A 113,158-nucleotide genomic window follows, 5' to 3' on the forward strand; every position below is an offset into this window, starting at 1 on the left:
TGCAATACGTTCTTGCTCTAAGCGCTCAGCCTTTGCTTGTTCTGCAGCTATACGTTCTTGCTCTAAGCGCTCAGCTTTTGCTTGTTCTGCTGCAATACGTTCTTGCTCTGCACGTTCAGCTTCTGCCTGTTCTTGTGCAATACGCTGTTGTTCTAGGCGTTCAGCTTCTACCTGCTCTGCAGCTATACGTTCTTGCTCTAAACGCATTTGCGCTTCTTGCTCTGCTAAACGAGCTTCTCGGGCTTGTTGTTGCGCCTGTGCTTCAGCTTGCTCTTTGGCAAGTAACTCAGCGTTGGCTTTTTCAATTGCTAATTTTTCATCTTGCTCAGCTTGCTCGCGCTCTTGGTTTAGACGTTGCTGCTCTGCGCGCTGAGCAGCTACACGCTCTTGCTCTAAGCGCATTTGCGCTTCTTGTTCTGCTAAACGAGCTTCTTGGGCTTGTTGTTGCGCCTGTGCCTCAGCTTGCTCTTTTGCAAGCAACTCAGCGTTCGCTTTTTCAATAGCCAAACGCTCTTCTTGGGCTTTTTCAGCAGCAATACGCGCTTGTTCTTCACGCTCTGCCTCGGCCTTTTCTGCCGCTAAGCGCTCAGCTTCTTGTTGCTGAGCTAATGCCTGTTGTTTATCAGCTTCTGCTTGTTTTTTATCTGACTTACCAAAACCGAGCCAAGACATGAATTTACTTTTTTTTGCCATACTTGCTAATAACCACTTATAAAAATCTGATAAACTAAAATTTGAAATAGCTTGGTGTGGCTCAGCAACACGTGCCGGCCAATCAACCGTTCAAAACGTAAGTGCTAAATAGTAACACTTTTAATGCGGTTGAAAAATGAAGCTAAACGTAAACTACGTACAATATTATCTGAGCTAGATCCCATATACCATTTTTTAGTGACCTAAATGAGAAAAAAAGCAGCGAAAAATAAAGCAATTAGCAAATCTACTGACGGCTTTATTAGAGTAATTAGCGGGCAGTTTCGTGGCCGTAAACTACCGGTAAAAAATGTAGAAGGGCTTCGCCCAACAACAGACCGTATTAAAGAAACCGTGTTTAATTGGTTAATGCAAGGTACACGCGATGCAACTGTGTTAGACTGCTTTGCAGGCTCAGGCGGATTGGGCTTTGAAGCATTGTCTCGATTTGCTAAAAACACGACTTTTATCGAATTAGACGCATTAGCTGCTAAGCAAATTGAACAAAACATTTGCACATTAAACCTTAACAACGCTCAGGTGGTACAAACTAACTCACTCTCATATTTAGCACAAAAGAACATAAATCAACCATTCGATTTAGTTTTTGTTGACCCACCATTTCGTAAAAATTTAGCGCAAAGTAGCTGTGATTTATTAGAAAATAACCAATGGCTTAGTCAAGATGCACTTATTTATGTTGAGGTAGAAATAGAGCTAAGCAACTTTTCACCCCCAAATAACTGGTTGTTAATCAAAGAAAAAAAAGCTGGGCAAGTGTTCTGCCGGTTATACCAACGCCAGTCAAATTAACAGTATTTAAGCCGCTGCATTTCTGTTAATATTATCCTTTACATATGGTGCTGCTTCGGATTACAATACCGCACCATTTTTGAACCACTTGATCAATGTTTGATCAACTTGAGCAACGCTCATAATTTAGGTAGGTGAATTTTTAATGCCAGTAATTAAAGTAAGAGAGAACGAACCGTTTGACGTAGCACTTCGTCGCTTCAAGCGTTCATGTGAAAAAGCAGGTATCCTTTCAGAAGTTCGTCGTCGCGAGCACTATGAAAAGCCAACAGCTGAGCGTAAGCGTAAAAAAGCTGCAGCGGTTAAGCGTCACATGAAGAAGCTTTCTCGCGATAACGCACGTCGCGTTAAATTATACTAATCGTATTTGGTCTTGTATAAATGAGCCTTTTAATAACGCTAAAAGATGCGCAAAAAGATGCGATGAGAGCAAAAGACAAACAACGTCTTAACCCTATTCGCATGGTGCTTGCCGCAATTAAGCAACGTGAAATTGACGAGCAAATAACACTCGACGACGCAGGTATTACCTCCGTTATAGTGAAGCTTGTTAAACAACGTCGTGACTCTTACACTCAGTACAAAGATGCTGGGCGTGAAGATTTAGCCGAAATTGAAGCCAATGAGATCGCAGCACTAGAAACTTTTTTACCTCAACAACTGAGTGAAGAAGAAATTGTTGTCCTTATTGATGCGGCTATTGCTGATACTAATGCAGCAGGTATGCAAGACATGGGTAAAGTAATGGGCATAATCAAAAGCAAAGCCGAAGGACGTGCCGATATGGGCAAGCTTTCTGGTTTAATTAAGCAACGATTAACAGCCTAATACCCCCACATACATAAAGTATGATTCAAGTAAACCGAGCCCTGTGCTCGGTTTCTTCGTTTATAGAGCTAGCACTCATTTTAGAGTGAGCAATACTTTAAACACACTATACCTCTTTTATAAATGCACGCATTGTGTTGAAATTACACCTCACCAATTGTTAGGACTACTTACAAAACATGGCTGGAAAGATCCCACGAAATTTTATTGACGATTTACTCGCCAGAACAGATATTGTAGAGCTAATAGACTCTAAGGTTGGTCTTAAAAAAGCAGGCAAAGACTACCAAGCTTGCTGCCCTTTCCATAACGAAAAGTCTCCCTCGTTTACTGTTTCTCAAGATAAACAGTTTTACCACTGCTTTGGCTGTGGTGCTAATGGCAATGCTATTTCGTTTGTTATGGAGTACGACAAGCTTGAGTTTGTTGATGCTATAGAAGAGCTCGCTAGCCTTTTAAATTTAGATGTGCCTCGAGAGAATGGCAACAGCTCAGCCCCAGAGCGCACGGCAGCACAAAAACGCTCAGACTACGATTTAATGTTACACGCAGCACGCTTTTACCAGCACCAATTAAAGCACCATAGCAACTCTGCTACGGTAATTGATTACGTAAAAGGACGTGGTTTAAGCGGCGAAACAGTTAAAAAGTTTATGATTGGTTATGCGCCGAGCGAATGGGAAGCGCTTTGCCAGCAACTTGGCCGAACAAAAGAACAAAAAGAGCAATTAGTTGAGCTTAAGCTTGCCTCTGAAAAGACGCCAGGCAGGCAGTTTGATTTTTTCCGCGACCGTTTAATGTTTCCTATTCGTGATAAACGTGGCCGTGTTATCGCCTTTGGTGGGCGTGTAATGCAAGCCGACCAAGGGCCAAAATATTTAAACTCACCAGAGACCCGTATTTTTCATAAGGGTTTTGAGCTCTATGGTCTTTATGAGGCAAAACAAGCGCATAAAAAACTTGAACATGTACTCATTGTAGAAGGTTACATGGATGTAGTTGCGCTTGCTGAGCAAGGAATAGAATACGCGGTGGCAGCTCTTGGTACAGCTACGACAAGCGAGCATATGCATACGCTATTTAGGACCACCGACAAGGTTATTTGTTGTTACGATGGTGACCGAGCGGGCCGCGATGCAGCTTGGCGAGCACTAGAAAATGCCTTGCCCTATTTAAACGATGGCAAAGCCCTACATTTTGTATTTTTACCCGATGGCGAAGACCCAGATTCACTAGTACAACAAGAAGGTAAAACACAGTTTGAGCAACGCTTAAGCCAAGCAGATGACTTCACTAAAGTTTTATTTAATAAGCTTAGCCAAGAAGTAGATTTAACACTCGACTCTGGGAAAGCTAAATTATTGAGTGCTGCATTGCCATTAATTGAAAAAATTTCGAGTGAGTTTTATCAAGAGAACATTTTAGAGCAGTTAGGTCGTTTAATTGGCCGTACGCGTGAGCAATTAAACAGCCGCTTAAAAACACCAAAGCAACAACACGCTGTTGAGCGAAAATTTAAAATTACCCCAATGCGCCAAGCTATTGGTATTTTAATTCAGCACCCTCAATTAGCTAAAAGTGTGCCTTACTTGCCAGAGCTTGCTCAAATGAACATAGCGGGTATTGGTTTGCTACTGCGCTTACAAGAGCGCGCATTACAAAAAGACAATGCAAACACCGCGGTTTTACTCGAATCATTTAGAGACAGTGATGATTATGAGCCACTTGTAAAGCTTGCCACATGGCAGCATCAAATAAGTGATGAACGTTTGGAGACTGTTTTTCAAAATACTTTTAAATTTATTGAAGATCAGTGTTTAAATTATCGACTAGAGACCTTATTAATAAAGGACAAGACACAGGGCTTATCAAGTGATGAAAAACTCGAATGTCATTTACTTATGACAGCGCTAAAAGCGAGTAACAGCTAGTCAGACTTGATTTAAACTGTTATACTGTGCTATTCACTGCGTCACATTATTAAAGTTAGCTAAAGGCTAATTCTATGATGGCGCCTGTTGTATCAACTTATCAGAGTGGAAGAAACAATCTCTATGGATCCAACTCCTCAGTCACAATTAAAACTTCTGATTCAAAAAGGTAAAGAGCAAGGCTACTTAACTTTTGCTGAAGTAAATGATCACCTTCCACAAGACATAATCGACTCAGATCAAGTAGAAGATATCATTAGCATGATTAATGACATGGGTATCAAGGTTAGCGAAAATGCGCCTGATGCTGATGAATTAATGATGCAAGAAACCACGACAGACGAAGACGCAGCAGAAGCTGCTGCTGCAGCCCTTGCAACTGTAGAAAAAGAAATTGGCCGTACTACTGACCCAGTGCGCATGTACATGCGTGAAATGGGTACTGTGGAACTTCTTACTCGTGAAGGCGAAATTGTAATCGCTAAACGCATTGAAGAAGGTATCAACCAGGTACAAATTTCTGTTGCCGAATACCCAGAAGCAATCACTTACCTACTCGAGCAGTGGGATAAGTTTGAAGCAGAAGAAATGCGCCTAAGCGACATTATTTCTGGCTTTTTCGATCCTAACGAAGACGAAGCACAAATCTCTGCAACACACATTGGTTCTGAATTAAGTGAAGAGCAACTTGATGAAGACGATGATGAAGATGACAAAGACAGCGATGATGATGAAGACGAAGAAGAAGTAGACACAGGCCCTGATCCAGAGGAAGCCCGTGTTCACTTTGAAAACTTACGTGATTTATACATTAAGGCTCGTACTACATTCGATGAAAAAGGGCGTTCGCACCCAGATTCTCAAGCTGCTATTTTTGAGATTGGCGAGCTTTTCAGAACCTTTAAATTAGTACCAAAACAGTTTGATCGCATGGTAAATAACATGCGAGAAATGATGGACAGAGTGCGTGTTCAAGAACGCCTTATCATGAAACAAGCTGTACAAATAGCTAAGCTACCTAAGAAAACGTTTATTAAGCATTTTGCTAATAACGAGACAGACACAGCATGGCTAGACCTAGAAATTGCTGCTAACGAAAAACACTCAGCTAAACTTGAGCAAGTGAAACCTGAAATTATTCGTTGCATTCAAAAGCTATGTGTTATTGAAGAAAGCACAGGCTTAAGCATTGAGCGTATTAAAGACATAAACCGTCGTATGAGCATTGGTGAAGCAAAAGCGCGCCGTGCGAAAAAAGAGATGGTTGAAGCTAACTTACGTCTTGTAATCTCAATTGCTAAAAAATACACAAACCGTGGTTTACAGTTCTTAGATTTAATCCAAGAAGGTAACATTGGCTTGATGAAAGCGGTAGATAAGTTTGAATACCGCCGTGGTTATAAGTTTTCAACTTACGCTACGTGGTGGATTCGCCAAGCGATTACCCGCTCAATTGCTGACCAAGCAAGAACAATCCGTATTCCGGTACATATGATAGAAACGATTAATAAACTTAACCGTATCTCTCGTCAAATGTTACAAGAAATGGGTCGTGAGCCAAATCCTGAAGAATTAGCAGAACGCATGATGATGCCTGAGGATAAAATCCGTAAGGTACTTAAAATTGCCAAAGAGCCAATTTCGATGGAAACACCAATCGGTGATGATGAAGATTCGCACTTAGGTGACTTTATCGAAGATACCACTATTGATTCGCCTATCGACTCGGCAACAATGGAATCTCTTCGTGGCGCAACAAACGACGTGCTAGCAGGCCTTACAGCCCGTGAAGCTAAAGTACTTCGTATGCGCTTTGGTATTGATATGAATACCGACCATACCTTAGAAGAAGTAGGTAAACAGTTTGACGTAACACGTGAGCGTATTCGTCAAATAGAAGCGAAAGCACTGCGTAAATTACGCCACCCTTCTCGCTCAGACTTACTAAAAAGCTTTTTAGACGCTAAATAATTTAGCGCTTCATATAAACTAAAAAGGCCGCTGTAGCGGCCTTTTTTCTATTTAAAGGAAACAACCATGGCTTGGATCCAAATCCGTATCAATGCCAATGCTGCTACCGCAGATGCAGTGAGTGACTTATTAATGGAAGCAGGCAGTGCCTCTGTTACTTTTATTGACGCTAAAGATACACCTATTTATGAGCCTAAAATTGGCACCGTTGAGTTTTGGGCCGATACCACTGTAATTGGTCTTTTTGAAGCCAATCATGATATGAACAGCGTAATTGCACTACTTAAACGTCATGATGAAATTAAAGGCACACTGGTATACAAAATTGAGCAACTAGAAGATAAAGACTGGGAACGTGAGTGGATGGATAACTTTCACCCAATCCAGTTCGGTGAAAAACTGTGGATATGCCCAAGCTGGCGCGACATTCCAGACCCAGATGCAGTTAATGTATTGCTCGACCCAGGCCTTGCGTTTGGTACGGGTACACATGCAACAACAGCACTATGCCTTAAATGGCTAGAAAGCCAAGATTTAAGCGGTAAAACAGTGGTTGATTTTGGGTGTGGATCGGGAATCTTAGGCATTGCAGCCATCAAACTTGGTGCAGAACGCATGATAGGTATTGATATTGACCCGCAAGCGCTTGAAGCAAGCTTAGATAACGCACAGCGTAATGGTGTTGCCGATAAGCTTGAGGTATACCTGCCAGAAAACCAGCCCGAGTTTAGTGCTGATATTGTTGTGGCTAACATTTTAGCGCAACCGCTGCGTGAGCTTCACAGTGTAATTTTGGGTTTACTAAAGCCTGGTGGCAAAATTGCTATGTCGGGCATATTAGAAGAGCAAGCTCAATCCGTTGCCGATATTTACGCACCGTTTATTAAGCTTGATGATATTGCACTAGAGGGCGATTGGACTCGTGTAAGCGGTACAAAAAATAGCTAGCCTCATACATTTATAAATATAGAGTTTTAACTCAAAACTTGCATGTAAAGCCTGTATTTAACAGGCTTTACTATTTTTTTACAGTTAGAAAATTAGCCCGCATCATTTAGCAAAATTATTTTTTGCTTAAATTTCAAACAAATCGACCCACTTGTCATGCGGTTATCAAAAGTCAATACGAAAAGGGCAAAAAAAAGTCACTTTTGTTCAATTTATAGCCTTTGATTTTTCCTAAAAAAACCGTAAACTTAGCGCCCCTTGAAAAGAGGCCTATTGAATACAGTGCGTATCGGTTCATACCAACTTGAGAATAATGTAATAGTCGCGCCAATGGCAGGTATTACAGACAGACCATTTAGACAGCTTTGCCGCCGCTTAGGCGCAGGCTTGGCCGTGTCTGAAATGTTATCGTCAAACCCGAAGGTTTGGAAGACTGAAAAATCGATGAACCGTATGGATCACAGCGGCGAATCGGGTATACGCGCGGTGCAAATTGCAGGAGCAGATCCTGAGCTTATGGCGCAGGCCGCACAATTCAATGTTGCAAACGGTGCACAGATCATAGATATCAATATGGGGTGCCCAGCAAAAAAAGTGAACAAGAAACTCGCAGGCTCTGCCTTATTACAGTTTCCTGAACTTGTGGAAGAGATAATTGATGCAGTAGTAAATGCTGTTGATATCCCGGTCACACTTAAAATCCGAACAGGATGGGATCAGGATAACCGTAATGGTGTAGAGATTGCGAGAATAGCTGAGCGTTATGGCATTGCATCACTTGCTGTACATGGGCGTACGCGCGCATGTATGTACAAAGGTGAAGCAGAATATGCCACGATTAGGGATATAAAACGCTCAGTGTCGATACCTGTGGTTGCTAATGGTGATATTACATCTCCAGAAAAAGCAAAGCAGGTTTTGGACTATACGGGTGCAGATGCCATTATGATTGGCCGAGCCGCCCAAGGTCGCCCTTGGATATTTAGGGAGATAGACCACTATTTGCGAACTGGAGAACACTTACCACCACCTGCTATTTCAGAGGTGCGAAGTATTTTAATGGAGCATTTAGATAACCTCCATGCGTTTTACGGCGAGCCAATGGGAGCGCGAATCGCTCGCAAACATGTATCTTGGTATTTGCAAACCCATGACAGTGACGGTCAGTTTAGGCGAGTATTTAATGCGCTCGACAACCCAAAAGCACAAGTTGACGCATTAACGCAATACTTTAAAACACTAGCAGCTAACTAAGAAAGAAAGAGATTAAATAATGTTCGAACAAAACGTGACTTCTCCATTTATCACAAACCCTCATGTTCAGTCACACGAGAAACCGCAGCCATTGCGTGATGCAGTAAAAAAAGCTGTTCACCACTATTTAAAGCAGCTTAACGGTCAAGATGTGCAAGACGTTTACGACCTTGTTCTTTCAGAGCTAGAAGCGCCATTACTTGAAGAAGTAATGACATACACACGTGGTAACCAAACTCGTGCGGCAATTTTACTAGGTATCAACCGCGGTACTTTACGTAAAAAGCTTAAAAAATACGGCATGAACTAATACCAATTATATTGAAAGCGTAAGCATTCTAACGAGCTAAACAAGCCCATAATGGCGTTAAAAATTTCTTATGTAGAATAACTACACTGTAAAATTTTTACCTTGTTATAGACTTGTTTTTCTATCGTTATAACTGCTTAGTAATCAAATACAATTGGTATCATGCAAAAAAAGCACCTTTGGGTGCTTTTTTTATACCTGTAATTCGTTAACCAAATTGCAAAATGCTCACGCTTATTGGCGCTTTATAAGTCGTTTTTTGAGTAGTAATCAGTTAAAATGCCCGCTTCTAAGCTAGCTCATTAACTGAGGAAATCAAACTACAATGGATACTCATCGTCCCATTCGTCGCGCACTTTTAAGTGTGTCTGATAAAACTGGTATTGTTGAATTTGCCCGCGCTCTAGAAGCGCAAGGTGTTGATATTTTATCAACTGGCGGTACCTGCAAACTCCTTGCTGATAACGGCATAAAAGTGACTGAAGTATCAGATCACACAGGTCATCCTGAAATTATGGATGGTCGCGTAAAAACCCTTCACCCTAAAATTCACGGCGGCATATTGGCGCGTCGCGGACAAGATGAAGGTGTAATGGCTGATAATAACATTTCAGCTATCGATATTGTTGTAGTTAACTTATACCCCTTTGCGAATACTGTCGCTCAAGAAAACTGCAGCCTTGAAGATGCCATTGAAAACATTGATATTGGCGGCCCTACAATGGTTCGTGCAGCCGCTAAAAACCACAAAGATGTAACGATTGTGGTAAACGCGAGCGATTACGACCGTGTTATTAGCGAAATGCAAAACAATAATGGCTCAACTACGTATAAAACACGTTTTGACTTAGCCATTGCCGCGTATGAGCACACTGCTCAGTACGATGGCATGATTGCTAACTACTTTGGCAAAATGGTGCCTGATTACACAGAAGAAGCCGCCGAAGAGACTAAATTCCCACGCACTATCAATATGCAGTTCACTAAAAAGCAAGATATGCGTTACGGTGAAAACTCGCACCAAGATGCTGCTTTTTATGTTGAAAACAACGTAAGCGAAGCATCCGTTGCAACAGCTACTCAGCTACAAGGTAAAGCCCTGTCGTTTAATAACATTGCAGATACCGACGCCGCACTTGAGTGTGTTAAAGAATTTGATGTACCTGCATGTGTTATTGTTAAACACGCAAACCCATGTGGCGTTTCAATTGGCGAAGATATTCTTAGTGCTTACGACCGTGCCTTTAAAACAGATCCAACCTCAGCGTTTGGCGGCATTATTGCCTTTAACCGCGAGCTTGATGCAAAAACAGCACAAGCCATTGTTGATCGCCAGTTCGTTGAAGTGATTATTGCCCCTAGCATTTCAAGCGAAGCGGCAAAAATTGTTGAAGCGAAAAAGAATGTACGTTTATTAGCGTGTGGACAATGGAGTGGCAAAGCAACAGGCCACGACATTAAACGCGTAAACGGCGGTGTTTTAGTACAAGACCGCGACCTAGGCATGGTTACTCAAGGCGACTTAAAAGTTGTGTCTAAACGTCAGCCTTCTGAGCAAGAACTTAAAGATTTACTGTTTTGCTGGAAAGTGGCTAAGTTTGTTAAATCAAACGCGATTGTATATGCCCGCGACGGTATGACCATTGGCGTAGGCGCAGGTCAAATGAGCCGTGTTTACTCCGCTAAAATAGCAGGTATTAAAGCCGCTGATGAAAACCTAGAAGTACCTGGTTCAGTGATGGCGTCGGATGCATTCTTCCCGTTCCGTGACGGCATAGATGCAGCTGCAGCGGCCGGTATTACAGCCGTAATACAACCAGGTGGCTCAATGCGCGATGAAGAAGTTATCGCCGCTGCTGACGAAGCTGGCATGGCAATGGTATTTACCGGCATGCGCCACTTCCGCCACTAATCACACAAAGGGTTAAACACAACGTTTAGCCCTTTTTGTTTGCAATCAATTCACGTATTCTGATTCAACACCTATATAAAATGTTAAGGAACAAACGATGAAATTTGCACTAAAGTCACTACTTGTTGCCTCGCTTGCGCTTACATCAACTATGGCACTTAGCCATAATCATGAGTCAAGCCTTAGCCATGCTATTCAATCAAGTGAGCGTAGCGCTAAAAATAGCGCCCGCGATGAATACCGTCACCCTGAGCAAACACTGGCATTTTTTGGTTTTAAACCAACAATGACCGTGGTTGAAATTGCGCCAGGCGGTGGGTGGTACAGTGAAATATTAGCACCAGCACTTAAAGAGCAAGGCCTATATTACGCTGCGCATTTTCCGAGTGATTCATCGGTGGGGTATTACCAACGCTCATTAGCCAACTTTAAGAAAAAAGTGGCCGAAGATGAGCGTTTTAGCAAAGTAAAAATTTCTGAATTTGCTCCTTTAACGCACACTGATATTGCCCCAGCCGGTACTGCCGACATGGTACTAACCTTTCGCAATGTACATAACTGGTACATGGGTAAAGACACTGAAGGTGCATTAAGCGCGTTTAAATCTTTTTATAAAGCGTTAAAACCAGGTGGCGTATTAGGTGTAGTTGAACATCGCTTAGATGAAAGCCGTGCTGATGAGGATCAAAAATCAACCGGCTACATGAAGCAAAGCTACGTCATCGATTTAGCTAAAAAAGCTGGATTTGAATTAGTTGCAAGCAGTGAGATTAACGCGAATCCAAAAGATACAGCCGATCACCCTAAAGGGGTGTGGACGCTACCACCTAGCTTACGCCTTGGCGAACAAGACGCTGATAAATACAAAGCTATTGGTGAAAGCGACCGTATGACGCTGAAATTTAAAAAACCGCTTTAAATAGGAATATTTCGCCATGAATGTATTAGTCATTGGCAGCGGCGGCCGCGAACACGCACTTGCGTTTAAGGCCGCTCAAAACAGTAAAGTAAACACCGTATTTGTAGCACCAGGTAATGCTGGTACTGCACTTGAGCCAAAATTAGAGAACGTTGCAATTAACGTTGAAGACCTAGATGGCCTGTTACACTTTGCACAACAAAACAATGTAGAACTTACTATTGTGGGCCCTGAAGTACCGCTTGTACTGGGCGTAGTAGATAAGTTCCGTGAACACGGTTTAGCTATTTTTGGCCCAACAGCCGGCGCAGCACAACTAGAAGGCTCTAAGTCGTTTACTAAAGACTTTTTAGCTCGCCATGCAATCCCAACCGCTGATTACCAAACGTTTGAACAAATTGACCCTGCTCTTGCTTATTTAAAAGAAAAAGGCGCGCCAATTGTAATAAAAGCAGATGGCCTAGCGGCTGGTAAAGGCGTGATTGTAGCAATGAACGAGCGTGAAGCTGAAGACGCTATTCGCGATATGCTGGCAGGTAATGCGTTTGGCGAAGCTGGCAGCCGTGTTGTAATCGAAGAGTTTTTAGAAGGCGAAGAAGCTTCTTTTATTGTTATGGTTGATGGTAAAAATATTTTGCCATTTGCAACAAGCCAAGATCATAAACGCGCCTACAATGGTGACAAAGGACCAAATACTGGCGGCATGGGCGCGTACTCACCAGCACCTGTAGTAACCGACGAGATCCACCAGCGTATTATGAACGAAGTCATCGTTCCTACCGTTGAAGGAATGGCAAGCGAAGGCCACCCTTACACTGGTTTTTTATACGCAGGTTTAATGATTGACGCTCAGGGCACACCTAAAGTGATTGAGTACAACTGTCGTTTTGGAGACCCTGAAACACAACCTATGATGCTTCGTCTTAAATCAGACTTAGTTGAGCTTGTTGAAGCGGCTAACCGCGAAGAGCTTGATAAAACAACCATTGAGTTTGACCCGCGCGCAGCCGTAGGTGTTGTACTTGCCGCTAAAGGCTACCCAGGTGATTACCCTAAAGGTGATGCAATATCAGGCCTTAAAATTAACTACCCTGCCGATGAAAAAGTATTTCATGCAGGTACTAAGCAAGAGGGTGAAAACGTTGTCACCGCAGGTGGACGTGTATTATGTGCAACGGCACTTGGCAATACCGTTACCGAGGCGCAGCAACGTGCATACGAGCTTGTAAAACAAATTAGCTGGGAAGGTATGGAGTACCGCACCGATATAGCTTACAGAGCAATTGCTCGCGAGCAATAGTCTGTAACTAAGTTATTGGTGTAAGCAGTAAATTTAACTAAAAAAGCGCAGTTTATCTGCGCTTTTTTAGTGCTACACTTATGTAAATAGTTTTTACAAGTGTACAGCGTTGGAAACGAAAACTTTACGTTATCACGGGGTGGCTGTAGCCATACTGGTTTTTATATTTTTTATTATTAGCACACTAGCGTCAAATCTAGTCGTGCCTACACGCTACACCGTCGAAAAAACTACACCTGTATATTTAGATTACGCCTATTATATTGATGAAAATAAAACAGGCTCCCTCAAAGATATTATTGCAAGTCCTAATCAACTGACTAATAAGTCCTTCTCCGACATCCCTTGGAGTTTTAAACAGCAAAACTACTGGTTATTTATAGATTTAGAAAATAAAAGTTTATATGAACAAGACATTGTTGCTCATTTTGACAACCCAATGGTCGATCACTTAAGTATTTACCGTCTTACGCCAAACAATGAGCTTATTGAAACATACAAATTAGGCGACAAAGAAGAATCACTTTCTTTATTTCAATACAGTGTGCCTCACATCCGCTTTTCACTACCGAGTAAAACAACAGAGCGCTTAGCCATTAAAATTGATACAACGGGGATTAGCAAAACCCCTATTAATTTGTATCGCCATAAAGAATTTGTTGATTTAGTTCGCTCGCAAACCGGTATTTGGGGCATATTTGCAGGCGTGCTACTAATGGCCGCTCTGTATAATTTAGTGCTTTATTTTGGAATTAAAGACCGCGTTTATTTAGTTTATATAGGCTATATCATTAGTGCGCTGTGTTTAATGGGCATTGTAATGGGCTTTGGCTTTTATTTATGGCCCCTAGAGTGGCAATTGTATCTGCACGAAAAAGTAATTTTTTCAAACTACTCAATGGCCTTCTTTACCCTCGCCTTTTGCACCATGTTTTTACGCTACCACAAAGATAAATGTTGGCGCTATAAAATGAGTAAAGCGCTACTTACTCTAATATTTTTATTAGCATTAATTACATTATTCATACCCGAGTACATTGCAGCGCCGCTGTTTTTTTGTGTGCTAAGCCTGTTATACATCATGTGCGCTATTTTGATTTACAATAAACTACGCACGGGCTTTAGGTGGGCGAAGTTTTATGTTTTTTCGTGGGTTCCTCTCATTGTTGGCGCAGCAATACAGCCATTAGAGTTAACCGGCTTTTTGGATTATAGTTTTGCGATTCGTCACGCGTTTTTAGTGGCAATTTTGTGTGAAGTTATTTTAATGGCTATGGCGCTTGCCGATAGAGTGCGCTATCAGCGCGAGCGCGCGCTTTATCATGCGACACATACTCAGCAAACTAAGCTACTTAACAGTGCCAAATTAAAACAAGCGTTTATGAGCTTACAAGCACAAGGGCGTAATACCACCCTATGCTTGATTAAAATTCGCCACTTTAATTCGCTCAACACAATAATTACCCCATCACAGGGCTACACGTTAATAAAACACGTGGCTAAGCAAATAGAATTAGAGCTTAGCCATGAGCGGGAATTTACCAGCCTAGATACAGATTTTAATAACAGCCCCCGCTTAGCCGACTTAGGCAGCGGGATATTTGCCTGCATATCGACTAAGAACCAAAATCAGCAATCTCTTGAAGGGGCTTTAATTAAAGTGATTAATAGCCTGCCAAAGCAATACGAAATTCAAGGGCTAAACTTACAACTGACCTATAACATAGGCATTAGTAGCGCAGCCCACAGTGACGACTTTGAATACTGGACAAAACGAGGTTACTTGGCACTTAAAAAAGCTAAAAGTAATAACGATTTAGTCGTCAGCGCCTCTAATAACAGTAATATATTAATGGATGTAGCATTAGCGGCTAAATTACAAAAAGCGATTAAAGATAACCAACTAGCGCTATATTACCAACCCCAAATAGGGCTAAAATTCAATCAAGTCAGTGGCGCCGAAGCGTTGCTGCGTTGGCCTGACCCCGCTTTTAAAGGTGTCTCTATAGAGGAGCTAATCACCCTTGCTGAGCACACAGGTATTATTAACGAGCTCACCTTATGGGTTATTGAGCAAGCCTGTAAAGATATCGTCAAACTAACCGAGCAAGGCTATAACGATCACCCAATTAGCGTAAACTTAAGTGCTAAAAACCTGTCAATTAAAAACCTAGCTGAAAAAGTAGAAAACATTCTTATAAAATACCAAGTTCCGCCACAGTTACTTAAGTTTGAGTTAACGGAGTCGGCTCTCGTTGATAGCCACGAAGCGCTTATTTCATTAGTTAATGAACTATCAGATTTAGGGGTACGGGTAGTGCTTGATGACTTTGGCACTGGCTATTCATCATTAAGCTATTTGGTAAATTACCGCTTTACAGAGCTTAAAGTAGATAAATCATTTGTATTTGATTTAACAAATAACACCGCCAATAAAGTGATTGTGCAAACCGCTATAGACATGGCACATAACCTAGGGCTATCTATCACCATGGAAGGCATAGAAACCCAAGATGTGCACCACTTATTAAAAGAGATGGGCGCAGACAGAGCACAGGGTTACTTATACGCAAAACCCCTTCCCTATGATGACTATTTACACTTCTTAAAAAGCCAATACAGTTTAAAGATGTTAAACTCCACGTTTTAATATCAACATCTTTAGGGGCCAAGTAAAGATGCAAGGCACTTTGCGTAAACTAAAATCGAGCTTAACAGAACCGGTTCAATATCACCTTCCTGTGGGCGACAACTTAATCGACCTAAACGCACTCATTGGTAAAGAGTTAACGCTTACATTTAGCGGTACTATTTTATGCTCAAACTGTGGCAAAAAAACCAAAAAGAGTTACTCGCAAGGCCACTGTTTTGTGTGTATGCGTAAGCTTGCTAGCTGCGATATGTGTATTATGAAGCCAGAAACCTGCCATTACGATCAAGGCACCTGTCGCGAGCCGCAGTGGGGCGAAGAAAACTGCATGATTCCTCACTACGTTTATTTAGCCAATACTTCTGGCCTTAAAGTAGGTATTACCCGTCATACCCAAATACCGACACGTTGGGTTGATCAGGGTGCCACTCAAGCCTTGCCTATTTTTAAAGTACAAACACGTTTGCAATCAGGCTTAGTGGAGGTAGCTTTGGCTGAGTTTATCGCCGACAAAACCAATTGGCGCAATATGCTAAAAGGCCAAAACGCAGAAATTGACTTAAAAGCCGCTGCGGCTGAGCTTATCCCGCAAATTAGCGATAAATTAAATGAGTTAAGCGAGTTATTTGGTGCCACAGCTATAGAGCAACTTGATGAAGACGTGGTTGACTTAAACTTTCCGGTGACAGAGTACCCCACTAAAATTAGCTCGTTTAATTTTGATAAAAACCCAGTAGTAAGTGGTGTGCTCCAAGGTATAAAAGGTCAGTACTTAATTTTTGATACTGGCGTAATTAATGTACGTAAATTTACTTCATATGAGGTAACAGTAGGGTAACTATGCTAAACAGCTTTCCACAGTTATTAATTGTTTATAATGAGCTTGAAATAGCACGCAATAAACAAGAGCAACAAGCGTGTTTGCACAGCGTAACACAAAGTGAGCTTAGTAATGTGCGTGTGCTGAATAAGCAAGGCGAATACGTTGACCTACAAGGCGCTACATGTAAGCCCCTTAATGAAGAGCAACTTGCGCAGCTGGTAACCACTTATTTGTTAAATGAAGGGCAATGCTGCCTTGGCAAAATTAAAACCCTTAATACCAAGCAGGCGTTTGATTTACTAGGTTTATAACCCTCAGCCTTTATTATATCAATTCGCTTAATTAATAATTATTGCAAATTGGTATTAGTACTCACTAAGCACTTTTATATGCGCTACAGCACTTCTTCCTAATGCTGATAGCGCATAGCCGCCTTCAAGGTAAGATATAACACCTTTACAGCCACTCTCTTTTGCAACGTCGCATAATTGCTCAGTAAGCCAGCTGTAGTCATCTTCTACAAACTTTAAACTGGCCATGTCATCTTCTAGGTGAGCATCAAACCCTGCACTTATAAATAGCAGCTCTGGCTTAAAGGCTTTTAATTTAGGCAACCACTGAGTATTAAACACCTCTTTTAAATCATCGCCATTACTGGCTATTGGCAAAGGGGAATTAACTATGTGGCTGTTATTTTTTACGGCTGTATTTGGATAAAATGGATATTGAAATAACGAACAAAGTAATACATTGTCGTCATCCAAAAATATGTCTTGTGTACCATTACCGTGGTGTACGTCAAAATCAGCTATTGCTATACGTTTAACGCCTTTGCTTTGAGCATACTTAACCGCTATAGCTAAATTATTAAATACACAAAATCCAGATGAAGCATGTGCATTGGCATGATGCCCAGGCGGGCGTACAGCGCAAAAGGCGGCATCGAGTTTATCTGCGAGTATTTCATCTACAGCCAACAGCCCTGCCCCTACGGCGCGCTCTATTGCTTTTAATGAATCAGGGCATAGCCAAGTGTCGCCATCAAGATTATTTAACCCCTCATTAGGGAGCAAGCGCTCCACAAGATTAACTAACGATTCGTTATGTGCTAACAAGTAATGTTCACGGTGCGCTTTAGGCGCTTGTAAATGCGTTAAGCCGATATCTATACCACTTGCAAGGAGTCTATCGGCAATGGCGTCAAGGCGCTGTGGGCTCTCAGGATGATCGTCAATCATTTTATGTTTACGGCAATGGGGATGTGAAATAACAGCAGTACGCATAAACGCTCCTTTCCTTTGAGTGCTTAATATAACAAAGCCACTTTAAGGTGGCTTTGCGACTTTGGTGTATAGCAACACTACTTAGCTTTTAAATTAAGGTTTCTAAAATCAAAACTAAAGTCTGTTACCGCTGTTGATACCGCGCGCATTTTAGCGCTATTTACACGGTTATTTTCGCCCATATCAAAACGAATAAACGCATCGGCCTCAAGTAGTTTTTCATCCCATTTAACAATAAACGTATTACCTGTGTAATGCTCAAGGGTGCCTTTTAAGCGTTTGGTATGGGTAAAATCAATACGTAGTTTGCCATCTAGCTGCTCAATAATTACATCGCCATACCAATCATCATGTAGCGTGCCGGTGTAATTTATATTAGGTAATTGTGGCTGATAATCTGCTGGGGTGTCGGGTTTTGCATTTGCATAGGCTTTTTGTTTGCTCGCAAAATGTTTTTTAGCTAACTCTTCAACCCAGTCTTTATCTTCAAGATCAAGGGCATCTTCAAGCACTTCGTGGGTAACCGCAGAAAGCGCACTAAACGCTTGCTGATTAGATAAAATAACTATGCCAAGCTTTTTCTCTGGCAGTAATGTAACTTGCGACACCATACCTAAAATGCCCCCGCCGTGGCCTAGCTTTTTAAAGCCGTGGTAGTCTTCAATACTCCAACCTAGCCCATAGCCTCTAAATTGCTGATGATAGGCCTCATACGCACTTTTAGACGCCATAGAGGTAATATGCGGGTGCCACATTTGCGCTTGCTGTTTTTCACTAAATAGTTGCTCACCGCTTGGCATTTTACCGCCAGCTAACTGCGTAAGTAACCATTGGCTCATATCGTTTACGCTCGATGCAACAGCCCCTGCGCCTCTAAAGTCTTCTAGGTAGTTAACAAAGAATGGATTAAGCTTGCCATCCATAGGAATATGGCCAATTGCCCAGTTTTTATTACTTTTTGGAATACGCGAAAAGCCCGCGCGTGAGTTATCCATGTGCAAAGGCTGTAATATATTTTTTTCGATGTAATCGTTCCAGCTCATACCAGATACACGTGCCACCACTTCGCCTGCGGTTACAAACATTAAATTGTTATAGGCATACTGGCTACGAAAACTGCTGGCTGGCTTTAAATATTGTAGGCCGGCTAAAATATCTGCTATAGATTTATCAGTGCTTGGCCAAATCATTAAATCGCCTTGGCCAAGCCCTAATCCACTGCGATGGCTTAATAAATCACGAATACGCATTTCGCGAGTTACGTATGAGTCGTACAACCTAAACTCAGGTAAGTGGTCAATTACTCTGTCACCCCAGCTTAACTTACCTTCATCAATCAACTTAGCCAGTGCTGCACTTGTAAACGCCTTTGTATTTGAGGCAATACCAAAAAGTGTGTCTTTATTTACTTTTGCATGTGTATTGAGATTACTTGTGCCAAAGCCTTTAGCAAATACCACTTTATCGTCTTGCACAACCGCTACTGCCATACCCGGTACGTCAAAGCGTGCCATTGAGGAGTTAATCACCTCTTCTAAGTGCGTGGTATTAATTTGTGCCCAACTATTAAAAGTGGCACTGGCAAGCAAAGCTAAACTGGCTAATTTGGTGAGTTTCATGATTATCCTTATTATTTTTGGTGTACTGCAAATTCTATTTCAGCACGCGCTTTATTTGTATCGGGCTTATGCGGCCGATTAAGTATTGCATCACTGTATTCTTTTGGAACGCCCGCCTCAAGCGCACCGCGATGAACGTGCTGAATATACCAGTCGTATGGCAGTACATCGTTATCGTGCGTATTGGCTATATAACAATGCGCCTCTATTTGCTCACCATCTAACAGAGTGGGGTTAACAGCAACACAATCGTAGCCTGGGCCCTCTATGGTGTCTAAAATTGCTTTTTCAGCTTCATCAAGCTCATACACCACGCCATATACCAGGGCGTTTTTATCATCACTTTTTTGAATACTGCACTTACCCGAGCCGTCTTTAAATAGCATATTAAACGTAAGCTCGTAGCCTTTTAATACAGCCGTGCCAACTCGCTTTGCTTTTGGTAAACGCGCAAGCAAGCGGTTAGAAGACATATTCGATCCAAACGAAAAATTATAAATAGGCATGACTTCCCCCTAGAGTTAAATGACAACACGAATAGCTAAAGCAATTAAAATAACACCTATCCCTCGGTCAAACCAATAGCCACTTTTTTGAAAAAACGCCCTTACACTGGGCTTTGACAACACTAAAGAAAGCATAGAAAACCACACCCAAGTAGCTAAAGCCATATAAACCCCATACACAACTTGCACGCTGGTAGGTGTAGTTACACTAATAACTAAGGTAAATAACGACATAAAAAAGAGGGTTGCTTTAGGATTAAGTGCATTGGTTAAAAAGCCGCGCCTAAATGCATGCCATACGCTTTCTTGTGGGGCTGTTTTGCTTTCAATGTTATCTGTTTTATTTACCGGTGGTTTGGCAGCCCTTAATGCTTGTACGCCTAAATAGGCTAAATACGCGCCCGCAACGTACTTTAGTGCCATAAATAAAGTAGGCGATTGCGTTAAAATTAGCGCAACCCCTAATACGCAGTATCCTACGTGTAATAAAATAGCCGCGCCTACGCCAGCGCTTGTCCATAGGGCGTTACGCCTGCCCTGCTGTATACTTTGTTTGAGCACCACAGCAAAATCGGGGCCTGGGCTGGCTACAGCAAAAAAATGGGCAATGGCAATTAGTAAAAATTCGTCTAAGTAGTTCACAAGTATCCGGTTTAAGTGGGTGCATAGGCAAGCAGTAGTGGATTAGCAGAGTTTTCAACTAATGCTTTGATCTCTTTTTGGGCTTTTTTAAATTGGCTGCGCAAATGTGGCTTTAAATGTTTTTTAGAGTCACTGTCGTTTTTAAAATAACTAATTAGCGCGTGCATAAATACGGTATGGGTTTCGCTTAACTTAGCCTCACGATTAGCATACGGGTTATAGCACGAGCCACACCCGCCTTTAAATTGATACACAGTGTTGCTCATCATTACCCCAAACCCTAAAAAACAAGCCAGCGCATCTGCCGCTTGTGGTAAGTAGTCTTTACCGCCTGGCGGTAACACCCCAACATGATGTATTAATACAGTCGCCAGCGTGCCAGCAAAGCTGGCCACTAAATCTTGCGGCTGATTAATTTGATTAGGGTTAAACGAGATATTAATCGTATGGCTTGGGGGTACTATAAGCTGGCTTTGCTCTCCCCTTATATGCTCAGCAAATTCAAAGTGTGGGAATACTTGTGGTTGTAACTGCTGTGGTGCAACCAACTGTATTGGCCACGCATTCATACCTGCGTAATCGCGTACTCGCACAAAAACCTTAGTAGCCATTTCCTCAATGCTCGATACCGAATCAGGAAAGTGCTCAACGGTTGGTAATATTATTTGCGTATGCTTGGTAAAAAAATCGGCATCAAAGTGCTCTACCGCCCAAATAAAGGTATCAATCAGCCATTGCTGCTCAGCTTGTTCTAGCAACGGCTTTGATTTAAATAACGCTAACATAATGTGCTCTTATTTTTGTTCAAGTGCCCAGTTCCAGGCCTGTGTATTATATAAAGGCACAGTTGAAAGTGCATGGTGATGGCTGCCGCTCGATTCTTTAGTCGAGTACGATAAGTAAAGTAATGTACGATTTTGTGCATCGTAAATACGGCGTACTTTTAGCGATTTAAATAAAATACTTTTTGATGACTTAAACACCACTTCGCCCGACTTACTGCGATCTATTGCTTGTAACATATCGGCTGTAATTGGCCCAGTTTGACGACACGCAATAGACATATCAGAGGGATCTGAAAAATCTAAATCGGCCTCTATATGGCTAATATGGCACGTAACCCCTTTTACTAGCGGATCTTGCTGCGAATTTACCACTACATCTTTAGTAGTAAACAGCCCTAAACTCACCGACGCAACGTCATCTGAGCAGGCACTTAATGTAACCACTGCACCTAAGAGCACAGCTAAACGTTTAAAGCGGTATGGTAATTTCATATTAATCCTTAATTTTGCTTATAAGCGAAGGTTCACGTGACTGTTTTTATACTACCATCAAAAATTAATACAACTAAATTTAGACTATTCAGGGGTTAGCGCGCAGTTCAGGCTTTGGTACAATGACGCGCACGCCCACGTAGTAACTCATAATAGGAAACGCGTAAATGCCGCACATTATTATTGAACACTCTGAAGATCTTCCTGTATTACCGCAAGTGCTTGTTGAAAAAGTACACAACGCGACTTTTCAAAGTGGTTTGTTTGACCTAGAAACCATTAAAACCCGCGCAATTGCTTATCAGCAATATCAGCTAGGTGAAGGCAAAGAAGGGTTTATTCATATTGCGGCGCATATCATGGCTGGGCGCTCGATTGAACAAAAACAAATATTGAGTGAGAGCTTGCTTGAATGTCTAAAAACCTACTGCCGAGACTCTGATAGTTTAAGCGTTAATATTTACGACATTCAACACGAGATTTACCGAAAGAACTAAGCGTTATAAAACGCGCTGTTACCAAATTACAGCGCGCTTTTCACTGAAACCTATTACCTTGCTATAGCGTAAACTTACCTAGTAATTCTTTTAATATATTTGACTCTTCATTTAGCCCGCTGCATAACTCCTCTGAGGTTTTCATATTTTGCTTTGTTTGCTGCGCAGAGTCAGAAATCATTACTACATTTTGGCTAATTTCTGAGGTCGCCAATGTTTGCTCGCGGGTGGCTGTAGCCACCGAGCTATTTAGCTCACTTAGCGTAACAATTTCTTGAGAAATACCCGTTAAGGTACTGCCGGTTACTTTTAAGCGCTCAGCATTTTCTAAGGTATTCTTACTCCCCAGCTCTATATCCGACACCGTGCTAGACGCCTTAGAGTTTAACGTGTCTATCATTTCATTAATTTGCTCGGTCGACTCTGCAGTACGCATAGCAAGGGTTCTTACTTCATCGGCTACAACCGCAAAACCACGGCCGTGTTCACCTGCCCGTGCAGCTTCTATGGCAGCATTGAGCGCCAGTAAGTTAGTTTGCTCCGATATTGCTTTAATAACATCAAGCACCTGTGTAATTGATTTTATTTCCCCTGAAAGCTCAGTTACCGAGGCAACCGAGGTAGCCATGGCGTTTTCTAACTGCTCCATTTGCTTTATCGTACTATTTACAAACTCAACCCCTTTGTGGGTCGCTTCCTCTGTTGAAGAAGCAATGTCAGAGGCATTACTGGCACTATTTGAAATATCTTGTACGGTGACTTCCATCTCGTTAACGGCTGCCGCCACAGTTTGCGTACTAGATGATTGCACCTCGGCCAAATTGGCGGCCCCTTGTACCTGCACTAACACATCCTCTGAAATGCTTTTTACGTGGGTTGCTGAGTCCGAAACCTGCTTAAACATGCCATGCAACTGCTCTAAAAATAAATTAAAGTTAGCGGCAAGTTCTGATATTTCGTTGTTATCGTTAGTGGGCAGCCTTACAGTTAAATCGCCGTCTTTTTTAGTTAACGCGCTCACAGCAGCGGTTATATTTTCAATGGGTTTAAATATTTGCGACACTAAAACTCTGGCTAGGGCAAAGCCAATAATGGCAATGATCACACCAAATAATAAATTGCTATTAATGGCACTGTTTATTGGCCCGTATAACTGCTGCTCGGGTACTTCTGCTACTAAGTGCCAACCTAATGATTCAATAGGTGTACTCGACACAACATAATCTTCACCGGCCATTGTTTTACTAATAATGGCGCCATTTTTAATACTGTTAATATTAATTTTTTGGCCCATTTTGCTTCTGTCACTGTGAAGCATTACCTCACCTTTATTAGAAACCAAATACACTACACCGGCCTCGCCAATACGGTATTCATTAATTAAGTTGATCATAGAATCAAGCGAGCGTCCTACGCCTGTAATGGCGGTACGCTCGCCATTAATTTGTAGCGCATAGTTAATAAAAACCACCATGCTATTTGTGGTTTTATCTATGTCCAGTGCTATTTCAAAGGGTCTGTTAGAGGATAAAAACTGATCAAACCATACATCTTCATTTCTATCTATCTTTCTAGATATGCCAGCATCTGTGTAATAGTTGTTAGTGTTTTTAGAAATTATATAAGCAATAACAGCTTTGTTATTCTTTTTAATACTCGCTAAATAATTTATATAGTCAGCTTGTGATTGCTCGGATTCACCGTTAGCTATCCACTGTTTAACAAATGAATTTTGCGCTATTTCTTTAGCAACAATAATGGGAGTAGAAAGCTCTAACTCAATTTTACTTTTCACTTCGCTAAGTGCTGTAGGTAAGTCTACTTTTGCGAGTTTATCGCCTATATGACTTTGGATACTATTTGAAAATAAAAATGTAGAAGCAGCTAAAGGCACAACAATGGCTAAAATGAGGCTAATATAGACTTTTTGTTTAAGTAACATACTATTCCTATAAATGTACAAGAGGTTGAACTAACATTCGCTCTTAATAAATATAGGATCAGCTAAGCAATAAGCCCAATAATTAGAGAAATAGAATTCAAAAGAAAGTCTATAGTTTAATTTTTTCAACCACATGAAAGCGTATTAAAATTTATGGCGATTCTGGCCACTCTTGCGCATCAATAGTGCCTTTAGCTATTAGCTGAGCTCTTAATTCATTTATTGTGAGTTTTAATTCATCGCGAATTAACCTAACAGCAGGGGTAATAAGCTGCCTACTAGGAAATACTAACCACATTTCGGTGAGCGGCACTGTGTAATCGGCCATTAACCTTTGAAGCCTTCCGCTTAATAAATCTTGAGCAACATCAATGGCCGACTTTTTAGCAATCTCGGTGCCATCAATACACCAACGTCTGACTATATCGCCATCGTTAACAGCGCGGTCGCTGTTCATTTTAACCTTATATTTTTGGTTATCGTTATAAAACTCCCACCCATCATGCACTACCTCATAAAGCTTATATAACAGCGCATTGTGATTCACTAAATCCTCTGGGGATGAAGGCTCACCATGCTTTTTAATATATTCAGGCGAGGCACACAGCACATGTGCAATGTTACAAATTTTAAACCCATATAAATTTAAATCCTGTGCAGCCTCTTTGGTCAAGGCGCGCAGCGCAACATCAACACCATCGCGGTAAAAGTCTGCGCGGCTGTCACTTGCTTGTAAGCGCAGCGTCACTTCGCTGTGTTTATCCATCACGTTATTAAGCAACACCCGCATAAGGTTGCGCCCCATTTCGGATGACACGGCGATTCGTACTTCACCACTAATTGATTGCTGCTCTTCATGAATAAGTACTTGCCCTTGCTACAACAAATCAAGCGCCTGTTGGCAAAGAGGTAAATAGCGCTCCCCTTCAGGTGTAAGGCGTATTTGCCTTGTTGTGCGCACAAATAATTGTGTACCAAGCGACTGCTCTATCCGCTTTAAAGAAACGCTAGCAGCAGATGAGCTCATGTCCAATTGTTTTGCAGCAGCAGTAATGGATTGCAGCTCAGCCACTTTCAATAATACCTGTAGATCGGCTATTTTCATCACGCCCTCTTGTTACGTTCACAGCTTGCATAACTATAACGTTATTATCCACGTTTTTACGAAAGTGTATTTAACTTATGCCCATTTATTGACTGAATTTTAAGCCGTACTATAGCGCTATACCAACTTAACGGAGCTTTTAAATGAAATTTTTACTAAACGCATCTACTCTTGCACTGGTAGCAACACTCATATCAACGCCAGCTTTAGCACAGCAAAGCGCATCAAAAGTAGTTGCCGCTAGCAATATTGACTGGGGTTACTTAAACCCACTGCGTGGAGATAAAGCCCAGGCGCTGCAGATTTATGGGGAAATCGCACAACCAATACTGCTACAGGCATGTTAGTACGCTTTAAAAAAGGCTTTGAATCTCCGCCACACATTCACAACATTACCTACCGCGGTATCGTTATTGAAGGACAAATGCATAATGACGACGCAACAGCTGAAAAAATGTGGATGCCAGCGGGTTCATTTTGGACACAACCTGCAGGTGAAAACCACACCACAGCAGCCAATGGTAAAACAAACTTAATTTACTTAGAAATCGACTCTGGGCCGTACTTAGTTAAACCAACTAATGCTCAGTTTGACAATGGCGAGCGCCCGCTAAACCTACATGCAGACAACATGGTATGGTTAAACAGCAGCGATATAAACGACATTAACGCCCAAGGCGTGCAAACAACCTACCTTTGGGGAAGTACAGCTGAAATGAACGGCTCAATGATTAAACTTCCTGCCGGCTTTAAAGGTGAAATAAAAACAGATGCAAGCTAATTTCGTGCTGTTGTTATAGCCGGCGCCGTTGAGTACAACTCAAGCGAGCAAGATAAAGCGTAAAACCTAAGCGCAGGCAGCTATGTAGAGTCAACCGGTAACTTCACCCACACGATCGAGAACACTAGCGACAAAACAGCCACTATTTACATTCGTACTAATAGTAAGTACCAAGTAAATTAGAAGCTACTTATAAAAAGTAAATTGCATAAAAAAGCGCACTGTTTAGTGCGCTTTTTCATTTATTAATACTTAAAAGCTATAACGAGCAGTTAAGCTAGGTGACTTTGCAAAAGCCGCAGGACTTGTAATAACAGCTGTCGCTAGCAAGATAACTATCTTCTTGATTGCAGAATATAAAATAGAGGGGCAAATCTATAGTTACAGTTCTAGCTTGTTGCCTAAAATGCTAAATGATTAGTTATCTTAAAAGATATTGGTTAAGTAGCTATAAACCATTGAATGAAATGTTATTACTATAGGATATTTAAAGGGTGACTTTAAAAGTGGTGGCCCCTCCCAGACTCGAACTGGGGACCTAACGATTATGAGTCGTGTGCTCTAACCAACTGAGCTAAGGGGCCAACTTTGTATAACTACGCGGTAGTTAATTTTTGAAGCGTTTAGCCACTGAGCGACTAAAGCGGGTTGCAGTATAAAAAGTTTTTTAAGGCTTGTCACTAGCAAAAACCTTTATTTTAACAATCAGTAAGCTGACTGCTTAAATAGTAATCTTTTTGCATACGAATAGGCAGGAAATAGTGGGAAAATAAACGCAGAAGTATGCAAGCCGCTTTTTTACAATTTTAATAATTATAAAAAAGTGGCCGGCTCACATTGAACACACCACACATTATTTTTTAGCGATAATGTAAATAGCGTGAATTAAACCAGGGAAGTAACCCAGTAAAGTTAGTAAAATATTTAGCCAAAAGTGCATACCTAAACCAACTTGTAAAAATACACCCAGTGGCGGTAATAAAATCGACAATATTATACGAATGATATCCATAATGTAGCTCCTTTAAAAATGACAAGCAAAAAGCCCAGCTAAGCTGGGCTTTTTAGTATAGTGTATTATTCAGCAACGATAGTTAGTTCATCTACTACGTCACGAACGTCTTCAGCATTTTTAGCAATTTTTACTGCTAGCTGCTTTTCAGCTTCAGATTCAACTGAACCTTTAAGCTTAACTATACCGTTGTCGGTATCAACGTCGATATCTGTACCGTCAACCTCTGAGTCAAATAAGAAACGTGTTGTAATTACTGTGGTGATTTTAGCGTCAGTTAAGTCGTTATCGTCATCATCCATAGTGTTACGATCTTTGTCGTCCATATCCATGTTTTTCACAACAGTTAGGTTGTTTTCTACATCAGATACGCCATCTAGGCTAATTACAAGCTCTTCAGCTAGCTCTTTATCAAGGTCGCTGTTTACTTTACCTGTAAGTACTACCTTGCCATTATTTACATCAGTGTTAATGTCAAAGTTGTTTAGATTAGTGTTCATAAGAAGCACTGTTTCTGCCTTACCATCAATCCAAGCATCTTTACTTTCATTTTCCCAAGTGCCCGCTTGAGCACCCATAGCTGTAGTACCTAAAACTAAAGCCGCAATCATAGATTTGTTAAATGTTTTCATAATCTTTCTCCTTTTGATTAAAGACACTTTTAGATATGCGAGCTTTAGGCCAACTTTATTTATTTATTAAATTCATGTGCTTAGGCGTTTTATGAGCTATAAATAGAAATACAGCTGAGTAAACATTTACAGGCTATTAGGTAAAACTTTCTTAAGTGGTGAAAATAACGATTATATTGCTGCTTTGGTTAATCTATCGTTAATATAGTAAAAAAACGGAACTCAAATAAATGGTAAGTTATTGATATTTAATAACTTTAATATTGGTATATGGCTTGCTAATAAAACGATAACGCAAATATAAAAGGATTAATCCCATGTCTGTAAAAATTGAAGACCGCCCAATAGAGCAAGTTCGTGAGCAAGTGATAGATCAACTTATTTATAATTACAGCCATGGTGAGATATCTGCAGAAGCCTTCGAAAGGCGCCTAGACAGCGCTATGGATACAACCGACAACACGGCTCTACTTGGCTTAGTTGAGGATTTAACTCTACATGCCGATACACAGTATACTGCTCAAAAACAAACTCAGTTCGCGCCTAACTACAGTGCACAACAAGGCGAAAATGAAAACCTAACGTTAAAAAGCATTTTGGGCTCAAGCGAACGTAGCGGCCAATGGGTTGTGCCTAAAGATATTTATATTCAAAATTATATGGGGTCAATTGTGCTCGACTTTACCGATGCCATATTCACTCACCAACACGTCACTATTCACGTCAGCTGTTATTTTGGAAGTGAAGAAATATACGTACCAGAGCACGTTAATGTGGTTTCAAAAATGTTTTGTATAATGGGCAGCTTTGAAAATAAAACGGCCTCGCTGAATAAGCGCCAAGGCCCCACAATTCAGATTGAAGGAAGGACTGTATTAGGCTCTGTAGAGGTTAAAGTAAAGCGTACTATAAAAGAAAAGTTTATAAGCTTTGCTAATGACTTAAAAGCGCAGCTTGGCGTGAACAATAAATAGTGCACATAAAGTGTAGGGGATAGAAAAGCCCTATTGAGCGCTTTTCTGTCCTCTTTTTAATACTCTTTTTATAAGTCGTTATTTCGCTCGCTTGGAATATCACTCATATACTGCACAAACTCAACCTCAAACCCTGCTGGGTCTAAGTAGTATACGTTTTTTCTAAATGGGTTTTCTGCCCCCATTTTATCAGCGCTAAATCCGGCGTTTTTTAAGCGTTGTATAACAGCGTCTAAATTATTTGTAACGTAGGCAAAATGCGCTAGCCCGACTTGATGCCCTGTCAAATCTCTGTTTTTATGCTCGCCGTTGTCGCTTATAGCCATGTAGTGATTATCGTCACCAAAATGTACCCAGCGCTTAGGTTTGCCATACCACGTGTTGTTACCTTCACTTCTAATTGACCAATATGGAAACGCTGCTCGGTAAAATGTAAGCATTGCGTCTATATCGTTTACTACTAAATGTACGTGTTCTAATTTCATTATTATTTACCTTAGTTGATTGCTTAAAAACAAGATAAAACCTCAAGCTAACTTTAGGTAAAGCACTTTTTTATTTTTTTACCCGCCCCCCGACTAAGATATTTACTAATATAATGAACTATTGTGATGTTTGAATTTATTTTCTTTGGCCAGATATTTACAATGAAAACAAGGCATATTCACGTATCAAGAGCAGGCCTATTGCAAGTAAAATCAGCACTGTTAGCACTAAAAATAGCAGCTGGAGATAGGTTTATTACCCAAAGCTCAAGTTATTTATAAAATTTTAAATGAATAAATATATAGGTGTTTCAAGGTAGTACAAAAAACACACAAAAGTATTTGGGGTTTATTGTTTACTTTATGGCAAAAGTCGCTAAAATACGCCGGCTTAAATATATAAACGTTCTTTTACAACCCAAAGGTAATACCATGCATCCAATGTTAAACATTGCGGTTCGCGCTGCGCGCAACGCAGGCAAAATTTTACTTCGCGCAAGTGAAGATTTATCAAAAGTTGAAATTCAACAAAAAGGCACTAACGATTTAGTGACCAACATAGATAAAGAAGCCGAAGCCGTAATTCGTGATACAATTTTAAAATCTTACCCAGACCACTGCATTGTTGGTGAGGAGCTAGGTGAGCACAAAGGCAAAGATGCAGATTACCAATGGATTGTTGACCCACTTGATGGCACAACTAACTTCATCAAGGGTATCCCTCATTTCGCGGTTTCTATCGCACTTAAAGTAAAAGGTCGTTTAGACCAAGCTGTAATTTACGATCCAATTCGTGGCGAACTTTTCACTGCATCTCGTGGCCAAGGCGCACAACTAAACAGCAAACGTTTACGTGTGACTAAAACCGTAGAGTTAGCTGGTTCAATTTTAGCAACAGGCTTTCCGTTTAAACAAAAGCATCACTTAGATGCATACTCAGATGCATTTAAAGCTTTATTTGTACACACTGCAGACATTCGCCGTGCAGGCTCTGCTGCCCTTGATATGGCATATGTAGCCGCGGGCCGTGTTGATGGCTTTTTTGAAATTGGTTTAAAACCTTGGGATACAGCAGCTGGCGAATTACTTGTAAAAGAAGCTGGCGGCATGGTTGTTGATTTTGCAGGTGGTATTAACTACAACCATAGCGGCAACATTATTTGTGGTGCCCCTAAGCTTACTCAAGCAATTATCCGCGAAATTCGCCCGGTATTATCTGAGTCGTTACTTCGCTAATAAAGTGTAGTTAACTGTATAATAAAAGGAGCCTGCGGCTCCTTTTTTGTTTTAAAAGTACGGGTTATCAAGCTTTAATTCTGTGACGTAGCCTTTTGTAAAAGGGAGTGAGTTTATATCTTTTGCAAAATACTCATCAAATAACGCATCAAACTCACCACTGTTTTGCATTTTTTTTAGCCCCCGCTCTATAGCCTGAGCTAAAGCAGGTTTACTACTAACAACAAAGTAATAAATACCCGTGGGGTAACTAATAAATAAATTAGGCACAATAACTAAATTACTTTGTGCATTAGCAACCAATTCAGAATTAACTTCGATAAATGATCGTGGAAAATAATCGATTCGTCCCCGGCTGGTAAGCGTAAACATAGCTTGATAGTTACTCAGCGGCCTAACAGGTAAGCCGTTATAGGCCATTATTTTTGTATCTGGCCAATCACGCCCTTGCACTGCAGAAAGCTCCATTAACTGCGCTAAAGTAGTAATGCCTTTAAATTTTCCAACATTTTTTTTACTGGTTAGCAAAACGCGCTTACCTATAAACCCTTTAAATAAGGGTATTTTAACCGCTATTGCCCGTGTCTCTCGCTCGGGGCTACTCATGCTCCAATAAATATCTAACCCTGTTTTATCTAACTCAATTAAATCACGTTGTTGCTGCAAGCTCACTGGCTGCATTTTTATATCTACAGGATAATTGGCCCGCTCTAGCGCGCGTGTTAATAGCTCACTTGGGTATTCTTCGCGTGCATTTTGCACACTTTGCTTTTGAGCAACATTAACAACTTCAACCCCATGCGTAAAAAAGCTAATTGCAAATAAAGCTAACCCACCAACGACAATTTTTAATGGCAACATAATAATTACCTATTTTTATACTACCTGTTTATTTTCTGGTGCTAGGCGCACTAGGGCAGGCGCAGGTTTTCTGCGCTTGCATATAAACAAATAACTATGGCGATACCGCTTAGCCTCTTTTTTAGCATCTGTTGCCAACGCTGCAACTTGATGGCTGTTTTTACATTCCTGTAAGTCGGGCTCCACAAGGCCAATTGATAACGTTAGTAAAGGTACAAATTGCTTTTCTCCCTCACGATTTGTAGCCCAGTAACCTTTGCTCTTAATGTGCTCAGGCGTAAAAAAAGTGCGTGATTGCAGCTCAAATTGCTCAATTATGGTATTACAAATATGCACAGCATCTGATTGAGCAAACACCACCATAAAGTCATCACCACCTATATGTCCTACAAAGTTAGCACTGTTTTCGCAGGCTTGCACAATTACATCTGCCAATAGTTTGATCACGCTATCTCCACTGGCATAGCCGTATAAATCATTAAATTGCTTAAAATGATTAAGATCTATATAAGCCAGCGAAAACGCACTTTGAGAGCGTAGCCGTTGCTCTATTGCCTCATTAATCGCCACATTGCCAGGGAGCATAGTTAACGGATTAGCATGCTGGGCATGACGAATTTTTTCTTCTGTTATGTGTTTTAAAATATCACGTAAGGGGGCAAGCCCAAGGTAACGTCCATCACGCGTGATCACAATGTGGCGTCGAATATCAAAGTCTTGCTCTGTAATTTGCTGGCTCACGGCGTCGAGAAGCTGATTTTCATCCACCACTAAAGGCTGTTTATCCATAAAATCGGTGACGGGGCACTTGTCGTAAAGAGCATGGCCATAAGGCGCGGCAAACACTTCTGTAAGCTGATCTTTATGGAGTAATCCAACAGGCTGGCCAGTTTTATTTAACACCGCTAGGCTCATCACAGACTTGTCTTTTTCAAATAGCGTATGGGCATCTTTGCAACGGGTTTCGCTGGCTATTGCTTTTTGTGTAATAGCAAGCCAACCAATCGCCATTGATTGATCAAATGTATTATTTGACTGCTTAAAGTTTAATGCTTGTAATTGCGCTGAGCTGTAATCAAGGCTGGGGGTTGTGTTTGGTTTTTCCAGTAAAAACCCTTGTACATTTGCTATTCCTAAGCTTTTAACATAGGCAAGCTCTTCCACTCTTTCTATGCCTTCGGCTATGACTGCGGTGTTTGTTGCTTTTGCTAGTACCGTAATTGATTTCAAAAATTCTTTTTTAACTTCGTTTTCATCACAATGATCAATAAAGTAACGGTCTATTTTTACAAAGTCGGGGCAGAGTTCAGACCATTGCTTTAACCCCGAGTAACCAGCACCTAAGTCATCAATGGCAATGGTAAAACCCAGCTCCCGGTAATGTGCAATTGTTTTTAATAATAAAAAGCCATCGTCGACCTTTTCTTGCTCTGTTACCTCAATTACTACGCGGTTTGCTGCTAAGCCAAATTGCTCTGTTAAGTGAAGAGTTTCACCCTTTGGGTGGCAAGGGTCGAGCAACGTTTTAGGACTTACATTTAAAAATAACTTACCGCTTAAGTTAAGCTTTACAAAATTTTCAATTGCTTTTGAGCGACACAGTAGCTCAAGTTCTGAAATTAAAGCGTGCTCGCTGGCTGCTGAAAATAATCGATTAGGCATTTCTAAAGGGCTGTTTTTGGGCCCACGGCTTAGCGCTTCGTAACCTATAATTGCTTGATTAGCTATATCAAAAATAGGCTGAAATAACGTGGTTATTTCACCATTACTTAAAATATAGTCTAGGGCGTGTTGTTCTTTGCGAATTGAAATTTGTTCAATCTAGGGGCGATTAAATCGCGGCGCGAGGTTTGTAACCTAGTGGACTAAGTAAAAACCGAGCAACAAAGAGTTTATCACCCCTAGGCAGAACCCGAAGGGCAGCGCATGTTTGGCATTTATGCAGCGTTATCGCCTATTTATGGGGAACAACCACACTTCATAGGCTCTGCCTTGCCTAAAAACCAAACATACTGCTGAAAATTCAACCACCAAAGATCAGCACGCCCTAAACTTTGCGCTGCATTGCCACTGCAAAACCTGATTGTTGTTTAATTGGGGCATTAAAGTAGCAAGCCTGTATGACAATTTTATTGCGTGGTACTTAATACACATGCAATAAAAAACCGCTCAATTGAGCGGTTTTTTTTAAGCCTTGACTCTATTAAGGCAATGCGTCTAGGTCGGCGCCTTCTTTTTCTACCACTTCTGGTATTAAGTCTTCTTTACTTACGCCCATGGTAATCGCTACTGAACTTGCAACGTAAACTGAAGAATAAGTACCAATAAATACACCAAATAACAAGGCAGTAGCAAAACCGTGAATGGTTTGACCGCCCCACACAAATAGCGCAATCAATACCAAAATAGTGGTGATTGACGTTACAAGTGTACGGTTAAGTGTTTGCGTTAACGACATGTCGATAATTTCAATCGTGTCGTCGATGCGTACTTTACGGAAGTTTTCACGAATACGGTCAGATACCACAATAGTATCGTTAAGTGAGTAACCAATTACCGCCAATATGGCCGCTAAAATAGTTAAATCAAACTCTAACCCTAATACAGAAAACAAGCCAACAGTAATAATTACATCGTGTAGTAATGCCCCCACTGCGCCCACAGCAAAACGCCACTCAAAGCGAAATGCCACGTAAATCAAAATACAAATAAGCGCAGTTAACATGGCAAGGCCACCCTGCTCTTTTAAGTCTTCCCCTACGCTTGGACCTACAAACTCAATACGGCGCATTACTACGCTTTCATCAGCTTGCTTTAAGGCAGTAATAACTTGGTTACCAATAACTTCGGCTTTTACTTCACTGCCGCGCGGCGCTAAACGCACCAAAATATCTTGGCTAGAACCAAACAGCTGCACTGAGGCATCGGCAAAACCGTTTTCAGCTAATACTGAGCGTACTTTTTTCAAATCTGCAGGTTGCGAAAAACCAACCTCTACAGCAGTACCGCCAGTAAAATCTAAACCAAAGTTTAAACCTTTGATAAAAATTGAGGCAAACGACGCTAAAATCAATAGCGTAGAAAAACCCATTGCCACTTTACGAAGTGACATGAAACGTAGGGTTTTACCACCCAAACTTAAAATTTGCATGTCCGCTCCTTAAATTGAAAGTTTATCAATGCGCTTACCACCAATAAATAAGTTAATTACCGCACGGGTACCAACTATGGCTGTAAACATTGAAGTTAAAATACCAATTGCTAATGTAACCGCAAAACCTGCAATTGGGCCGGTGCCCACTGCAAATAATATAATGGCCGCAATTAGTGTGGTGATATTGGCATCAAATATAGTGCTAAAGGCACTATCGTAACCAAAATGAACGGCTTGTTGCGGGCTACGACCATCGGCCAGCTCTTCACGAATACGCTCAAAAATAAGTACGTTAGCATCTACCGCCATACCTACAGTTAATACAATACCGGCAATACCTGGCAGCGTTAATGTAGCACCTGGAATTAACGACATTACACCTACAATAAGTACTAAGTTAGCGGCAAGTGCTATGTTGGCAACTAAACCAAACCCTTTGTAGTAAATAAGCATAAAGGCAAGCACAAACGCAAAACCAAGAGCTACAGCTGTCATACCCGCTTCTATGTTTTCTTGGCCTAGGCTTGGGCCTACTGTGCGCTCTTCAACAATTTGAATTGGCGCAACTAGTGCACCGGCGCGTAATAGCAAGCTTAAGTTGTGGGCTTCGGCTGGGTTATCAATACCTGTAATACGGAATGAGCGGTCAAGACGAGCTTGAATAGTCGCAACGTTAATAACCTCTTCTACCTTAATAGGTGGAAGTGCTTTACCGTCAGCGTCTTTTTTGCCCGATGGCTTGTACTCTATAAATACCGTGGCCATGCGCTTACCAATAGCGCGTTTGGTAAAGGCATTCATTTTTGCCCCGCCTTTGCTATCTAAGGTAATGCTCACTTGTGGGCGCTGGTATTCATCGTTGCCTGATTGCGCACCTGTGATGTGGCTCCCTTCAAGAATGACACGTTTTTTAAGTACCACAGGGTAACCATCGCGACTCATGATCATTTCTGTGCCTGCGGGAATACGCCCTTGAGCAGCCGCACTTGGGTCAGCATTTTCGTCTACTTCACGAAATTCAAGCGTGGCCGTTGCACCTAAAATTTCTTTAGCGCGTGCTGTATCTTGTACACCTGGTAGTTGCACAATAATACGCTCAGCACCTTGGCGCTGTACGTTAGGCTCTGCAACACCAATTTGGTTAATACGATTACGAATAATGGTTTCGTTTTGCTTAATAGCGTAGTCACGTATTTCTTTAAGCTTTTGCTCGCTCATAGTGGCAAAAAATGCGCGATCGTTGCTGCTATCATCAATGTATACGTTTAGTGGGTAACGTGATGCTAAAAAGCGCTCAGCGGCCTCTTTGTCTTCTTCGGTACGCATTTCTACACGCATACGCTCAGACCCTGCTACACGGCGAACACTACGGTAACGAAGTTTTTCTTCGCGTAGGTCGCTACGAAAATCTTGTTCCATTTGCTCTAGCTGATTATCTACCGCGGTTGCCATGTCGATTTCCATGGTGAAGTGAACACCACCACTTAAATCAAGCCCTAGCTTCATCGGGTTACCACCCAATGATTTTAACCATGCTGGTTGAGCGGGTGCCATATTAATAGCAGAAATATAATCGTCGCTAAGAGAATTACGCAGTAAGTCTTGCGCTTTTAGCTGTTCTTCAACATTTTTAAAACGTACTAATACTTGGCCGCCTTCAAGCACGGTAGACTTAGCTGTTACATTATGTTGTTTGAGGGTTGCGTTTACTTTGTCTACTACACTGAGATCGACATCTGCACCTTTTGCCCCCGAAACTTGTATAGCCGGATCGCGGCCATACAAGTTTGGAGAAGCATATAAAAGGCCAATGGCTACCACAGCTAAAACAAGTAAATACTTCCAAATTGGAAACTTGTTTAACACAGGCATGTCCTTTTTATTTTTATAGTGACTTCATTGTGCCTTTAGGCAATACAGCAGATACTGCCGATTTTTGTACTGTAACTTCAGCTTGCTCATTTAAAGAAATCACGATGAAATCTTTATCTTCAGCAATTTTTACGATTTTGCCAACTAAACCGCCTTGGGTAAGTACTTCATCACCTTTAGCCATCGCACTCATTAAGCTTTTATGTTCTTTAACGCGCTTAGCTTGTGGGCGGTAAATTAAAAAGTAAAAAACCAAACCGAAAATAGCTAACATAATTAGCATTTCCCAACCACCACCTGCAGCAGGTTGACCAGCAGCGGCGTGTGCGTTTGAAATAAATAAACTCATAATACTTCCTCTATATTTTTAAATTTTAATTTATATCTGCAAGCTCTGGCACTTCTTGGCCACGGCGAGCATAAAAATCACTAACAAATTCTTCTAGTTTACCTTCACTAATAGCATTGCGTAGGCCTTCCATAACACGCTGATAGTATCGTAAGTTATGGATTGTGTTTAGTCGTGCGCCTAAAATTTCATTACATTTATCAAGGTGATGTAAATAAGCACGCGAGTAATTTTTACAGGTATGGCAATCACACTCAGGATCAAGCGGACCAGTGTCTGTTTTATGCACTGCGTTACGAATTTTAATTGTGCCTGTAGTAATAAATAAATGACCATTACGTGCATTACGCGTAGGCATTACACAGTCAAACATATCAATACCACGGCGTACAGACTCAACTAAATCCTCAGGTTTACCTACACCCATTAAGTAGCGTGGTTTATCCTCTGGCATTTTGTACGCACAATGATCAAGAATATTCATCATTTCGTTTTTAGGCTCACCCACTGATAGGCCACCTAATGCGTAACCATCAAAGCCAATTTCTTCTAGGCCTTTTTGTGATTGTGCACGTAACTCAGGGTACATACCACCTTGAATAATACCAAATAAAGCTGATGGGTTGTCGCCGTGGCCTTCTTTAGAGCGCTTAGCCCAACGAAGCGATAGCTCCATAGACTCTTTAGCTTCTTTTTCAGTGGCTGGGTATGGCGTACATTCGTCAAAAATCATCACGATGTCTGAGCCTAAATCACGCTGTACTTCCATTGATTTTTCAGGCGACATCATAATTTGGTCACCATTTACCGGCGATTGGAACAACACGCCTTCTTCGGTAATTTTACGCATAGCGCCAAGGCTAAATACTTGGAAACCACCCGAGTCAGTTAAAATTGGAAAGTCCCAATTCATAAAGTCGTGTAAATCACCGTGTTGCTTAATGATTTCAGTACCTGGGCGTAACATTAAATGAAAGGTGTTACCCAAACAAATTTGTGCCCCTGTGGCTTTAACTTCATCTGGGGTCATGCCCTTAACAGTACCGTAAGTACCTACTGGCATAAATGCAGGTGTTTCTATTACACCACGGTCAAAAATCAAGCGGCCGCGGCGCGCTTTTCCGTCGGTGCGGTCTAATTCAAATTTCATATCATCCTCAATGTCGGAAAAACAGTCCAACAAGCTATAATTTAACCGCTCGATTCTACCCTTTTTGCCCCGCTATTACTATTAGCTGCGCTAAATTCACTACGTATTAGCACAGGCAAATAAAAACCCAGCGTGTGCGCTGGGTTTTTAATAAGTGTACCGATTATAAAGGTGTTTATTTACGCGTTAAAAACATCGCATCACCATAGCTAAAAAAGCGATACTTTTGTTCAATAGCGGTGTTGTACGCACCCATAATGTTATCTTGGCCGCTAAAGGCACTTACTAGCATAATAAGGGTTGATTCAGGCAAGTGAAAATTAGTCACCATGGCATCAACTACATTAAACTGATAACCCGGAAAAATAAAAATATCGGTGTCGCCAAAATAGCTATCTAATTTACCGCCGTGTATTTTTGCTGCCGACTCTAGCGAACGCACTGAAGTTGTGCCTACTGCAATTACACGCCCGCCATTTGCCTTAGTTTGTGCAACAGCCTGTACCACGTTGTCAGGCACCTCAATGTATTCTGAGTGCATTACATGCTCAGCTACACTTTCTACACGCACCGGCTGAAACGTACCCGCGCCTACATGTAGTGTAACAAACGCCATGTTTACGCCTTTTTGTTTTAGTGCCGCCATTAACTTATCGTCAAAATGCAGCCCTGCCGTAGGCGCTGCTACGGCTCCAGGTTTTTCACCATAAACGGTTTGATAACGCTCGCGGTCAGCCTCGGTGTCTGGGCGGTCAATATAAGGAGGTAAAGGCATGTGACCAATATCGTTTAGAATATCGAGTACATTTTGACTACGATCGAATTCAAGCTCAAATAACGTATCGTGACGCGCAATCATGGTCGCTTTTGCTTTGCCTTCTAAAATAACTTCGTTACCCGGCTTTAACGACTTACTGGCTCTTACATGGGCAAGTACGCGGTGTTCATCAACTACACGCTCTACAAGCACTTCAACTTTTCCGCCAGAGGCTTTTTGACCAAACATACGGGCAGGAATAACGCGGGTATTGTTAAATACTAATAAGTCACCCTCGTTAACTAAATCAAGTAGGTCGCTAAACACTTTGTGTTCAACGTTGCCAGTTGGGCCATCTAGGGTTAGTAAACGGCTGCTGGTTCTGTCTTGTTTAGGAAAACGAGCAATTAATTCATCAGGTAAGTCAAAGCTAAAGTCAGCCACGCGCATAGTCGGTATTCCACATCATTAAAATCGCGCCAAGTGTATATCTATCCTGGGCTAAGCTCAAGATATCTACAACAGTTGAGAGGATTCACCCTATTTTAGATACATTTGAGTAACTACTTTAAATAATCTTGTTCTTATTAGTAAATATCATTATTCTTACTGCCTTTGATAATAATGGTTTAGTTTTGGGGTTATAAAAAAGTGGCAGATAAGCTGAAGTTGCTCATTCTAAACGCAAGTAGCGAAGAACGCCGAACTATACGCGCCACTTTAGAATACTTAAACGTATTTGAATTCATAGAAGCCGCAGATAGCCAAGATGCGCTCACCCTATTAAAAAAACAGCCCGTAAACATGATTATCACTGGTTTAAGCGTAGGGAAAATAGATGGCTGGCGCTTTTCTCGCATGATCCGCTCAGGCTTACTTAAAACACCTAAAAATACCCCTATTTTACTTATTCCGCCAATCTACTGTGAGCGTATAGCAGAAACCACCGCACGGAGTTACGGCATAGACGCTGTACTGCCCTTTGAGCACCAAGACATGTTGCCGCAGGTGTTGGCAAATGTATTGTCTACACATTTAGAAAAAAGTAGCCGTCTTAATTTACTCTTACTAGAACCAATAGCGCAAAAAGCCGATGAAATAGCGCAGCAACTTAAGCTCAATTTTGCTATTACCCATGTTACATCAAGCCAAAGTGCTTTAAATGCTTACAATCAACAACAATTTGCTATTGTATTGCTTGATGCAACCGCGTCACGCGCTGATACTTCAAGTCTTTTAGTCGAAGAAATACTGCAACATAATCCTAAACAAGCCATTGTCACTATTATTGACAATAACGATGCAGACTATGCAGAGCAATTACTGTTGTCAGGTGTGACTGACTTTATAAGAGCGCCGTACGACCCGTCGTTTTTAAATAAGGTGTGTGACCATGCTGCGCGTCGTGAAGACTTTATGGTGAGTTATGCTGAGTTTGCACAAAAGGTTGAGCAGCTAAGTATTAGCGAAGTTCGCTACAAGGAGCTGTTTTCGGCGCACCAACGTATTTTACTGCATTTAAACACGGTGGTTTTAGAGCTCGACCAACGAGGTAAAATTCGCTTTATAAACCCCGCTTGGGAAACACTAAGTGGCTTTGGGGTTAAATCGTCTTTGCAAAAGTCTTTAATCGACTATTGCTCAGATGAATGCCAAGTAAAACTAAATACGACCATTAACGATATTCTTAATGGCGGCACACACCAGCAGCAAGTTGAAATTCAACTTAATCATAAAAATGGCAATCAGATTTGGGTTGAATGCCGGTTACAGCTAATAAAAAACAGCAGTAATAATGCCACTATTACTGCCACAATCGACAACATACATGAGCGAAAACAAGCCGAGTTAAAACTGCGCCACTTAGCACTGCATGATACGCTCACAGGCTTACATAATCGTTATTATTTTGATCAACAGCTTAATAAAATATGCCAAACCAAGCATACCTATGGTGGTGTAGAGCACGCACTTATTTATATCGATTTAGATCATTTTAAAATAATTAACGATAGTAAAGGCCATCAACAAGGCGATATAGTACTAAAAGATGTTGCCCAATTATTTGAAGCGAACATTAGCGCTAAACATTTAGTTTGTAGAATAGGCGGTGACGAATTTGCAGTTATTTTAAAAAATACGCAACTGCTAGACGCTCACCTAATTGCAGAGAGTATTTGTAGCGCGATTGAACAACACGAGTTTAAATCAGAAGACCAGGTTTACTCAATTAGTTGCTCTATTGGCTTAACGCAAATAACGGCTCAAAATTGTGATCCGAGTGAATGCCTTAAGCAAGCCGACATTGCTCTATATATTGCTAAAAGTTTAGGCCGTAACCTAGTGCATTGCTACTCAAAAGAAGATGCGCAGAATAACACTCTGCAAACAGGACTTGAGTGGGGGCATGAGATCCGACAGGCGCTTCAACAGGACAACGTGGAACTACACTATCAGCCGATATGGGACTTTAAGGCCAATAAAGTGGCTTATTTTGAAGCGTTGCTGCGTCTTAAAATAGACGACAAGCTTATTTTTCCTAATCAATTTATTCCCTCCCTTGAGCTACTTAACGATACTTTTTTGATGGACCAATGTGTTATTCGTAATGCCATTGCGAGCGTTGCTGAACACCCAGATTTAAATCAAGTGGCTATAAACCTTTCTGCTCAATCGTTTTTAGATGAGCGCTTATTGCCACATATAGAATCGAGCCTAGAAAAATACCACGTACCGCCTTCGCGTATTATTTTTGAAATTACCGAGTCGGCCTCTGTCAACAACTTAAAAGCTACCCGTAAAATGATAGAAAAGCTAAACAGTTTAGGCTGTCATTTTTCTATTGATGACTTTGGTACAGGCTTTAGCACATTTAACTATTTAAAACAGTTACCTGCGCAGCATGTTAAAATAGACGGCTCGTTTGTACGTGACATGATTAACGACCCCATCGACCTAGCACTCGTTAAGGCTATTAACGATATAAGCCGCTCTCTTGATAAGCGCTCAGTAGCTGAATACGTAGAGAGCGAAGAGATATTTTTTGCCCTAAAAAAGATTGGTGTTGACTACGGACAAGGCTATTTTATTGCCCGACCCGTGCCTGTAGAAAAAGTACAATCGACGCTTAAAATTATTTACCAGAAGAAACCTTTTACCCAACAACAGCCTAGCTGTCAGCTAAACATTTTTAAACAGTTTTAAGCATTTTATTACTATCATTATTGCACTTATTGCCTATACTTTACGTACCACTTAGTAAATGTCTTGTTGTTTTGATGATTTAACAATAAAAACATGACATTACCTATAAGCATACATGACTAGCAATTACATAGAGGTTAAAGCTTGTCAGGTTTAAGGAGGAAGGTATGGCGCAGTTGATTATTTTACTTCTCGTAATACATTGTGTAATTGCGTATCAGTGCTATCGATACGCGCAGCTAAAGGGCTACCCAGTAGGCGTATTTGCTACTTTAGGCCTACTCCCGTATTTTAATGTAGTTGTGTGGATTTATTTACTTTTTCTACCCGAGCTAGAACCCTTTGAAAGCCAAACACATAGCAAACAGCAGCCGTTATAGGCTGCTGTTTTGTTATTGCTTTAATTTACTCTTGAAAGTAATTAGGATTAACCCTCAAAGTCCAGGCTGCATTGGCGAGCTAAAAACACTTCCAGCTGCTGGCTGAATAATTTAAAGTCGCGAATTCTTCCCGTGGTTTTTCGCCACAATATGCCTATATCTCTGTAAGCATCACCTTGCGAGGGAGTTGCTATCATATTTTTATCTTTAAGAATGCCCGCATTAATCGCCATTTGCGGTAAAAATGTAACCCCTAGCTGATGCTCTACCATACTGAGTAAAGTATGTAGACTTGCAGCTTCAAACGGATTAATACAGCTTGAACGATTTAAGTGACACGCACTCAAGGCATGCCCTGTCATACAGTGCTCTCGCTCTAATAAAAATACACTCGCCTCAGGTAGTAAATTAAAGTCTTCAACGCCTTTAGCTGGGCTGTAATCTTTGTGGTGCACTAAACTAAAGTGATCTTTAGCCAATACTTGGGTATGAAACTTCTCTGTTTGATAAGGCAGAGCTAACAACGCTAAATCAATATGGCCGTGTTCAAGCTTATCTAATAACTTATCGCTAGTATCTTCAACAAGTACCAACTCTAAATCACAAAAGGTTTGCTTACAAAAATGATACAAAGGCGCCGCTATGAAACTTGCAATAGTAGGTATAACCCCTACCACTAACTTGCCACTGAGTGGCGTTAAAAAGCTTTTGGTTAGCTCTTTTAAACTAATTGTATCGTTAATAATTTTACGAGAGCGTTCAACGACTTCTTCACCAATACTGGTAAACATGAGGCTACGATTCTCTCGCTCTATTAGCTGACAACCGAGTGTTTCTTCAAGGTTTTGAATTGCACTGCTTAAAGTAGATTGCCCAATAAAGCACGCACTTGCTGCACGGCCAAAATGCTGGTGCTGATGTACAGCTAATAAATACTGTAGCTGTTTAATACTTGGTAGGTTGGTCATTTTTTCTTTCCACAAATAAAAAGACCCCAACACCAAAGGCGTTGAGATCTTTTCAAGCTAAAAGTCTTTGAGTACTTTTTTGTTAAACCCCAAACGCGGTTCTTAGTACGTAGAAAATAACAATAGCAAGGGCAGCGCCAACTGGCAATGTAATTACCCAAGAAACTACAATGTTTCTGATAACACCCATGTTAAGAGCAGCAATACCACGTGCCATACCTACACCTAATACCGCACCAACTAAGGTTTGTGTAGTAGAGATTGGCATACCAGTACCTGATGCAATAACAACGGTTGATGCAGCCGCAAGTTCTGCAGCAAAACCACGGCTAGGCGTTAAATGTGTAATACCTTCACCTATCGTTTTAATTACTTTTTTACCTAAAATAGCAAGACCCGCAACAATACCAAAACCACCGAGTGGTAAAATCCACCATGCGATAGCCGCTTTTTTAGCGATTTCACCGTTGCTTTCAACAATGTTCACAACCGCAGCTAGTGGGCCAATTGCATTCGCTACGTCGTTTGAGCCATGCGCAAACGCCATACAACACGCTGTTAATACCATTAATACCGCAAATACTTTTTCTACGTTATTAAATTGCATTTGTTTATCAGCTTTAGGGTCAATATTTAAACGTGAAATCGCAATTTTACCAATAATAGCTACAATCACAGCAATTGCGATAGCAATTAAGTAGCCCTCTGTAGCACCTAGATTAATACCTATATGCTTTAAGCCTTTCTTAATTGTTACTAGCGCCATAATAAAACCCGCTAAACCCATGTACAGAGGTACAAAGCGCTTCGCGTTTTTAAGCGGTGCATCGGTATCAAAAATTAGCTTTTGCGCACTCATAAATATTAAGTAAGCAATAAAGCCTGAAATTGCCGGTGTTATAATCCAACTACCTACAATACCCCCAACTTTATTCCACTGAATAGCCTCTGTACCCACTGCAACTAATGCAAAACCTATGATTGCACCAATAATTGAGTGAGTAGTTGAAACAGGCCAACCTAAAAATGAGGCGATTAATAGCCAAGTACCCGCTGCAAAAAGCGCAGAGATCATACCTAAAACCATTAAATCTGGCAGCGCTGCAAAAGGAGCTGCATCAATAATGCCTTTACGAATTGTTGATGTAACCTCACCCCCCGCTAAATAAGCACCAGCAAATTCAAAAACCATCGCAATAATAATTGCTTGTTTTATTGTTAACGCTTTAGAACCTACCGAAGTACCCATCGCATTAGCGACGTCGTTCGCGCCAATACCATAAGCCATAAAAAAGCCGACTGCTGCGGCAATTAAAACTAATACCGTGCCGTAAGATGCAATGATATCCATTGTGTAACCTTAATCTTTCGTTTGAACTGATTTGTATAAATTAACGAGCTAACATCAGCTCAAGACGTGATCCTACGCGCTCTGCAATATCTGCAAGCTCGCCAACCCATTCAATTATTTTGTATAAAAACATAACATCAATTGGGTTTAGCTCGCTTTCTACATCACGCAGTTGGCGGCGTACTTTAATTTGCATTTCATCCGTGTCTTGTTCTATGGCATCCAATTCTACGAGCATTTTTTCAACTAAGGTAACCTCGCGACCTTTAAAACCCGTTTCTAATAACTCTTCTAACTCATTAATTGCTTTTGATGCTTGTTTAGTCGCATCAACACAACGTGTTAGATAAGCTAAAAAGTCTGCCTGCATAGCGCTAGGAATAGTCATTTCACGACCAATTACGCGCCCTGCAATATCTTTTGCTTTATTTGCTATTTTATCTTGTTGAGTTACGAGTTCGAGCAGATCTGTACGCTCTACCGGCATAAATAAACCACGCGGTAATTGTAAGCGTATATCTCTTTTCATATCATCAGCTTCACGCTCTAAATTACGAATAGTTAAACGAAGCTCTTCTGCTTGCTGCCATTCTTCTTTAAATACGTGATTAAAGAAAGGTATCAAAGCTTTGCTTGCTTGATGAACTTTCTTGATGTGTTCTTCCATTGGTTTGATAGGAGATTTTGCAAATACTCCTAAAAACGCGTTTGTAGGCATAACTGACCCTTTAATCAAATTGATATGCTTTGCAGCATGAATTTTACAGTATTAGCCGCGATTGTGAACGCTTTTTATTATTTCACCGCAGCTAACAATGCATGAAGCGGCATTAAGCCGCTTTAATAAAAAAGAATGATAGAAAAAACATTACAACGATTTTTCTATATCCTCTTGAGATGTATGACGAATATCTTTTCCGTTAACAAAATATATAATGTATTCCGCAATATTTTGGCAACGGTCCCCAATACGCTCTAATGAACGTACAGACCATACTAAATCCATAATTTTTGGGATTGAGCGTGGATCTTCCATCATATAAGTCATAATTTGGCGCGTAATTGCTTCATATTCACGGTCAACTTTTGAATCTTCTTTATGTACTTCAAAGGCACGTTGTACATCCATACGCGCAAATGCATCAAGCACATCATGTAGCATTTTTAATACTTGGCGTCCCATATTTTCAATATTCACTAATAAATCTTGCTGATCTTTAGTAAATGAGTCCAAAGCTACTTTAGCAATACGCTCAGCTTCATCACCAATACGCTCTAAATCAGCAATCGTTTTAGCAATAGCAACAACCAAGCGCAAATCGCTTGCTGCAGGCTGGCGACGCGCAATAATGCGTGTACACTCATCGTCAATGCTTACTTCCATTGCATTCACTTTGTAATCGTTTTGGCGTACTTTTTGTGCTAGTTCAGCATCGTTACGACTTACTGCGTCAAGTGCACTGCTTAGCTGTTGCTCAACTAAGCCCCCCATGTTTAGTACATGGTTACGAACATTTTCTAGTTCTTGATTAAAGCGACCAGATATATGTTTGTTTATATTATGTTCCATAATTACCTTCTCTTAAATTCGTTCACAATAACCAAGCAAAAACTAGCCGTAACGGCCTGTAATGTAGTCTTCTGTTTTCTTTTTGCTAGGCGTTGTAAATAAGGTATTAGTATCTGAGTATTCGATTAATTCGCCCATGTACATAAAGGCCGTTTGATCAGATACACGTGCAGCTTGTTGCATGTTGTGCGTAACAATGACTACGGTAAATTTATTTTTTAAATCGTTAATTAGCTCTTCAATAACCAAAGTAGAAATTGGGTCAAGTGCCGACGTTGGTTCATCAAGTAATAGTACTTCAGGCTCAATTGCAATTGAACGGGCAATAACTAAACGCTGTTGCTGACCACCCGATAGCCCAAATGCGCTATCATGTAATCTGTCTTTTACTTCATCCCATAGTGCCGCACCACGAAGTGATTGCTCTACTACTTCATCTAGCTTACGCTTTTCTTTAATACCCTGTAAGCGTAGGCCATAAACCACATTTTCATAAATCGATTTAGGAAATGGGTTAGGACGTTGAAACACCATACCTACGTTACGACGAAGCGCGGCTACATCGACCTTTTTATCGTAAATGTTTTGACCATGAAGTAATATTTCACCTTCAATACGACACACATCGACTAAATCGTTCATGCGGTTAATGCATCGCAATAGGGTTGATTTACCACAACCCGATGGGCCGATAAACGCGGTTACCTGACCTTTAGGAATATTCATATTCACTTTGCTAAGCGCTTGCTTTTCACCATAGTAAAGATCAAGGTCCTTAATCTCTAACGCTTTTTGGTCATCAGTTAAGTTTTCTAAGTCTAACTTCAAGCCTGTATTAGCTTGGTTTACTTGTGGAGCGACTGTAATCATGTTTGTTACCTATAATTCTTTACTAATTAGTGTTCAAGCGATCTGAATTTTTCACGTAAATGATTACGTATGCCTATCGCTGTTATGTTGAGGGTAATAATCACCGACACCAATAAGAAGGCCGTTGCGTATACCAGCGGGCGCGCCGCTTCAACATTAGGGCTTTGAAAGCCTACATCATAAATATGAAAGCCTAAGTGCATGAACTTTCTATCTAAGTGAAAATATGGGAAGTTACCGTCAAGGGGTAACGTAGGGGCCATTTTTACAACACCTACCAACATTAATGGTGCAACTTCACCGGCCGCTCTCGCAACAGCAAGTATTAAACCTGTCATGATTGCTGGGCTTGCCATAGGAATAATAATTCGCCATAAGGTTTCAACCTTTGTGGCACCAAGCGCTAATGAACCATCGCGTACTGTACTTGGAATACGCGATAAGCCTTCCTCAGTTGATACAATAACAACCGGTAATGTAAGAATAGCTAATGTAAGTGCCGACCACATTACACCGGGTGTACCAAATACTGGTGTTGGTGCGGCTTCGGGGTAGAATAATTGATCAAGACTCCCCCCAAGCATGTATACAAAAAAGCCCAGTCCGAATACGCCATAAACAATAGACGGCACACCGGCAAGGTTTATTACCGCAATACGAATCATCTTAGTTACTGCATTTTTAGCTGCGTATTCATGCAAGTAAATTGCTGCAACTACGCCAAATGGAGTCACAATAACAGCCATCAGCATTACCATAAATACAGTACCAAATATTGCAGGGAATACGCCGCCTTCGGTGTTAGCTTCACGTGGGTCGTCTGATACAAACTTACCCAATTGTACAAAGTAATGGCCTAGTTTTGAGAAAAAGCCCATGTCGTTCGGCAACCAAACATCAAGTACTTGATACAATGGAATGGTGACCACTTCACCGCGCATATCTTTAACTAATACTTGGTCACGCTTGGCTTTTTTACGTAGTGAAAATAGCTCTTTTTCAAGTACTGCGTATTCATTACGTAACTCGGCACGTGCCTGGGCAAGCTCAGCAACACGCTCATCGGTCAGCTCGTCATCAAGTAGGTAGGCTTTTTCTTGTAGGCGTAAACGCTCAAGCTCGTAGTTAATATGACCAATTTCGCCATTTTGCAAATCAAGCGCTTCATCGTTTAAATCAACCGCACGTTCTACTAACTCATGTAAGGTTTCGATTTTATCGCCAGTAACCGGCTTTCCATCTTTAATTACACCTTCGATGTAACCATAAAAGTTACCGTTTTTACTACGCTCAAATACAGCAAGCGTAGCCGGTGTACTTTGCTCAGTAATATCAGTTTCTAATATCCAGCGAAAATCTAAATCTACAAATTCGCGGTTACCTGTTTTTATAAGTAAACGCTCAACTTCATCTTTATTAAAGTCTGAAACATCAATACCGGTTGCCGCTAAACGTGCCGTAGGTACGAGCTCTCGGTCGTAAACTTCACCAATTATGGTTTGTTTTGAAATAGACCCTTCTAGCTCGAATTGAACCACCTCCGATGGCCAGAAAAAGCTTAACCCTTTCCAAGCTATCATTGCTAATAAACCAAGAACTGAGATTAAGCTGATACTTACTGCACCGCCTGTCATCCAAATCCAAGGAGAACCAGACTTAAACCACTGCTTTACCATGTCGTGTCTCTCCACTTACATTGAGCTGTATTTTTCACGCAGCTGCTGACGAACAAACTCAGCCACTGTGTTGAAAACAAAGGTGAATATGAATAGTACAAATGCTGCTAAGAATAATATTCTATAGTGCGAGCTGCCTACTTCTGATTCAGGCATTTCTACCGCAATGTTTGCAGCTAAAGTACGCATACCTTGGAAAATACTCCAATCCATAATCGGCGTATTACCGGTTGCCATTAATACAATCATGGTTTCTCCTACTGCACGGCCAAGGCCCATCATCACAGCAGAGAAAATGCCTGGGCTTGCTGTAAGTAGTACAACGCGCACTAGCGTTTGCCATTGTGTAGCACCAAGTGCAAGTGAACCGTTTGATAAGTGTTTAGGCACACTAAATACGGCATCTTCCGCAATCGAAAAAATAGTAGGAATAACCGCAAAGCCCATCGCAATACCCACAACTAACGAGTTACGTTGGTCAAACGTCATACCAAGTTCATTGGTTAAGTATTGACGTACATTTCCATCAAACATCCAAAGCTCGACTGTTTCGCTCATCGCGAACGACAGCCAGCCAATAAATAACACGACCGGAATTAGCAGAATAGAATGTGACCCTTCAGGGATTTTATGGCGAATACTCGCTGGTAACTTAGTCCAGCCTAGTGCGGTGGCTAATACACCTAATGGCAATAAAATAAGTAAACCAACAATAGCAGGTAAGTGCGCTTCTATAAGTGGCGCTAACCACAGGCCAGCTAAAAACCCGAGTATTACAGTAGGCAGAGCTTCCATAATTTCGACGGTTGGCTTTACCACTCTACGTAGCTCACTCGACATAAAGTATGCGGTATAGATAGCAGCAGAGAGCGCAATAGGCACTGCAAACAGCATGGCATACAGCGCAGCTTTTAAGGTACCAAACGAAATAGGAACTAAAGAAAATTTAGACTCAAAGTCATCGCTTGCTGAGGTAGATTGCCAAATGTAGCCTGGCTCTGGGTAACCTTCGTACCATACTTCTTGCCACAGGGCAGACCATGTAACCTCTGGGTGCTCATTATGAATCTCTAGTACGGTTAGTTGGTTATCGGCTAAAATTAGCGCTGCATTTGAACGTGGGGCTATAGCAAAGTTTTTAATTTCACCTTCACTTACTTTACCCTGCCAAAGTTTTGCCTCACTTGTGGTGTAATAAACACCTAACTCACCGTTACTACTTGTTGTAAAGAAAGTACGACGATAAAACTCAGTGAAAATATTCAGCTTGCTTTGCTTCGTTGTTTCAAACGAGCGAATTTTTTGATACTCACGACCGCTATCCGTGTTCACCTCAAACCACTGCGAGACTTCACCATTGTCGTTTGCCAACATTAACGAGTTAGCACCAGCAAGCAGCTGGGCTGATACTATATTAGCGTTTTCTTCATTAGCTGACAGTAACTGGATCTGTTCTACATCATCTGGATAGCGGGTATCGTAAACATAAATTTGATTAGCTGAACGCACAAAAGTTCGGGTGGTATCCGGCGAAATTAATAGCTCGTCTATACGCCCATTTACATCAAGTTCGGTGCGCTCAACTACCCATTCAACTTCACCAGTGAACATGTTTTCCTCAGCCACAAAGCTGCTAAACAACACGCGCTTGTCTTCGGTTAAAGCAACAACAGCTGTTTTATCTTCATAATGGCTAAATGCAAAGCGCTTGATGGCTGCACCTTGATCGTCAACTTCTAATGCCATTTCGCCAAGAGGGTAATCTAGGCGCGGTGTTAGCTTTCTTTGATTATTTGGAAAAGTAACTAAAAACTTAGGTGCGACAAGCATCACTGAGCCATTTTCTAAGCCAAACGCATAATGCCCCTGAAACGGCGCACTGTTTGCAAAGCTTGATGCATCACTTGGTAGCTTAGCGCTTAATGTTTTAAGCTTTTGGCCAAAGCTGCCATCTTGCACACTATAAAAAGTGACTTCGCCTTGCTGGGATAGCAAAAAGGCAACCTCTGTTTGCTCCTCAACACCTAAGCCCACGATTTGATCAGCATTAGTAACGTTAAAGCTGTTACGCTTTTCTACTTTTGCTGACTCAAAAATTGGTTGTACCACATAAAGGAGGTAAAAGAATATTAATAACAATGCTATTAATACCATTACTCCACCTGCGGAAATACCCCACTTTGCAAACCGGTCTTTAAATAGACGGCTTCGATCCGTATTTAAAGTCGGCTTATTCGGATTGGAAGTCATCAACACACCCTTTAATTCTGCTGTTGCGCGAATTATATTTCATCAAGATGACAGTAATGTTACAGATGTAATAAATACCCACTGCAAGGCTTTAAAACGGCCCCTTTATTAGGTACTCAATAGCGCGCTTTGCAGTATTTAGCTCATCTATATTTATACGTTTATTACGCATTACCTATTTACACTTTTATGGTTAACGAAATACGTACTGCTCAGAGCGAGTGAAAACTAGACGCTCCTGAGCAGAAAGCACAATACGATGACACTTATTATCAAAAGTGCTATAAAATTGTTAATTGATTCAGTGTGGATTTATGTTTTTGTAGGAACTAATTTGTGCTTTTATTGGACAAACAATTTAACGCAGACAATACTAAAACTATGTATAACAAATGAAGACAACAGCGCTTAAGCTAAAAAAATACAACGATAAATATACAAATAGGTAGTAATAAACGAGTAGTTTTCTATGCGTTTATTTTACCCCCTACATTGATAGAAACATTACACATAATTAATGCCTACGCATTTACATTTTCAGGCTTAGAGAGAGCTATTTATGAAGCAGTTGGTGATCACCATTTTAGGGCAAGACCGGCCCGGATTAGTAGAAAGCATTTCATCTGTTATTTTGCAAAATAAGGGAAACTGGCTAAGCAGTAATTTAAGCCACTTACTTGGTCACTTTGCAGGTATTATTCAAGTTGAAGTAGCCCAGGAACACTTTGAAGCATTACAAAATGCATTAAATGCCTTACCTAAACTCGATGTACGTATTGAAACCGGCAACACAGAGGTAGAGCCAAGCAGCAAAGAACAAATAAACTTTGTTATTACCGGCAACGACCGACCTGGTATTGTACAAGAGTTGGCAAGTGTAATACGCCATAAAGGCGCAAGTATCACTCATTTAAACTCAAGACAGCAGAGCGCGCCAAATTGGGGAGTGCCTATTTTTAGTGCTGTCGCCACGGTTACATTACCCAGCGGTATGAACAAAGAAGAAGTGATTGATGCGCTTGAATCGATTACCAGTGACTTAATTGTAGATATTGAAGAGGCCTAAACTAGCACGCCCTTGACATAAAAATGACACGGCAGTCATTTTTATGTCATCTAACTGGCGTAAATTTAAATAAAAAGGGCTGATTATTACTCGTGTTATCGCTTTTTACGTTGCAATCCCCCCTAAGCGTATACACAGCCCAAATTAAACTTAAAGCATATCCTAATAATGGAATAGAGATGAATGCTCACATAACTCCCTCTCAAACAACTGAATATTTTGTAAAAGAGCTAAGCTGGCTGTCATTCAACGAGCGTGTGCTGCAAGAAGCTAAAGATAAAAATAACCCAATTATCGAGCGCATGCGTTTTTTAGGTATTTTTTCTAATAACTTAGATGAGTTTTTTAGAGTACGTGTTGCAAAGGTAAAACGCCGAATTTTACTAAATAAACTCCCCGATGCTAACTTTGAAGAAGACGAAATACTGCTTAGCGATATACAAAAAAAAGTGCGTCAGTTAGGTAAAAAGTTTAACCACATTCATCAGCAAGTATTAATCGACCTAAACCATCATAATATTCACGTAAGCCGCCCTGATGAGCTAAGTGTGTTTCATTTAAACTGGCTAAAAAATTATTTTCATGAGCACGTTCTACAGCACACCTCTCCTATTTTACTTAACGAAAACAAAGATTACTCCGACTATATAAACGACACCATGACCTACCTATTTGTAGAAATGAGTGATGAAAAAAGTTATTACGCCATGCTTGAGGTACCCACCGACAGGGTTGATCGCTTTATAAACCTGCCTCCAGAAAAAACCCGCCGCCATAAAACTATTGTGATGCTTGACGATGTAATCACTTACTTTTTAAATGATGTATTTAGTAGTTTTTTTTCCTATAAAAGCATTGCCGGTTATGCAATAAAATTAACCCGCGATGCCGAGTACAACCTAGATGATGAACTAGAAGCTGGCTTGCTTGATAAAATGTCCAAAGGATTAAAACAACGTATTTATGCCGAGCCGGTAAGGTTAGTTTACGATCAAGCCATGCCTGAAAGCATGCTCAAAGTGATGAAAAAGCGCCTCGGTGTCACGCATCATGATGCGTTAATTCCTGGGGGGCGTTATCGTAATTTTAGAGACTTTATAACGTTCCCTAATGTGGGGCGCCAATATTTAGAAAACAAACCCCTTCCCGCATTGCAAAGTAGTGCATTTAAAAAGCACGCCAGTGTATTTGATGCCATTAGTGAGCAAGATATTTTACTTTATTACCCCTATCATACCTTTAACCATGTGCTTGAATATGTGCGCCAAGCGGCATTTGACCCCAAAGTTACCCAAATAAAGGTAAATATCTATCGTGTAGCGAGTAAGTCTAGGTTAATTTCTTCATTAATTAATGCCGCTAAAAACGGAAAATTAGTGACCGTTATGGTCGAATTAAAAGCACGTTTTGACGAGCAAAATAATATTGAATGGGCAAAGGTGCTAAGCAGTGCAGGTATTAAAGTAATTTTTGGTATACCCGCATTAAAAGTACACAGCAAATTATGTGTGGTGCACCGTAAAGAAAAAGGCCAAATAGTAAAATACGCTCATATTGGCACAGGCAATTTTCATGAAAAAACAGCCAAAATTTACACTGACTTTAGCTTATTTACTCGCCACACTGGCATTTGTGAAGAAAGCGACAGCGTATTTAGATTTATAGAGAGCAGTTATAAACCCTTTAAATTTGACCACCTGATGCTTTCGCCAATAAATGCCCGTGAAACGCTGCTTAATTTAATTAATAACGAAATTGACCATGTTAATAACAACAAACCGGGCAAAATTACTGTAAAAGTAAACAACCTCGCTGATAAAGAGCTGGTAGATAGGCTGTACCTTGCAGGCAAAATAGGGGTTAAAATTAGAATTATTGTACGTGGCATGTGCTCACTCATTCCTGGTATGCCTCAACTTAGCGACAATATTAAGATAATTAGTATTGTTGACCGTTTTTTAGAGCACCCTCGGGTCATGGTATTTGGGAATAATGGCGATGAAAAAGTATTTATAACCTCTGCTGATTGGATGACACGTAACCTAGATCACCGTGTTGAGGTAGGCGTGCCTATATTAGATGTTAAGTTAAAACGCCTCATAATTGATATATTAGAGCTACAATTTAAAGACCGTACCAAAGCACGTATTATTGATAGCGAGCAAAAAAACGCTTATGTAAGACGGGGTAACCGTAAAAAAATTCGCTCTCAAATAGCCATTTACGATTACCTAAAAAAATGGGAACACACTTATTATAATGAATGATCATCCTTCCATTGCTGCCGTTGATTTAGGTTCCAATAGCTTTCATTTAGTGGTTGCTCGGGAAGTGAACGGCACTTTGCAAATTCTACATAAAGAAAAACAACGCGTTTATTTAGCTGATGGATTAGATGACAAGTTTCGCTTAAGCCAAGCAGCCATCGATCGTGCTTTAGTGGTGCTAAAGCAATTTGCTAAAACGTTGCACGATTTTCCTGCCAGTAACGTAAAAGTGGCGGCTACATACACCTTTAGGCGAGCTAAAAATATTAATGCCTTTTTAGCACAAGCAAGTAATGTGTTTCCTTTCCATATCGATGTAATCGCTGGCCAAGAAGAGGCGCGCCTTATTTATAAAGGTGTAGCACATTATATTCATAATGAAGAAAACCGTTTAGTGATCGATATTGGCGGCGGCAGTACCGAGCTTATTATAGGTAAACATTTTAAGCATAAACTTTTATCTAGTCGCAATATGGGTTGCGTAAGCTTTACTAAACAGTTTTTTAGCGATGGTAAAATAACGGCCAAACGCTTTAACAAAGCGCAAATAAAAGCCGAGCAAGAGCTCGAGGCTATTTTTTCTGCTTATGTAAGTGAAAATTGGCAATCAGTGATTGGTACCTCCGGCACTATAAAATCAATATTAGCGATAATAAACACTGCCAATACGCAACAACCTAAAATCACCTTTGACAATTTACTCACTTTAAAAGGGCAGTGTATTAGTGCTAAACACATTGATAACTTAATTATTGCAGGGCTCACGCCTGAGCGCCAACAAAGTATATGTGGTGGCTTAGCAATTTTAATCGCAATATTTACAGAGTTTGCCATTAAAGAGCTTACCTATAGCGACTTTTCATTACGAGAAGGGTTACTGCACGAAATGCAGCAGAAGCTGGCCGACAAGGATATTCGCTCAAACACTATTAATAATTTAAGTGAGCGCTACACCGCTGATAAAGCACACGCAGCACGTGTTGCGGATACGGCTATTTGGCTTTATAAACAGCTAAAAAATGTGTGGTATCTAGATAACAACGATGATGTTGCGTTGCTGACGTGGGCGGCAAAATTACATGAAATTGGTTTATCTATTAACTCTTCAGGCATTAACAAACACAGCGCTTATATAGTGGCAAATAGTCAATTACCCGGTTTTACGCAGCAAGAGCAACTTATTTTAAGCTCACTTATACGCTTTTATCGTAAAAAAATTAAACTGACTGAGCTACCAGAGTTTTTAACTATTTCGCAAAAGCATGTACTCAAACTGATTGTTATTTTACGCTTAGCTATTTTATTTAATCAAAAGCGCCAAGTGAGCTTAAAGCCTGATATGGTAATAAGCGCAAGCAACTTAGGGTTGTTTATTAAATTTAGTAATGGCTACTTGCAAGAGCACACTCTACTTCAAGCAGATCTTGAGCAAGAACAACTCTATTTAAAAAAAGCGGGGATTGAGTTTGAGTGCATTTAGTAATAAAAAGCTCGCTTAAAGCGAGCCTTTACATGTTGGGCTTACATATCCATATGGCGGTTTGAGCTTTGCATCATTTGCTTAATGCCTTGCTTCTCGAGCTCTAAAATTTGCTCGAGCTTTTCTTTACCGTTTTCTGTTTCTGCGCGCTCTAATAAGTACTCGTAAAGTTCGATTACTTTTTTATGCTGCTCAGAGAGATAATTTTGAATAACCTTTTCATCAAACTCTTGGTCTTTGCTTATATCCTTAAACGTAATTAGCTCGGGGTTATCTGCAAAGTATTCGTAGCTGTAAGTATCTAAAGTATTGATCTCAGTAATTGCTTTAAAGCCAACTAGGTCTTCAGCTAACTTTTTTTCATAATCTAAATAATAGTCCACTAGCATTGCATTACGTTCGTCGAGCAACTCCTTAACGCTGTAAAAATTTGCCGCCATTTGTGTGTGAAATAAAACGGTCCAATCGTACACTTCTTTAATTGTTTTAACTTGCATGTGCATTCCTTACTGAGTTGACTGTATAAGAGATGAGTTGCGTAAAACATGCCAACATAAACTTTATTAAAAACAATGAATTAAATAACAAAAATGAGGAGCTAGGCGGTTTGTTTGGTACAAGTTACAAAATACGGGTAATTTTTATAGGGCAATACATAGCGCATTGCCCCGAGCTTTAATGTGAAATATGCCGCTTTTTCCACAGTAAATACACGGCAGGGATAACTAATAATGTAAGTATAATCGCACTTAACATGCCGCCTACCATAGGCGCAGCTATCCTGCTCATTACTTCGCTGCCAGTGCCTGTACCGTATAAAACAGGTAATAAACCAACAATAATTGTCGCTACCGTCATCATTACGGGGCGCACTCTTAGCCCCGCTCCTTGCATAATAGCGTGTTGTAGCGCTTGTAAGTTAAATGCAGTTCCGGTTTGCTCGCACTGCTGGCGTTGCGCTGTATAAGCTTGGTTTAAATATACAAGCATAATGACGCCTATTTCTACGGCAACACCGGCCAATGCAATAAACCCTACACCCACTGCCACCGAAAAGTTAAACGCTTCAAAGTACATTAGCCAAATGCCGCCCACCATAGCCAAAGGAAGGGTGGCAATTATAATAAGTACTTCGCTTAGGCATTTAAAATTAAGGTATAGCAGTATTACAATAATCGCGAGTGTAAGCGGTATCACATAAGTAAGCTTTGCTTTTGCGCGTTGCATGTATTCGTACTGCCCTGCCCACGTAATTGAATAACCAGCGGGTAATTGCAGGTTATCGCTAAGTACTTTCTGCGCTTGTGCTACATAGCTGCCAATATCACTGCCTTTAATATCAATTAAGCTCCACCCATTTAAACGCGCGTTTTCGCTTTTAATGCCGGTAGGGCCATCTTCAATAAATACTTTAGCAACATCACCAAGTGCAATATGTTGCCCTGATGGTGTAATAATAGGTAATAATTTTAAATCTTCAGGCGAAGCACGAAAGCGCTGCGGGTAGCGTAAATTTACCGGGTAACGCTGTTGCCCTTCAATTGTTTCAGTCACGTTTGAGCCGCCAATGGCAGTGGCTACAACCTGTTGTATGTCGGCTATATTTAGATTATACCGTGCTGCTTTTTCGCGGTTTATATCCACTTTAATATAACGCCCTGTGGCCACACGCTCTGAATACACAGAGGCTGTGCCAGGCACATCTTTTAACAACTGCTCAATTTGCTGCCCAATGTTTTGAATTTCTAACAAGCTTGGGCCCGCAATTTTAATACCTACGGGCGTTTTAATACCGGTGGCAAGCATATCAATCCGTGTTTTTATTGGCATAACCCACGCATTTGTAAGGCCCGGTAATGCAACTAAGCTTTCTAGCTCGGCTTTAATTTTTTGCTTCGTCATGCCCCCTCGCCACTGTGATTGGGGCTTAAATTGAATAAAGGTTTCAATCATTGTCAGCGGTGCGGGGTCGGTAGCGGTATCAGCTCGCCCTATTTTGCCAAATACAGTTTTTACTTCTGGCACTGAGGCTATGAGCTTGTCTGTTTGCTGTAAAATTTTTCGTGCTTCACCAATAGAAAGCCCTGGGTAAGTTGTTGGCATATACATTAAGTCACCTTCATCTAGCAAAGGAATAAACTCACTGCCTATTTTATTTACCGGATAAAAGCCTATAACCGTCACTATAAATGCAATAAATAACGTACTTTTTGGAAATTTAAGTACGGTGGCTAACAGCGGTTTATACCCTGCAACCAAAGCTCTATTAACAGGATTTTTGTGCTCAGCAATGACCTTACCCCGAATACAGTAGCCCATTAGCACCGGTACTAACGTTATTGCTAAACCGGCAGAGGCTGCCATTGCATACGTTTTGGTATAAGCAAGCGGGGCAAACATGCGCCCTTCTTGCGCCTCTAAAATAAATACAGGCATAAAACTTACGGTAATAATGAGCAAGCTAAAAAATAACGCAGGGCCGACCTCCGTGGCCGATTTAGTCACTATATCCCACCGGTTTTGCTTGGTTAGTGGCGTTTTTTCCATATGTTTATGCATGTTTTCTATCATTACGATAGCACCATCTGTCATCGCGCCAATAGCAATCGCAATCCCCCCTAAGGACATAATATTCGCGTTTACGCCTTGCCAATACATCACAATAAAAGCCATTAATATACCCATAGGCAAGGTAATAATAGCCACCAGCGATGAGCGCACATGAAATAAAAATACCACGCACACTAAGGCTACAATAATGAGCTCTTCATACAATTTACTGCTCAGGTTATCGACCGCGCTTTTTATTAACGTGGAGCGGTCGTAAACCGGAATTATTTCAACCCCTTCGGGTAACCCTTGTTTTAAAGACTCAAGTTTTGCTTTTACCCGAGAAATCGTTTCTTGGGCGTTTTCGCCATAACGCATCACCACAATGCCACCCGCAACCTCGCCTTCGCCATTTAGCTCTGCAATGCCTCGTCGCATTTGTGGGCCTAAGCGTACATTTGCTACATCTCGTAATTGTAATGCACTTCCTTGGGCATTAATTCCTAATGGAATAGCTTCTAAGTCGGCGACACTTTTAATATAACCTGTGCTGGTTACCATGTATTCAGCTTCAGCCATTTCGATTACTGAGGCGCCAGTTTCTTGATTACCTCGGCTAATAGCCGTTTGTATCAAACTAAGAGGAAGGCCATGAGCACGTAACTTAATGGGGTCTACAACCACTTGGTACTGCTTTATCATGCCACCCACAGTGGCCACTTCAGATACCCCTTCAACGCTTTGTAGTTCAAATTTTAGAAACCAATATTGCAAGCTACGAAGCTGGCTAATATTGAGCTGATTTGTTTTATCAACTAACGCATATAAATAAACCCAACCCACCCCTGTAGCATCGGGTCCAAGCTGCGCTTTTGCGCTAGTCGGCAAGCGGCTTTCTACCTGACTTAAATACTCTTGTACGCGGCTGCGGGCCCAGTAAATATCGGTATTTTCATCAAAAATAATATACACATACGAGTCGCCAAAAAACGAAAAACCACGCACCGTTTTAGCGCCAGGCACAGACAGCATGGCCGTAGTAAGCGGGAAGGTAACTTGGTCTTGCACCACTTGGGGCGCTTGGCCTGGGTAGCTGGTTTTAACAATGACCTGTACGTCCGATAAATCTGGAAGCGCATCAACGGGAGTCTGTTTAACACTGTAAATACCCGCGCCAAATACAATAATACTCAGCAACAAAACGAGAAAGCGATTAACGACCGACCAGCGAATAACAGCAGCTATCATAATGACTCCCCATGCATTGAGTGATGAGCTGCGCCTTTGTCAGTGGAGTGTTCAGCAATTTTGCTTATTACAAATTCACCGTCAATAATGCTAAAGGTAAAATGAACCTGCTGATTAGGGGAAAGCGCACTAATATCAAGCGCTTTAGCAAGTATAAAGTCCATCGTAGCGGGGCCTCTGTTCCATTTAGCAATAGCCTCTCTACTAATGTTAATTACCCGCTGCCCTGGGTTTATATTATTTATGGTCCCCATTACTGTGGCTGTTTGAACCGCTTCAGCCTTGTCCATTTCCATGTCAGGCATATTGCTTATGGCGTGAGTGCTTGGTGCGCTCATACGCTTAAAGTCTGAGTCCTTACTCGACTCAGAGTCTATTAAAAACTGCGCAGCAGTCACAACACTATCCTCCTTGGTAATGCCTGATAGAATAGCCACCTCTTGTTGACTAATCTGCCCAACCTTTACTGCCACGGATTTAAAGCGTCCATGGCCTAAGGCAAGTACTACTCGGTTTTGTGCACCTGTACGAATAAGCGCTTGCTTAGGTATAACAAGTTGCACTGAGTTACTGTGTGTGTGAATGCTTACTTGAGCAAACATATTAGGTTTGAGAAGCCCGGCGGTATTTTCAAAGCGCAGCCTTACACGTAAAGTACGATTTTGAGTATTAAGCGCTGGGTAAATGTAATCTACTACGCCCTGCCACTGCTTACCTTGGATGTAATCAAGTGTCATCGTCACGGGGAGCCCTTTGGTTACTAAAGCTGCTTGGCGCTCAAATACTTCTGCTTCTACCCATACTTGATCTAATTGAGCGATACTCATCATTGAGGTGCCGGGCTTAACATAAAAACCTTCACGTATATTAAGCTCATTAAGCACGCCACTTTGACGCGCGTAAAACGTAATGTTTTGCATCACTTTTTTATTTTTTTCTAAGCGTTCTATAAAGCCATCAGACACATTTAGCGATTCTAAACGCGCTTTGGCAGCCCGAAGCAATACCCTGTTTTTTCTATTTACTGCGAGTAAAAACTCTTCTTGCGCGTTCACAAGCTCAGGAGAATAAAGCGTGTAAAGAGGCTCACCAGCACTAACGGGCTCCCCTTGCGCTTTTACAAATAACGTTTCTATCCACCCTTCGACTCGGGGATGAATATGGGTTACCTGGTCTTGGTTGTATTGCACATAACCGATTGTATTAATATTGCTTTGCAGCGTTTTAACTTGCACTTTACTGGTTTTAACGCCTAAGTTATTAACCACTTCAGGTGATATTTTTATAGTACCTGGGCTGTCGTTTTCAGTGTTTGCATACACAGGTACTAGCTCCATGCCCATTGGCGACAGGCCTGGCTCATCACGCCTATAATTACTGTCCATTGGCGCAACCCAATACAGCGGCTGCGCTTTTTTACTATCAGCGGTTGTGGCTAAGTGCTCTGTGTCATTAATCAGCCAGCGATTAGCAATAAATATTAACGCGGCGCCAATAAGCAGTGCTACAAGGTATTTTAAGTTCGTTTTCATTTTTTTACCCTCGTAACTCAGCCATTACTAGCGAGTCTAAACTGGCTGCGTAATAATTTAGGCGAGCAATAATAATATGTTTGTCTATTTGAATATTAAGCGCATCTATTTTGGCATTTAGCTCACTAATACGCGCACGCATAACATCAGAAAAGTCGCCATCATCACGGGTGTACGCGTTTAGAGTAGCCTGCGCTTGTTGCGACATTTGCGGTAATAATGTGCTTTGATAAAGCGTATGGCGCTGCTTAATTCGCTCAAGCTGGCTAACCTCTTTAAAGTACTGCCCTTTTAGGTTTTGTAACGCCACGCGTTTGTCGGTTCTAATGGCCTCTGCAGTGGCAATAGCGGCTTTAACTTGCTGATCTTGTCTGTTGTCGGTAAATAAAGGTAAATCAATACTCACGCCAACCGAAAGTAAATCAGCACGCGATTCACCAAATTGGTTATCAGCGCGGTAGCCATAACCCATATTTACGCCAAGTTGTGGCTTATAGCTCTGTTTAGCAAGGCTCACTAGTGTGCGTTTAGCGGCTATACGCTGATCTATTGCCACCATAGAGGGGTGCGCCATAAGTAACTTAATCAGCTCATTAAAGCCTAAGCTATTAAATTGTGTAAGCGGGGTTGGCACTGTAAAAGTGTCGCTTAATGGTTGACGTAATATGCTCTGTGGTAACCACTGAGCTAACCCATGTTTAGCGGCGTCTAGCTGCTGTGCTAATACAATCAGTTTATCTTCAAGGCGTGTGAGCTCCAATTGTGAGCGAATAATATCTTGCTGACGAGTTTTGCCTAAGCTACTGGAATAACTGGCTTCGGTAACTTCAATTAGCTGGGTAAATAATGCTTTATCTTTTTCAATTAACGCAATACTTTGCTGTGCTCTGTAGGCATTTAACCACAGCTCCATCACCCTCGCTTTTACCTGCGCCTTTCGCTGCGCCCTCAGCCACGGCTGCTCAAGTGCTTCTTCTTTTATTGCTTGCTGGCTAAGTGCCAGGCTATTACCACGACTAAAGCTTTGGCTTATACCCAACTTTAGTTGCGTCATATTTTCTTGATTAAACGCAAAACCATCAACGGGTACGCTTTGTAAACCTATGCTCAGTACTGGGTCTGGTAAAGTACCTGCAGCAATACTTTGCGCTGTGGCGGCGGCTTGCTTTTGCTCACTGGCGCTCAGCCACGGCTCGTTATTGAGCGCTAAGTTTATGGCATCCGTTAAATTAAGGGTGGGTACTTTTTCTATGGCATCACTATTAAATACAACACCAAATAAGGTGGCACTCAGTAATACAGCTTTAAAAATTACAGTGCGGGTCATTGCCTGCTCCATCTAAAATTAAAAATAAAAATCTTAAATTAACAAGCAGAACAGGCGCTTTAAGCCAATATAGCTAAATTTCACGCATACCAATGGTAATGAGTTATTAAGTATTTATAGCAACAGTTAAATACAGTGATAACAAGGCATAAACATCGCCATGTAGGTGTTCTACATGAGAGGTTTATATCGCTGTTAACGCTTTATTTGGCACGCTAAATGGCTTAATAATCAGGTCGATTGGTATCACACCTATCCTGCGTTTAAGCAAACATAGGAGGGCGATATAAGGTATTACTGGGTGGGGAGGAAAGACCGCTATTAATCAGGGTAACTTTTTCACTCGATAACGAAAAAGCAGTAAATAAGGCTGGAGACGTTAAAATAGAGCTGCTTCCACAGCCATTTATTGGGCAATGACACTCATTTTGAATATCGGCTTCATCATTGCAGCAATCCATTTCCATCATACCTGTAGGCAATTTACTCTCGCTCATTACATGTGTGGCATGCTTTGCTGATAGGCTCATATGTGGCATTTCGCACTGCTGATTTACAGACGCGACGGCTTGCCCCACAAACGTGAGTAACATCACAAAAACGAGCAAATTTGAGTAAAAACGCTGCAAAACTAAGCCTATTAAGTAAATTACCCAATAATAATATTTGAGTTGTTGAGCGAACTCAAATAATTAATTTTCTTTTTTAGGCGGGGTAATTAAGCTACTCGCTAAAATAGCAAAAATACAATAAGCACTAAAATACCAAAACCCCTCGCCAAACGTGCTATGCATAATGAGTAAATCGCTACTTTGGCCATGTGCATTACCTGCCAAATAAGTCACTATTAACGCAATAACAAACACATCCACCATGCTCCACTTGCTCAGCGCGCAAATAACTACACCTAACTTATTTTTAAATACGCTGGCCGACAAGCAGCAATACAGCAATTGCATCAGTAGCTTTAAACATGGAATCACAATAGAGAACAACCCAACTAGCGCCGCTACAAATAAATTATTATTGCTAGCCAGCTCATTAATAGTCCCCCATATACTTTGGGTTTTGTTGTACGCGTTTATTTCACCTTCTAATTTATCAAGCCCTAACATGCTAGAGAACATCATTAACATACTGCGGGTCCGGCCATCGCCTTCCTCGGCTAACATGTCTATCCCAACCTTAGCCAGTTGTGATTTATCAATGTTACCCTCAATCGTCAATACGGGCTTAGTAACCCCTGGGAATAACAGCCCTAATGCAACCACAATACTTAAAATAGATAACCAATTACGCATATTTATTCTGCTATAGCCTCAATAATTTCGTCACTATACAGCACTGCATCAAGCACATAATTAAAAATATGCCCTATATGCAGGTCACTGTTTATTGCTGGCATTAGTGTCGCTATTTTATCCATTTCATCTAGTTCAAACGCTCTAATAAGCGCAAGGCTTTGCCCTAAAATGCCATCATTGTTTAATAATGCCTGGGCAATACTTTCATCTAACGAAAATTCTTTAACAATCGCTTCAAGGTCGGTATCTAAAATTGCATTCATTACAGAAAACAGCCCAACCAAATAGCCTTGGCCAACCAATTCTGGATAACTCTGACCTAACAATAGCGCAATAAACTGGGCTCTGGTTAACGCAAGCTTTGTAAGTTCTGTCGGTTTATCAGCGCCTAATTCACTCAGAGCTAAAACGCGAACTAGCTGCCTGATGCTATCCTCTCCTAAATACACAACCGCTTGCGATATAGAGGTAATAGTTAATTTGGTACTACTCGAGCGGGCATTAGCTAACTTTAATACACGCGCTGTAATGGCTACATCTCTGGCTACTTGCTTTTGTATTTCATCAAAGCATAAAGATTCTTTTGCCGTAAAGCGCAGTAAATCAAACACAATCACCTTGCCCGGCTCCACATCTTTGTAGGTGATCATTTCAGGACGTGCAAAAAAGTAACCCTGAAATAAATCGCAACCCGCTTTTTTTAACGAATGAAATTGCGCATGTGTTTCTATGCGCTCAACAATCACTTTTGCATGCGGGTTAGCGCGTTTAATTTTTTTTATCCGCATATTGGTCTTAATTATTACATCGTCCATTTCAATTTTGATGTAATCGACATGCGCAAGTAATGGCGCCCACTTATCGTCACCATCGTAATCATCTAAAGCAAACCTGTACCCCTCTTGCTTAAGCGCTTTAACGCGTTGAGTAACCTCTGCTATTTTATTTGTACGCTCAACAATTTCTAACACACAATTTTGGGGCACTAGCAATTTTGGAAAGTTTTCTAAAATAGTGGCGGAAGAAAGATTAATAAACGCTAAGTGATGTGCTGTAAGTTTATCTGGCCCTAACATCATTAATGTATTAAAAAATAAGCGGCTAGTTGCTTGCTCATCAGAGGTCCCCACAGGAAAAGCATTGTGGGCTGAATCGCGATAAAGCAACTCATACGCAAATACATTCTGCTGTGCATCAAAAATTGGTTGCCTTGCAACAAACTGCGTTAGCTTTTGCCCGTTCTCAAAAATATTTGTAGGGTTCACTTATAAAAACCTATCTTATTTAACGTTGTTTATTACAATTAAGTTATATACTGTAATTCAACTACCATGAAGATTCTAGAATCCTTGCATGTAAAGCTAAATTACATAGCACTCACTCATAAAAGTTTAGCAAAGGTTATTTATTTGTTTTTTTTAAAGTTGTTTTTATTCATATTTATTGCCCACCTTGCTACATTTGCCAATGCAGAGCAAAGCCAGCCAGAGCTTAACTATAATGTTAGTGCATCGGGCAGCCATTACCCTTTTTACACCAGTAACCCAGAAAACCCTGGTATTTTGCCAGAAATTATTACCGCTTTAATGGCGCAGGCTAATATTACCGTCAATCATGTGGAGCTACCCACCAAACGCATTGCCAAGTATTTAGAAAACGGCTTTATAGATTTTGATGTGTTCTCTTTAAAATGGTTAGCCCAAAACGAGCGGGATAATCCTTACTATGTTTTTTCAGACCCGCTGATCCCCGCAACTGAAATGATTATAGCTTTACCTAATAAAGTAGCGCATTATCAAACTGAACAAAGTTTATATTCGAAAGAGGTTGGTACCGTACTTGGTTACGATTACCACGATGATGAAAAATATAACCGTGTCGACTTTCCCTCTGAAAAAGAGCTACTAATTGCATTATCTAAAGCGCGTATTGATGTTGCCATTATGGGGATTCACACCGCAGCGTATTGGTCTAAGCAGTTAAATATTAAGATTGGGTTTGGCGCACAGCATTCGCACGGATATTTAAGAGTACGATTATTAGCTAAGCATAAAGCCCTACTGCCTAAAATAAACCAAGCAATTGCTTACTTACACAGCAATGGTTATATAAAACGTATCGAAGATAAGTACATAGGGCCAATACCCGCACAAAACTTAAGGGATTAGTATCGCCCTGAGCCGCCACTGGGGTATAATACGGCCAAATGTAAACCACCTCCTATATAAGAATGCCTTATGAGTATTGAAAAAGCCTTAATCGAGCGCAGCAATAATCAGTGTGAATTGTGCAGCGCAACCGAACACTTATCTGTTTACGAAGTACCTCCTGTTACCGAAACCCACTCAGATAAATGCATTTACACCTGCCAAACCTGTAAAGATCAAATAGAAAACAACAGCGAGCTTACCCCAACACATTGGCACTGTTTAAACGACAGCATGTGGAGCCAAACGCCTGCCGTACAAGTGGTAGCCTATAGAATGCTTACACGCTTAGCTGTTGATAGTGGCTGGGCACAAGATGCGCTAGATATGATTTACCTTGAAGAAGACACACTTGCGTGGGCCAAAAAAGCCCTTGCTGAAGATGACGATATAAAACATGTAGATAGTAACGGCGTAGTACTTCAAGCTGGCGATACCGTTACGCTAATTAAAGACTTAGATGTGAAAGGCAGTAGCTTGACCGCCAAACGCGGCACAGCAGTACGCAACATAGGCTTAACAAGTAACCCTGAGCATATTGAAGGGCGTGTAGAGGGCCAACGCATTGTTATTTTAACTAAGTTTGTCAAAAAATAGCTTTATGCTAAGGCGCATTAGCGCCTTTTTATGCCTTAAAAATTAAGCCATGATTAAGCTCCCTCCCCCTACACTTACCAGCAATACAGGAATAAGGAGCGCAAGCATGGCTAAACATCAATTGAGGTTTCAACAACGCACATTTACAAGCTTAGGTTTATTAGCACTAAGTGCACTCACATTAGCGGGATGTGAAAAACCAGCTAACGAGTCACAATCTACAGCACAAGAAAAAGACGTGATGGGTTTGACCGCTCAAGTAAGCTATAAAGATCGCAGTATGCCACGCCCAGGGTCGCAACTGATCATAACGCTATCTGATGTATCAAAAGCAGACGTAAAAGCCGAAATAATCACCCAACAAATCCTAGATATAAACAAAGCGCCACCGTATACCGTAGAGCTTGCGTATGATGACAACAACATTGTTGATAAACACCGCTACAGCCTCACAGCCAGAATCATTAATAAAGACAAGGTTCTTTATACAAGCACAGGGCAGTACAACCCTTTTAAAAATGCAAACTCGGGGATTCTTCACGAAATTGAGCTTGAAAGAGTCGCCTCACCTAAGAGTGATGTAACTCTTGCAAATACATACTGGAAGGCAGTGACAATTAATGCACAAACAGTCAGTGTAAGAACAAAAGAGCCGTTTATACAATTTGATAAAGACAACCGTGTTAACGGCTTTTTAGGATGTAATAACGTCAGCGGCAGCTACAGTACAGAGCAACATTCAATATCGTTTAGCCAATTAGCAAGCACAAAAAAAATGTGTTCGCAAAGCATGGAGCAAGAAGCAGCGATGTTAAACATGCTCAATAACACACAAAAATGGGCTATAGAAGGCGAGTCTTTAGAATTAAAAGATAGCAGTGGCAACACGCTTGCCACCTTTAATGCGGTTTATTTTAATTAAGTAAAAGCCCAGTTAAACTGGGCTTTTTAGTGCGCGTATTTAAATACTCTCACACACTATTCATCTACTAACTGCTCGCTTCGGTAAAAGCCGCTAGGTTTACTTAAAAGCTTAACAAGCTCAGGTAGCACGTTATCCATTGTTTGCTTTAATTTCCAGGGCGGGTTAATCACTATCATGCCTGAGGCAGTCATACCGTGTACGTCAGTGTCAGCCTCAGTACCTAGTTCAAATAATTGAATATTACGCATGCCCGACTCAATCAGACCTTGCTCCATATTATTGATACGCTCTCTATCAACAACAGGGTACCAAATCATATAAGTACCTGTAGCAAAACGCTGCTGCGCCTTTATCAGCGTGGTAACAACTGTATCGTAATCGTCTTTAATCTCGTAAGGCGGGTCAATAAGTACACATGCTCGGCGCGAAGCAGGCGGAAGTAACCCTATTAATCCGACAAAGCCGTTTTCGCCACGTACGCGAATAGAACGCTTACCTTGCATGTTTTGCTCAAGTAACTGCAAATCGCGTGGATGTAATTCAAAAAACCAGCCTTTGTCTTGGCGGCGCAGGTAATGCTCAGCAATTTTTGGCGAACCGGGGTAAAACGCCAACTCCCCCCCACCATTAAACGATTTAATTAATGAAATATAATCGTTTAGCGCCTCGTGCTCACTGCTATGCTGCCAAAGCTTAGCAATGCCCTCTTTGTATTCTTGTGTTTTTTGCGCATCTGATGAACTTAACTCAAAAAACCCCGCACCAGAGTGGGTATCAATGTAATCGAGGGGTTTATCTTTAATGGTTTGATATTGAAGTACCTGTGCAAGTACTAAATGTTTAAGCACATCGGCAGGGTTACCTGCATGAAAAGAGTGTCTGTAACTAAGCATGGATGATTTTCGCTATACGCAATTTAATATCGGCAGTGAACCACAAGCTCCGTATTTTGGCAACCTATTCACCGCTTAGCGCGCAGTTAAGTGAACCATTTATGAACAAAAAAGCCCCTACCCTGAATTATCACTTAATAAACAATAAAATTGTGCTAAAACCACCGTAAATGCTGGCAAAACAACACACTTTGCTTTACATTTGCATGACATTAATTACAGTTATATGAGCGCCTTTATGAACAACACAACTCTTCAACAACTCGAACAACTGATTGACTCGCTTATCGAGCGCAACAACCAATTACAAACGGATGTTGCTAGCTTAAAAGAGCAAAATGCAAAGCTAAGTGATGAAAACGAAATTTTACAACTAGAAGCCCTTGAAAACGAAGAAAAGCAAAAAGATGCTAGCTCTACGTTAACAGGCTTACTTGATAAACTACAAAGCGCACAACAGGCAAGCTAATGTCTGAGCTGCAAAACCAGCGGGTCACAGTTGAGTTGCTAGGTAAAGAGCAGCAGTTTGCATGCCCTGTTGGGCAAGAAGATGCATTAATAGCAGCAGCAAAAAATTTAAATGACTTGGTTGAGCAAACAAAGCAACGCTCATCAGTTCGCAACGAACAACAAGCGATACTTTTAGCAGCACTTACACTGAGCCATGAGTTGCTAGAAGCTAAAACGCACGCCAGTGTAGAGCAACAACAGCAAGATCAACTCATTGATAAACTCAGTCAATGCTTGGCGAGTGACCCAACAAAAAAATAAAAAGCGCCCCGTGCGCTTTTTGTTTATTATGATAATAAATAAATGCTGCGCAGAGACACACAATGACGTTAAAACCCCTTTTAGTAACCGTAATCCCCGCTTTTTTTATTACCCTTAGCCTATTTTCTCAATTTACTCAGGCAGCGGTGACTTGGCAGCAAATTAACGACAATGTGCAATTTTTAAAACAACAAAATAAGCTACGCTTTTACGATTCAAACCAAGTGCTCATAGAGGGCAAACAATGCGCACTAATGGTTGATGCAAGCGGGAACTTTGCAGCCGTTGAAGCACTAGCAAAACAGTTAAAAAAACGCCTTAAAACCCCGTTATGTTATTTAGTTGCGACCCACTTTCATGACGACCACTTGCTAGGCATGGCCGTATTACAAAACGCCTTTCCAAAAGCACAGCTAATAGTGCATAAGCAAGTAGCCGATAACTTTGCCACATACCAGCAGGCGTACAATGATAAGTTAGCAGGCTATGAAAAAAGCATAGAGCTGAGCTATCAGCGCTTAGCCACATTGCCCGAACAACAGCAAACACAGTGGCGCGAAAAGCTCTCTTTAGCTAAGCAGCGTTTTTTACGTTGGAAAACCTATAATTTAGAATCACCTACAACTGTAATTAGTGAGCCACAAAGTATTGATTTAGGGAACTTTGCCGTACAAATAAAGCCCGAAAAAGCCCATACAAACGGCGATTTAACGCTCAGTACTAATAATGGCGCGCTGCTAATAGGCGGCGATATTGTGGATTGGCTACCCTACCCTGGTCACGGTCAATTACAAAATTGGCAAGCCCTACTCAAACGCTATATTAATCAGCCTAATTTGCGTACAATACTTCCCGGCCACGGCGAGGTGCTTAAAAAAACGCAACTTAAGCAACCTTTATTGTTTTTAACAAATTTAACTACCCATGTTAAAAACAATAAAAAACAATCACTTGATGAGCTAATCAACAGTTTCCCTGTGGATGTATTAGCGCCGTACAAACAAGAAGCGTTAAATACAAAATCGAGCCAATTATTTTTACAAGCAGGGCTCAAGCGCGCTCAATTAACTCAGCACACGGAATAGTGTTAACAAATAAAGGTACTTTTAAAAGAGATGATAATTCGCGGATTGTGTTTAATTTTTGCGTGTATTTTAATGTTTGGTTGCAGCACCACAGAAAATACAGAGCCTGTTGAAGCACCACAGATTTTCACTCACTTTGAGCCAAGCTACGAAAACCAAATTGACCTTGAGCCAGCAGAGCCAAAACAATTACAACAAGCAAAGCCTGCCCCGCCGGTAAAAGCAAAAAAAAACGTTGTAAAAAAACGCCCCGCGAAAGCTAAAAATCTATGGGTGCATATTGCCAACAACCTACATTTTACGGTGTATCAAAATCGCGCCTTAAAAAAGCGCATTAATTGGTATTTAAAACAACCTAACTATTTACCCACTGTAAATAAACGCGCCGCGCCTTATTTGTACCATATAGTAAAAAAAATTGAGCAAAAACGCCTGCCTATGGAACTGGCTTTATTGCCCTTTGTAGAAAGTGATTTTAGACCCACCATTGCTTCGTCGCAGCAAGCGGTAGGCGTTTGGCAGTTAGTGGCCGCCACCGCACATCATTTTGGGGTTAAATCCGATCAGTGGTATGACGGACGACAAGATGTACTGGCCTCCACCGATGCCGCACTTGAATACCTTAGCTATTTACACAAGCGCTTTGATGGCGACTGGCTTCACGCGCTAGCGGCATATAACAGTGGTGAAGGCCGAGTTAAACGGGCCATTGAACGAAATAAAAAACGCGGTAAAAGTACCGATTATTTTTCTCTAAAGCTGCCAAAAGAAACGGCCGACTACGTGCCGAAACTGTTAGCGCTAAGCTACTTAGTAAAGAACCCGCAAAAAGGCTTTAAGCGCCCAAAACTTGCTAATAAACCAATAACAACCCTAATGAACGTTGGCCAACAGTTTGATTTTACGGTCATTGCTAAGCTCTCTGGGGTTGGCGCAAAACAGTTGCACGCGCTTAACCAAGGTTATTTAAAAAATCAGAGTTCACCTAATGGTCCCCATTCATTGCTTTTACCTATTGGCCAAGAGGCACTGTTAAAAAGTCAGTTTTTTAAGTCTAATTTTGCAGGCGAATACATCGTTAAAAAAAATGATACGCTATACAGTATTGCAAGGCGCTTTAGCATGTCGGTAAACGCGTTAAAGCAGCTCAATGGCAAACAAAATAATATGATAGGGATAGGTGAAAAACTGTTAGTTGGACAGCCTAAAACGCTCCCAAAATCGCTCACAATTGATTATCAAATTAGTCCTTATTTGGAGCCACAAGAAGTCGTGATCCCAACCATAGAAATAGACTATGAAGTAAAACAAGGCGATAGCTTGTGGAGCATTAGCCAGCTTTACGAAGTGCCGCACAGCGATTTAGCTAAATGGAACAACTTAAGTGCCTCAAGCATTTTAAAGCCTGGCACGCAATTAACGCTATTTATTCCCCAGGCAGAACAACCCAAACAGCCGCAGCAAAAACAAGATTTACTGCAAGATCTACAAAAATCACTTATTCAACCACGCTGAGTTTATAAAGCTCGGTATTTCGCGTAAAATCGACGTTTAACTTAGTCAAAAACTTAAAGAGACAAGCATGCAAATTAGCAAAAATTCAGCAGTTGAATTTCATTACACATTAAGCGAAGCGGGCGAGCAACTAGAAAGCAGTGTAAACCACGCGCCTCTTAGCTATATTCATGGCAGCGAAGGCATGCTTCCTGGCTTAGAAAAAGCCCTTGAAGGCAAAGCTGCAGGCGATAAGTTTAGCGTAACACTTGAACCTAGCGAGTCATACGGTGAGCGCGTTGACGATTTAATTCAGCGTATTCCACTTAAGCACCTACAAGGTGACGTAAAAGTGTGGAAACCAGGTATGACTGCGATGGTGCACTCAAACCAAGGGCAGCACCAAGTAACATTAGTTAAAGTAGGCCGCTTTAATGCAGATTGCGATTTAAACCACCCGTTTGCAGGCAAAACGCTAACGTTTGATTTAGAAGTGGTATCGGTTCGTGAAGCAACCAGTGAAGAAATTTCGCATGGCCATGTTCACGCAGAAGGCGGCTGCGGTCACTCTCACTAATCCCATCCCTTAAATTAGGAGCAAGTATGTCTAAGGTTGCTATTGTTACAGGCGGTACAAAAGGCATTGGTTTAGCAGTTGTAAAACGCTTTATTGAAAATGGCTACACGGTGCACAATTTAGATATTGAGTACAGCGAGCTAGGTACTTTTCACCAATGCGATGTGAGTAATGTTAGTGCTGTAAAAGCATGTATTACGGCCATTTGTAATCAAAGCCCGCGTATAGATGTACTTGTTTCTAACGCTGGTAAACACCTCAGTGCAAGTATAGAAGATACCGATGAGGACACTTTCGATGCGTTATTTGCATTGAACGTGAAAGGGGCCTATGCGGCTGTACAAAGTGTACTACCAAGCATGAAAGCGCAAAACAATGGCGCCATTATTTTAATAGCCTCAGATCAGGCAATAATTGGTAAACCTAACTCGTTTGCCTACAACCTGACAAAGCATGCTCTTGCTTCTATGGCAAAAACCACAGCGCTTGATTACGCGCAATTTAATATTCGCGCAAATGCGGTATGCCCAGGGACAATAGAAACCCCTCTATTTCATGACGCCATAGATGCTTATTGTAAAAAAAGCGGTGCTAATAAGGCAGATATAGTGGCAGAAGAGGCAAGCCTTCAACCCTTAAACCGCTTAGGACAAGCTGATGAAGTTGCCGCGCTAGTTAGCTTTTTAGCAAGTGATGATGCAAGCTTTATAACAGGCAGCCTACAAAGTATAGATGGCGGCTATACCACACAATGAGCACATGCCGATGAGCCAAAAAATTATTGACCCCCACGTGCACTTTTTTAACCTTGCCGAGGGGCAATATACCTGGCTGCAAGGCGAAAACCCACCAGCATGGCCAAATTTAGAGCTAATAAAGCAGCCTATTAGCGAAAAAAAGCTAATAGAGAGCAGTGATTTTACCCTTGCAGGCATAATACATATAGAGGCAGGTTTTGATAACAACGCCCCCATTAACGAACTCAATTGGCTAACGGCGCATTTAAAAAAGCTCCCCTTTAAAGCCATTAGTTACGCACAGTTAGATTGCGCACCTGTGCAATTTGAAAAAGCAATTTACGACCTTGCACACCCGCATTTAATCGGCATACGGGATATAACCGAAGGCGCAGGCGCACAGCGATTATTAAACCCCGCTTGCTTTGATAATTTGCAAACCCTTTGCCAGCAAGGGCTGCATTATGAAGCGCAGTTTGAGCTTGAAAATACTGTAGTAGCCGCTCAGCTTGCTCGTTACGCTAAGGCGCTGCCTCAGCTAAAAATAATAATAAACCATGGCGGCTTACCTAATAATATTAATAACTGGCAACAAAGCATTCGCATGCTGAGCGCTTACACTAATATAGCGATTAAGTTTTCGGGTTTTGAGCTTTTAGCGTTAAATTTACAACAGCAGCAACACTGTTTTGACACTCTGTTCTCGTACTTTGGCGAGCAGCGTATTATGTTTGCGAGTAACTTTCCGGTTTGCCAAATTAACGCAAGCTATAATGATGTTTGGCATAGCCATCAAGCCTTATGCAAAACAAATAAAATATGGCATAACCTCAGCTACGCAAATGCTAAGCATTTTTATAATATGTAGGGCGTGTTGACCTATATTAAATTTAACCACTTACTTAAATGCGGCAATGACTATGACACTACATTCGCGATTATCAGCCCTTGGCATCTTAACTATTTTAAGTGGTTGCGCGTCTAACACGCAGCCTACTCCTAAGCTGCATCATGCCTTACTTACCGCGCCAAATAGCCAAGCAGTTTCGCGTGTTATAGATCGCCTAATGCATATAAAAAACATAAAACTTGCTGACGATGTATTTATGCACTCCAGCACCTTTACTCTTAAAAACACTAACCGTAGCGATATAACGGCTAATCAGCAGCGCAACTTTCCCGATCAATTTGAGCTAATGATAAACAATAACCGCTGCTATATACGCCACCTTGATAGTAAAGCCACCGCTGAAATAAACAGCGTTACGTGTTCAATTAACCCTGCCAATTAATCCCTTAAAATATTTAAGCGTTATTGCTCATAGGTATTAGGTGCGGTCACACAGCTATAAAAAAGCCGGTAAGTGAGCTATCACTTACCGGCTTTTACTTTTAAACAATAGTATTTAAATAACGCTTAGGCTATTTAATTTCTACGCGCTGCGAGCGCATAACAATCTCATCGTTTAATTCAATGCCTAAGCCTGGCTCTTCTGATACTTCAAAAAAGCCATTTTTAGGTTGTGGATCTTGTAAGCACAGCTCACGGTTCCACTTTTTAATGGCATAAGTATGATGCTCATGAATCAAAAAGTTTGGAATAGCGGTTTCTAAATGCAATGATGCGGCAGTCGCAACAGGACCACCACATACGTGTGCCTGAATACGCACATCAAAAATATCGGCGTAGTCACATACTTTTTTAGTTTCAGTAAAACCACCACATAAACCGATATCAGGCTGTAGTACATCAATGCTTTGATCTTCTAAATAAGGGCGCACACCCCAGCGGTTGTATAAACGCTCGCCACCAGCAATGGGCACTGCCACTTTATCAGCTACTTTTGCATGTAAAGAATGATTTAAGTAGTTAACGGGTTCCTCGTAGTACATACAATCAAACTCTTCGGCTATTTCGCCAATTTGAATAGCAGAAGTTGCGCCAGGCAAGCTGTGGCATTCAAAAATAATATCCACTTCATCACCCACCGCTTCACGTATAGCTTGCATACGCGCACGGTATAACTTCATTTCACCACGAGAAATAATTTTAGTGCGGTCGTAATATGTATTCCCGTCTTTATCGTATTGGATAGGGTCAACTTTAACTGCATCATAGCCTTCGCCAACCGCTTTTAACGCTGCTTCTGCGTATTCTTGCGGTTGTACTAGCGCTTTAAACTCGCTGTCCCAGTCAAACTGTAGCTGCGATGCGTAAGTACGTAGTTTATCGTTTACTTTACCGCCCAGTAGTTGATACACAGGTAAGCCAAGTGCTTTACCTTTTATATCCCAAAGTGCTGTATCTATGGCGCTCATCGCTGCATACACAACAGGGCCGCCACCTAAACCCCAAAAGCTTTCGCGTAACATACGCGACCATAACTTTTCGGTTTGAAATGGGTCGTGCCCAATTAAAAAAGCATCAGCCATTTCTTTTATCATTGCTGCCGCTGCGCTGTGGCCTAAATCGTAAGCTAAACCAGCTTCACCTACACCACTAATGCCTTCATCGGTATGAATACGTACAAAAACCGGCGTCCAAGCTGGACGCTCTGGGCAATGAATATCAAATACTTCTACGCGATTTACTTTCATTAAAATTCCTTATTAGCCGCACAGGCTATTGTGCAAAACTGGGATCAAGTCGGTACGCTTTTCGTAACATGGCAGGCCACGCTAATTGCCCGCCTGTACTGCCGCTATGTACCACATTAGCTTGGTTATAAATATTGTCGATAATTGGCTGTGGCACCGGAATAACCTCTTGTGAACTGGCTTGTAATGCAAGCTGAATTTCGCAGGCACGTTGCAAGTCATAAAAACGCATAAAGGCATCGCCTACGGTTGGCCCTACGGTTAAGCCACCATGATTTACCAATAGCATATGATTGGTACTGCCTAAATCATCTTGTAATACTTTGCGCTCGTCATCATTTACAGCTAGCCCCTCGTAGCCATGGTACGACAGCGAAGGGAGCGAAAACATAGAATATTGGCTTAGTGGCAATAGGCCATTTTTTTGTGTCGCAACGGCAATGGTTTCTTTGGTATGTAAGTGAATAACACAGTGAGCATCTTCACGCACTTCGTGAATGGCGCTATGAATAGTAAACCCCGCAGGGTTGATACTAAACGGAGTGTCATCAATAATATTGCCGTGCAAATCAACCTTTACTAGGTTTGATGCGGTTACTTCGTCAAACGTTAAGCCAAATGCATTTACAAGGTAGTGATCAGTCCCTGGTAAACGGGCCGATAGATGCGTGTATATTAAATCCCCCCAACGAAAATGCTCTACTAATCGGTAGCACGCTGCTAAATCTACGCGCAATTGCCACTCTTGCTCAGATACTTTATTTTTTAAATTTTGTTGGGGTAAATCAATCATAATCAGCCTTTTAAAATACGTACATCAACACAAGTACGAATAGATGTTTAGAAGTCTAAAGCAGTATTAATTTTATAGCAAACACAAACAAAACAGCCACACAAATGTGTGGCTGTTTACGCTGCGCTTTAATTTAAAACGATAATACGTTTTTAAACGCGGTGCTTTATTTTACCTTTGAAAGGTAGTCTGCAATTGCTTCAAACTCTTCGTCCGTTACTGTTGCAACCATTGCTTTCATTGCCGCGGTCATACCATTACTACGTGCGCCCGATTTAATATCTTTCATTTGGACCACTAAATAGTCTTTGTTTTGACCATTAATTTTAGGGTATGCGCCCATAATAGGTGCTTTACCTTCTGCGCCATGACATGTTTGACACATTTTTTGGGTGTAAAGGGCTTCGCCATCAGCAGCGACGGCGTTAAACGAAAAACTTGCGGCTAAACTAATACCCGCGCCTACTATTAGTGCTTTCATCTTGCTCATTATATTCACTCTTCTTTTTGACGGTTAGAAAATAGTCTATTGATTGTAGTAAACAATCTAGTAAAAAGCATACGTATCAATTTACGTTAGGCGATCAAACAAACATGACTACGTTTTCAGCCATTGTTGTTAACTGTAGCAAACAATACTGAACAGACACTTACCATACTAAATCATCTGGTACTTCAAAGTCTGCATAGGGGTCGTCTTCGTCTTTTGGTTTGTTTTCAGGTTCAACATGAAAAACAATGTACTTTTCATCAACTTCTGCGACTTTACGCGCTGGCTCATCATCGAGTACGTAAAACTGCCCTTCCAGTACACAAATAGCTAAGCGACCACCCGATAACGCTTTTTGGGTTTTCTCGTTTACGTCTATCCCTTTTACTTTGTTATCGTATGTAAAATTAAAGGTACGCTCACCGCGGATAGAGTCTTGGTTATGGTGCTCAAGTATTTGCTTAACACGAGCAACTTGCTCACGTTGCTTAAGCTCTTCTTGGCGCGACTGGTTAAGTTCTTCAGCCTTTTTTTGCTGCTCTAATTTAGTTTGCTGTATGTGCTTTTGCAGATCACTTGGGTTACTGGTAGCCCCCTTTTTTTGCTTTTTTTGTTGCTTACGTTTTTCTGACTTAGCAACTTTAGCTTTGTGCGATGTTGTTAACCCTGCTTGTAGCAATTGGTCTTGTAATGAACCCATGGCTTTGTTCCACTAAAAACTTATATTAGGTTTATTTTAATCACCAACGACTACAAATAACAGTGCTATTAGCATTAATCTAGCAAAGGGCTGAATATACACTTTGATTTAGCGCAATTGTTGATGATTTAACCTATGAAATATAAGCCATTTTTCATATACTTTGGCTAACTTATCAGCTTATATTTTAAGCCTAACAATGCGCTTTGCTCACTTACTTATTTGCTCGGTGTTTATATTTTTTGTGCTGTACGCACCTCAGCCTTTATTAAACTTATTTGCTAACGAATTTAGCGTGCCCCCAGCGCTTGCCGGCAGCTTAATGAGCGTAACCATGCTGCCTTTAGCAATAGCTCCTTTTATTTATGGGCTTTTTTTAGCCAAGCAAAACCCACTTGTTATTTTACGTATTGCTATGTTTATTTTAGGGGGGAGCTGCATACTGTTTACAGCTGCGCCAAGTTTTGAGCTATTACTTCTGGTGCGTTTTATACAAGGCTTAACTTTACCTGCCGCACTTACCGCGATGACAAGCTTTATTGGTATACGTTACAGCGCAAATGCCTTACAAAAAAATATGACCTTATACATAGGCAGTACCATAGCTGGAGGTTACTTTGGCCGAGTATTGGCTGCGTTATTTAGTGATGTGTGGCATTGGCAAAGTTTTTATTATGTTATTTCGTTTGTACTTATTGGCCTAGCTATAAATATAAAGCCTACGGGCTTTGTGATACCTGTTAAGCCAGCACATACGCCGCTAACGTATATTAAACAGCTAAAAGATGCAGCAGTATTAAAATTGTATGGTGCCGTTTTTTGTATGTTTTTTTGTTTTGCGGCCTTATTAAATTACCTTCCGTTTATTTTGCAACACACCTTTTTAATTACAAATACCCGCGATATAGGTTTAGTGTACAGCGGCTACTTAATTGGTGCTTTAGCCTCTATTGCCACACCTTGGCTTGCTAAAAAAGCGCCCTCGCCTTGGCATTTACTGGCTGCGTTTTTTATCGTGTATAACTTAAGCATAGTGTTACTTATAAGCCAGCAACTGAGTGTGTTTTTAATCGCGTTTACGATATTTTGTGCTGCTATGTTTGTTATTCACTCAAGTGCAGCCCCGCTTGTTAATAAGATTAGCAAGGCACCTGCAAGTGTAACAAATGGCGGGTATGTATCGTTTTATTACAGCGGCGGAGCGCTGGGTTCGTTATTACCAGGTATTGTTTATCAGCACTCAGGGCAAACTGCATTTATGCTTTGCTTACTGAGTGTGTGTTTTATTGGTTTAGTCTTAGTCACTTTAGGCTATCGAGAAGGTAAAAACATTACCCGAGGCTGATGCCCTGTATGCTCAAAAAATGTGTTTAAATCATTTTTTGTAAGCAGCCAAGTTTGGGTGTTTTCAAACGGGTGACAATGAAACAGCTCATTAAACCAAATATCTTGATCAAGCCACAAAGTGACCTTGCTTTGTTTGTCGTTTGCCAGGGCAAGCATAGACACACAGCCTGGTTGTACTTTTAAATACCGCGCTAGGCGCTCACTTGAAGCAAACCCCAACCGAGAAAGCCCTTGTTGCCTAGATAAGGTTTTTAAATCGAGTTGTTTGTCGTGTGCGGTGATCACTAAAAAGTGATTTTTCCCTTCATTATCACGCAAAAACAAATTTTTAAGTCGCGTACCTGGGCGTTCTACCATAAATGCATCAGCATCTAAACTGGTATGTAACGCAGGGTGTTCTATCACATCGTAATTTATACCTAATTGCGCTAACAGCTGCGCAAGCTTTGCTTTATCGGCCAACATACTACAAACAACGCCCTCTTAGCTGCACACTTAAATCTCGCCACAATACTTGTGTAATTTCGTGTTTATTTTCACAGTAGTTATTTTCACTTAGGGTTTCATTTAAAAACCTGACAGCTTCATCCTCCAGCTTAAGTTTTAATACACTAGAGTCTTCGAAGTGTTCTTGTTCTATGTAACGTTTTACATCAGAGCGGCTCGGTCTTTTTTCGCCTCGCCCGCCGTTATTTAAGTTTATGTTACTACGGTGCTTGGCCTTAACCGAAACAACATAAGCAAATACTCTATTACCCTGCTCATCCACGTTTTCATAAAACTGTTTGTTATTTATTTCATAAGGAGGCGCTTCATTACTTGCACAGCCAGCAAGCAGCAAAGCAAGTATACAGATACTTTTTTTCATTGTTTTTGTCGTTTCGCGAGGTATTTTTCTCGAGTCTATCAAAAATAAACGATAACAGTTAAATATTGCTAAAAAATACTTGACCAATTTTATAAAAATATTTAAAGTTCACCCCGCTTGGAACTCAGCAACCAAGTAATTACAACTATGTAATTTAGGAATGTGGGGCTATAGCTCAGCTGGGAGAGCGCCTGCCTTGCACGCAGGAGGTCAGCAGTTCGATCCTGCTTAGCTCCACCACTTTCCTACCATTCTATTATTCCCTATTTTTTATCATCTTATTATTCTTCTATCTTTTACACTCTCATTTTTATATTTGCTCATTCCTTGTTTGTTTAGTCTTTGTTGTCTATAAATTATCTCATCTGTAGCGTTCATACTTTTGGCTTAAACAATGGATATACCTAAACGCACCACGTTAAAAAAGCTTGCTGTCATTGGTTTAACTGCGGGCGTGGTTACCCATGTACCTTATGTGTTTGCCAGAAAAAAAATAACCTTAAGAGTGTTAGGAACGCATGTCACGCTGCAAGAGGCTATTCGTAAACAAGCAATGCTTGATTTGGGTATAAATATAGAGTTTTCCCCTGCAGGTAGCGCTGCCGTATTACAAAAAGCCTCCATGGACCCTAGCTCCTTTGATTTATACGAACAGTGGTCAAACAGTATTAATGTACTGTGGCGAGCAGGGACGATTCAAGCCATAGAAAAAAAGCGACTAACCTACTTTAATGAAATAAATTCTCTGACTAAAACGGGTAAACTCACTCCCGAGGCCAAACTGGGCGCAGGCGACGCCCCTTATAAACTACTCAATGTACAAGAGAATGGCACACTAAGCGCAAACGAAAGCGATCGTATTAGCTTTTTACCTTATGTACATAATGTTGACTCTTTTGGCTATAACACTGCCATGATTAAGCCTGGTATTGCTTATGAAACTGAAAGCTGGGGCTGGCTACTGGATGATGCGCACCGAGGCAAAGTCGGCATTGTAAATGCACCCACAATAGGCTTGTTTGACCTTGCTTTGGCAGCACAGAGCAAAGGATTGATAACATTTAAAGATATTGGTGCGATTACTCGCTCTGAGCTTGACCGTTTATTTAGTATTTTAATTGACTATAAACGACAGGGGCATTTTGCGGGTTATTGGAACTCGGTGCCAGAGTCTATTGAATTTATGAAAAGCCAACGCGTGCATATTGAAAGTATGTTTTCTCCTGCTGTTGCCTCACTAAATAGTCAAAATATTAACGTACGATTTGCCGCTCCAAAAGAGGGCTACCGAGGCTGGCATGGGGTCATGTGTTTATCATCACAGGTCAATAATAACCAAAAAGATGCCGCATACGATTACATGAACTGGTGGCTTTCGGGGTGGGCCGGCGCATTTATTGCTCGCCAAGGATATTACATTAGTAACCCGCAGCGCTCAAAAGCAATGCTTTCACCAAGCGAATGGGACTACTGGTACTTAGGAAAGCCCACTTCGGTTAACTTGCTAAACACCCAGAAACAGATCGCAGTAAAGGCCGGTGAGCAGCGAAATGGCGGTAGCTATTTAAAACGTTTAAGCAATGTAGCTGTTTGGAATAGCGTTATGCCTACTTACGATTACAGCTTACAAAAATGGTATGAGTTAATAAGCAGATAATGATAACCCGCTCAATAAAATCTAAAATAATAATTGCCTTATGCGTTTTAATTACCTTATTAATTTTGCAAAGTTACTTATTCAATTATTCGCAAAAGTCGCTTTTTGAGCTACAAAACGCGCAGCACAAAGCATTATTACAAAGTGAAGCTGTCACCCGCTTAGAAAACGATGTGATTTCTTTGCAAAGCCAAGCCATAGCTTATTTAGATCATGCTAATAGCAATACTATTGATAAGTTTAATATGCACTATAATGCTGCAAAAATGGATTTAGGCAGGCTTAGTAAACATATAGAAGAATATGATGAAAGCTATCAAAGCAACATTAAGCGCCTCAACGAGTATTTAAATAATTACCAAGATACGTTTAACCGGGTGGTCGTTAACAGAACTAAGCGAGAGCAGTTGTACCTTTCACAGTTCAAGCAGCCTATTGACACGCTAAAGGCGCAACTTAATAAGCTTGAGAAAAGCACGCTTGGTAACAAACAGACAATAATAGTGAATATCCTTTTAACTATTAGCAATATAGAACAGGCAGCAAACAACTATTTACACAAGCCAAATTATGATGAAGCACAAAATGTGCAAGATAACCTAGCACACTTAAATACCCTGCTTGCGCGCATTGAAACCGCTAATACTATCCAATTTAATAATACTGACGAGCTTGAGCAAGCATATAGCCAATTAGTTATTTTAACCCGCAGCTATACGTTTTCTATAAATGTAGTTTTAACTGGAATAGAAAACGAGCTCCTTTACCTAGCCGAAAAAATCAGAGCTATTGAGAAACAAAAGCTCACCCAAACAGAGCTGCAGCTAAGAGAGCACGTACTCAAAAGTACAGAGATGGGAAATCTATTTGCAGCTTTAATCTCTGTCATAATTACGATAATCACCTTTTTTATTTTTAACTCCGTCATTAAGCCTATCGCACAGTTAACCAAGCTGCTAAAAGATATGAGTAATGAAAAACAAGTTACACTTAATAGTAATACACACCATCAAAATGAAATTAACTCTGTTATTACCGCGGCCAATGCGCTGTATTTAAAAAATAAGCAAACAAAAGAGCTACTAGCAGAAACGCAAGCGCTTAATTCAAAAATGGAATCTATGAATAAAGAGCTTACACTGGCCATCACTCAAGCAAAAAATGCCAACCAAGCGAAAGGCGACTTTGTTGCTAATATGAGCCATGAGCTACGTACGCCCATGAATGGTATTTTAGGCATGCTACAGCTTTTACAAAGCAGCGCCCTGCCACCCAAGCAAAAACACTACGCCGATAAAGCCTCTTCAAGTGCCCAAAACCTACTACAAATTCTTAATAACGTGCTCGATTTTTCTAAACTTGAGTCTGACAAAGTCAAACTTGAATCAATCCCTTTTACTTTGCATACCGTGGTGTCTAATGTAAAAAATTTATTCTCGGTGAACGCTAAACAAAAAGGGTTGCGCCTTAATTTTGTATTGCATGTTGATGCAGGGCTAGAGCTGATGGGTGATCCGCTGCATTTAAGTCAAATTATTAATAACTGTGTAGGTAATGCAATAAAATTTACAGAGCGCGGTGAAGTAACAGTAACGATTGAAGCCACCACACAAAATGAACAGCAAATTCAATTGCGCTTTGGTATTAAAGACACCGGAATAGGCATGACCCCAGAGCAAACAGCATCCATTTTTGACTCGTTCTACCAAGGCGACTCGAGTACAACACGCAAATACGGGGGGACAGGGCTAGGCTTAACCATTTGTAAGCAGCTTACTAAGTTGCTCGGTGGCGAAATACAAGTACGCAGTACACCACAGCTAGGCAGTGAGTTTTACTTTACACTCCCATTTAAAATGACCAATAAAGAAGCACTTAAAAAACATGCGCTACTTATTAGCCCCGATAATGAGCAAATAAAATCACTCACCGTGTTGTTAAGCAACGCCGATATTACGGCAGAAATTACCCAAGAGCCGTTGCGTGCAATTGCAAAAATGTCTCAACCCAGTAACCCTTTTAATATTGTTATTATGTCGTTGCCGCATAAAGAGCTAAAAGATAATTTTATTTTGCAGCAACTGTACTTACAAAAACAAAAAAATAAACATAAGTTACTGCTTATTCTACTTATTAGCGATCAAGAACACCCACAATCAATCCCCGATAGCGACCATATTGATATTTTAACAATAGGCAATACCGATACTGAGTCACAGTTAATGCGTTTATTATTGCCCGAAACGACACAGCTTAAAGAAGGGGAGTCTTACCCACAATATACTGGTTATACTGCACTTACTGTAGATGATAACCCTGTAAACCAAGAGATTCTTGAAGCACTGTTAACTAAAATGAATATGACCGTTATCTCTGCAAATAACGGTGAAGAGGCCCTAATAAAAGTAGAAGAAAGTGCAATTGATATTATATTTATGGACATTCAAATGCCTGTTATGGATGGCTTAGAAGCCACACGTATACTACGCCAAAGAGGCTATACGCTTCCAATCGTTGCAGTTACGGCAGCTGTATTACCTAATGATAAAAAAGCCGCTATAAGAGCAGGCATGGACGACTTTTTAGTGAAGCCGCTGTTATTTGGCCTGCTTTGCAATACCGTAGAAAAGCATTTAAAAAAGGCCCAAACGCTGAGTACATTAAATCTCGCTGTAGCAAAGGATAACCTCGAAGATAATAATGAACTCATCAATTCAATCTTTTCTAAATTTGATAGTGACTATAGCCACTTTATGGAAACAACCTTAAAGCATTTAAAAAATAATGAGCATGAAGCATTAGTTAGAGAAATGCATAATTTAAAAGGCCTTGCTGGTACACTAGGTTTAGAGCGACTTGAGCAAAGCGCCAAAAAAATTGAATTAGAGCTGATAAATAACACTCACCCTGATTTTAGCGCTTTTAATGAACAACTGACCTTAGCACTTTATGCCATTAAACAGTTGCAAGTAACCAATACGTATAACCAGCAGTCCGACGCAATTAATTTAGAGCAAAGCCCAGATACATTAATTGATGAGGTATATTCTTTAGCGTTATCTGCTCGTCCTATTCCTAGTAAATTAATTAGAGCAGTTGAGCTTCAAAAATTCGAGCATTCTCATCCATTATTTAAGCTAAAAGAGGCAATTGATAACTTTAACTACGCTTTAGTAATTAAACTGATTGATAAATACAGAAATAACTATAAAAACTAGACAATTATGGCAACTATAAACTAACTTTAATGAGTAATTAAAGAATAAGGATTTAGTGTGCATTCAACCTTTCTTGCTAGCAATAATAAACCGGTAGTAAATCAACAGCGAAAACCTTTGATTCTCATAGTTGATGATGAACCTAGCAACCTACATGTACTAGTGGAAGGCCTACTTGCAGACTACGATGTACGCATTTCAACAAGCGGTGAGCAAGCGCTTGTATTTATAGAGTCTACCCGCCCTGATTTAATTTTACTCGATATTATGATGCCGGGCATGGACGGTTATGAAGTATGTAAAATACTTAAGGCAAAGCAAAATACCAAAGGCATCCCTATCATTTTTGTTACCGCTCTTACAGAAGAAGAATCTGAAGAGAAAGGCTTTGCCATGGGAGCTATTGACTATATCCATAAGCCTTATAAGTTAGCTTTGGTTAGAGCACGTATACGCACACACATTACTGCGCAAGGCATGTTAGACAGACTTATAGAAAAAAACTTTGATTTGCACGATAAATTATTAGAAATAGAGGCCCTTGCAAAAGAGTTAAGTCAGCGTGAAGAAGAGCTTAAGCAACTCTCATCTAAACAAAAATTATTTTATCAAGCCCTTACTAGTACGGCCGATGGTGTTGTTATCACTAATAGCGGAGGGAAGATTATTGCTGTTAATCCATCTTTTTGTAGAATTACAGGCTATTGCGAAGCTGAATCACTGGAAATGGACTTAAAAGATATTAAGCAAAATAACCACCCAAGTATTAGCTTTGATGAAGTGTGGAAACACGCAAACGAAGCAGGTTACTGGAGCGGCGAGCTTGTAACACGACGAAAAAATGGGGAGCTCTACCCTGAGCTTTTAACACTTAGCATGGTTAAAAGCGAACAAGACACCAATATACATTACATCGGTGTATTTAGTGATATCTCCAGCGTGAAAGTAACACAGGAACGAATAGATTATTTAACGTGGCACGATGAGCTTACTAAGCTACCTAATCGTAATGGCTTTTTGAAACAATTAGAGCAACAGTTACAAGATTGCAGTAACGATAAAACGTGTGCCTATATTTATATTATCGATATCGACAGCTTTCACTCCATTAATGATGGTTTAGGGCTTTTAGCAGGAGATAATATTTTAAAGGAGCTTGCTCAGCGTATTCATGCCAGTTTAGATAAAAAGGATATTATTGCACGCTTAGGCAGTGATGAATTTGCAGCCTTATGTAGTGTAGATAAAGGTGTTGGACGCACACGTGCGCAATCAATAGCAGAGAGCAAAGCACAAGAGCTTTTACACGCAGTTAACCGCCCTTTTGACGTTGATGGGCAAGAAGTGAGCTTAACAATTAGTATAGGCACTTATATTTTCCCACGTGACGATGTCTGGGAAAGTGCGATTGAAACTATCAGAAATTGTGAAGCTGCCTGTTATAAAGCCAAAGAAAAAGGCGGAAACAGAGTTACATTTTTTGATACCACATTTGGTGAGCAAGCTAAACGACGCTTTGAGATTGAGCAAGATTTAAGAAAAGCCATCCCTCAAAATGAGCTATCTATATTTTTACAGTCACAATTTGATAGCAAGCAAACATTAAAAGGCGCTGAAGTTCTGTTGCGCTGGGAACACCCTCAAAAAGGGTTTATAAGCCCCTGTGAGTTTATATCAATAGCCGAAGAATCAGATGTTATTTTTGAGCTGGATTGCTGGGTTACTACCCATGCGCTTAACTTACTTACCAAGCTTAAATATAACCATCCAAGTTTAAATATTTCGGTTAATATAAGCGGCCGGCACTTTCATGAAGCGCGTTTTTTAAACTTTATAAGCGAGCAAATTAAACGTGTTGATATTAATCCTCAGCAACTCACAATAGAAATTATAGAAGGGACGCTACTAAATCACATGGAAGCCGCCATTGAAGCTGTACACTGCCTTAAAAGGCTGGGCGTACGCGTATCGATAGATGACTTTGGTACTGGCTACTCAAGTTTAACGTATTTAAAGCAGCTACCCATTCATGAACTTAAAATAGATCGCTCATTTGTACTCGAAGCCCCCACTGATAACAACGATAAATTAATTATTGATATGATTGTAAGCCTTGGCAGGTTATTTCAGTTAGAAGTCGTTGCGGAGGGGGTCGAGAATCAATCGCACTTTGACTTATTACAAGAGTATCCGGAAGTTATTTTACAAGGGTACCATCTGCATCGACCTGAACCATTAAAAGATTGGTTAGAGAAGCTAAGTCACACTGTACAAAATGCATAAAAAAACGCCGATTTAACAATCGGCGTTTTTTCTTTAATTGTGGTTAATCACGCACTTGGCCTTCACCATTAACTAAATACTTTTCAGTGGTAAGTGACTCAAGACCCATAGGGCCATAAGCATGTAGCTTAGTTGTAGCTATACCAATTTCGGCACCTAAACCCAATTGCGAGCCATCTGAAAAACGCGATGAAGCATTTACCATCACTACCGATGCATCAACACTGCGTTGGAAAAGCTCAGCCGCGGTGTCGTTTTTAGTACAGATAACCTCAGTGTGGTTTGAACCAAACTGTGCAATATGATCCACAGCAGCACTAAAGCTTGGTACTACACGAATAGCAATTTCTAAATCTAAGTATTCTTCACCAAATTCATTGTCGGCGAGAACTGTTGCATTATCGAAATATTTTGCCGCTTGCTCATCTCCATTAATTTTCACGCCTTCTTGGCGCAATACAACGGCACATAAATTTAAAAATTCGTCAGCGACGTCTTGATGAACCACAAGCCCTTCAAGCGCATTACATACGCCTGTACGCTGTGTTTTACCGTTTAATAGTAAGTTAAGCGCCACCTCTAGGTCGGCGTCTTTATCTACGTATAAATGACACACACCTTTAAAGTGCTGAATAACAGGAATAGTACTGTTTTCAGTTACAAAGTTAATTAACCCTTCGCCACCACGTGGAATGATTAAGTCTATGGTGTCACGTTGCTGCATTAGCTCCATAAGCAAAGCACGGTCTGGGTCAGGAATAACTGAGATCAGCGCTTTAGGTAAGTTATGTTTTTCCAGTACTCCATGCATTACGCTCGCAATGGCTTGTGAGCTTTTAAGGGCTTCTTTACCACCGCGTAAAATAACACCGTTACCCGATTTAAAACACAATGCCCCTGCATCCGCAGTTACGTTAGGGCGCGCTTCATAAATCATGCATACAACACCTAATGGCACACGCATTTTACGAATTTTAATGCCATTTGGGCGCTCTGTTATATCGCGTAGCTGACCGACGGGATCATCTAAACTTACGATAACTTCAATACCTTCAGCCATGGCTTCAATACGCTCTTCGTTAAGCGTTAAGCGGTCTATCATTGAAGCGGCTAAGTTGTTATCGCGCGCTGCGCTCAAATCACTTTCGTTTTCTTTAATTATAAATGCTTTTTCTGCGCGCAGTGCTGCCGCCATCTCTGTTAACACTTGGTTTTTAGTCTCGGTGTCGAGTAAAGCAAGTGTATTTGCCGCTTTTGCTGCTTGGCGTGAAATATCCGTAATCAAACTCATGACTTCTCCAATAATGCGATATCTTTTTCTGAAATAACAGGACCAATAGAATCCTGCATTTTTTCACTAAATTCACTTTGCTCGTTATCAGCAATAAAGCTTAACAAGCAACTACTATAATTTGCGGTGGCTTTTGCTAAACGTGTGCCATCTTCACTTCTTACTAAAATGGTGTCGCCAATGGCAAACTCACCATGCACTTCCATTATTTCGTCGCCACGTATGCAACCGTTTTCACCTTCAAGAGACTCATCAAACGAGCCATCTACAACTACTTCACCTTGCTCATTCGCTGTATGCGTCATCCAGTGCACAGCTTCTTGCATTGGTTTTTCATAAGGAAGAAAGACACTACCGGGGTTGTCACCTGCCAATAATCTATTAAAGGTTTCTTCTTTAAAGCCATTAATAATATAAGTAGCAATACCGTGAGACGTTGCTTTTTCGGCAGCTTCAATTTTGGTTTTCATGCCACCGGTGCCCACTGCGCTAGTAGCACATCCTGCCATAGCGTAAATAGACTCATCAATTGATTTTATTTCAGGCAGTAAAACTGCGTCTTCATGTAAATTTGGGTTTTTGTCATATAGCCCGTCCACATCTGAAAAAATCATTAATGCGTCGGCATCAGCAGCCGCTGCGACCATGGCTGATAAGTTATCGTTGTCGCCCACTTTTAAGTCATCAGTTGTTACAGCATCATTTTCATTAATAATGGGTAGAACACCATGCTCTAGCAAGGTAAAAATAGTTTCACGAATACTTTCATAGCGCTCACGGTCACGTAAGTCACCGTGCGTTAATAATAATTGCGCTGATGGAAAATCAAAAAAGCGATCCCACATAGCCATCATTTCGGTTTGCCCTGCCGCTGCCATCGCTTTTTTCATGACAACTGAACGTGGAATGTCAGATGGGAATAAGTGTGAGCCTGCAGCGACAGAACCTGAAGATACTAAAATCACCTCAATACCTCGAGCGCGGCAGCGAACAATAAATTGCGCAATGGTTAATAAATAGCGTGAGCGGCACCCATCTTGATCAGGCGCGATTAATGCACTACCAACTTTTAAAACAATACGACGCCAATTTAACTTTTGCATAAAATCTCAACTTTCCATTTTATCTACATTCACACTGTGTGAACTAAAATTAGGTAATTGCGTAAATAGCACGCAATTTCGAATAGGTTTTCATACACTTTTTAAACGCACGCAAACACACGACCTAAAATTGCTTTTAGGTTTGTAAAGACATGAAACAGCACCAACCAAAATGAATGGAGGCCTATTAAATATAAAGATAAAAAGTGTTGTTTATGTATCGCTGTAAAAAGCTGTGTGTGGCTTTTTTGTTAACAACATACATAGAGCCTCTAAAGTCAGATACACCAACAGATAGGGTGATGACTCAAGGACCGAGATTTAGCCGCCACGATGGGAGCTAAACATTGAAAGTAATAGTTCAACTCAAACATTTATTTACTTAATTACTTAAATAAACATGCTTGAAAAAACCATACCAAGATATTCAAAAATACAATAGCTACTAATTTAACGCTAATAACAGCATACATTACTATTATTACAGACCAAATATGACGTTAGTATTAATATTTAACGCGGTCTTGAAAATTATAATTAGATGACTAATTGTTTGAACTCTAAATATAATACGATATTTCGATAGAAAAAATCAAGGCTAAAAATCACTCTAATGTGCACCCATCCCTAGCACAACACAAATTAGTAACTTAAAATCAATCACTTATATTTATTTTCACGCTTTTATTCATTTTTTATAAATAAATCAATAAGTTTAACCTACAATTTTTGTATTAAGCGCTAATATTTTATTAGCAAATTAAACATTTCACGTGTATACCCCTGTATTAATATTTAACAAAAGTTATACTTTTCATATTGTGATAAATAAGGAATTCTTAATTTATGTCAGCAATTTATATAGCCGGTATCGCACTTTGTTCAGTGCTTGCCCAATGGGTAGCGTGGGCATTTAAAGTACCCGCTATCTTGTTCTTATTGCTTACCGGTTTATTGCTAGGACCGTTTAGTGGTGTATTAGACCCAGATGCTTTACTTGGCGATTTGTTATTTCCTGTGGTGTCATTGAGTGTTGCTGTGATTTTATTTGAAGGCGCTCTCACTTTGCACTTCAGAGAATTAAAAGGCATAAGTAAGGTCGTTCGTAACCTGTGCTCTATTGGCATGATCACCACTTGTGTGGTGATAAGCTTAAGTGCCTATTGGCTACTCGAACTCAACTGGCGAGTTGCTGCTGTATTAGGGGCCGTACTCGTTGTAACAGGCCCCACAGTAATTGCCCCTTTACTTAATTCGATGCGCCCAACTCAAGATATTGATCGGATATTACGATGGGAAGGCATTGTGATTGACCCAATCGGTGCCCTTTTTGCTGTACTTGTATTTGAAGCAGTTATGCTAGTAGGCCAAGGAGAAGTACTTAGCCATACTATTGTTGCACTTGTTAAAACAGTCGGCGTTGGGCTGTCTATAGGTATTGTTGCTGGGTGGATCACCACACAACTTATGCGCCGTGAATGGCTCCCTTTTGAACTCCATAAGTTTGGCATACTTGCATTAGTACTTATTAGTTTTTCGGTCTCTAATCATTTAAGCCACGAGTCAGGGTTGTTGGCGGTTACCGTATTTGGTATTTGGCTTGCCAATCAAAACGATTTAGAAATCGATTCTGTATTGGAGTTTAAAGAAGACTTATCGATGATTTTAATATCATCACTGTTTATTTTACTTGCTGCACGCCTGCAGCTTTCTGACTTGATGATGTTAGATAGCGACGTATTTATATTTTTAGCCGTGGTGTTATTTATAGCGCGTCCATTGTGTATTGCTATATCTACTTTTGGTACTGACTTACCAATGAAGTCACGCTTGGTACTATCATGGATAGCCCCAAGAGGTATAGTTGCTGCCGCGGTTGGGTCGGTGTTTGCATTAAGCATGATGGAAGCAGGCGTAGCTGATGCTGAAAAAATGGTGCCGTTAATATTCACTGTTATTATTATTACTGTGGTGCTCCAAAGCTTAACCGCTATTCCGGTTGCTAAGCTATTAGGTGTGCGCCAACCTTCCCCAAACACTATTCTGATTATTGGTGCGAACCATGTATCGCGCGCTATTGGTAAAGGCTTGCAAGAGCAAAGTATTCCAGTTCACTTATCAGACCCCGCATGGGAGAACTGCAAAATGGCGCGTATGGATGGCCTTGCTTGTTATTACGGTAACCCACAGTCAGAGCATGCTGAGCGTTACTTACCGCTCACAACAATAAGAACGGTATTAGCGCTTTCACCTAACCGCCACCATAATGCGCTTGGTGTACAATATTTTTCTCATTTATTAAATGAAAAAAATGTATTTTCATTGCGCTCATCTACCTCGCATGCAAAAGCGAACAAAGACAGTGCAACATTCCTATCTAGGCAAATTTTGTTTGGTGAAGATGGTTCATACGCTCGCTTAAGCAGCATTATCGCTAAAGGTGGCAAAGTAAGCGCTACACGTATTTCAGAAGAGTTTGATTGGGAGAAATACCAAGAGATGAACCCTGAAGCGATACCACTGTTTATTTTAAAAGGTGATAAAGACAACGACGAAGATACGCCAGTTAAGCTTCGCCCATTTACCAGTAATATGGAAAAGCCACCGCAAGAGGGAGAGCGTATATTTGCACTTCAGCCCCCAAAAATGTCAGTGTTAAAAGACCCAGCTAAATCAAAAGGCAAAGAAGAAAGCTAGCCACTTATAGTTATTACACAAAAGCCCTAATTAATCATTAGGGCTTTTTATTTTATAAAAATGGTGTGTATTATTTGGCCCTTACATGGGTAACCGGGCGCGGGCCACAACACTATCTGGCATTTTTTGCGCTAGTAACTTAAGTGCACGCTCAATTTTTTTATGGGTGGCTTTATCTGCTACCGTGGTATTAAATAACCAGCGGTACGCATCTTCAAAGTCACGTGGGCTTCCATAGCCTGAATTAAAAAGCTTAACCAATCTTAGCTGCGCTTTTAGGTTCCCTTGAGCTGAAGCCTCCCGCAAATAGGTAATGGCCATAGCTTTATCTTGCTGTACTAAGCGGCCAGTGTCGTAATAACGCCCAAGCTGCTCTAGCGCAGCCGCTAGGCCTTGCTCAGCCGCTTTACGCATGTAGTACACACCTAACTCTACATTGCGTTCAACACACACGTTATAAGCCAGCATATCACCATATAAAAATTGGTAAGAAGGCAGTGCCATTTTATTGGCCCTTGCCTCTATATCTTGCACTAACTGGCAATCATCTGCCTTCACACGCTGTAAATGTGTATTTTTGTTTATTAGTGCGATTAGCTCCGACTCGGTATAAAGCGGCACCGCAGCGGGTGTTTCTTCAGCTAACACATTGCTACTGATAGATAAAAGTAACGGAGCGAGCAAAGACGCTAATAAAGTATTACAGGTAGATAGGCGCATGTTTACCACGTATAAAATAAAACTTATCAAATAATATACAAAGATCGTTCCAAGGTGAATTTTAGGCATAAAAAAAGCTGCAAAAGCAGCTTTTTTATATTAATGGTAATTAAGCAAACGGGTTGCGAAGTACCATTGTTTCTACACGATCTGGGCCGGTAGAGATAATATCAACAGGTACACCTGTGATTTCTTCGATACGCTTGATGTAGTCAATCGCAGCCTTTGGTAGGTCTTCGAGGCTAGTTACGCCTACTGTGTTTTCAGACCAACCCGGCATCTCTTCGTATACTGGTGTTACTTTCTCGTAACCCTCAGCAGCTAATGGCGTTACATTAGTCACTGTGCCATCTTCTAGCTGGTAACCAGTACAGATTTTAAGTGTTTCTAAACCATCTAACACATCTAACTTAGTTAAACAAAAACCTGAGATGCTGTTGATTTGAACTGCACGGCGCATTGCCACTGCATCTAACCAACCGGTACGGCGTAAACGACCTGTTGTCGCGCCAAACTCATGACCTTTATCGCCTAAGTGCTTACCTACTGGATCTTGCTTTTCAAGGCCATCGTAAAGCTCTGTAGGGAAAGGACCAGAACCAACACGTGTAGTGTACGCTTTAATAATACCTAGCACGTAATCAAGGTTTAATGGACCAAAGCCAGCACCAGTCGCAACACCACCAGCAGTGGTATTAGAAGATGTTACATAAGGGTAAGTACCGTGATCGATATCAAGTAATGTACCTTGTGCACCTTCAAATAAAATGTGTTCACCCGCTAAACGTGTCTGATCTAAAAGCTCAGTTACATCAACAACCATTGCTTTTAAGATGTCTGCAACAGCCATTGCATCATCAAACGTCTTTTGGAAATCAACTGCATCTACTTTGTAGTAGTTAACTAAAGTGAAGTTATGGTATTCAAGTACTTCTTTTAGTTTAGCTGCAAATAATTCTGGATTGAATAAATCACCTACGCGTAAACCGCGACGGGCTACTTTATCTTCGTACGCAGGACCAATACCACGGCCTGTTGTACCAATTGGCTTGTCGCCGCGAGCAGTTTCGCGAGCTACATCTAATGCAACATGGAAAGGCAGAATTAACGGACATGCTTCGCTAATTAAAAGACGCTCACGTACAGGTACGCCACGCTCTTCTAACATGCCAATTTCTTTCATTAGCGCTTCTGGTGATAAAACCACACCATTACCAATCACACATTTAACATTGTCACGTAATACACCCGATGGAATAAGGTGTAGAACTGTCTTTTCACCGTCAATAACTAAAGTATGGCCCGCATTGTGACCACCTTGGTATCGAACTACTAAAGATGCTTTGTCTGTAAGGAGATCAACAACCTTACCCTTACCTTCGTCACCCCATTGGGTGCCTAATACAACAACGTTTTTACCCATTGTAAATTCACTTCGAGAAAATTAGGACGAGATTTTACCAGAAAACTAAAGTAAAGATCACCCCTGTTCAGCTTATTTTTTCTGCGCGTATTTTTTAGGCCATCATACTTTTTAAATAATCACATATATAACAGCCATTTAAACTTTCAAATTATACTTAACAAAAAGCCCCGCATAGGCGGGGCTTTATAGCTTTAAATGATTAAGGCATCGCTTATTGCGCTGCAGCGCCTTTCATATATTTAAAGAAGTCGCTGTCAGGTGAAAGCACCATCACATCTTGCTTATCTTTAAAGGTCTTTTTATACGCCTCTAAAGAACGAACAAAACCAAAGAACTCTGGATCTTTGTTGTATGCTTTAGCATAAATAGCAGCAGCTTCTGCATCACCTTGACCACGTACTGAGCGCGCATTACGCTCAGCATCAGCAAGCATTACCGTTACTCGGCGGTCAACATTAGCACGAATTGTTTCTGCTTTTTCTTGACCTTCCGAGCGATGCTCTTTTGCAACAGCAGTACGCTCAGCGCGCATACGTTGGTAAATAGAGCTACTCACTTCTTGTGGTAAGTTAATTTGCTTAACACGCACGTCAAGTACTTCAATACCTAACTCGCGTGCACTTTCAGAGGCTTGTACTAATGCCTCTTCCATTAGCTCACTACGCTCACCTGATACAATCTCGCGAATAGTACGCGTACCAAAGTTAGTACGCAGACCATTATTAACTTTTTGCTTTAGTAGTGTTTCAGCATATTGCTTATCACCACGAGCACGAAGGTAAAATGCGCTAAAGTCGTTTACGCGCCATTTAACAAACGAATCAACAATTAAGTCTTTTTTCTCGCTTGTCACAAAGCGGTCTGGTGTGCCATCTAGCGTTTGAATACGTGCATCAATACGACGTACTTGGCTAAAAAATGGTACTTTTAAATGAAGGCCTGGGCTGTATACAACGGCTTTGTCTTCACTGTCTTTTTCAACCTTGCTAAATAGCAACACGATTGCTTTTTGCCCTTCAGGTACTACAAATACCGCAGAGAAAGACATAACAATGGCAGCTAATAGTATGACTAAACTAAAGTTTTTCATAACGCTTATCTCCCGTTATTGTTAAAGCGATCGCTGTTAAAACGGTCGTTACCGCTGTTCACAGTGCTGTTACGTGATGTATTTACTTTGTTACGTAAATCTTGAATATCACTTGAGCTTGGTAAAGCTACACGTGTTGCAGTGCCTTGCTTTTCCATAATTTTATCAAGTGGTAAGTACATCATGTTGTTACCGCCTTTAACATCAACAATGACTTTAGAGCTACTACCTAGCACTTCTTCCATTGCATCAATGTATAAACGTTCACGCGTTACTTCTTTAGCTGCTTGATATTCAGGTAATAGCTTTTCAAAACGAGCCACTTCACCTTGCGCTTCAAGTGTAATGCGTTCTTGATAACCTTCTGCCTCTTGCGTCATACGTGTTACTTGACCACGCGCGCGCGGTTCAATTTCACGTGCATAAGCTTCGGCTTCACGGATGAAACGCTCTTCATCTTCTTGTGCGGCAATCGCGTCATCAAATGCATCTTTTACTTCAGTCGGCGGACGCGAATCTTTAAAGTTCACATCGGTCACAATTAAACCTAAGTTATACGGTTCGATGATTTTATTAAGCTCATCCCACGTATTTTGACGAACGACTTCACGGCCATTAGTCAGTACTTGGTCCATTTTTGCATGGCCAACAACGTAACGTAGTGCGCTATCAAGCGCCTCTTCTAAGCTATTATCAGCATTGGTTACACTAAACTTGTAAAGATACGGGTCAATAACACGGTATTGCACTTCAAACTCAACGCTTACTACGTTTTCATCTTCAGTAAGCATAAACCCAGATGCAGATAATGAACGCACAGCTTCAATATCTACCGGAATAACCGTTTCAATAAAGGTCATTTTCCAGCGTAAGCCTGGCTCTGCAATACGGTCATACTTACCAAATTGCAATACCACACCACGTTCGGCTTCTTTAACCGTATAAATACCACTTAACGCCCACACAATTGCGGCGATAATGAGGATAAATGAAATACCGGCTCCGCCAAGTCCACCGCCGCTATTATTGCCGGATTTTTTACCGCCAAATAAGCCGCCTAACTTGTTGCTAAACTTACGGAACACCTCGTCTAAATCAGGTGGGCCTTGATCACGTCCGCCTTTATTGTTCCACGGATCTTTGTCATTGCCATTATTACCCGGTTCATTCCAGGCCATAGCTATACTCCATTGTTATCTAAATAAATTAGGAAATTGTGTTAAATCTATCAAATCTACCGCGTTTCTCATACAAAAACCGACATTTATATACCAATTTTTAATCGCGATTGATAAAACCTTCAATTTCAGGACCAAACTCTTTAATTAATCGGTTCCACTCAACCATAGGTAAACGTACATCTAACAACCAGTTACCTTGCTCATCAAAGCGCTCTTCATGGACTGCACTTAAGCTAAATAAAGACGCTCTTAATCGGCCATATTGAGGAGCAAGTAATAACGTATCGCTAAACATTTTCTTAGCAAGCAGGTTACTTATTGCTTCGCTAAGTAGCTCACACCCTTCGCCGGTTTGTGCAGATAACCATACTCTTATAGGCTGCCCTTGGTCATCCCGATCAATTCGTGGGCTTACATCATCAAGCGCATCAATTTTGTTATAAACTAATAATTGCGGTACTTCATCGGCTTCAATCTCTTTTAAAACCGATTGTACTTCCTCTATGTTTTCACGTCTGCGCGGGTCTGCAACATCAATTACGTGTAATTGAAGGTCGGCTTCACGCGTTTCTGTTAGCGTTGCTTTAAAGGCTGCCACTAAGTCATGCGGCAAATGGCGAATAAATCCTACTGTATCGGCCAAAATAACCGAACCAACATCACCAATATCTAATTTACGTAGTGTTGGGTCCAACGTCGCAAAAAGCTGATCCGCTGCGTATACATCTGAGTCAGTAATACGGTTAAACAGGGTTGATTTACCTGCATTGGTATAGCCTACAAGCGACACCGTAGGAATTTCGTTGCGCGTACGCGCACGTCTACCCTGCTCACGCTGTACAGCGACTTTGGCTAATCGGGCACGAATATTTTTAATGCGCGCGCGCAATAAGCGCCTATCGGTTTCAAGCTGTGTTTCGCCTGGGCCTCTTAAACCTATCCCCCCTTTTTGGCGCTCAAGGTGAGTCCATCCTCGGATTAATCGAGTAGACATATGCCTAAGCTGAGCAAGCTCTACTTGTAGCTTACCTTCGTGGGTACGGGCTCTTTGGGCAAAAATATCAAGAATAAGTGTTGTTCTATCAAGTACACGACATTGGCAAACGCGCTCTAAATTACGTTCTTGAGACGGACTTAATTGATGATTAAAGATGACAACATCTGCATTGTGGATTTTGACAATCTCAGCTATTTCTTCTGCTTTACCGGTACCGACGAATAGTTTCGGATGTGGTGCTTGGCGGCTGCCTTGCACAACCGCCAAACTACTAACACCAGCAGAAGATACCAACAACTCTAATTCATGAAGATCTTCACGATCGCCATCTTTAGGTAAGTCGATATGAACTAAGACTGCCTGTTCGCCGGATTCATAGCGGTCAAACAAGCATTACGCTCCTAATTAAATATTTCCTGGTTCTTGCTCTTCAGTGTCATCGCTCCCTTGAACACCTTGGAAGTTGACTGCACGAGCAGGTACAACTGTTGAAATTGCGTGTTTATACACCATTTGGTTTACAGTGTTTTCAAGTAAAATAACAAATTGGTCAAATGACTGAATTTTACCTTGTAATTTTATGCCATTTACCAAAAAGATTGATACTGGAATGCGCTCACGACGTAGTGCATTCAAAAATGGGTCTTGTAACGATTGGCCTTTTGCCATGTTATTGTTCCTTCGTTCTAGGTGTTATTATAATTTAAGTAGCTGAACTTATTTAATTAAATAATTAGCAACTACTACTAGCTTAGCGAACTTACTACGCGTTGCAAGTTTTCTTCATCGCCTGTTGTTAACCACGTAACATCAGGCCAACTCCGTAACCACGTTAGCTGGCGTTTTGCCAATTGACGCGTTGCAGCAATGCCGCGAAAAACCATCTCATCATGGTCTACTTCACCCGCAAGGTAATCCCACATTTGTCTATAACCTACACAACGAATAGAAGGCATATTGGGGTGTAAATCCTTACGTAGATATAGGGTCGAAACTTCTTTTTCAAACCCCTGCTCTATCATTATTTTAAACCTTTTTTCAATTCGCTGATGCAATTCACTGCGATCATCAGGCGCAATCGCAAATTGATGAAAAGTATAAGGTAACGCTGGCTGCTTTTGCTTTTGCAATTCCGTCATTGTTTTACCACTAATACGGTAAACTTCCAAAGCTCGATTTATTCTTTGTGAATCATTTTCACTTATTTTGTCGGCCGCTTGCGGATCAACTTTAGCAAGCTCTTGATGTAAGTGTGGCCAGCCAAATTGTTTTGCTTGCGCTTCAAGCTCTGCTCTTACTATTGGGCAAGCCTCTGGCAGTGGCGATAATCCATCAATTAAAGATTTAAAATACATCATGGTGCCGCCCACCAATATAGGTACTTTACCTTGTTGATGAAATTCATCAATTTTTTTTATCGCATCACGTCTAAAATCAGCAACTGAATAAGTTTCACTCGGGTCGAGCAAATCTATTAGGTGATGCGGAGCACGCGCAAGTTCCTCTGCATCGGGCTTTGCCGTACCTATGTCCATACCTTTATACACTAACGCTGAATCAACGCTGATTATTTCCGTATTTAAGTGCTCACACAGTGAAATTGCCAATGCTGTTTTACCAGCTGCGGTTGGGCCCATTAAAAATATGACCGGTAAATTGCTCAACACGGGTACCTTAATTTAATTGCGTTAAATAGTGTTCTAGATCTATTTTAACTGCTTTTTCTTTTAAACGTTCAATTGTTTGCGGATTATTTTGTAAGCTAATTTGTAATTCAATAAACGCATTACTTTCATAAAAGCGTTCTGGTACGCAACTAAGTTGCCATGACAGCCATGCTTGTAAGTCCTCTAGCTGCGCTTTACATGCGCCAAGTAGACTTTCAATTGCAGCAGAAACATCGAGTAAATATAAACAAGTCGGTAGCTTTTTAACCATCACAAACTGTTTTTCAATAACTAACTCAAAACCCAATAAAGTAAACCACGACTGTTGCTGAGCGATTAGTTCGCAGTCAGCTTTTTCAAGGTTAACCCTTACTGGTAATAGCAAGGCTTTGCCCTCTAAATTACCCAGCTCTTTTATTTGGCCATGCCAATAATCTACAAGTGCATGCTTATAGTGCGCGCAAAATAATTGTCGCTGCTGAGTAAATACACACACACCTTTATTTACATTTAATACCTGCACACTTTTAAATGTGTGTGTAGCGCTCTCATCAGTTAACAGCTGCGAGGGTATACTATGATTAAAATGTGCTGCTTGTTGTTCACTTACCCCTTGATAAAATGCATTGACATCGTGATAACTTGAAGCGCTTTGTTTAGGCTGAGAAGCCCTCCCTGCACTGGCTCCGCCTGAGCCCATAAGATTAGAGGAAGGACGACTAGAAAAGCCACTGCTTTGTGAATCTATTGGCTGCAACGGTGACTTAGGGTAATCATACCCTTGCTGAACTGTCTGGTTATTAGCTACATGACTTGGCTGCTCAATAAACGCTGAGGATTGGTAATCGTCTGTGGGCGCTTGATTAGTTGCAAATTCACCTTGTAAAGGCACAACTACTTGCTTAATCGCCTGCAATATAAAATCGTGCACTAACCGGCCTTGATGAAAACGCACCTCGTGCTTAGCGGGATGAACATTTACATCTACCTGTCGTGGGTCAATATCAATATAAATAACAAAACCTGGAAGCTCTTGCGCGCCACTTACTTCTTCAAACGCCTGACGAATAGCGTGTAAAATTAGCTTATCGCGCATCATGCGGTTATTTACATAGGTATATTGCGTGGTATTTGCTGACCCCACCGGCAATACCCAACCATGCAGCTGTAAACCACTTTCACCAGATTGAATATGTAATCCTTGCTCGGCAAACGCTTTACCTACAACTTGCGCAACCCGAGTAATAGCTTGATCAGGATCGGTTTTAGCACGGTACTGCCTAACCACCTTTTGGTTATGCGTCAGTGTAATCGACACATCAAAACGACTCAGTGCAATACGTTTTATCAGCTCATCTATGTGGCTAAATTCGGTTTTTTCGGTGCGTAAAAACTTGCGCCTTGCTGGGGTGTTAAAAAATAAATCTTTAACTTCTATTGTTGTGCCATCTGGGTGAGCTACGGGCTTTACTTGCACATCCATATCGCGGCCCTGTGCAAACGCTTGCCATGCGGCATCTTGTGCTTTGGGCTTTGAGCAAAGCGTTAAACGCGATACCGAACTAATAGATGCAAGCGCTTCACCTCTAAAACCTAAAGAGCAAATGTTTTCTAAATCATCAAGCGATTTAAGTTTACTTGTTGCATGGCGTGAAAGCGCTAGCGTTAACTCATCTTTACCAATACCTGAGCCATTATCACGAATACGAATAAGCTTGTGACCACCACGCTCTATATCTATTTGCACACGCGTAGCGCCGGCATCTAAGCTATTTTCTACCAGTTCTTTAACCACTGAAGCCGGGCGTTCAACCACTTCACCTGCCGCTATTTGGTTAGCGAGTCGTGCAGGTAATATTTCAATACTCATAAGGCCCCTAATACATGTACAGGTTTAATAAGCATCAACTCTGCGGTATGTCCAGCTCTTGACCTATGAACAAGGTGTTTGAGCGTAGTTGATTAACTTGTTTTAATTTGGCTACCGATACGCCATAGCGACTCGCTAATAAGCTTAGCGATTCACCTGGGCGAACTTTATGCTTTGTTGGATACTGCGATTTAAGCTTTGCAAATAACGAATCATCAGGTGGGTTTTTTAAGTAATAATTTTTTATAGACGTAAACATGGCTTTTGCTAAGCGTTCTTGGTGGTTAGCGCTTTTTAACATACGCTCTTCACGGGGGTTAGAAATAAACCCTGTTTCTACCAAAATAGATGGAATATCTGGCGACTTTAATACAGCAAGACTTGCATGTTGTGGATCTTTTTTATGTAATTTAGCTACTTTTTTTAGCTCTTTGACCACTTCTTCGGCCACACTAAGCCCTGTTTTCATTGAGTGGTCCATCGACATATCAAGCAGGGCTTGCGCAAGGTATTTTTCGTTAGCGGCATCTTTAATTACATCGGCTGCACCACCTAAAAGCTCTGAGTGTTTTTCTTTATCTTCTATCCATTTACCAATCTCAGAATTAGCGCGACCCAGCGATAAAACCCATACCGAAGCACCGTTAGGCCCTGGGCTGGTAAAGGCATCGGCATGAATTGACACTAAAAAGTCGGCTTTTTTCTGGCGTGCTCGGCTGGTGCGGGTATTAAGCTTAACAAAGTAATCGCCACTTCTTACCATGCGCGAAATCATGCCACGTTCGCCGTCAATCATACGCTCTAAACGTTTAGCTATTTGCAACGTAATGGTTTTTTCATACGTGCCTGAGGGACCAATAGACCCTGGGTCTTCTCCACCGTGACCCGCATCAATTGCAATAACAATGTCTCGTTCTTGGCTTAACTGGCGCTTTTTAGCTGCTTTTTGGGCAGGTGTAGTGCTTACTGCGGGTTCACTTTTATTATACAAATCCACAACTAGCCTGTTTTTGTACGGGCCAGTAGGTGCCAATGCAAAAATAACCGGCTTAATGGGCGCAGTTAGCTCAAAAACAAAACGTACGCTTTGCTTATTTTTAGGCTTAGAGTAACGTAATTTGCTAACAATTTTATGCTTAGAAGGAATATTCGGTAATACTTTTAACCCTTTGGTGTTTTCAAGGTCTACAACTAAACGGCTTGGGTTTTTAAGCATAAAGTAGCTGAAATCGGGCTTGTCATCTAAATCAAATACCACCCGAGTGCTATCTGGTGAGGGCCACACCCGTACACTATTAATTGTATTTTGTGCCCACAGCGGCAGGCTCATAGCGAAAGCTATGAAACAAATAAAAAGTTTAACTACACCTCGATTCATTTTAACTACCATTGCCTTAACTATTTATTGTTATGAAAGTGAATACATTGATCCACTATTAATTTATTCACCAAGGTTTAGGCTATTGAGTTTTTCAACAATTGCTACTCCACGCTCACTAGCACTGTTTATTGCAATTTTACGCTCATCACCAACATAACTTAAGGTAATATCTAAATCGGGAACGGGTATAAAGTCGCCGCCTTTTTCTGGCCACTCTACAACACAAATAGCCTGCTCAGAAAAGTAATCTCTTATACCCATGTATTCAAGTTCTTCAGGATCGCCTAACCGGTACAAGTCAAAATGATACACATTAGCACGTACCAGTTCGTATGGCTCTACCAGCGTGTAAGTTGGGCTTTTTACCTTACCTGAGTGTCCAAAGCCTTGAACTACACCACGCGTAAATGTTGTTTTACCTGCACCTAAATCACCGTGTAAATAGATCACTGCACCTTGCTCTATAATTGCAGCCAGTTTGTTACCCATAGCTACTGTGGCAGTTTCATCATGTAGGTGAGCTTTAAAACTACGCGTCATGGTTACCTCAAAAATTTACTAAAAGCGCATCTTTGCTAATCATACCAGAATATTTCTTGAAGGCGATAAATTGGCGTTTTAGGCATAAAAAAACCGGCCTAAGCCGGTTTTAATTAACTGTGGCTTTATAGCCCTAGTTTTTTCTCAAGGTAGTGAATATTTGTACCACCACTTTGGAAGTTTTCGTCTGCGAGAATTTTCTTATGTAATGGCGTATTTGTCTTAATGCCATCGATAACCAATTCGTTCAACGCATTACGAGCACGGGCAATTGCTACATCACGGTTTTCACCGTAAGTAATAAGTTTACCAACCATCGAATCGTAATGTGGAGGCACTGTATAGTCAGCATAAATATGGCTATCCCAACGAATGCCTAAGCCACCTGCAGGGTGAAAACGCGTAATTTTACCAGGCGACGGGATAAACGTTTCAGGATCTTCTGCGTTTATACGACACTCAATTGCATGCCCGCGAATAACTACGTCATCTTGCGTGAAAGACAGCGGTTGCCCTGCAGCAATTTTTAGCTGCTCTTTTATTAAGTCAACACCGCTTACCATTTCTGTCACTGGGTGCTCAACTTGAATACGCGTGTTCATTTCAATAAAGTAAAATTCGCCGTTTTCGTATAAAAACTCAAACGTACCCGCACCACGGTAACCAATTTCGATACATGCACGTGTACAGCGCTCACCAATAAATTTACGCACTTCTGCCGTTATACCTGGCGCAGGCGCTTCTTCAACTACTTTTTGGTGGCGACGTTGCATAGAACAGTCACGCTCACCTAAATGAACAGCATTACCTTGTCCATCCGCAAGTACCTGAATTTCAATATGGCGAGGGTTTTCAAGGAATTTTTCCATGTAAACCATGCTATTACCAAAGAACTGTTTTGCTTCTTGTTGAGTAAGTGCGATTGAATCAATTAATTCAGCTTCGCTACGTACTACACGCATACCACGGCCACCACCGCCACCAGCGGCTTTAATAATTACCGGGTAACCAATGCGCTTTGCAATTTGCATGTTGCGTTCTTTGTCATCCGATACTGGACCGTCAGAACCAGGTACACATGGTACACCGGCTTTGCGCATTGCATTGATTGCCGATACTTTATCGCCCATAAGACGAATAGTGTCGCCTTTTGGACCAATAAATACAAAGCCGCTTTGCTCAACTTGGTCAGCAAAATCTGCATTTTCTGAAAGAAAACCATATCCTGGGTGAATAGCTACAGCGTCTGTTACTTCAGCAGCCGCAATAATACGCGGGATATCTAAGTAACTTTCAGAGGCTGGAGGTCTACCGATACAAATGGTTTCATCTGCAAGTAATACGTGCTTAAGATCGCGATCCGCCGTTGAATGCACAGCAACCGTTTTGATCCCAAGCTCTTTGCAGGCGCGCAATACGCGAAGTGCTATTTCACCTCGGTTTGCAATGACTACTTTATCTAACATAAGAGTTGGCCTTTAGGTTACTAAATTATTCAATGATGAATAGAGGTTGATCAAATTCTACTGGTTCGCCATTTTCAACTAAAATAGCTGTCACTGTACCGGCTTTATCTGACTCAATTTGGTTCATCATTTTCATTGCTTCAACGATACATAATGTATCACCTACTTTTACCTGAGAACCTACCTCTACGTATGCTGGCGCTTCTGGCGAAGCCGCTGAGTAAAATGAACCAACCATAGGTGATTTAACTTGATGGCCTGCAGGCGCTGCAGGTGTAGCATCGGCTTCAACGGCTGGCGCAGCTGGAGCTTGTGTTGGTGCAGCAGGCGCTGGAGCAGCAAATTGCTGTGGTGCGTACTGAGCGTAAGCAGGACCTGCGCTCATGTTGTTACGGTTAATACGTACTGACTCTTCACCTTCAGTGATTTCTAGCTCAGCAATGCCTGATTCTTCTACTAATTCGATTAGCTTTTTGATCTTGCGAATATCCATGAACGACCCGCCTATAAGTTTGTTAGTTTAAATTAATTCGAGTTTTGCAACCGGCTCACGGCAGCGTTCAATGCTGCGTGGTAACCCATTGCACCTAATCCACATACCACACCTTGCGCCACATCAGAAAAATACGAATGATGACGAAATGCTTCACGTGCATGCACATTACTTAAGTGCACCTCAAAAAAAGGAATATCAACGCTTAACAATGCATCACGTAAAGCGACGCTAGTGTGCGTAAATGCAGCAGGATTAATAATTATGTAATCAACTGCCTGCCAAGCATCGTGTATTCTTTCAATAAGGGCTTGCTCACTATTACTTTGAAAATGCGTAAGCTGAACATCTAGACCCTCTGCGGCAGTCGTTAGTTCGCTCATAATTTCACCAAGAGTGTGCAAACCGTATTTTTCTGGCTCACGCTTTCCTAGCATGTTTAAATTTGGACCATTTATAACTAAAAGTTTAAATTTTGCAGCCATAATACGCGATATATCCTCTAAGTAATGAGTAAAGCCGTTGCGAGCTAATTTTGTACACTAAAGTAAGTATAAAAAACAAAAATTGCAACAAATTCTCACGTTAGCCAACTATTATAGTCAGTTCGATGTAAATAGCAGCAAAATACTGGTCTAATCTCTGGAGGTGTAATAAATATGACGTAATTGGGGGCAAGCCACTTGGTAAGCCCAAGCGGCTAAATTGCACTATTATTGTGCGCTGGCGCGCACTGCAGCTAGGTGGGTGGCAAAATCATCGGCGTTTAAAAATCCTGTAACGCGCTCTGAACTTAGCTCCTGCCCTTGGGTGTTAAAAAACAAAATACTGGGTAAACCAAACACAGTAAACTCTTCCATTAGCTCAATGGTGGTGTCATCACTTTGCGTTAAATCGATTTGAATTAACTGATAGTGACTAAACTCGCTCTGTACTTTGGCATCTGGAAATGTGTAATGTTCAAACTCTTTACATGCCACACACCAATCGGCGTATAAATCAACCATCACCAGTTTGCCTTGCTGATTAGCTTCAGCAACAGCGTTTTTTAGCTCGGTTAAATTAGCCACTTGTTTAAACTCATTACTTTGCTGACTAACCTGCTCAACCTGTTGCTGCGGCCAAATAACGTTTTTAGCTAATGTAAAACCAGTAACTACTAAAAATGTAGCACTAAACCAAAGCGCTGTTTTAAGCTTGCTTTGTGGCTGCGCACTTTGCCAATAGTGTAAATAAACAGCCGTTGCCAGAGCTAAAATACCCGCCAAAAGTAAAATAATGTCCGCACTAATTATGCGCTCTAATAAAATAAGCGGCACTACAAGCATAATAAAGCCAAATAATGTTTTAACTTGCTCCATCCAACCGCCCGCTTTAGGAAGCAACTTTCCTCCAGACGTACCAAGTAATAAAAGCGGTAGGCCCATTCCTAAACTTAATACGTACAGGGTTAAACCACCGACAAGGTAGTCACCACTTTGGGCTACAAATAACAGCGCAGCTGATAACGGTGCTGTGGTACAAGGTGATGCAATTAACCCCGACAACACCCCCATTAAAAACACACCGAGGTAATTGCCGCCTTTTTGGTTATTACTAACTTGCGTTAGCTTGCTCATCATGGCGCTGGGTAACTTGATTTCATACCAGCCAAACATCGACATTGCGAGCAATACAAACAGTAAACTAAAACTAATAAGTACATAAGGGTGTTGTAAGTACCCCTGCACTTGCCCGCCTAAAGCCGCCACTACTAACCCTAATGCAGCATAAGTAAGCGCCATACCTTGTATATATACAAACGACAGCGCAAACGCTTTTTTAGTAGATAGATTTTGCTGTCCTGCAATTAAACTCGATAAAATAGGAAACATAGGGAACACACACGGTGTAAACGCAAGCCCCACCCCAACAGCAAAAAATATAAGTAAATTGGTTACTAAACTTTGACTTGCTAATCGCTCTGTAAAGCCTAAGTCTTGAGTGGGTGTGTTATTTTGGTTACGTGATGAGTCTACAGAAGGAGTTAATGCGCTTAATGTATCACCGGTATTAGCAGATGGCTTGTTACTTTGCGCTTGTTCTGAGGCAATAACGCTTAAAGGAATGCTAATCACCTCTGGCGGGTAACACAGCCCTGCTTTGGCACAGCCCTGATAACGCACCTTTACAACAGCACCCTCTGTAACATTACTGAGCTTACTTATAACACTTACACTATTGAAAAAAACTTCGGTTTTGCCAAAAAACTCGTCTTCAATTATTTCGCCAGTACCGGCGTCGCCTACCTTTATGTTGGCACCTTTGGCGATAATTTCTATTTTCTTTTTATAAAGGTAATAGTCAGGGGCTATATCCCACCCCACAAATAAAGTGCTACCTTGCTGATCAAAATCAAATACAAACGCTTGGTCTACGGGTAAAAAGGTTTGCTGTGGCGGGGCAAGTAAATCACCTAGCACATTATTGGTGTTTGCCTTTACCGGAAGCGCCAGCAAGCTAACCAATAATAAAAAGAAAAGCCGCATTAATTTAATACCTCATCCATCCAATGAAAATAAGCCAAATTACCAGTGGCCACATCAACCACCTGAATTTCGGGTACTTCGTAACTATGTAAACTTTTAATGGTTTCAAAAACATCATTCATTTTTTCTGATTTTGTTTTAATCAGTAGTTTTGCTTCTATTTCTTCGGCCACATCGCCTTCCCACATATAAACTGAGGTCATATTTGGTAAAATATTTACACACGCCGCTAATTTTTGCGCTACAAGTGCTTTTGCTAAAGTGCGCGCTTCAGCCTCATCTTTGCACGTGGTAAATATCAATTTAAATTGCGTAGTCATAATTAACCTTTACTAATTTATAGGGAACTAATGCAATAGTATCTGATAGCTAATGTAATGTGTAGGCGATGAATAATTGTAGATATTAAGCAATTATTAATCACTTTAAGCTCAACCTTGAAAATAGACCCTTTCACCCTCACTTATATTTCATTCACTCTTTTGAGTGCCATTATTTAGAGAGCCCTATGTTTAGATTTTTATTTGTGTTGTTTATTATCATTCCTATCATCGAAATTGCGCTACTAATACAGGTTAGCGATGTAATTGGTGGGTTTGCGACTATAGCCCTAGTGATTATTACGGCTATTTTGGGCGCCAGAATGGTTAAACAACAAGGTATGGGTGCATTACAAAATGCACAAAGCCAAATGGCCCAAGGGCAAATGCCAGCTAAAGAATTATTTACCGGTATTTGCGTGATCATTGCGGGTGTTTTATTACTAACCCCAGGCATTATGACCGATGTATTCGGCCTACTATTATTAACCCCTTCAATACGCAACAAACTGGCTGCAGGCCTTGCAAGTCAGGCAACGGTGCGTATGAGCACAGGTGCACAACAAGGCGCTTCAGCCTTTACACAACACCCACACTCGCAGCAAGAACAACAGCATGTAAATAAACCAACGACCATTGATGGCGAATATGAGAGAAAAGATTAAAAATTTATCGATTTTTCTCTTGGAATTTTACACTCTACCCCCATTAATGAATGCAAATTAGAAAAGCTTTTTTCTGTACTGTTCAGAAACTGTTAGGAGAACTAAAAAAATGAACATTCGTCCTTTACAAGATCGCGTAATCGTTAAGCGTCTAGAAGAAGAAACCAAGTCTGCTGGCGGTATTGTATTAACTGGCTCTGCAGCTGAAAAATCAACTCGCGGAGAAGTTATTGCTGTTGGCAATGGTCGCGTTCTAGATAACGGTGACGTTAGAGCTTTAGAAGTAAAAGCCGGTGACACTGTGTTATTTGGCTCATATGTTGAAAAAACTGAAAAGATCGAAGGTCAAGAGTACCTGATCATGCGTGAAGACAACATTTTAGGCATTGTAGGCTAACCCTACTTTTCGTTTAACAAACATTTAAGAATTTAGAGGAAATTAAAGATGGCAGCAAAAGAAGTACTTTTTGCAGGTGACGCACGCGCTAAAATGCTAACAGGCGTAAACATCCTAGCAAACGCAGTAAAAGTGACCTTAGGTCCTAAAGGCCGTAACGTAGTACTAGATAAATCATTTGGCTCTCCAGTGATCACCAAAGATGGTGTATCTGTAGCAAAAGAAATCGAACTTGAAGACAAGTTTGAAAACATGGGTGCACAAATGGTGAAAGAAGTTGCATCTAAAGCAAATGATGCAGCGGGTGACGGTACCACTACCGCAACTGTACTTGCACAATCTATTGTAAACGAAGGGCTTAAAGCGGTTGCAGCGGGTATGAACCCAATGGATCTTAAGCGCGGTATTGATAAAGCAATTATCGCTGCAGTAGAAGAGCTTAAAGCGCTATCTGTACCATGTGCTGATACTAAAGCAATTGCACAAGTAGGTACTATTTCAGCTAATTCTGACAAAGAAATTGGCGAAATCATTGCTAACGCAATGGAAAAAGTAGGCCGTAACACAGGTGTTATTACTGTTGAAGAAGGTCAATCATTAGAGAACGAACTAGATGTTGTAGAAGGCATGCAGTTTGACCGTGGTTACCTATCTCCGTACTTTATCAACAACGCTGAAAAAGGCGCAGTTGAATTAGATAACCCATTCATTCTACTTGTAGATAAAAAAGTATCTAACATTCGTGAGCTACTACCTACATTAGAAGCCGTGGCTAAAGCAAGCAAGCCACTATTAATCATTGCTGAAGACCTAGAAGGCGAAGCACTTGCAACGCTTGTAGTTAACAACATGCGTGGTATTGTTAAAGTATCAGCAGTTAAAGCCCCTGGTTTTGGCGACCGTCGCAAAGCAATGCTACAAGATATCGCCGTACTAACTGGCGGTACTGTTATCTCTGAAGAAATTGGTTTAGAGCTTGAAAAAGCAACTATCGAAGACCTAGGTACTGCTAAGCGTGTAGTAATCACTAAAGATGATACAACTATCATTGATGGTGCGGGTGAAGAAGATGGCATTAACGGCCGTGTTGCTCAAATTAAAGCACAGATTGAAGAAGCAACGTCTGACTACGATAAAGAAAAACTACAAGAGCGTATGGCTAAACTTGCCGGCGGTGTTGCAGTAATTAAAGTAGGCGCAGCGACTGAAATTGAAATGAAAGAGAAAAAAGACCGTGTTGAAGATGCATTACATGCAACTCGTGCAGCGGTTGAAGAAGGCGTAGTACCTGGTGGTGGTGTTGCTCTAGTACGTGCTGCTAGCAAGCTAGTTGAGCTACTTGGCGACAACGAAGACCAAAACCACGGTATTAAAGTTGCACTTCGTGCGATGGAAGCCCCACTTCGTCAAATCGTAACAAATGCAGGCGACGAAGCATCTGTTGTAATCAACGCAGTTAAAGGTGGTGAAGGTAACTACGGTTACAACGCAGCCTCTGGCGAATACAACGATATGCTTGAAATGGGTATCCTAGATCCAACGAAAGTAACGCGCTCTGCACTACAATTTGCAGGTTCGATTGCGGGTCTAATGATCACTACCGAAGCAATGGTTGCTGAAATCCCTAAAGAAGAAGCTGCAGCTGCCCCTGATATGGGTGGCATGGGCGGAATGGGTGGTATGGGCGGCATGATGTAATCATCCTCCTTTAAGCACCTTGCTTATATAAAACCCAGCTTCGGCTGGGTTTTTGTTTTTTAGTACAAGCCTATTGTTATTGCTTAATTTATCTCCACATCTATACCATGAGTTATTGGATTAAAGGTAAAAGGATTTGCTTAATAATAATGAAATAATCACCTTCTTTGTTTTGGTACTACTTATCTCAGGGTTAGTGGTATTTATTGCCTGGATTATGCTTAAGCTCGTTATATGGGGCAAGAGCATGTCTAAAGGAGCGTATTTATTTTTAGCGTTTTTTCCACTAATTTCTCTTATGCCTATCCCACCCCCTACTTATGAGAATGTTCAAAAGGCCAAGCAAGAGCAGCGTAAACGCAAAGAGGACTCAGGTGACGACCCTACTAATGAAGATGAGTAAACCAGTTTAGCTGCGTAAATTAAAACACTTTTTAAGGATGCTCTAAGGTTTAAAATCGAGTGAAGCCTTATATTGCTAGCCCTACATGCAAAGCCAATGTATAACGTACAGCTTCCCTTAAAATAAGCTTTGATAAACAGTTACCTATACTATTCAACCCTGTATTGATATGTGAAAATACACCGACATAAAACAACTTTAGGTTTTTAGTTATGCCAAAGCAGCATATAGGTAGTATTGCTCTTGTTGTAAAAGACTATGACGAAGCAATCGCATTTTATACAAAAAAGTTAAGCTTTGAATTAGTGGAAGATACGGATTTAGGTGATGGTAAACGCTGGGTGTTAATAACCCCACCCAACTCAAACGGCACACACATATTACTTGCACAAGCCACAGAGCCAGAGCAGTTTAACGCTGTTGGCAATCAAGCAGGTGGCCGCGTATGGCTATTTTTAAATACTGACAACTTTTGGCGCGACTACGAAAGCATGCTAGAAAATGGCGTAGTATTTCATGAGCTGCCTCGTAATGAGCCTTACGGTACGGTGGCCGTGTTTGAAGATCTTTATGGTAACAAATGGGATCTTATTCAACAGAGCTAAATACTTAGTTGGTTAACGACCTGACTATTTGAAATAAATCCGAGGGTAGCATGCCGCGCTGCCCTTGCTCTTCAGCCGCAACCTCACCAGCTCGAGCATGGAGAGTTACCCCGTATCGTGCTGCTTCGTCGATACTAAGACCTTGAGCAAGCAATGCACCGATAATACCTGTCAGTACGTCGCCACTCCCTCCCACGGCAAGTGCTGCATTGCCATTTTCACACACCCAAGTGCTTTTACCATTATCAATTAAAGATCCAGCACCTTTTAATATGCAAGTAGCGTTATACCGTTTTGCGCATAATCGCACGCTATCAAACCTATTTGACTCTATTTCAGAGGTATTTTTGCTAATGAGCCTAGCCGCCTCACCAGGATGCGGAGTAAGAACACATTGAGCCAATGTATAAGCACTTGCATTTTCAGCTAATAAATTAAGTGCATCAGCATCAAGTACAAGCGGCGTATTGTGCTCTTGGCAATAGTGCATTACTGTGCAAAACGTTTTTTTAGCCCATTTATCCTGCCCAAGTCCAGGACCAAGTACAACACAAGTTGCCCACTCTAAAGCCTGCTCAAGGTTTTCACTCATGACCATTAATTCTGGCCTACCGATACTTATTGGCATAATAGAGCTTTGGTGCGTATACACCTTCACCATCCCCGCTCCTGCTCGAAGCGCAGCTTCACTGCTTAGTCTGATTGCTCCCGCAGTACCTTGGTTGCCCCCTACGCATAATAACTTGCCATGATTGCCCTTATGGCTATTTAAAGCCCGAGAGCCCAAGCGATTAAAGCTGTCTATATTTATTAAATGAGCACAAGGTGAAGCGAGCTGACTAAAAGTATCTTCAATTGCTAATTCATCGAGAATCAACTCACCGGCATGTTGTTTACCTGTCCCTGTAGAAAGGCCTTGTTTAATCGCAATAAAAGTAAGCGTTTTTGTAGCCTGAATAGCTGCGCCTAATACTTCACCTGTATTTGCATCTATCCCTGAGGGAACATCGATACTTAAAACAGGCTTTTCGCTTTGGTTGATGGCTGTAATAATCTCACAATATTTTTCACGAACAGGTGAATTAAGGCCAGTACCCAGTAATCCATCTATTACACAGTCGCAGCAATCTAAGTCACTCTTAGTAAACTCGTTAACTATGCCACCAGATTCAAGCCATAACTGCCTCGCTTTAGCAGCGTCACCACTGAGCGTTTTATTAGGGTCTATAGCGTAAACTTTAACCTCTGAACCCGAGTCCTTAATTAAGCGCGCTGCTATGTAAGCATCACCCGCATTATTGCCATTACCTGCAATAATTAAAGTAAGCTTAGCGTTAAAAGACTGCCACTGCTTGTATACGGACTCCCCCGCTCGCTGCATTAAAGTAAATAAATCTATTCCACATTGCTTAGCCGCCTCTCCCTCATAGGAGCGAACCTGCTCTTTCGTGTAAATATGCCTTTGTTTATTTAACATAGAAACTCGCCATAAATAAGTGTGTAGATCCTCTATAACTATAGCTTGGGATAAAAGAGCACTTTTCAATAGTGGAAATACTATTCACAAAGAGGCGCTGCGCTTAAGAGACGCTCCGCTTTAGAGAAGGAAATGCTGAATATTACTTTCCTTCAGACGTAAAAAAACCCAACTATTGCTGTAAAGGCTTTCTCGTATTTGGAGCCTGGCGATGTCGTAGTGCCCACAGCGATGGAGAGACACATAGCGAAGTACTCTTAATGTTTTTTTAATGGGATTCACTGAGCACTGAGGTGGTCGTCGCGTTCTTTTACCCGTGGGTTTCCTGATACTCAACCCACGCTACAAAGTATTGGTTGACGCTGTGCAGCTGA

General features: G+C 41.0%; 99 protein-coding genes, 2 tRNA genes and 3 pseudogenes. 45 read left to right on the forward strand and 59 right to left on the reverse strand.

Features of this window, described 5'->3' with window-relative positions:
- Positions 1-693, reverse strand: a pseudogene (locus CWC16_RS02550) (signal recognition particle-docking protein FtsY); the annotation flags it as partial.
- Positions 694-900: 207 nt separating this feature from the next.
- Here CWC16_RS02550 and rsmD point away from each other — a divergent pair.
- From rsmD to CWC16_RS02620, 14 genes are all read left to right on the forward strand, one after another.
- Positions 901-1,506 (forward strand): 16S rRNA (guanine(966)-N(2))-methyltransferase RsmD, encoded by a 606-nt coding sequence (gene rsmD / locus CWC16_RS02555; RefSeq protein WP_138540394.1) that lies wholly within the window; start codon positions 901-903, stop codon positions 1,504-1,506.
- Between the two features lie 145 nt (positions 1,507-1,651).
- Positions 1,652-1,867, forward strand: coding sequence for a 30S ribosomal protein S21 (gene rpsU / locus CWC16_RS02560; protein WP_002957797.1), 216 nt, complete (start codon positions 1,652-1,654; stop codon positions 1,865-1,867).
- A 20-nt stretch (positions 1,868-1,887) separates the two neighbouring features.
- The gene (locus CWC16_RS02565; RefSeq protein ID WP_138540395.1) at positions 1,888-2,334 is read left to right on the forward strand and encodes a GatB/YqeY domain-containing protein; all 447 of its coding nucleotides are present in this window, start codon (positions 1,888-1,890) and stop codon (positions 2,332-2,334) included.
- Positions 2,335-2,513: 179 nt separating this feature from the next.
- Positions 2,514-4,265 carry a DNA primase gene (gene dnaG, locus CWC16_RS02570; RefSeq protein ID WP_138540396.1) on the forward strand — a complete coding sequence of 584 codons (1,752 nt, stop codon included), beginning with the start codon at positions 2,514-2,516 and terminating at the stop codon, positions 4,263-4,265.
- 123 nt (positions 4,266-4,388) lie between these two features.
- A complete protein-coding gene (gene rpoD, locus CWC16_RS02575; protein ID WP_055014727.1) occupies positions 4,389-6,236 on the forward strand; it encodes an RNA polymerase sigma factor RpoD in 1,848 nt (615 codons plus the stop codon).
- A gap of 66 nt (positions 6,237-6,302) precedes the next feature.
- Positions 6,303-7,184: a 50S ribosomal protein L11 methyltransferase gene (gene prmA / locus CWC16_RS02580; RefSeq protein WP_138540397.1), complete on the forward strand. Its 882-nt coding sequence runs from the start codon at positions 6,303-6,305 to the stop codon at positions 7,182-7,184.
- Between the two features lie 282 nt (positions 7,185-7,466).
- Positions 7,467-8,438 carry a tRNA dihydrouridine synthase DusB gene (gene dusB / locus CWC16_RS02585; protein WP_171037620.1) on the forward strand — a complete coding sequence of 324 codons (972 nt, stop codon included), beginning with the start codon at positions 7,467-7,469 and terminating at the stop codon, positions 8,436-8,438.
- 19 nt (positions 8,439-8,457) lie between these two features.
- Entirely contained in the window at positions 8,458-8,748 is a 291-nt protein-coding gene (gene fis / locus CWC16_RS02590) for a DNA-binding transcriptional regulator Fis (protein ID WP_002957804.1), read from the forward strand.
- A gap of 325 nt (positions 8,749-9,073) precedes the next feature.
- The gene (gene purH, locus CWC16_RS02595; RefSeq protein ID WP_138540398.1) at positions 9,074-10,660 is read left to right on the forward strand and encodes a bifunctional phosphoribosylaminoimidazolecarboxamide formyltransferase/IMP cyclohydrolase; all 1,587 of its coding nucleotides are present in this window, start codon (positions 9,074-9,076) and stop codon (positions 10,658-10,660) included.
- A 97-nt stretch (positions 10,661-10,757) separates the two neighbouring features.
- Positions 10,758-11,579 carry a class I SAM-dependent methyltransferase gene (locus tag CWC16_RS02600; protein WP_138540399.1) on the forward strand — a complete coding sequence of 274 codons (822 nt, stop codon included), beginning with the start codon at positions 10,758-10,760 and terminating at the stop codon, positions 11,577-11,579.
- A 16-nt stretch (positions 11,580-11,595) separates the two neighbouring features.
- Positions 11,596-12,879 carry a phosphoribosylamine--glycine ligase gene (gene purD / locus CWC16_RS02605; protein ID WP_138540400.1) on the forward strand — a complete coding sequence of 428 codons (1,284 nt, stop codon included), beginning with the start codon at positions 11,596-11,598 and terminating at the stop codon, positions 12,877-12,879.
- A gap of 109 nt (positions 12,880-12,988) precedes the next feature.
- Positions 12,989-15,529, forward strand: a complete 2,541-nt coding sequence (locus tag CWC16_RS02610; protein ID WP_138540401.1) for an EAL domain-containing protein — start codon at positions 12,989-12,991, stop codon at positions 15,527-15,529.
- A 28-nt stretch (positions 15,530-15,557) separates the two neighbouring features.
- On the forward strand, positions 15,558-16,367 hold the full coding sequence (locus CWC16_RS02615; protein ID WP_138540402.1) for a DUF2797 domain-containing protein: 810 nt from the start codon (positions 15,558-15,560) through the stop codon (positions 16,365-16,367).
- Positions 16,368-16,369: 2 nt separating this feature from the next.
- Positions 16,370-16,663: a DUF4144 family protein gene (locus tag CWC16_RS02620; protein ID WP_138540403.1), complete on the forward strand. Its 294-nt coding sequence runs from the start codon at positions 16,370-16,372 to the stop codon at positions 16,661-16,663.
- Between the two features lie 54 nt (positions 16,664-16,717).
- Here the strand turns inward: CWC16_RS02620 and CWC16_RS02625 are convergent, their stop codons facing one another.
- From CWC16_RS02625 to CWC16_RS02650, 6 genes are all read right to left on the reverse strand, one after another.
- Positions 16,718-17,635 (reverse strand): histone deacetylase family protein, encoded by a 918-nt coding sequence (locus CWC16_RS02625; RefSeq protein ID WP_138540404.1) that lies wholly within the window; start codon positions 17,633-17,635, stop codon positions 16,718-16,720.
- A gap of 77 nt (positions 17,636-17,712) precedes the next feature.
- Positions 17,713-19,254 (reverse strand): serine hydrolase, encoded by a 1,542-nt coding sequence (locus tag CWC16_RS02630; protein WP_138540405.1) that lies wholly within the window; start codon positions 19,252-19,254, stop codon positions 17,713-17,715.
- Positions 19,255-19,265: 11 nt separating this feature from the next.
- A complete protein-coding gene (locus CWC16_RS02635; RefSeq protein ID WP_055017937.1) occupies positions 19,266-19,760 on the reverse strand; it encodes a gamma-glutamylcyclotransferase family protein in 495 nt (164 codons plus the stop codon).
- Between the two features lie 15 nt (positions 19,761-19,775).
- A complete protein-coding gene (locus CWC16_RS02640) occupies positions 19,776-20,402 on the reverse strand; it encodes a LysE family translocator (protein ID WP_055014715.1) in 627 nt (208 codons plus the stop codon).
- An 11-nt stretch (positions 20,403-20,413) separates the two neighbouring features.
- Positions 20,414-21,187, reverse strand: coding sequence for a hypothetical protein (locus CWC16_RS02645; RefSeq protein WP_138540406.1), 774 nt, complete (start codon positions 21,185-21,187; stop codon positions 20,414-20,416).
- Positions 21,188-21,196: 9 nt separating this feature from the next.
- Positions 21,197-21,679: a CreA family protein gene (locus CWC16_RS02650; RefSeq protein ID WP_138540407.1), complete on the reverse strand. Its 483-nt coding sequence runs from the start codon at positions 21,677-21,679 to the stop codon at positions 21,197-21,199.
- A gap of 167 nt (positions 21,680-21,846) precedes the next feature.
- Here CWC16_RS02650 and CWC16_RS02655 point away from each other — a divergent pair, with 167 nt between their 5' ends.
- Complete coding sequence (locus tag CWC16_RS02655) at positions 21,847-22,176, forward strand: 5-carboxymethyl-2-hydroxymuconate Delta-isomerase (RefSeq protein ID WP_138540408.1); 330 nt, start codon at positions 21,847-21,849, stop codon at positions 22,174-22,176.
- A 61-nt stretch (positions 22,177-22,237) separates the two neighbouring features.
- Here CWC16_RS02655 and CWC16_RS02660 read toward each other — a convergent pair whose 3' ends face one another.
- Together CWC16_RS02660 and CWC16_RS02665 are read right to left on the reverse strand one after the other, a co-directional pair.
- Entirely contained in the window at positions 22,238-24,118 is a 1,881-nt protein-coding gene (locus CWC16_RS02660; protein ID WP_138540409.1) for a methyl-accepting chemotaxis protein, read from the reverse strand.
- Positions 24,119-24,269: 151 nt separating this feature from the next.
- Positions 24,270-25,223: pseudogene (locus CWC16_RS02665) on the reverse strand (LysR family transcriptional regulator).
- Between the two features lie 143 nt (positions 25,224-25,366).
- On the opposite strand from CWC16_RS02665, the pseudogene CWC16_RS02670 reads away from it, so the two are divergent.
- A pseudogene (locus tag CWC16_RS02670) lies at positions 25,367-26,187 on the forward strand (DUF4437 domain-containing protein).
- 324 nt (positions 26,188-26,511) lie between these two features.
- On the opposite strand, the gene CWC16_RS02675 reads toward CWC16_RS02670, so the two are convergent.
- The 3 genes from CWC16_RS02675 to CWC16_RS02685 form a co-directional block, all read right to left on the reverse strand.
- Positions 26,512-26,588 (reverse strand) — tRNA-Ile (locus CWC16_RS02675).
- A gap of 269 nt (positions 26,589-26,857) precedes the next feature.
- Positions 26,858-27,016, reverse strand: a complete 159-nt coding sequence (locus CWC16_RS02680) for a YqaE/Pmp3 family membrane protein (RefSeq protein WP_004587604.1) — start codon at positions 27,014-27,016, stop codon at positions 26,858-26,860.
- Positions 27,017-27,081: 65 nt separating this feature from the next.
- Complete coding sequence (locus tag CWC16_RS02685; RefSeq protein WP_138540410.1) at positions 27,082-27,648, reverse strand: BON domain-containing protein; 567 nt, start codon at positions 27,646-27,648, stop codon at positions 27,082-27,084.
- Between the two features lie 317 nt (positions 27,649-27,965).
- Between CWC16_RS02685 and CWC16_RS02690 the strand changes: the two genes are divergently transcribed.
- Positions 27,966-28,622 carry a LiaF domain-containing protein gene (locus CWC16_RS02690; RefSeq protein WP_138540411.1) on the forward strand — a complete coding sequence of 219 codons (657 nt, stop codon included), beginning with the start codon at positions 27,966-27,968 and terminating at the stop codon, positions 28,620-28,622.
- Positions 28,623-28,690: 68 nt separating this feature from the next.
- Here CWC16_RS02690 and CWC16_RS02695 read toward each other — a convergent pair whose 3' ends face one another.
- The gene (locus CWC16_RS02695; protein ID WP_055014707.1) at positions 28,691-29,107 is read right to left on the reverse strand and encodes a VOC family protein; all 417 of its coding nucleotides are present in this window, start codon (positions 29,105-29,107) and stop codon (positions 28,691-28,693) included.
- A gap of 432 nt (positions 29,108-29,539) precedes the next feature.
- Here CWC16_RS02695 and suhB point away from each other — a divergent pair, with 432 nt between their 5' ends.
- Positions 29,540-30,343: an inositol-1-monophosphatase gene (gene suhB, locus CWC16_RS02700; RefSeq protein WP_055014760.1), complete on the forward strand. Its 804-nt coding sequence runs from the start codon at positions 29,540-29,542 to the stop codon at positions 30,341-30,343.
- A gap of 51 nt (positions 30,344-30,394) precedes the next feature.
- Here the strand turns inward: suhB and CWC16_RS02705 are convergent, their stop codons facing one another.
- The 7 genes from CWC16_RS02705 to queA form a co-directional block, all read right to left on the reverse strand.
- Positions 30,395-31,204: a substrate-binding periplasmic protein gene (locus CWC16_RS02705; protein ID WP_138540412.1), complete on the reverse strand. Its 810-nt coding sequence runs from the start codon at positions 31,202-31,204 to the stop codon at positions 30,395-30,397.
- 15 nt (positions 31,205-31,219) lie between these two features.
- On the reverse strand, positions 31,220-33,010 hold the full coding sequence (locus tag CWC16_RS02710) for a bifunctional diguanylate cyclase/phosphodiesterase (RefSeq protein WP_138540413.1): 1,791 nt from the start codon (positions 33,008-33,010) through the stop codon (positions 31,220-31,222).
- Between the two features lie 397 nt (positions 33,011-33,407).
- Entirely contained in the window at positions 33,408-34,355 is a 948-nt protein-coding gene (gene secF / locus CWC16_RS02715; protein ID WP_055014704.1) for a protein translocase subunit SecF, read from the reverse strand.
- A gap of 9 nt (positions 34,356-34,364) precedes the next feature.
- The gene (secD, locus tag CWC16_RS02720; protein WP_055014759.1) at positions 34,365-36,224 is read right to left on the reverse strand and encodes a protein translocase subunit SecD; all 1,860 of its coding nucleotides are present in this window, start codon (positions 36,222-36,224) and stop codon (positions 34,365-34,367) included.
- Positions 36,225-36,243: 19 nt separating this feature from the next.
- The gene (gene yajC / locus CWC16_RS02725; RefSeq protein WP_055014703.1) at positions 36,244-36,579 is read right to left on the reverse strand and encodes a preprotein translocase subunit YajC; all 336 of its coding nucleotides are present in this window, start codon (positions 36,577-36,579) and stop codon (positions 36,244-36,246) included.
- A gap of 25 nt (positions 36,580-36,604) precedes the next feature.
- Positions 36,605-37,729 (reverse strand): tRNA guanosine(34) transglycosylase Tgt, encoded by a 1,125-nt coding sequence (gene tgt, locus CWC16_RS02730; protein WP_055014702.1) that lies wholly within the window; start codon positions 37,727-37,729, stop codon positions 36,605-36,607.
- 175 nt (positions 37,730-37,904) lie between these two features.
- The gene (gene queA / locus CWC16_RS02735; RefSeq protein ID WP_138540414.1) at positions 37,905-38,936 is read right to left on the reverse strand and encodes a tRNA preQ1(34) S-adenosylmethionine ribosyltransferase-isomerase QueA; all 1,032 of its coding nucleotides are present in this window, start codon (positions 38,934-38,936) and stop codon (positions 37,905-37,907) included.
- A 201-nt stretch (positions 38,937-39,137) separates the two neighbouring features.
- Here queA and CWC16_RS02740 point away from each other — a divergent pair, with 201 nt between their 5' ends.
- Complete coding sequence (locus CWC16_RS02740; RefSeq protein ID WP_138540415.1) at positions 39,138-41,690, forward strand: EAL domain-containing protein; 2,553 nt, start codon at positions 39,138-39,140, stop codon at positions 41,688-41,690.
- A gap of 167 nt (positions 41,691-41,857) precedes the next feature.
- Positions 41,858-42,070: a hypothetical protein gene (locus tag CWC16_RS02745; protein ID WP_024031438.1), complete on the forward strand. Its 213-nt coding sequence runs from the start codon at positions 41,858-41,860 to the stop codon at positions 42,068-42,070.
- A 47-nt stretch (positions 42,071-42,117) separates the two neighbouring features.
- Here the strand turns inward: CWC16_RS02745 and CWC16_RS02750 are convergent, their stop codons facing one another.
- From CWC16_RS02750 to CWC16_RS02780, 7 genes are all read right to left on the reverse strand, one after another.
- Positions 42,118-43,038, reverse strand: coding sequence for a hydrogen peroxide-inducible genes activator (locus CWC16_RS02750; protein ID WP_055014699.1), 921 nt, complete (start codon positions 43,036-43,038; stop codon positions 42,118-42,120).
- Between the two features lie 82 nt (positions 43,039-43,120).
- On the reverse strand, positions 43,121-44,389 hold the full coding sequence (locus tag CWC16_RS02755; RefSeq protein WP_055014698.1) for an inorganic phosphate transporter: 1,269 nt from the start codon (positions 44,387-44,389) through the stop codon (positions 43,121-43,123).
- 40 nt (positions 44,390-44,429) lie between these two features.
- Positions 44,430-45,107 (reverse strand): TIGR00153 family protein, encoded by a 678-nt coding sequence (locus tag CWC16_RS02760; RefSeq protein WP_004587620.1) that lies wholly within the window; start codon positions 45,105-45,107, stop codon positions 44,430-44,432.
- A 150-nt stretch (positions 45,108-45,257) separates the two neighbouring features.
- Positions 45,258-45,959: a phosphate signaling complex protein PhoU gene (gene phoU, locus CWC16_RS02765; protein WP_055014697.1), complete on the reverse strand. Its 702-nt coding sequence runs from the start codon at positions 45,957-45,959 to the stop codon at positions 45,258-45,260.
- 42 nt (positions 45,960-46,001) lie between these two features.
- On the reverse strand, positions 46,002-46,829 hold the full coding sequence (pstB, locus tag CWC16_RS02770; RefSeq protein WP_055014696.1) for a phosphate ABC transporter ATP-binding protein PstB: 828 nt from the start codon (positions 46,827-46,829) through the stop codon (positions 46,002-46,004).
- Positions 46,830-46,855: 26 nt separating this feature from the next.
- Entirely contained in the window at positions 46,856-48,505 is a 1,650-nt protein-coding gene (pstA, locus tag CWC16_RS02775) for a phosphate ABC transporter permease PstA (RefSeq protein WP_138540416.1), read from the reverse strand.
- A gap of 15 nt (positions 48,506-48,520) precedes the next feature.
- A complete protein-coding gene (locus CWC16_RS02780) occupies positions 48,521-50,755 on the reverse strand; it encodes an ABC transporter permease subunit (RefSeq protein WP_138540417.1) in 2,235 nt (744 codons plus the stop codon).
- Between the two features lie 559 nt (positions 50,756-51,314).
- Here CWC16_RS02780 and CWC16_RS02785 point away from each other — a divergent pair.
- The 3 genes from CWC16_RS02785 to CWC16_RS02795 all read left to right on the forward strand — a co-directional run bounded on the left by CWC16_RS02785 (position 51,315) and on the right by CWC16_RS02795 (position 55,568).
- On the forward strand, positions 51,315-51,821 hold the full coding sequence (locus CWC16_RS02785; protein ID WP_024031441.1) for a glycine cleavage system transcriptional repressor: 507 nt from the start codon (positions 51,315-51,317) through the stop codon (positions 51,819-51,821).
- Between the two features lie 179 nt (positions 51,822-52,000).
- Positions 52,001-54,088 carry a polyphosphate kinase 1 gene (ppk1, locus tag CWC16_RS02790; protein ID WP_138540418.1) on the forward strand — a complete coding sequence of 696 codons (2,088 nt, stop codon included), beginning with the start codon at positions 52,001-52,003 and terminating at the stop codon, positions 54,086-54,088.
- On the forward strand, positions 54,081-55,568 hold the full coding sequence (locus tag CWC16_RS02795; protein ID WP_138540419.1) for a Ppx/GppA phosphatase family protein: 1,488 nt from the start codon (positions 54,081-54,083) through the stop codon (positions 55,566-55,568). The genes ppk1 and CWC16_RS02795 overlap by 8 nt, the downstream gene beginning before the upstream one ends.
- Positions 55,569-55,609: 41 nt before the next feature.
- Here the strand turns inward: CWC16_RS02795 and CWC16_RS02800 are convergent, their stop codons facing one another.
- The 7 genes from CWC16_RS02800 to CWC16_RS02830 form a co-directional block, all read right to left on the reverse strand.
- A complete protein-coding gene (locus CWC16_RS02800) occupies positions 55,610-56,065 on the reverse strand; it encodes a hypothetical protein (RefSeq protein WP_055014691.1) in 456 nt (151 codons plus the stop codon).
- A 178-nt stretch (positions 56,066-56,243) separates the two neighbouring features.
- A complete protein-coding gene (locus tag CWC16_RS02805; protein ID WP_138540420.1) occupies positions 56,244-59,366 on the reverse strand; it encodes an efflux RND transporter permease subunit in 3,123 nt (1,040 codons plus the stop codon).
- A complete protein-coding gene (locus CWC16_RS02810; protein ID WP_138540421.1) occupies positions 59,363-60,898 on the reverse strand; it encodes an efflux RND transporter periplasmic adaptor subunit in 1,536 nt (511 codons plus the stop codon). The genes CWC16_RS02805 and CWC16_RS02810 overlap by 4 nt, the downstream gene beginning before the upstream one ends.
- Positions 60,899-60,902: 4 nt before the next feature.
- Entirely contained in the window at positions 60,903-62,225 is a 1,323-nt protein-coding gene (locus tag CWC16_RS02815) for a TolC family protein (RefSeq protein ID WP_138540422.1), read from the reverse strand.
- A 263-nt stretch (positions 62,226-62,488) separates the two neighbouring features.
- Entirely contained in the window at positions 62,489-62,854 is a 366-nt protein-coding gene (locus CWC16_RS02820; protein ID WP_171037618.1) for a hypothetical protein, read from the reverse strand.
- Between the two features lie 63 nt (positions 62,855-62,917).
- On the reverse strand, positions 62,918-63,526 hold the full coding sequence (locus CWC16_RS02825; RefSeq protein ID WP_138540423.1) for a paraquat-inducible protein A: 609 nt from the start codon (positions 63,524-63,526) through the stop codon (positions 62,918-62,920).
- A gap of 2 nt (positions 63,527-63,528) precedes the next feature.
- Complete coding sequence (locus tag CWC16_RS02830; RefSeq protein ID WP_138540424.1) at positions 63,529-64,794, reverse strand: EAL and HDOD domain-containing protein; 1,266 nt, start codon at positions 64,792-64,794, stop codon at positions 63,529-63,531.
- Positions 64,795-64,938: 144 nt separating this feature from the next.
- On the opposite strand from CWC16_RS02830, the gene CWC16_RS02835 reads away from it, so the two are divergent.
- The 3 genes from CWC16_RS02835 to CWC16_RS02845 all read left to right on the forward strand — a co-directional run bounded on the left by CWC16_RS02835 (position 64,939) and on the right by CWC16_RS02845 (position 67,255).
- Positions 64,939-65,697, forward strand: coding sequence for a substrate-binding periplasmic protein (locus CWC16_RS02835; protein WP_249929178.1), 759 nt, complete (start codon positions 64,939-64,941; stop codon positions 65,695-65,697).
- Between the two features lie 69 nt (positions 65,698-65,766).
- Positions 65,767-66,333: a PhnA domain-containing protein gene (locus CWC16_RS02840; protein ID WP_055014683.1), complete on the forward strand. Its 567-nt coding sequence runs from the start codon at positions 65,767-65,769 to the stop codon at positions 66,331-66,333.
- A 106-nt stretch (positions 66,334-66,439) separates the two neighbouring features.
- Complete coding sequence (locus CWC16_RS02845) at positions 66,440-67,255, forward strand: META domain-containing protein (protein WP_138540425.1); 816 nt, start codon at positions 66,440-66,442, stop codon at positions 67,253-67,255.
- 56 nt (positions 67,256-67,311) lie between these two features.
- Here the strand turns inward: CWC16_RS02845 and CWC16_RS02850 are convergent, their stop codons facing one another.
- Positions 67,312-68,151 carry a 23S rRNA (adenine(2030)-N(6))-methyltransferase RlmJ gene (locus tag CWC16_RS02850; protein ID WP_138540426.1) on the reverse strand — a complete coding sequence of 280 codons (840 nt, stop codon included), beginning with the start codon at positions 68,149-68,151 and terminating at the stop codon, positions 67,312-67,314.
- Positions 68,152-68,389: 238 nt separating this feature from the next.
- Here CWC16_RS02850 and CWC16_RS02855 point away from each other — a divergent pair, with 238 nt between their 5' ends.
- From CWC16_RS02855 to CWC16_RS02890, 8 genes are all read left to right on the forward strand, one after another.
- Positions 68,390-68,620: a cell division protein ZapB gene (locus CWC16_RS02855; RefSeq protein WP_024031454.1), complete on the forward strand. Its 231-nt coding sequence runs from the start codon at positions 68,390-68,392 to the stop codon at positions 68,618-68,620.
- A complete protein-coding gene (locus tag CWC16_RS02860) occupies positions 68,620-68,922 on the forward strand; it encodes a cell division protein ZapA (RefSeq protein ID WP_055014680.1) in 303 nt (100 codons plus the stop codon). Before CWC16_RS02855 ends, CWC16_RS02860 begins: the two co-directional genes overlap by 1 nt.
- 62 nt (positions 68,923-68,984) lie before the next feature.
- The gene (locus CWC16_RS02865) at positions 68,985-70,007 is read left to right on the forward strand and encodes an MBL fold metallo-hydrolase (RefSeq protein ID WP_138540427.1); all 1,023 of its coding nucleotides are present in this window, start codon (positions 68,985-68,987) and stop codon (positions 70,005-70,007) included.
- Positions 70,008-70,043: 36 nt separating this feature from the next.
- The gene (locus tag CWC16_RS02870) at positions 70,044-71,522 is read left to right on the forward strand and encodes a LysM peptidoglycan-binding domain-containing protein (protein WP_138540453.1); all 1,479 of its coding nucleotides are present in this window, start codon (positions 70,044-70,046) and stop codon (positions 71,520-71,522) included.
- A gap of 67 nt (positions 71,523-71,589) precedes the next feature.
- Positions 71,590-72,078, forward strand: a complete 489-nt coding sequence (locus CWC16_RS02875) for an FKBP-type peptidyl-prolyl cis-trans isomerase (RefSeq protein ID WP_024031457.1) — start codon at positions 71,590-71,592, stop codon at positions 72,076-72,078.
- A gap of 26 nt (positions 72,079-72,104) precedes the next feature.
- Positions 72,105-72,833 (forward strand): SDR family NAD(P)-dependent oxidoreductase, encoded by a 729-nt coding sequence (locus CWC16_RS02880; protein ID WP_138540428.1) that lies wholly within the window; start codon positions 72,105-72,107, stop codon positions 72,831-72,833.
- Between the two features lie 10 nt (positions 72,834-72,843).
- A complete protein-coding gene (locus CWC16_RS02885; protein WP_138540429.1) occupies positions 72,844-73,683 on the forward strand; it encodes an amidohydrolase family protein in 840 nt (279 codons plus the stop codon).
- A gap of 52 nt (positions 73,684-73,735) precedes the next feature.
- Complete coding sequence (locus CWC16_RS02890) at positions 73,736-74,107, forward strand: hypothetical protein (protein ID WP_138540430.1); 372 nt, start codon at positions 73,736-73,738, stop codon at positions 74,105-74,107.
- Positions 74,108-74,237: 130 nt separating this feature from the next.
- On the opposite strand, the gene CWC16_RS02895 is transcribed toward CWC16_RS02890, so the two are convergent.
- From CWC16_RS02895 to CWC16_RS02910, 4 genes are all read right to left on the reverse strand, one after another.
- Positions 74,238-75,413: a mandelate racemase/muconate lactonizing enzyme family protein gene (locus CWC16_RS02895; protein ID WP_055014675.1), complete on the reverse strand. Its 1,176-nt coding sequence runs from the start codon at positions 75,411-75,413 to the stop codon at positions 74,238-74,240.
- A 25-nt stretch (positions 75,414-75,438) separates the two neighbouring features.
- Complete coding sequence (locus CWC16_RS02900) at positions 75,439-76,206, reverse strand: class II aldolase/adducin family protein (RefSeq protein ID WP_138540431.1); 768 nt, start codon at positions 76,204-76,206, stop codon at positions 75,439-75,441.
- Between the two features lie 166 nt (positions 76,207-76,372).
- The gene (locus CWC16_RS02905) at positions 76,373-76,696 is read right to left on the reverse strand and encodes a c-type cytochrome (RefSeq protein WP_138540432.1); all 324 of its coding nucleotides are present in this window, start codon (positions 76,694-76,696) and stop codon (positions 76,373-76,375) included.
- Between the two features lie 160 nt (positions 76,697-76,856).
- On the reverse strand, positions 76,857-77,396 hold the full coding sequence (locus CWC16_RS02910; protein WP_004587650.1) for a DUF2058 domain-containing protein: 540 nt from the start codon (positions 77,394-77,396) through the stop codon (positions 76,857-76,859).
- Positions 77,397-77,595: 199 nt separating this feature from the next.
- Here CWC16_RS02910 and CWC16_RS02915 point away from each other — a divergent pair, with 199 nt between their 5' ends.
- The gene (locus CWC16_RS02915; protein ID WP_138540433.1) at positions 77,596-78,741 is read left to right on the forward strand and encodes an MFS transporter; all 1,146 of its coding nucleotides are present in this window, start codon (positions 77,596-77,598) and stop codon (positions 78,739-78,741) included.
- Here the strand turns inward: CWC16_RS02915 and CWC16_RS02920 are convergent.
- Positions 78,708-79,208: a prolyl-tRNA synthetase associated domain-containing protein gene (locus CWC16_RS02920; protein WP_138540434.1), complete on the reverse strand. Its 501-nt coding sequence runs from the start codon at positions 79,206-79,208 to the stop codon at positions 78,708-78,710. The two genes, CWC16_RS02915 and CWC16_RS02920, sit on opposite strands and share 34 nt — an antisense overlap.
- Before the next feature lies 1 nt (position 79,209).
- Positions 79,210-79,611, reverse strand: coding sequence for a putative periplasmic lipoprotein (locus CWC16_RS02925; protein WP_138540435.1), 402 nt, complete (start codon positions 79,609-79,611; stop codon positions 79,210-79,212).
- A gap of 164 nt (positions 79,612-79,775) precedes the next feature.
- Between CWC16_RS02925 and CWC16_RS02930 the strand changes: the two genes are divergently transcribed.
- The 4 genes from CWC16_RS02930 (at position 79,776) to CWC16_RS02945 (ending at position 86,769) form a co-directional block, all read left to right on the forward strand.
- Positions 79,776-79,851: transfer RNA gene (locus CWC16_RS02930), tRNA-Ala, on the forward strand.
- Between the two features lie 154 nt (positions 79,852-80,005).
- Complete coding sequence (locus CWC16_RS02935) at positions 80,006-81,268, forward strand: ABC transporter substrate-binding protein (RefSeq protein WP_138540436.1); 1,263 nt, start codon at positions 80,006-80,008, stop codon at positions 81,266-81,268.
- The gene (locus CWC16_RS02940) at positions 81,268-84,486 is read left to right on the forward strand and encodes a hybrid sensor histidine kinase/response regulator (protein ID WP_138540437.1); all 3,219 of its coding nucleotides are present in this window, start codon (positions 81,268-81,270) and stop codon (positions 84,484-84,486) included. The genes CWC16_RS02935 and CWC16_RS02940 overlap by 1 nt, the downstream gene beginning before the upstream one ends.
- A 57-nt stretch (positions 84,487-84,543) precedes the next feature.
- Complete coding sequence (locus tag CWC16_RS02945; protein WP_138540438.1) at positions 84,544-86,769, forward strand: two-component system response regulator; 2,226 nt, start codon at positions 84,544-84,546, stop codon at positions 86,767-86,769.
- 43 nt (positions 86,770-86,812) lie between these two features.
- On the opposite strand, the gene CWC16_RS02950 is transcribed toward CWC16_RS02945, so the two are convergent.
- Both CWC16_RS02950 and proB read right to left on the reverse strand, forming a co-directional pair.
- Positions 86,813-88,060: a glutamate-5-semialdehyde dehydrogenase gene (locus CWC16_RS02950; protein WP_138540439.1), complete on the reverse strand. Its 1,248-nt coding sequence runs from the start codon at positions 88,058-88,060 to the stop codon at positions 86,813-86,815.
- On the reverse strand, positions 88,057-89,163 hold the full coding sequence (gene proB, locus CWC16_RS02955) for a glutamate 5-kinase (protein WP_138540440.1): 1,107 nt from the start codon (positions 89,161-89,163) through the stop codon (positions 88,057-88,059). Before proB ends, CWC16_RS02950 begins: the two co-directional genes overlap by 4 nt.
- 846 nt (positions 89,164-90,009) lie before the next feature.
- On the opposite strand from proB, the gene CWC16_RS02960 reads away from it, so the two are divergent.
- Positions 90,010-91,860: a cation:proton antiporter gene (locus CWC16_RS02960; RefSeq protein ID WP_055014665.1), complete on the forward strand. Its 1,851-nt coding sequence runs from the start codon at positions 90,010-90,012 to the stop codon at positions 91,858-91,860.
- Between the two features lie 81 nt (positions 91,861-91,941).
- Here CWC16_RS02960 and CWC16_RS02965 read toward each other — a convergent pair whose 3' ends face one another.
- The 15 genes from CWC16_RS02965 to cutA all read right to left on the reverse strand — a co-directional run bounded on the left by CWC16_RS02965 (position 91,942) and on the right by cutA (position 107,539).
- Positions 91,942-92,580: a tetratricopeptide repeat protein gene (locus tag CWC16_RS02965; protein WP_138540441.1), complete on the reverse strand. Its 639-nt coding sequence runs from the start codon at positions 92,578-92,580 to the stop codon at positions 91,942-91,944.
- 109 nt (positions 92,581-92,689) lie between these two features.
- Complete coding sequence (locus CWC16_RS02970) at positions 92,690-94,003, reverse strand: adenylosuccinate synthase (RefSeq protein ID WP_055014664.1); 1,314 nt, start codon at positions 94,001-94,003, stop codon at positions 92,690-92,692.
- A 214-nt stretch (positions 94,004-94,217) separates the two neighbouring features.
- Positions 94,218-95,096, reverse strand: a complete 879-nt coding sequence (gene hflC / locus CWC16_RS02975) for a protease modulator HflC (protein ID WP_004587662.1) — start codon at positions 95,094-95,096, stop codon at positions 94,218-94,220.
- 5 nt (positions 95,097-95,101) lie between these two features.
- Entirely contained in the window at positions 95,102-96,274 is a 1,173-nt protein-coding gene (hflK, locus tag CWC16_RS02980; protein ID WP_055014663.1) for an FtsH protease activity modulator HflK, read from the reverse strand.
- A 100-nt stretch (positions 96,275-96,374) separates the two neighbouring features.
- Entirely contained in the window at positions 96,375-97,664 is a 1,290-nt protein-coding gene (gene hflX, locus CWC16_RS02985; protein WP_138540442.1) for a ribosome rescue GTPase HflX, read from the reverse strand.
- 15 nt (positions 97,665-97,679) lie between these two features.
- Positions 97,680-97,943, reverse strand: a complete 264-nt coding sequence (gene hfq / locus CWC16_RS02990) for an RNA chaperone Hfq (protein WP_004587665.1) — start codon at positions 97,941-97,943, stop codon at positions 97,680-97,682.
- Positions 97,944-98,020: 77 nt separating this feature from the next.
- Positions 98,021-98,938, reverse strand: a complete 918-nt coding sequence (miaA, locus tag CWC16_RS02995; RefSeq protein ID WP_138540454.1) for a tRNA (adenosine(37)-N6)-dimethylallyltransferase MiaA — start codon at positions 98,936-98,938, stop codon at positions 98,021-98,023.
- Between the two features lie 10 nt (positions 98,939-98,948).
- The gene (mutL, locus tag CWC16_RS03000; protein ID WP_138540443.1) at positions 98,949-100,811 is read right to left on the reverse strand and encodes a DNA mismatch repair endonuclease MutL; all 1,863 of its coding nucleotides are present in this window, start codon (positions 100,809-100,811) and stop codon (positions 98,949-98,951) included.
- Positions 100,812-100,845: 34 nt separating this feature from the next.
- Positions 100,846-102,189 carry an N-acetylmuramoyl-L-alanine amidase gene (locus tag CWC16_RS03005; protein ID WP_138540444.1) on the reverse strand — a complete coding sequence of 448 codons (1,344 nt, stop codon included), beginning with the start codon at positions 102,187-102,189 and terminating at the stop codon, positions 100,846-100,848.
- A 63-nt stretch (positions 102,190-102,252) separates the two neighbouring features.
- Complete coding sequence (tsaE, locus tag CWC16_RS03010; protein WP_138540445.1) at positions 102,253-102,732, reverse strand: tRNA (adenosine(37)-N6)-threonylcarbamoyltransferase complex ATPase subunit type 1 TsaE; 480 nt, start codon at positions 102,730-102,732, stop codon at positions 102,253-102,255.
- 125 nt (positions 102,733-102,857) lie between these two features.
- Positions 102,858-104,198, reverse strand: a complete 1,341-nt coding sequence (gene accC, locus CWC16_RS03015) for an acetyl-CoA carboxylase biotin carboxylase subunit (RefSeq protein WP_055014657.1) — start codon at positions 104,196-104,198, stop codon at positions 102,858-102,860.
- A 25-nt stretch (positions 104,199-104,223) separates the two neighbouring features.
- Entirely contained in the window at positions 104,224-104,691 is a 468-nt protein-coding gene (gene accB, locus CWC16_RS03020) for an acetyl-CoA carboxylase biotin carboxyl carrier protein (RefSeq protein ID WP_055014656.1), read from the reverse strand.
- A 32-nt stretch (positions 104,692-104,723) separates the two neighbouring features.
- Entirely contained in the window at positions 104,724-105,176 is a 453-nt protein-coding gene (gene aroQ, locus CWC16_RS03025; RefSeq protein ID WP_024031479.1) for a type II 3-dehydroquinate dehydratase, read from the reverse strand.
- A gap of 228 nt (positions 105,177-105,404) precedes the next feature.
- The gene (locus CWC16_RS03030) at positions 105,405-107,219 is read right to left on the reverse strand and encodes a protein-disulfide reductase DsbD (RefSeq protein ID WP_138540446.1); all 1,815 of its coding nucleotides are present in this window, start codon (positions 107,217-107,219) and stop codon (positions 105,405-105,407) included.
- Positions 107,219-107,539, reverse strand: a complete 321-nt coding sequence (cutA, locus tag CWC16_RS03035; RefSeq protein WP_055017952.1) for a divalent-cation tolerance protein CutA — start codon at positions 107,537-107,539, stop codon at positions 107,219-107,221. Before cutA ends, CWC16_RS03030 begins: the two co-directional genes overlap by 1 nt.
- 188 nt (positions 107,540-107,727) lie before the next feature.
- Between cutA and CWC16_RS03040 the strand changes: the two genes are divergently transcribed.
- The 5 genes from CWC16_RS03040 to CWC16_RS03060 all read left to right on the forward strand — a co-directional run bounded on the left by CWC16_RS03040 (position 107,728) and on the right by CWC16_RS03060 (position 111,307).
- A complete protein-coding gene (locus tag CWC16_RS03040; RefSeq protein ID WP_138540447.1) occupies positions 107,728-108,204 on the forward strand; it encodes an FxsA family protein in 477 nt (158 codons plus the stop codon).
- Positions 108,205-108,313: 109 nt separating this feature from the next.
- Positions 108,314-108,601, forward strand: a complete 288-nt coding sequence (locus tag CWC16_RS03045) for a co-chaperone GroES (protein ID WP_004587676.1) — start codon at positions 108,314-108,316, stop codon at positions 108,599-108,601.
- Between the two features lie 48 nt (positions 108,602-108,649).
- Positions 108,650-110,299, forward strand: coding sequence for a chaperonin GroEL (gene groL / locus CWC16_RS03050; protein WP_055014652.1), 1,650 nt, complete (start codon positions 108,650-108,652; stop codon positions 110,297-110,299).
- A gap of 136 nt (positions 110,300-110,435) precedes the next feature.
- Complete coding sequence (locus CWC16_RS03055) at positions 110,436-110,702, forward strand: hypothetical protein (RefSeq protein ID WP_138540448.1); 267 nt, start codon at positions 110,436-110,438, stop codon at positions 110,700-110,702.
- A gap of 212 nt (positions 110,703-110,914) precedes the next feature.
- Positions 110,915-111,307, forward strand: a complete 393-nt coding sequence (locus tag CWC16_RS03060; protein WP_138540449.1) for a VOC family protein — start codon at positions 110,915-110,917, stop codon at positions 111,305-111,307.
- A gap of 4 nt (positions 111,308-111,311) precedes the next feature.
- Here the strand turns inward: CWC16_RS03060 and CWC16_RS03065 are convergent, their stop codons facing one another.
- Positions 111,312-112,784 (reverse strand): NAD(P)H-hydrate dehydratase, encoded by a 1,473-nt coding sequence (locus tag CWC16_RS03065; protein ID WP_138540450.1) that lies wholly within the window; start codon positions 112,782-112,784, stop codon positions 111,312-111,314.
- Between the last annotated feature and the right edge of the window lie 374 nt (positions 112,785-113,158).

This window comes from Pseudoalteromonas sp. S3776, from assembly GCF_005886915.1.
GTDB lineage: Bacteria > Pseudomonadota > Gammaproteobacteria > Enterobacterales > Alteromonadaceae > Pseudoalteromonas.

Excerpts from the sequence above, each read along its gene's own strand:
- rsmD (WP_138540394.1), top strand. The coding sequence starts at position 901 with ATGAGAAAAAAAGCAGCGAAAAATAAAGCAATTAGCAAATCTACTGAC.
- rpsU (WP_002957797.1), top strand. The coding sequence starts at position 1,652 with ATGCCAGTAATTAAAGTAAGAGAGAACGAACCGTTTGACGTAGCACTT.
- CWC16_RS02565 (WP_138540395.1), top strand. The coding sequence starts at position 1,888 with ATGAGCCTTTTAATAACGCTAAAAGATGCGCAAAAAGATGCGATGAGA.
- dnaG (WP_138540396.1), top strand. The coding sequence starts at position 2,514 with ATGGCTGGAAAGATCCCACGAAATTTTATTGACGATTTACTCGCCAGA.
- rpoD (WP_055014727.1), top strand. The coding sequence starts at position 4,389 with ATGGATCCAACTCCTCAGTCACAATTAAAACTTCTGATTCAAAAAGGT.
- prmA (WP_138540397.1), top strand. The coding sequence starts at position 6,303 with ATGGCTTGGATCCAAATCCGTATCAATGCCAATGCTGCTACCGCAGAT.
- fis (WP_002957804.1), top strand. The coding sequence starts at position 8,458 with ATGTTCGAACAAAACGTGACTTCTCCATTTATCACAAACCCTCATGTT.
- purH (WP_138540398.1), top strand. The coding sequence starts at position 9,074 with ATGGATACTCATCGTCCCATTCGTCGCGCACTTTTAAGTGTGTCTGAT.
- CWC16_RS02600 (WP_138540399.1), top strand. The coding sequence starts at position 10,758 with ATGAAATTTGCACTAAAGTCACTACTTGTTGCCTCGCTTGCGCTTACA.
- purD (WP_138540400.1), top strand. The coding sequence starts at position 11,596 with ATGAATGTATTAGTCATTGGCAGCGGCGGCCGCGAACACGCACTTGCG.
- CWC16_RS02615 (WP_138540402.1), top strand. The coding sequence starts at position 15,558 with ATGCAAGGCACTTTGCGTAAACTAAAATCGAGCTTAACAGAACCGGTT.
- CWC16_RS02620 (WP_138540403.1), top strand. The coding sequence starts at position 16,370 with ATGCTAAACAGCTTTCCACAGTTATTAATTGTTTATAATGAGCTTGAA.
- CWC16_RS02625 (WP_138540404.1), bottom strand. The coding sequence starts at position 17,635 with ATGCGTACTGCTGTTATTTCACATCCCCATTGCCGTAAACATAAAATG.
- CWC16_RS02630 (WP_138540405.1), bottom strand. The coding sequence starts at position 19,254 with ATGAAACTCACCAAATTAGCCAGTTTAGCTTTGCTTGCCAGTGCCACT.
- CWC16_RS02635 (WP_055017937.1), bottom strand. The coding sequence starts at position 19,760 with ATGCCTATTTATAATTTTTCGTTTGGATCGAATATGTCTTCTAACCGC.
- CWC16_RS02645 (WP_138540406.1), bottom strand. The coding sequence starts at position 21,187 with ATGTTAGCGTTATTTAAATCAAAGCCGTTGCTAGAACAAGCTGAGCAG.
- CWC16_RS02650 (WP_138540407.1), bottom strand. The coding sequence starts at position 21,679 with ATGAAATTACCATACCGCTTTAAACGTTTAGCTGTGCTCTTAGGTGCA.
- CWC16_RS02655 (WP_138540408.1), top strand. The coding sequence starts at position 21,847 with ATGCCGCACATTATTATTGAACACTCTGAAGATCTTCCTGTATTACCG.
- CWC16_RS02660 (WP_138540409.1), bottom strand. The coding sequence starts at position 24,118 with ATGTTACTTAAACAAAAAGTCTATATTAGCCTCATTTTAGCCATTGTT.
- CWC16_RS02680 (WP_004587604.1), bottom strand. The coding sequence starts at position 27,016 with ATGGATATCATTCGTATAATATTGTCGATTTTATTACCGCCACTGGGT.
- CWC16_RS02685 (WP_138540410.1), bottom strand. The coding sequence starts at position 27,648 with ATGAAAACATTTAACAAATCTATGATTGCGGCTTTAGTTTTAGGTACT.
- CWC16_RS02690 (WP_138540411.1), top strand. The coding sequence starts at position 27,966 with ATGTCTGTAAAAATTGAAGACCGCCCAATAGAGCAAGTTCGTGAGCAA.
- CWC16_RS02695 (WP_055014707.1), bottom strand. The coding sequence starts at position 29,107 with ATGAAATTAGAACACGTACATTTAGTAGTAAACGATATAGACGCAATG.
- suhB (WP_055014760.1), top strand. The coding sequence starts at position 29,540 with ATGCATCCAATGTTAAACATTGCGGTTCGCGCTGCGCGCAACGCAGGC.
- CWC16_RS02705 (WP_138540412.1), bottom strand. The coding sequence starts at position 31,204 with ATGTTGCCATTAAAAATTGTCGTTGGTGGGTTAGCTTTATTTGCAATT.
- secF (WP_055014704.1), bottom strand. The coding sequence starts at position 34,355 with ATGCAAATTTTAAGTTTGGGTGGTAAAACCCTACGTTTCATGTCACTT.
- yajC (WP_055014703.1), bottom strand. The coding sequence starts at position 36,579 with ATGAGTTTATTTATTTCAAACGCACACGCCGCTGCTGGTCAACCTGCT.
- tgt (WP_055014702.1), bottom strand. The coding sequence starts at position 37,729 with ATGAAATTTGAATTAGACCGCACCGACGGAAAAGCGCGCCGCGGCCGC.
- queA (WP_138540414.1), bottom strand. The coding sequence starts at position 38,936 with ATGCGCGTGGCTGACTTTAGCTTTGACTTACCTGATGAATTAATTGCT.
- CWC16_RS02745 (WP_024031438.1), top strand. The coding sequence starts at position 41,858 with ATGGCGCAGTTGATTATTTTACTTCTCGTAATACATTGTGTAATTGCG.
- CWC16_RS02750 (WP_055014699.1), bottom strand. The coding sequence starts at position 43,038 with ATGACCAACCTACCAAGTATTAAACAGCTACAGTATTTATTAGCTGTA.
- CWC16_RS02755 (WP_055014698.1), bottom strand. The coding sequence starts at position 44,389 with ATGGATATCATTGCATCTTACGGCACGGTATTAGTTTTAATTGCCGCA.
- CWC16_RS02760 (WP_004587620.1), bottom strand. The coding sequence starts at position 45,107 with ATGCCTACAAACGCGTTTTTAGGAGTATTTGCAAAATCTCCTATCAAA.
- phoU (WP_055014697.1), bottom strand. The coding sequence starts at position 45,959 with ATGGAACATAATATAAACAAACATATATCTGGTCGCTTTAATCAAGAA.
- pstB (WP_055014696.1), bottom strand. The coding sequence starts at position 46,829 with ATGATTACAGTCGCTCCACAAGTAAACCAAGCTAATACAGGCTTGAAG.
- pstA (WP_138540416.1), bottom strand. The coding sequence starts at position 48,505 with ATGGTAAAGCAGTGGTTTAAGTCTGGTTCTCCTTGGATTTGGATGACA.
- CWC16_RS02780 (WP_138540417.1), bottom strand. The coding sequence starts at position 50,755 with ATGACTTCCAATCCGAATAAGCCGACTTTAAATACGGATCGAAGCCGT.
- CWC16_RS02785 (WP_024031441.1), top strand. The coding sequence starts at position 51,315 with ATGAAGCAGTTGGTGATCACCATTTTAGGGCAAGACCGGCCCGGATTA.
- ppk1 (WP_138540418.1), top strand. The coding sequence starts at position 52,001 with ATGAATGCTCACATAACTCCCTCTCAAACAACTGAATATTTTGTAAAA.
- CWC16_RS02795 (WP_138540419.1), top strand. The coding sequence starts at position 54,081 with ATGAATGATCATCCTTCCATTGCTGCCGTTGATTTAGGTTCCAATAGC.
- CWC16_RS02800 (WP_055014691.1), bottom strand. The coding sequence starts at position 56,065 with ATGCAAGTTAAAACAATTAAAGAAGTGTACGATTGGACCGTTTTATTT.
- CWC16_RS02805 (WP_138540420.1), bottom strand. The coding sequence starts at position 59,366 with ATGATAGCTGCTGTTATTCGCTGGTCGGTCGTTAATCGCTTTCTCGTT.
- CWC16_RS02810 (WP_138540421.1), bottom strand. The coding sequence starts at position 60,898 with ATGAAAACGAACTTAAAATACCTTGTAGCACTGCTTATTGGCGCCGCG.
- CWC16_RS02815 (WP_138540422.1), bottom strand. The coding sequence starts at position 62,225 with ATGACCCGCACTGTAATTTTTAAAGCTGTATTACTGAGTGCCACCTTA.
- CWC16_RS02825 (WP_138540423.1), bottom strand. The coding sequence starts at position 63,526 with ATGCGTAATTGGTTATCTATTTTAAGTATTGTGGTTGCATTAGGGCTG.
- CWC16_RS02840 (WP_055014683.1), top strand. The coding sequence starts at position 65,767 with ATGAGTATTGAAAAAGCCTTAATCGAGCGCAGCAATAATCAGTGTGAA.
- CWC16_RS02845 (WP_138540425.1), top strand. The coding sequence starts at position 66,440 with ATGGCTAAACATCAATTGAGGTTTCAACAACGCACATTTACAAGCTTA.
- CWC16_RS02850 (WP_138540426.1), bottom strand. The coding sequence starts at position 68,151 with ATGCTTAGTTACAGACACTCTTTTCATGCAGGTAACCCTGCCGATGTG.
- CWC16_RS02855 (WP_024031454.1), top strand. The coding sequence starts at position 68,390 with ATGAACAACACAACTCTTCAACAACTCGAACAACTGATTGACTCGCTT.
- CWC16_RS02860 (WP_055014680.1), top strand. The coding sequence starts at position 68,620 with ATGTCTGAGCTGCAAAACCAGCGGGTCACAGTTGAGTTGCTAGGTAAA.
- CWC16_RS02865 (WP_138540427.1), top strand. The coding sequence starts at position 68,985 with ATGACGTTAAAACCCCTTTTAGTAACCGTAATCCCCGCTTTTTTTATT.
- CWC16_RS02875 (WP_024031457.1), top strand. The coding sequence starts at position 71,590 with ATGCAAATTAGCAAAAATTCAGCAGTTGAATTTCATTACACATTAAGC.
- CWC16_RS02880 (WP_138540428.1), top strand. The coding sequence starts at position 72,105 with ATGTCTAAGGTTGCTATTGTTACAGGCGGTACAAAAGGCATTGGTTTA.
- CWC16_RS02885 (WP_138540429.1), top strand. The coding sequence starts at position 72,844 with ATGAGCCAAAAAATTATTGACCCCCACGTGCACTTTTTTAACCTTGCC.
- CWC16_RS02890 (WP_138540430.1), top strand. The coding sequence starts at position 73,736 with ATGACACTACATTCGCGATTATCAGCCCTTGGCATCTTAACTATTTTA.
- CWC16_RS02895 (WP_055014675.1), bottom strand. The coding sequence starts at position 75,413 with ATGAAAGTAAATCGCGTAGAAGTATTTGATATTCATTGCCCAGAGCGT.
- CWC16_RS02900 (WP_138540431.1), bottom strand. The coding sequence starts at position 76,206 with ATGATTGATTTACCCCAACAAAATTTAAAAAATAAAGTATCTGAGCAA.
- CWC16_RS02905 (WP_138540432.1), bottom strand. The coding sequence starts at position 76,696 with ATGAGCAAGATGAAAGCACTAATAGTAGGCGCGGGTATTAGTTTAGCC.
- CWC16_RS02910 (WP_004587650.1), bottom strand. The coding sequence starts at position 77,396 with ATGGGTTCATTACAAGACCAATTGCTACAAGCAGGGTTAACAACATCG.
- CWC16_RS02915 (WP_138540433.1), top strand. The coding sequence starts at position 77,596 with ATGCGCTTTGCTCACTTACTTATTTGCTCGGTGTTTATATTTTTTGTG.
- CWC16_RS02920 (WP_138540434.1), bottom strand. The coding sequence starts at position 79,208 with ATGTTGGCCGATAAAGCAAAGCTTGCGCAGCTGTTAGCGCAATTAGGT.
- CWC16_RS02925 (WP_138540435.1), bottom strand. The coding sequence starts at position 79,611 with ATGAAAAAAAGTATCTGTATACTTGCTTTGCTGCTTGCTGGCTGTGCA.
- CWC16_RS02935 (WP_138540436.1), top strand. The coding sequence starts at position 80,006 with ATGGATATACCTAAACGCACCACGTTAAAAAAGCTTGCTGTCATTGGT.
- CWC16_RS02940 (WP_138540437.1), top strand. The coding sequence starts at position 81,268 with ATGATAACCCGCTCAATAAAATCTAAAATAATAATTGCCTTATGCGTT.
- CWC16_RS02950 (WP_138540439.1), bottom strand. The coding sequence starts at position 88,060 with ATGAGTTTGATTACGGATATTTCACGCCAAGCAGCAAAAGCGGCAAAT.
- proB (WP_138540440.1), bottom strand. The coding sequence starts at position 89,163 with ATGCAAAAGTTAAATTGGCGTCGTATTGTTTTAAAAGTTGGTAGTGCA.
- CWC16_RS02960 (WP_055014665.1), top strand. The coding sequence starts at position 90,010 with ATGTCAGCAATTTATATAGCCGGTATCGCACTTTGTTCAGTGCTTGCC.
- CWC16_RS02965 (WP_138540441.1), bottom strand. The coding sequence starts at position 92,580 with ATGCGCCTATCTACCTGTAATACTTTATTAGCGTCTTTGCTCGCTCCG.
- CWC16_RS02970 (WP_055014664.1), bottom strand. The coding sequence starts at position 94,003 with ATGGGTAAAAACGTTGTTGTATTAGGCACCCAATGGGGTGACGAAGGT.
- hflC (WP_004587662.1), bottom strand. The coding sequence starts at position 95,096 with ATGAAAAACTTTAGTTTAGTCATACTATTAGCTGCCATTGTTATGTCT.
- hflK (WP_055014663.1), bottom strand. The coding sequence starts at position 96,274 with ATGGCCTGGAATGAACCGGGTAATAATGGCAATGACAAAGATCCGTGG.
- hfq (WP_004587665.1), bottom strand. The coding sequence starts at position 97,943 with ATGGCAAAAGGCCAATCGTTACAAGACCCATTTTTGAATGCACTACGT.
- mutL (WP_138540443.1), bottom strand. The coding sequence starts at position 100,811 with ATGAGTATTGAAATATTACCTGCACGACTCGCTAACCAAATAGCGGCA.
- CWC16_RS03005 (WP_138540444.1), bottom strand. The coding sequence starts at position 102,189 with ATGAATCGAGGTGTAGTTAAACTTTTTATTTGTTTCATAGCTTTCGCT.
- tsaE (WP_138540445.1), bottom strand. The coding sequence starts at position 102,732 with ATGACGCGTAGTTTTAAAGCTCACCTACATGATGAAACTGCCACAGTA.
- accC (WP_055014657.1), bottom strand. The coding sequence starts at position 104,198 with ATGTTAGATAAAGTAGTCATTGCAAACCGAGGTGAAATAGCACTTCGC.
- accB (WP_055014656.1), bottom strand. The coding sequence starts at position 104,691 with ATGGATATTCGCAAGATCAAAAAGCTAATCGAATTAGTAGAAGAATCA.
- aroQ (WP_024031479.1), bottom strand. The coding sequence starts at position 105,176 with ATGGCTGCAAAATTTAAACTTTTAGTTATAAATGGTCCAAATTTAAAC.
- CWC16_RS03030 (WP_138540446.1), bottom strand. The coding sequence starts at position 107,219 with ATGCGGCTTTTCTTTTTATTATTGGTTAGCTTGCTGGCGCTTCCGGTA.
- cutA (WP_055017952.1), bottom strand. The coding sequence starts at position 107,539 with ATGACTACGCAATTTAAATTGATATTTACCACGTGCAAAGATGAGGCT.
- CWC16_RS03040 (WP_138540447.1), top strand. The coding sequence starts at position 107,728 with ATGTTTAGATTTTTATTTGTGTTGTTTATTATCATTCCTATCATCGAA.
- CWC16_RS03045 (WP_004587676.1), top strand. The coding sequence starts at position 108,314 with ATGAACATTCGTCCTTTACAAGATCGCGTAATCGTTAAGCGTCTAGAA.
- groL (WP_055014652.1), top strand. The coding sequence starts at position 108,650 with ATGGCAGCAAAAGAAGTACTTTTTGCAGGTGACGCACGCGCTAAAATG.
- CWC16_RS03060 (WP_138540449.1), top strand. The coding sequence starts at position 110,915 with ATGCCAAAGCAGCATATAGGTAGTATTGCTCTTGTTGTAAAAGACTAT.
- CWC16_RS03065 (WP_138540450.1), bottom strand. The coding sequence starts at position 112,784 with ATGTTAAATAAACAAAGGCATATTTACACGAAAGAGCAGGTTCGCTCC.